The organism is Sulfitobacter sp. 1A15258, from assembly GCF_043557045.1.
GTDB lineage: Bacteria > Pseudomonadota > Alphaproteobacteria > Rhodobacterales > Rhodobacteraceae > Sulfitobacter > Sulfitobacter faviae.
Window position 1 is genome coordinate 1 of the sequence record NZ_JBIFFK010000003.1, and the last position, 111300, is coordinate 111300.

A 111300-nucleotide genomic window follows, 5' to 3' on the forward strand; every position below is an offset into this window, starting at 1 on the left:
CTCTTCCGCATTCGTCTGCTCCTTCAGGGTTGGGCAGACTCTAAATCATGGTGAGGGATTTCGCGGGGGGCAGGTCATGTTTTCAAAGGTTCTGCCAAGGGTGACCCTAGCTCTTCCTTTCGAGGTCAGCTCGCCTTTCAACCTATCCTTCAACGCTACTACATCATTTTAAGTTTTCTGAAAGCAGTGACGACTGAATGCGCCGTACTTGTCTCAGAAACTACAGGTCAGATGTAACGTGGTAGAGACACATTTCGCTCTGTAGTGTCAGCGTCCATCAAGAGAGCTTGCTCGGTCTTATGCGCCATCGGTGGCCTAAGCAGGGCTCTATGTTTCGTTTCATATCGAAACGTTTTTGTTTATGAAGTCGGTCCATTTTTTGCAGAATTTCCACTTGGACTCGTAGTGCTTCTGATACAGGTCACGAAACTTCGAAAGAAATATGTGATCTGCCTTGGTAACGACTTCGCCTTCTCGAGGTCCCTTAGGTATTCGAAAAGCGTCAGGATCGGCATATGCCTGAGCCCGCAACAGGTTTTTATCAGCTCCACCAGAGGCTTTGTCTAGCTCTTCCATTGCCCGATTTCGAACTTCTTGTTCTGCTGTGTAGTGAGTTTTCCACTGCTCCTTCAAATACTCTGCGTCCCGTAGCTTCTTCCACAGTTCATCGCGCTCTTGCTTGGCTTCCCAGAGAGCACGCTGGTATGCGGATATGTCATTTTGAAGATTCTGGTTATGTGCCCACTGTACCCACGACACGACCTCCTTTGCAAAGTTCCGTGGCAAGTATGCGTTGACGGTCGGCGGGTTCAAAGCGGGACTATCTTCATCAACTACAACGATTACCCTGAACCTTTCAGATATTTTCGAGCAGTATCTTGGCGTTCAGCTCAAAGCTGAAATTATCCCCGATCCGAGATAACGCGTATTCTTCGGCGTTCCGGTCGAAGTGACCACGGGTACTGAAACCTTGCGGGCAATCTCTTTTAGAATAGGCAGCGCGGGCGCCTGATTTTCCCCATTCTTGTCTACTAACACAGTGCCATTCTCGTATTGAACAATGCGGTACTCACCGTACCTTGCTTCGCCGGTTTCCTTTAGCCGTCGCTGTTCTTCAAGCGATAGCACTGTTTTAGATCCACCCCCAATTTGGATGTTTGATTTGCTCTTCAGGTTGGAGATCGAGACGGCATACTTACCTTGACTGTTAGCGGTGAACGTTTCCAAGAATTTTGACGCAGGTTCGTCGTAGAGCTCTTCGATTGAAACCTCCCCTTCTTCGACCACTATCTGGAGGATCATAACGCGGTTAACGACATCGAAGGTATTGGCATTGAATAACGCTTGGGTTGCGCTGGTTACTGTTTTGACGGAGATGTGGTCTCCATCCGCTGAGACAACATCATAACCCCTCTGATTGGTTGCCCTAGCCATCTGCCCGCGTGTGACCATAGCGGCATATAGTTCGCCAATGCGCCCTGTAAGATGGTTCAGCTGACCCGGTGCTACTCCCCAATAAAGCTCTTTCTCGAACCATTCCAAGGCTTGGCCAAGAGATCGAATAATCTGGGTTTGGGATAATGGGGAACTGTTGTCGGCGCCTGGCGCGTGTATATTCATCGTCTTCCTATTTTATGTTTTGGTCGATTTCCTGAACGGGAAGAAATACTAATCCATCTAGGTCGAAAAGCCGGGATCTACAGGGTTTGGGCCGGAACCTCGAGATCGGATATCTGGCTCATTTATCGCATTTGGAACTCAAAAGGACCGTGATCGCTAGATCTGGTGCGCCAAGGGCGCACCAAGTGGCCGGTCAATTCTCACCACGGAAACTTAAGTAGTTATCCAATAAAGTGCGAATGTTCTCAGACCCAACCGGATTTTGGCTGTGCACGTAGAATGAGAAATCGCCGGGCAGACCTCCTTCGAATGCCGTCCCGTCAAGTTCGCCGAGATCCCCTGCCACCAACTTCTTGGCAATGTCGTATCCCGTCGGTTCTTTCTCCCCGAGATCATGATCGAAACTAATAAAGTTGGGTGGGCCGAGTTCTTCAATGATTGAGGCGACCTCCAAGAGATTGCGCGCGATGCGCCATGATTGACTATCATCAGGAGGAAAGCGTTCGTCGTCAATAAAGAGGGAGTAAGTCATTTGCTTTGTCTTTCTGGACGGCTATTCCCACCTACCGTAATTGGTGGGTGAGATTCAAACTGCTGCGCCCGAGAGAGAATGTCGCAAAGTCCTAGTGGCCTGAAATCACAGCAATCCACTCCGACGTTCAGGGCGCCGCGATACCCCGCGAACTTATCGTGAACGTGGCCGAATAGATGCAGGGCTCCGTATCTATCCTTATTCCAAGTGATTAAAGGATAATGACATAAGACCAAAACCTGCTCCTGGTCTTTGATCTCTACCAGATCCCCAACGGATGCCCATGGAAGGTTAAGGGTACTTTTGTGGTCATGGTTTCCTCGGACAAGGTGTTTTTTTCCAGGAATGGCTTCAAAAAGCTCTGCGACATAGCGCTTACTGTCAGCATTCCTTGCAAAGGCGAAGTCCCCGAGGATCCAGAGGTCATCGTCCTCCTCCACGCACTGCATTCGGTGCAGGATCTCCCTGTCCATTTCCTCTGCGGAAGCAAAAGGTCGAGAGCAATGTCGAATGATGTTCGCGTGATTGAGATGAAGATCGGCGGTGTACCAGTTTGCCATTGGGCGGATCCTCTCACATCAAAATGGGGGTTTTGCACAAGGCTTCGATCTCATCGAGATGCTTCGTAACCGTGCGCAAGTTCCTCTTCGGGTGCATTTCTGGATACGCAGAAAGCAACCGCAGCACATCTTCGACGACTTCATCGGGCAAGCCACGCTTACGGACCATTTTCTTTGCAAAATAGACGAGGTGAGCTGTCGTCAAAGCTGCAACCGGCACGATGCGCATGCGAGACCGTAGAGCTTCGGGGATCCTGTCTTTGAAGTTTGCCGTCAGGATCCAATTGACATGACTCATGTCGAAGCTGGTCTGGTAGTAGGGGCAATCCCAGTTCCGAGCACTAACGGGCTCCAACAGGCCCAAGAGAGCGTCTAAGACTGACGTTCTGGCCCCACTGGTTGACGTGACAATGCCTGCCTTGCAAAATTCATCGATAACCACGATAGGGTTCCCGATGCCCCTCTCTAGGATAGTCTGTACCGGTCGGCCGGGGGTGGAACTGCCCCATGTGCGCTGGCTGCCCACCACGCTGAAGCCTTCCGTGGTGGCTGATACGTCAATAACCACGGAAGGCGTTTGGCTGAGTTCGCCCAAACGCCGAGCAAGATGGGATTTTCCGATCCCCGGCGGGCCGACCATCAGGGTTGGCGAGAACTTAATCCCTACCCCGCCAGATTGAACGTGCCTGCGCATATCCAACCAGATCTTTTCCGTTACCGGCTGCATCCAGGGCATTTCGTTGTGAAGGGCCGCTCCTAGGACGTCTACTTCATCCTCAGTCACAGGGCCTTTTAAGGTTACGCCCTTCGATACGTTCTTTAGAGGGGTGCGGTCCTCGTTCCTTAAGGTGCGCAGCGAAACGTAGTCCTTGCGGAGGTCGCGAATGAATTTTGTGCGGCGTTTGATCTTCGCTTCATCTTCCGCACTCAACTTGATTTCGAGCTGATTGGCCTTCCTCATACGAAGGTGCTCGAGGTGGGCCGTAAGGCGGCTTTCGACGCGGTCGTTTTCTACGGCAAAATGACGGACTCGGGAGAGAAAGGGGACTTTAACTGTCATGACGGCCATCCGAAATAAATAGTCAGATGGAGCTTCGCAGCACTGTAGCTATGGGAAAATGTGGACGCAGCCCCGCAAAGCCCCGGAAAAGGGGTATATCAATCGTTGAATGATATGAGGACGCTGCATGACATGGTTGTACTGATATGGGCTATTGGGCTGTTTGGCAAGAGCGGATATGAGCTACGTGGGCATGACTCATCCGTTGAAAATTTCGCGACCTCTTCGCATGCACATGAACCGTTGAGGACAAGAGCTTTCCGCTCATGATGCCTTAAGTTGTAGCACCTTGAGGCTGATGGCATGCCTTAGAAACCGAAAACGACCTATCTGCCAATGCTGAGAGCCTCAATTTTAGATATCATGACCGGGGAGTTCCGGGCATAGATTTCGACAGGACTGAGGGCTGATACTGACACAAATCGGTGAGCGGATAGATGGCCGAGATAATATTCCTCGATTTTGAAGCCTCAAGCTTGGGGGACGAAAGCTGGCCAATTGAGCTTGGTGTTTGCTGGCTCGATAATCAGGAAAAACTGCGTACGGACTCGAAGCTCATCAAACCTCATTTCGACTGGTCGTTGAGCGCTTGGTCTGAAGCAAGCCAACGGATACACGGCATCGGCCTGCAGGAACTAGAAACTGCGGAGCAGGCTACCGATGTAGCCCGATGGGCACTCGAACGCTTAAGCGGTTCATTGTTGTTAAGCGACGCACCAGATTTTGACTTAAGATGGTTGAACCGCCTATTGGCCACTATAGACGCATGTGACGCCTTAAAAGTAGAGAGCATACAAGAAAACGCCGCAGCACGTTTTACGGGCGGTGCACTTGGGATGTTCTTCAAAGCCTACACTAGTAGTCGCTCTTCTCATCGTGCAGCAGCAGATGCCCTTCGCCTTGGTCAAGCATGGAGATCAGCTTTGCGGAAACAGCGGCAGCGGAATAAGCCGCGCTAGCTCCCCAGTACCATTGACAGTCAATGGCCTGCAAACTTGCCCACCGGCACGTCAAAACCTCACCAGTCATGAACGGCTGCGGCGCCGCAGCTAACTGGTTGCCTCCATTCGAAGGAAATGCAAGCATACTTCACCGAAAGCGCAATGTTAGGCATAATTGGTCGCGTCCCTAGTGTACCGTGCTTGCGGTGCAAACTTATAGGCTTCGTGTGCAGAATTATGCGAAGTGGGGGTGCTGAATTATTGGTCACAAGCCCTGTTTTTTGACAATGAAATCAGTGATGAGTGTGCAACGCTATACGCGTCCCTACAGCGGTGTAGGCGCCCGCAAAGCGCCAGCGCCGCTGCCAAGTCTTAAAACGATAATCCGCCGCGCCGCCTAAACAGCAACGCGGCGGATTTTTTTATCAGGCGAGTTACCCGATGATACCGTTCAGCGTCTCGGAGGGGCGCATCACGCGGGCGGTTTTCTCCGCGTCGGTGTGGTAGTAGCCGCCCAGATCGACAGCCGTGCCTTGGGCCGTTGCAAGCTCGGACAGGATGTCGGCTTCCTTGGCGGCCAACTCTTTGGCGACGGGGGCGAATTCGGCGGCGAGGTCCGCGTCATCGCTCTGCGCGGCGACGGCTTCGGCCCAGTAGCGCGCGAACCAATAGTGGCTGTCGCGGTTGTCGGGCTCACCTACCTTGCGCGAAGGGGAACGACCGTGGTCGAGGATACCCTGCGTCGCGGTTTCCACGGCATCGCCCAGCACGCGCGCCTTCTCGTTGCCGCGGGCATCGGCGAGGAACTTCAGGCTCTCGCCAAGGGCGCAGAATTCGCCGAGGCTGTCCCACCGCAGGTGGTTTTGCTCCATCAACTGCTGAACGTGTTTGGGGGCAGAGCCGCCCGCGCCGGTCTCGAACAAGCCGCCGCCGTTCATCAGCTTCACGATGGACAGCATCTTGGCCGAGGTCGCCAGTTCCAAAATCGGGAAGAGGTCGGTCAGGTAGTCGCGCAGCACGTTGCCGGTGATCGCGATGGTGTTCTCGCCCTTGGTGATGGTCTCAAGCGAGGCGCGGGTGGCTTCGCGGGGGGCCATGATCTCGAACTTGTCGGCCACGCCCTGTGCCTCAAGGATGGGCTTCACATAGGAGATCAGCTCGGCGTCATGGGCGCGATTTGCGTCCAGCCAGAAGATCGCGCGGCAGCCTTCGGCCTTCTGGCGCGAGATGGCGAGGTTCACCCAATCCTCGATCGGCGCCTTGCGCGCGGAGGAAGAGCGCCAGATGTCACCGGCGTCGACCTTATGTTGGTGCAGCACGGTGCCGTCGTCGAGGATCATCTTGACGGTGCCCGCTTCGGCCAGTTCGAACGTGGTCGGGTGGGAGCCGTATTCCTCGGCCTTCTGCGCCATCAGGCCGATGTTCTGCACCGTGCCTGCGGTCGCGGGGTCGAGCTTGCCGTTCTCTTTGAAGAAGTTGATCGCCTCGTCATAGACGGGTGCATAGGAGCTGTCGGGGATCACGCAGTTGGCGTCATGCTCCTTGCCGTCTGGGCCCCAGCCCTTGCCGCCAGCGCGGATGAGCGCGGGCATGGAGGCGTCGATGATCACGTCGGAAGAGACATGAAGGTTGGTGATCCCCTTGTCGGAATCGACCATATACATCGGCGGACGTTCTTCCATACAGGCGTCGATGTCGGCCATGATCTCGCTCTCGCCCTTCACGCGCTCCAGCAGATCGCCGAGACCGGAGTTGGGGTTCACGCCCAGATCTTTGAGCTTTGCGCCATGCTTTTCGAAAACGGGCGCAAGGTAGGTTTTGACCGCGTGACCAAAGAGGATCGGGTCGGAGACCTTCATCATCGTGGCCTTGAGGTGCAGCGAGAAGAGAATGCCGTCTTCTTTGGTCTTCTCGATCTGGGTGTTGAGGAAGTCCTTCAGCGCCGCGGCGCTCATGAAGGTCGCGTCGACCACGGTGCCGGCGGGATAGTCCAGACCGTCTTTCAACACCTTCTCGCCATCCGCCGTTTCCAGCACGATCTTCGCGCCACTGGCGGCGTCGAGCGTGGCGGATACTTCGTTGGAGAAGAAATCATTGCCGGACATCGACGAGACATGCGTCTTGCTGTCCGATTTCCAGTCACCCATGCGGTGCGGGTTGGACTGGGCAAAGCTCTTCACGGCCTTGGCCGCGCGGCGGTCGGAGTTGCCTTCGCGCAGGACCGGGTTCACGGCGGAGCCTTTGATGCCGTCATATTTGGCGCGCACGGCTTTTTCTTCGTCTGTGCTCGGCTCTTCGGGGTAGTCGGGCAGCGCGTAGCCTTGGGCCTGAAGCTCTTTGATCGCGGCGACCAGCTGCGACACGGAGGCAGAGATGTTCGGCAGCTTGATGACATTGGCCTCGGGCGTCTTCACCAGACGGCCCAGTTCGGCCAGATCGTCGGACTGGCGCTGCGCTTCGGTCAGGTGCTCAGGGAAGGTCGCGAGGATGCGGCCTGCAAGGCTGATGTCTTTCGTGCCGACGCTCACACCAGCGGCTTCGGCGAACTTTTTGATGATCGGCAACAGCGAGGCAGAGGCCAGCTCCGGCGCTTCGTCAACTTTGGTGTAAATGATATCGGACATGATTGCTCCAAATTGCTGCATTTGCTGCCCTGATAGCGGAAGAGGCGGCGAAGGTCGACGGTATACCGCAGTATGCGGTGGGGGGGGGTTCAGGAAAAAGCGGATTTCAGCCTTTTGCAGCGCCGCCGCTTAGCGGGTCACGCTGCGCAGTTGCAGAATCTGCATCCCAATCGCCATGGCCGGACCGATCCCCACCGCGAAAAGCAGCGTGCCGAGGCCCAAGGTCCCGCCCAAGGCCCAGCCGACCACGACGACCGATAACTCGATGCTCATACGCACCAGCGCGATGGGTTTGCCAGTGACCCGTTGTAGCCCCGTCATCAACCCGTCCCGCGGCCCGGGGCCGAGGTTTGCGACGAGGTAGATCGCGCCGCCAAAACCAGTCACGAAGACGCCGGTCAGCGCCAGCACGGCATTCGCCAGATAGCTGTCGAAGTGGGGCAGGATTGGCAGCGCATATTCCAGCACCAGCGCCACGATCACCGCGTTCAGAATGGTGCCGATACCGGGCGTCTGCATCAGCGGGATCCAGAGCAAAAGAACCACGGCGCTGATCAGGAAGGTCGCAAAGCCAAGGCTCCACCCCGTGATGCGGGTCACCCCTTCGGCGAAGACGGTCCAAGGGCTGACGCCGACGCCCGCCGTGACCAAAAGCGCCTCGCCCAAGCCAAACATCACCAATCCCAGCACCAGAAACACCATCGAGGCCAATGGCGGCCTGAGCGTGAAGGCTTTCGGCGAACTCCACCGCAGCCGGGGAACAGAGGTGACAGACAGGAAACTCACGGCGCGACCTTTGACGGGATGCTCAAGATGCCCTGTTGTTCCAGTTTACGTCAGAACCGGCAAGGTCAATCTAGCCTGTGCCCCTCACCGCCAGCGCGAAAAGCCGAAGGTCATATAATCCTTCTGATAGGCTTCCGCCGTCAGGGCCTCGATCTCATCGTCATAGATATCGCCGAGCGTGAAGGGCCCGGGTTCCACCATCTGGGGCACGGCGGGGACGGTGGCATGGCCTTGACCCGCGGCCAAAGCGGAGAGTTCGCTGGCCAACTCCTCTTCGCGGAGGATGCGGTCGGGCAGGCAGAACGCCCCGAACCCCGCAATGGCTTGGGCCTGAGAACACCATGCAGCATCCACCCGGATCGAGGTTTGCCCGGCCAGATTGCCTTTGAGAAACTTCAGGAAGGCGACAAAGGCGGCGCGATGCGCCTCGCGGTCATATTCGGCGTCAGGGCCATCCTTGGGCAGCGGCACCTTGTAGCGCCGCATCAGCGTGTTGCGCAGCTGGCGGTAACTGCCCTCCCCCGTGGTCAGGATATGGCGGCAAAAGGCGTCATGCGCGCGCAGGGCGGGATGGCGCAGCACGGTAAAGCCGCGATGCCCGCGCATTTTACGTTTCCACTGCCGCAGCTCTTTTTGCGACATCTTATCGCGCAGCGCCTCACGCGGGACGCCATCGAGGGCGGCGAGCCAGTCCAGCACCTGATCCTGCGGGCCGGATTTGATCGGCAGATAGATCAAGCCGCTGGTCGCCGCCGCCACATAAGAGGGCACATTCGGCCCGCGCCGTGGCTCAAAATTGGGGGTGCGGGTCAGATCGAAACGGTCCAGCCGCGCCAGCGCCTCCAGCATCTCGTCATAGTTGCTGACCTTGGCCGAGATCGGGCTGGGGTTCTGTTTTTTAAGGTTCTTGTCCAGCCCCTCCAACTGCTCATCCACGCCGAGATAGCGCGCAAGCCCGTTCATCACCTCAACGCTTTGCAGGTCTTCGTAAGCCACGTAAAATGCCGTCTGGCCGGAGGTTTGCAAACGGTTCAGCAGCGTGATCTGGAACTGCTGGAGGGCATCCAAATGGGCGCTGAACTCATCTGCATCGAAGACGGCCTGCGCCACCTTCTGCGCCTTCATATCGGTCAGTTTCCACTGCCCCGTGGCCTGCGCGATCTTCCAACTGACATAGCTGTCGACCGGGTTGCGCGTGAGCACGATCTTGGCGCAGCGCTGATCCTCGACGATCTCATCAAAGACACGCGGATCGTGGTCGTGGAAATAGCGGAAACCGCCCAAAGCATCCTGCTGTCCCCGGATCGCCGCCAGCAGCTTTGTGGGGTTTTCGTCCCGTGTGGCCTGATCAACGCCAAGGATCGGCTCGCTTTTGGGATACCCCATGAAGAAAGGGTTGAACGCCTCCCCATGACAGGCGATCCCGGCAAAGGCGTTCAGGTTCGCCTCTAGGAAGTTGGACCCGGTCCGCATCTCGGCAAAGACCACGAAACTGTCGAATTTGTCGCGCATGGGTTATTTCACCAGATAGGGTTTTGGGGAGGTTTTGGCATCGGCGCTGCCCCCTTGGGCGACCGAAAAATCGCCGACCAGATAGGGGTGCATGCCTTGGTTCTTGAGGTTCTGAAGGAACTGGCCGAAGCCGTTCAGATCAACCATGCGCGGCGCCTCTGACAGGCGGCGCAGACGGGGGCGGCCAATTTCGTCAAGGATATCTTGCAAAGGCTCCATCGGCGCTTCGATGAAATCGGCCATGGTCCAGACCCGCACACGCGCCTTGGTATAGGGCGAATTCAACACATCCAAATGCGTGCTCTCCGTCTTTTGCAACTTGGCGGCCAGACGGCGGATAATTGCGAAATCAAGGTTCGAGCGGAACAGCGGCACCGCCCAAGCGCCGGTGATGACCGAAATATGCGCATTCGGGTCTTTGGCCACACGCCAGTTGATGTCTTGAATGTCCATCGGGCCGAACTGAAAGCACTGACGCTCGCCCCGGGTGTTCCAGATCAGATTGGTCAGAAAGGCACTGGCATTGTGATCGCGCAGCACCGGGTTATCCGACAAGGCACCATTCAGCGTGGTTTCCCCGCCCGCGAAATGCACCCGGTCGGGCGCAAAGAGATGCCCATGCACGCGCGCCCCGCTGGCCCGGCTGAGCCAATATTCGAAATCCTCGAAAATCTCGGTAAAGCCTTGAAACACCGAATAGGGCGCGGCGGTGACGCCATTCTCCCAATCCTCGTTTGGAAAACGGCTTTGCATATAAAGCCCGGCGCGGCCCCGGGTGCGCCGCTCCACCGCCTTGGCAAAGATGCGGTCGATCTTGCCGGGGTTCGGCTCGGTCTTTTTCATCGCACCGGCAGGGTCGGTCAGAAAGGCATCATAGAGCCTGTCCGCATGGGGCCAAATCTTGCGTGCCACGAAACAATCCGAGCGGCGCAAAAGCTGGAGGTGATCGTCGTAAAAGATATGCGGCTTGCCCTGAAAATCGAACTTGGACAGGGTCAGCGACCGGCTTTCGATCTTGCTGGAATAGAGCCGTGCAAGGGTCTGGAAATAGCTTTCGTCCGGGATCCAAACATGGCGAAAGAACTTGTCATAGGTGGGCCGGTCGGGGTCTTGCAGGATTGCCGATAGGGTGCGCCGGGTCAGGCACCACCATTGCGAGCCCATATGCGGCACGATCCCGCGCGGCATCCGGCGTTTTAGCCGCAGCAGGCGCTGCACCTCGACCGCGCGGTCGAACAGATAGCGATTGCGCCGCCATGAAAAGGGGAAGCGCAGGGTAAACCGCTCTGCATCCAGCCCGCCCACGGTCCAAGGCACATCTGCCGTGGTGGCGCTTTCGATGAAATCGGTCTGGGGACGGTCCTCAAGATAGTCGATCAACTCCTGCACCGGGCGCAGCGGCAAGCAAGAGCCGGAGGCCAGATAGACATGGCGCACCTTGGGAAAGCGCGAGAGCATCATCTCCGCCGCCCCCTGAGAGGCGGCAACGATCCCCCAAGTGCCCCATTCGCAGCGTCTGCGCGGGCTAAAGCAGACATCCTTGAGATCCGACAGCGCCGCCACGAAGGCATCATGCGCCCGCCGGGGCACCGCCTTGTCGATATGGATCACCACCGGACAGCCCGCTGCCGCCCAATGCCGCGCGACCTGCTCGGCCCGGTCAAAAGCGTTGTGCACCAACATGACGATCCCGACGCTCATGCCCAGTTCCCCTTGGACATGAGGCCGAGAATCTCAAGCTGTCGCCAATTGATGTAGCGTTCCGACCATTTGCACCAAAGCTGCGGATCGTCTTTCAGCTGTTCAGCATAGGCTTTGTATTCGACCGAAGCCGCGTAATGCTCGCTACGCTGCAACTCCTCCCCCGCCTTGACCCCGAAGGTGTCGAGGAATTTGGCGTGCAAGAGGACGCCCGAGGCTTTCTCTCCGCCCCATTCGTCATAGACCTGATTAAGCCCGCGCGGCAGCAGCATATGGGTCGAGCTGACATAGGCATAGCGCCGATCCCATTTGACCAGCGGCACCTTGTTCAGCGCGGGCGCCTTGGCAGGCGCGTCAGGAAAGAACACCCGCGCCCGTGGACCGCCCTGTATCCAGAGATTCCCAAACCGCCGATTGCGCGAAATGGTGTAGTTGCCACTGTCGAACCATGCGGCGATCTCAATCGGGTTTCGTCCCGCCTGATAGGGCTCCTCCTCAAGCCGCCCCTTGGGATACATATCCAGCAGCATCGCCGAAAAGCTCTTGATCGAAGAGGCATCAAGCCAATCGGTCAGCGCCCGCAGGGGGCGCGTGTCACAAAAGGGGTAGACCAAAAACTCATCCGGATCGACCGTCAGCGCCCAATGGCCGTGGGCGTATTTCATCTGCAACCAGTTCAGCCAATCCACCCCAAAGCGCGCGCGTTTGTAGCTGGCCTTGGCGCTCCAGACCGAGACATCGGGTTGCTTGGCCAGATAGTCGAGCGCGCCATCGTCGCTGTCATTATCGACAAAGAAGAAATGCCCGACGCCCATCTCGCGGTAGTATTTCAGGAAATAAGGCAGCCGGATCGCTTCGTTGCGCTGCGTGCAAAACAGCAGAATATCGTCAGCTTTGATCTGCGCGGTCCGGTTCGCCACAGAGGTCAACTCGCGCCGCTTGCGGAAGGCGCGGATGCGCCAGCGCTTGCGTTGCAGCCGCAACCGATATGACTGTATTAAGCCCAAACCGCCCCTTACCTATCGCGTCTGACCGCCCCTCTACCGCGCTATCACGTCGACTTTAACACGGTCTTGAAGTGTTCGGCCCATGTTGGCGCGATAAAAGTCGTCGCAGGGCGCGGGTCTGGCACAGATGCGGCCCATTCTTCGATTGTTCTGATCCATGAATAGGGTTCGCTCAGGGGCGCGTAAACGGCTTTGTCACCCAAGACCTCATGCAAGACCGGTAAATCGTTGCATAAAACACGCGTTCCAAGGCTCAGTGCCTCTGCCGGGGGCAGGCCAAACCCCTCTGCATGGCTGGGGAAAAGCATCCCCGCCGCCCCCTGCACCAAGGCCGCCAATCCTGTGTCGCTAAGGTTCGCCAGCTCTTGCACAGGGCCGTTTTCTGGCAGCCGGTCGAGCCGGTCGAAAACCGCGCTGTTGTTCCACCCCCGCGCCCCGCAGATCAGCAAAAGCGGCGCATCGGGCCCCATCTTTTGCCACAGGTCCAGCAAAAACCCGTGGTTCTTGCGTGGCTCGATCGTGCCGACAACGACGAAATAGGGACGCTCTGGCGGAAGCCCTGCAGGCAGCTCACCAGCATCGGGCGCGGGCAGATCGACGCCAAGATGCGCGACGACGGCAGGCGGAACCCGCCCGCGCATCTGCGCCTCGCTGCGCTGGCGCGTGTCTTGTGAGTTGTAAATCACCAGATCGGCCTGCGCGCTCACCCGGTCGATCTTGGCCCGAAACGGCGCGACAGTGCCGGGGCGTTGGTAGGCGGGATATTCCAGTGGGATCACGTCATGGATGAGAACGGCACGTCGCCCCCGCGCCTGTTTCACGGCGCCCAAAACCCGATCCGTCAGATTGCTGTGCCCGACATTCAGATAGGCAAAACCCGGCGGCAGATGCCGCGCAAGCATCGCGGGCAATCCGGCCGGAACGCAGCGCGCGACCGCCAAACGCCGCAAGTCGCTCTCCGCCCGGCTGAGCGCCACACTGCGCCCCCGCGGCAGGCGCGAAAGCAGATCCGCCCGCCCCCAAGGAACGCGGCCCGCAAGCCGATCCTGAAAGCCCCGCATCCCATCGCGGTCCAGCAGGACATAGCCCAAAGCGGTGCGCGCTACTCCAAAAAGCGGCGCGTCCTCTGTCAAAAGATGTGAGAGATAGGCCAGTTCGACCCGATCCACCCCCGTCGCGCCCCGCCCGACCCGTCGCAAACTGCGCGTCAGGTCCAACAGCCGCGCGGGGGGGGATTGCTTCTGCAAAGGCCTTACTGCGCCGCGCGGTCGACTTGCGAGATGCTTTGCAGATAGGCCGAAAGGTCGTCGCGCAATTCTTCACGGGCAAGGCCGAAGGCCACGGTCGCTTGCAGAAAGCCCGCTTTAGAGCCGCAATCGAACCGCTGACCGCGGAAACGGAAGCCATAGACATCGCGGTCTTGCTCAATCTCTTGCGCGATCGCATCGGTCAATTGAATTTCACCGCCCGAGCCGGATTTCAGCTTGTTCAGGTTCTTTAAAACAGTCGGCGCCAGAATATAGCGCCCGATCACCGCGAGGTTCGATGGTGCTTCGTCAACAGCAGGCTTTTCAACCATGCCATTGACCTTCACACGATCACCGCGTTCTTCGCTGGTATCGAGAATGCCGTAAGAGGATGTGCGGGAAGGCTTCACCTCCATCGCGGCGACCATGCTGCCGCCGGTTTCCTCATAGGCCTCGACCATCTGCTGAAGACAAGGTTTTTCCGCCGCGATCACGTCATCCGGCAGCATAACGGCAAAGGGCTCATTGCCGATCAAACGGCGCGCGCACCAGACTGCATGGCCCAAGCCCAGCGCCTTGTGCTGGCGAATATAGGCGATTGCGCCACTGTCCATATTGGTGCTTTGCAGCGTCTCCAGAAGCTCGGTCTTGCCCTTTTTGCGCAATTCCTGCTCAAGCTGCGGCGCGTGATCGAAGTAATCTTCCAGCGCGCCTTTGCCGCGCGAGGTCACGAAGATGAACTCTTTGATCCCGGCGGCACGCGCCTCATCGATTGCATATTGAACCAAGGGCCGGTCGACGAGGGTCATAATCTCTTTCGGCACCGATTTGGTGGCGGGCAGAAAGCGTGTTCCCATGCCTGCAACGGGGAAAATCGCTTTTGTAACCTTCTTGCGCATTTTAATCCTTACAACTTATTCGAAATATACAGAACGCCACGGTCAATCTACCTGCGTCTTTCTACCGGCGATGATCATCGCCGAAACCGCGCTGTCTGGCAACTCGCTTAACTTCCCTTTGCAGCCTGTCGAGGCGCCGAGTTAAGCGGAAAACCGCGTCATCCCGTGTGGACTTTCCGTATATTCCACCTGTTTGCAGCCAGATAGCGTGAGCCGGATCAAAGGCAACGCGATGATAAAGCGCCGTCGGCGAAAGATTGATGAGGGTCACGATCTCTCCGGATAGCGCCCGTTTTGCAGCCTTTGCCCGGTCTCGTGCCAGATTAATAGGCCGGGTGAACATGGCCACGCTGCGCCGGGCGCGGGCGGGAAAGGGACGGAAAGTGCGGTTAGCTTTCTCAGGCAGGGTGACGCTGGCGATGGGGCGCTTCCCCCCTTCGGCGTGTCCGTCATCCAACCGCCGCAGGAGCCTTAAAACATCACGCGGCTCCAACCCGCCGCTTACCAGATGGCGCAGCAGACGGTGGCGCTCTTGGGCGCGCAGATGCGCCCAATGGGCGGCACGGTCCTGCGCAGGCAGATGCTTGCGATGAAACACGGCCCAGCTCGCCCCGATATCGAAAAGATCGCGCGGCACGCGGTTGGCGCTTCGTATGGCGTTGGCGGCGAAACCGTGGTGGACCTCGGCCAGTGGCACGATTGCTGTGGCATGGCCCGCTCGCGCCAGCCGCATATTCAGATCGGTCTCATCAAGATAGTAGTGAAAGGCTGGGTCAAAGCCGGCCATTTCCACCAAGACATCGCGCCGAAAGGCCATATTAGTGCCTTCGGTCTTGATTGCCCCCCCGGGCGGAGGGTGCAGGATGCTCGGAGTTTCAGGGTCGACATCGAGCGTTTCCGGCTCTCCGAGACCATTCAATTGGCGCGCACGATATTGAAACGAGATGCCGTTTCGCCCCCGAACGAAGCCGGTCATCGCCGCGACCTCGGGCTGTTGCGCAGGCTCCAGTAGGTGGCGCAGCCATTGCGGCTCCGGCACCGCGTCATCGTCGATAAAGGCCACGACCTCCCCCGCAGCCTCGGCAATCCCAAGGTTGCGCGCGGCAGAGATGTTCGGCTTGTCGAAAGGGGCCAGTTTCAACGCCCCGGCGAAATGCATGGCGCGGGCCACGGCAATCCCGGCGGAATCGGCCACGATGATGACTTCGAAAGGGGTATATTGAAGCTGTTCCACCCCCGTCAGGCAGCGCCGCAATGCTTCGGGCCGATTCCGGCTGACGATCACGATGCTGACAGGCACGCCGCTTTCGAGCGTTGCACTGACGGGGGTGGCCCTCATTCCAGACCCATTTTCGCCATCATAGCTTCGAGCTTTGGCACGTCTTCAGGGTTGTTCAATTCCCAGAACTCGCGCCCCTTGGCCTCGACCTCCGCACAGAGCACGGCGCGGCCATTTTCAAGGAAACGCAATTGCTCCAACCCTTCCAACTGCTCCAAGGGGCCGACAGGCCAGCTTGGGTATTGCGCCAGCGCATCGGGACGGTAGGCATAGACGCCGACGTGGTGGAAGACCGGGGTCTCATCCGTCTCTGCATAGGGCTTTCCGGTATAGGGAACGACCTCTTTCGAGAAGTAGAGCGCTTGATTATCGGCGCCGAAAACCGCCGTGGTGCCGCCCACGCGGCCCGCTTTGCGGTCGGCCAGAAGACTGTTCAGCGTGGCACCGTCGCAGCGCAGAACCGGGGTGGCGATCTCAGCCTCGGGGGTGTCTTTCAACCCCTGCACCAGCCCTTCGACGAACCAATGCGGCGTGAGAGGCGCGTCACCTTGCAGGTTCACCACGATGTCATAGCCCCCACCCAATGCGGCATAGGCCTCAGCACAGCGTTCGGTGCCGTTGGCGCAGCTTTCCGAGGTCATCACGACCTCGGCGCCGAAGCCTTCGGCGGCCTCCCGAATGCGGTCGTCGTCGGTGGCCACCACCACGCGGTCGACGCCCGACACCGCGCTGGCGGCCCGCCAACTGCGTTCGATCAGGGTCTGTTTCTGGCCCGACGCCCCGGTGAGGGCCACCAGCGGCTTGCCGGGATAGCGGGTGGAGGCATAGCGGGCGGGGATGACGATCAGGACAGACATCAGCCCGCCTTCAACTCAACGCCCGGGGCATGGGCGATGAAGAAAGGGTTCGCGAAATCTTCTTTGCCGTAGGTCAGGGGCGAGAGGTCGTCAAAGCGCACCACCGCGCCGCCTGCCCCGTTCAGCACCGCATGGCCCGCGGCAGTGTCCCACTCCATCGTGCGGCCCAAACGCGGGTAGAGATCGGCCTCTCCGGTCGCGACGAGACAGAATTTCAGCGACGACCCCGCCGAGGTCATGTCTCGCACAGCGTATTTGCCGATGTAATCATCGGTCGCCTGATCGCGGTGGGATTTGGAGGCGACGACCATCAGGGCCGCATTGTCGGGGTTAGAGACCGAAATCGCTTTGGTTTCACCCACCTGCCCCTTGTCGAATGCGCCGGACTCTTCGACCGACTGGCCGTCGGCTTGGGTAAAGAACATCCGGGCTTTGGCGGGGGCATAGACCACGCCGCGCGTCGGCACGCCGCCCTCGACCAGCGCGATGTTCACCGTGAAATCCCCGCGGCGGTGGACGAACTCTTTGGTGCCATCCAGCGGGTCGACGATGAGAAAGGTATCGCCCTTGGCGGTATGGGTCGCAGCCTGCTCTTCGGTCACCAACATCACATCGGGGAAAGCGGCGCGGAGCCCGTCGGAAATGATCCCGTCGGCGGCTTCGTCGGCGGCGGTGACGGGGCTGTCGTCGGATTTCGATTTCACCTCGAAATCGTCCTGACCGTAGATCTCCATGATCTTGTCCCCGGCTTCCAATGCCAGCCGCCGCATTTCCGCGACCAGTTTCTCGTAATCCATTTTGCCTCCGGCCCTGCGGGCTGTCGTTGCTTCAATTTACTGTTTCCCTTATGCTGCGGAGCTAACGGAACAGCAAGAATTCCGTGCCACGCTAGGGCTTCGTCAAGGACGCGCGCATGTTCCAGTCTTCCAGAAAGCCGAAATCCGGCATCGGTTCTGCCCTCGCCATCGCGGAACTGGTCTACCATTCCGTGGTGCGCAACGTACGCAAACAGCACAACAATGCCTTCATCGCCATCGCGATGAACATGCTGCAAACGGTGATGTTCGTACTGGCCTTCTATGTGATGTTTTCGATCCTCGGGATGCGCGGCTCTGCCGTGCGCGGAGACTTCCTCATCTATCTGATGTCGGGGATTTTCCTCTACCTCACCCATGTGAAGGCTCTGGGCGCGGTCGCGGGGTCTGAGGGACCGGCAAGCCCGATGATGCAGCACGCCCCGATGAACACGATCATCGCCATCGCATCGGCGGCGGTGGGCTCGCTCTATATCCAAGTGCTGTCGCTCTTCGTGATCCTGTTCATCTATCATGTGGCGGTCACCCCGATCACCATAGACCAGCCCTTTGCCGCATTCGGGATGATGCTGACCGCGTGGTTTACCGGCTGCGCGCTCGGGCTGGTAATGCTCGCGATCAAACCGTGGTTTCCGTCCTTCGTGACGATTTTCTCAACCGTCTATCAACGCGCCAATATGATCGCCTCGGGGAAGATGTTCCTCGCCAACTCCCTGCCCGGCTATATGCTGGCGATGTTTGACTGGAACCCGCTGTTTCACAGCATCGACCAAGCGCGCGGCTTTGCCTTCATCAATTACAACCCGCGCTACACCAGTTGGGAATATCCGCTTTGGGTGGGTCTGGTGCTTTTGATGATTGGGCTGATGGGCGAATTCTATACCCGCCGCCATGCGTCGATCAGTTGGAACGCCCGGCGATGAGACTTCTGGCACTCTTCCTCTGCCTTTGGGCATTGCCTGTCTGGGCGACGCAGGATGCATGGCCCGCCCTGCATGACGTCAGCGGTGTCGCGGCGGATGACGTATTGAACATTCGCGAAGCCCCGAGTGCCAGCGCCCCGATCATCGGTAGCTTCGAGCCTGACGCCCAGAACATCGAAGTGATCCGCCCCGATGACCATCACGGCTGGGGCTTGGTCAACACGGGCGAAGGGAGCGGCTGGGTCTCTCTGCGTTTCCTCACCCGGCAAGCGGGCCAATGGGCCGGTGCGATGCCACCCGTGGCCCATTGCGGCGGGACGGAGCCGTTTTGGTCTTTTGAGGTGACTGGCGAGACGTTGAGCTACGATGCCATGGTGGGCGGCGCACGCGATTACCGCATCACGCAGTCTGGCCCGGCGCAGGGGCGGCGCGACAGTTTTCACATGATCGCCGAGGGGCCGCAGGGCGCGGCCATCGCTACGCTTGCGGCGCGTGCCTGTAGCGATGGCATGTCGGATCGCGCCTATGGGCTGACGGTCGACTTCCTTTTGCAGGGAAATGATGGCTGGCAACATCAGACAGGGTGTTGTTCGCTTAGCCACTGAAGCGACGGACTTTTTGAAAAAGTCCGTCTCCGTTTTCTTTTAAAGAAAACGTCACTCCACCACGCGCAGCGTCAAGTTGATCCGCCCGCCTTTGGGCAGCAATGTCGAGGTGCCGGGTTTGATCCGGTCCACGCCGTGATAGGTCAGCCGCGCATCTCCGCCCATCACCACCACATCGCCCGATTGCAGCCAGATCGATTCCGTCTTGCCCCCTCGGGTTAGGTTGCCGATCCGAAACAGGCCATCATCCCCCAGAGAGACTGAGACCACAGGCCACTGAAAATCCGCCTCGTCCCGGTCCTGATGCAGCCCCATGCGCGCATCGGCATCGTAGTAGTTGATCAGGCAGCATTCAGGGCGGCGCTCCAACCCGGTCAACTGATCCCAAATCGCCATAATCGGCACCGGGATCTCGGGCCAAGGCTCACCGTCGGGATGTTCGGTGACGTAACGATACCCGCGTCGATCCGAGAACCAGCCATAGCGCCCTGCCGCGCTCATCCGGACCGACATACGCCCGCCGCGCGGCACTTCGGGGCGAAAGAACGGCGCCTGACGCACCACGCCGCGCACCGCCTCCAGCACCTCCTGCTGGGCCGCTCTGCCCAGAAATTCCTTGTGAATATCAAAGCCCCGGAGGCGCAAAGCAGTCATTTCTCGTTCTTCCTCACTCGTTTAGCAAAAACATCACGGAATCGCGACCATCCAGACCAGCCAATGGTTGCAGGGTGCAAATACCCTCCCTATATACGCTCCGAACCGTCGAAGGCACGTGGTCTTCGATGTCAACAGATCGGGGCAGGATGCCAAAACGGGTCCGCGCCTCGTGTCATCGCCTTAGATTCAAAGAGGGATCGAAACATGTCCAAAGTAATCGGTATTGACCTTGGCACCACCAACAGCTGTATCGCCATCATGGATGGCAGCCAGCCGCGTGTGATCGAAAACGCCGAAGGCGCGCGCACCACGCCGTCGATCGTCGCCTTCACCGACGACGAACGCCTTGTCGGCCAGCCGGCGAAACGCCAGGCGGTCACCAACCCCGAAAACACAGTCTTTGGCGTTAAGCGCCTGATCGGCCGCCGCAACGACGATGCGGACCTGGCCAAAGACAAAAAGAACATGCCGTTCAACGTCATCGACGGCGGCAACGGCGACGCATGGGTCGAAGCCAAGGGTGAGAAATACTCCCCAAGCCAAATCTCGGCCTTCATCCTCGGCAAGATGAAAGAAACCGCAGAAAGCTATCTGGGCGAGGAAGTCTCTCAGGCGGTTATCACCGTGCCTGCCTACTTCAACGACGCCCAGCGTCAGGCCACCAAAGATGCCGGCAAGATCGCCGGTCTCGAAGTGCTGCGCATCATCAACGAGCCGACAGCCGCCGCGCTGGCCTACGGCCTCGACAAAGAGAACACGCAAACCATCGCGGTCTATGACCTTGGCGGCGGTACATTCGACGTGACCATTCTTGAGATCGACGACGGCCTGTTCGAAGTGAAATCCACCAACGGCGACACCTTCCTTGGCGGTGAAGACTTTGACATGCGCATCGTGAACTACCTTGCGGAAGAGTTCAAAAAGGCCAACGGCGTTGACCTGACGCAAGACAAGATGGCGTTGCAGCGTCTGAAGGAAGCTGCTGAGAAGGCGAAAATCGAACTGTCCTCCTCCAGCCAGACCGAGATCAACCAGCCCTTCATCTCGATGGGCAAGGATGGCTCGCCGCTGCACATGGTTATGAAGCTGACCCGCGCCAAGCTGGAAAGCCTCGTCGGTGACCTGATCAAAGCTTCGATGAAGCCCTGCGCCGCCGCGCTGAAGGATGCCGGCCTGTCCGCGTCCGACATCGACGAAGTCGTGCTCGTGGGTGGTATGACCCGTATGCCGAAGGTGGCCGAAGAGGTCTCCAAATTCTTCGGCAAGGAGCCGCACAAGGGTGTGAACCCGGACGAAGTCGTGGCTCTTGGTGCCGCCATTCAGGCCGGTGTTCTGCAAGGCGACGTGAAGGACGTGGTTCTGCTCGACGTGACTCCGCTGTCGCTCGGGATCGAGACGCTCGGTGGTGTCTTCACCCGTCTGATCGACCGCAACACCACGATTCCGACGAAGAAGTCTCAGGTCTTCTCGACCGCCGAAGACAACCAGAACGCCGTGACCATCCGGGTCTTCCAAGGTGAGCGTGAGATGGCTGCCGACAACAAGATGCTCGGTGCCTTCAACCTTGAGAACATCCCGCCTGCGCCCCGCGGCATGCCGCAGATCGAAGTGACCTTCGACATTGACGCCAACGGCATCGTGTCGGTCGGCGCGCTCGACAAAGGCACCGGCAAGGAGCAGAAGATCACGATCCAAGCTTCGGGCGGTCTGTCGGATGCGGACATCGAACAGATGGTCAAAGACGCGGAAGAGAATGCCGAGGCGGACAAGTCCCGTCGCGAGCTGATCGAAGCGAAGAACCAGGCGGAATCGCTGATCCACTCGACCGAGAAGTCGCTGGAAGAGCATTCCGACAAGGTCGACCCGACCACCGTCGAAGCGATCGAACTGGCCATTGCCGCGCTGAAAGACGAGCTGGAAACAGACAACGCCGACAAGATCAAGAACGGCATCCAGAACGTCACCGAATCCGCCATGAAACTGGGCGAAGCCATCTATAAGGCCGCTCAGGAAGAGGGCGGCAGTGAGGACACGGCGCAGCCTTCGGATGCTCAGCAAGGCCAAGGTGGCGATGACGACATCCTTGATGCCGAGTTCGAAGATCTGGACGACGACAAGCGCGCGTAAGCGTGTGAAACGGAACCTGTGAAAGGGCCGGTCCGTCAGACGGGCCGGCCTATCACGTTCTAGCGCAGGAGCATGATAACCCATGGCAAAACGTGACTACTACGAGGTGCTTGGCGTTGCCAAAGGGGCCTCTGCCGACGAGATCAAGAAAGCCTATCGCCGCAAGGTGAAGGACCTCCACCCCGACCGCAACAAAGACAACCCCCAAGCCGAAGCCCAGTTCAAAGAAGTGGGCGAGGCTTATGACGTGCTCAAAGACGGTGACAAGAAAGCCGCCTATGATCGCTATGGCCACGCCGCTTTCGAAGGTGGCATGGGCGGCGGGCGTCCCGGCGGCGGTATGGGCGGCGGTCAGGGCGATTTCTCTTCGGCCTTTTCCGACGTCTTCGACGATCTTTTCGGTGACTTCATGGGCCAACGTGGCGGTGGCGGCGGGCGCCGTGCCGCACGCGGCGCCGATTTGCGCTATAACCTGCGCATCTCGCTCGAAGATGCCTTTTCGGGTATGCAAAAGTCGATCACCGTCCCGGCCTCCGTCCAATGTGACGCCTGTGACGGCAGCGGTGCCGAAGGCGGCGCGGAACCTTCGACCTGCCCCACCTGTTCGGGCATGGGCAAGGTGCGTGCGCAGCAAGGTTTCTTTACCGTCGAGCGGACCTGCCCGACCTGTTCCGGCATGGGGCAGATCGTCAAGAATCCTTGCAAGAAATGCCGCGGCGCGGGCCGGGTTGAGAAAGAGCGCACGCTCTCGGTCAACATCCCCGCCGGCGTCGAAACCGGCACCCGCATCCGTCTCGCTGGCGAAGGCGAAGCGGGCATGCGTGGCGGGCCCTCGGGTGATCTCTACATCTTTATAGAGGTGGCCGATCACGAATTGTTCGAACGCGACGGGCCGAACCTCTTCTGCCGTGTTCCGGTGTCGATGAGCACTGCCGCTCTGGGTGGCAATATCGAAGTGCCCACCATCGACGGTGGCCGTGGCCGCGTGCAGATCCCCGCGGGCAGCCAATCGGGTCGCCAGATGCGTCTGCGCGGCAAGGGCATGCCGCCACTGCGTGGCGGTGGCGTGGGTGACATGATCATCGAACTGGCGGTCGAAACCCCGGTGAACCTGACCAACCGGCAGAAAGAACTGCTGCGGGAGTTCGAGGGCGAGGCCCAGAACAACAACCCCGAAAGCAGCAACTTCTTCTCTTCCGTCAAATCCTTCTGGGATTCGATGAAGGGTTAATCATTGGGGGGAGCCGTGGATGCGGCTCCCCTTTTTCGGCAGCGTGGTGAACGAAGTTTTAACCGTCCGTTAACCGAATAATAACCACTTTGGCGCGACACTCCGGGCATGACCCGTGCCCCGAGAACCTTGGCTGATCAGCCCCTCCCCTATCTGCTGGACGAAGCGCAAGCGCCGCCGTCCAATACGGGCAAGCAACCCTCCTATATCGCGGATCACCGCCAGCGCCTGCGCAGCCGTTTCATCGACGGGGGCGCGGCGGCTATGCCGGATTACGAGATGTTGGAGCTTGTCCTCTTCCGCGCCATCCCGCGCCGGGACGTAAAACCGCTGGCGCGCGAACTGCTCGACCGGTTCGGCGATTTCAACCGCGTCATTACCGCCCCCGCCGCCCGACTGCGCGATGTCAAAGGGGTCGGTGAAGCGGTGATTGTCGAACTCAAGATCATTGAAGCCGCAGCACAGCGGCTGGCCCGAGCGAAGGTGCTGCAACGGCATATCGTCTCCTCTTGGGACGCGCTGCTGGACTATTGCCACACCACCATGGCCCATCTGGAGATGGAGCAGTTTCGCGTCCTCTACCTCGACCGGAAAAACATCCTCATCGCCGATGAGGAACAGGCGAAGGGCACGGTGGACCATGTGCCAGTCTACCCGCGCGAGGTTGCCAAACGTGCGCTAGAGTTGAACGCCAGCGCGATCATCCTCGTGCATAATCACCCCTCGGGCGACCCCAGCCCGTCACGGTCCGACATTGACATGACCCGACAGGTCGCCGCCGCCTGTGACGCCTTGGGGCTGACCCTGCATGACCACCTGATCATCGGAAAATCGCGCGAGCTCAGCTTTCGCAGTGAGGGGCATCTATAGTGGGGTGCGGTTAGCGCACCCAAACCTCGACTCGCCGGTTTGCTTGACGGCCCCATTCGCTGTCGTCACAGGCAATCGGCATCGCCTCCCCAAAGGCATCGACCCGCAGATCAATGCGCGACAGATTGGCGGTGACCGCAGCCGCGCTGACCGCGCGCTGCACCGCTTCGGCCCGGCGCAAGGCGATTTCGCGGTTGGCCCGCGCGGCCCCCTCGCCATCGCTGAAGCCCACGAACATCAATCGCCGCGCATCATACTGCCCCTGTTCCAAGGCCCGCGCCAATTGCTGCACGTTGGACCGCGACTGCGCATCAAGCCGGATCGACCCCGCCTCGAAGCGGAAAGAGGTGGTGAGCCGCGCCATCGGCACCAGCGTCGCCGTCATGCGATGCAACTCCTCTAGCGGGGTTTCGACCCCCGCCGTGATGATTGCATTGGCAAAGCGGTTGCCCTGTTCCTCAACCGGGATTTCCTCGGGCGTTTGATCTACGAAACCGGCCCGGCGGATCACGATCTGGGCCGAAGGGCCGCGGGTGAAGGCCAGAAACTCGCGCGTGATCAACGGCAAGCGCCGGGCGGGGAAATAGAGGAACATCGGCGCGGTCAGCGGGTAGTCTTCGGTTTTGATCGTGCGCCGTGCGGCATCCAGCGCAAAACCGCAGTTGCCGCCAAGGGTCAGCACCTCGGTCTCACCCTGTTCGGCATAGCTGGTGATGCCAAGGGCAAAAACATCCCGCGCGACCGCTTCAGCCAGCGCATCGGGCATGGCATGGCGGGTGACATCGGCGCTCAGTTCCAGCCCGGCGGGGGTGAGCACCTGATCCACGATGGCTTGGCTCAACCCGCTCTCGGCGGTGGGCAGATGCAACTCAATCGGTGCGTCCGGCCCGCCGAGGCGCTGCCAATTCTTGATCTCGCCCGAGAACACCCGCGCCAAGGTCAGCGGCGAGATTTGTTTCACCGGGTTGGACGGGGCGACCACGGGCACCACCGCATCGAGCGCCAGAACCCGGCTGCGATTGGCACCGGTCAGATCACCCAAGCCTGCCTCACGGGCATTGATCCGCTCTTCGCGGCGCACCTCGCGCAGGGCCATGACGACGTCGGCCTCATCCGCCAGCAGATCAGCAAAGCCTTCGTTGGTATTGCTCGCCCGGAAGTCGAACCGCGCGGCAAGCTTGCCGTCATCCTCACGCGAGAGCAGCAGCGCGAAGCGCCCGCTGTCCCCCTCTTCGCGGCTAACGGTATTGCCTTGGCGCGCGGCGAATGCTTCGATCAGCGCGGGCATCAGCACCGCCCCCATGGTGGCGGAGCCCGAGAAGCGCACCTCGGCCACGAAATCCGCAAGGTTGGGGCAGCCCGGACCGGCGCAAGAGACGCCGCTGCTGTCGACGGTCAACTCGCCATAGTCCGTCTCGACGCGGTAGAATTCGCCGTCGAACCCCAGCAGGGTGCCGCTGAGTTCGACGCTGCCATCGCGTGAGGTCAGCGCGATGTCCTGCGCCGCGGTTGCGCCCGCCGTAAAAAGCAAAAGTGCGGCGCTGATCGCCGCACGTTTCAACCCGTTCATCTAGACCTACCCGGTTGCGTCAGTTCTGCGCGACTTTCAGGTCTTGGAGCAAATTATTCAACACCAGAAAGTTGCCGACCGCGTCACAGTCCGGCACGGCGAGGGTCAGGTTCTGGGTCTTCACCGGATCATCGCCGCGCAGTTCCAGCGCCTGTGCTTCGATCTCAAGCCCGCAGTTCGCCTCGCTCACCTCAGCCTCCACGCTGAGCGCAACATCGCCCTCCTGCGCCGTTTTGGCGACCGGGAAGCTATAGACTTCGGCCATCAGCGGCTCAGAAGCCTCAATGTCGCCATTGCGGGTCATGAAGCCCCCTTCGCCCAGCACCGCGGCGGTCATATCGCGCGGCGCACCGGACCAGACATGGCCCGCCTCGCCGTAATCCGCGCCGAACTCGCGGGCGTGAAGCTCAAACCCCGCCGTGCCTTTCCATTGCAGCACGACGCGGTTGAAGTCAGAGAGTTCAGTGACCGAAGTCTGCGCCACCGCGCCATCACCGTTGCCGAAGGCGAGGATGAAAACAGCCTCTTCCGCCAAGGCCGGGACAGTGACGGACAACTGCCCTTGGTCATCGGTCACTTCGGTAAAGATCATCCCATTATGGTGCACGGTCAGCCGCTCATTCGGCAGACAGGCGGCATCGAGGGTGAGTTTCACCATTGCAGCGGCGACGGCATCCGCTTCGGCAATGATATCGCAGGTCGCGGGGATCGCGGCGCCGTGGCTTTCCGGGGCGGGCGGCAGGCTTTGGGGCGCTGCGGCCTTGACCACGCGGTCATCCAGTTTTGGCAGCGCGATGGGACTGTCGAGCGCGGCAGAGGTCAGGGTGATGCCTTCAACCTCAAGCAATGCGCCATTGTCGGCCATCGGGCGCTGTGTTTCAGCCGCGCCATAGCGCTGCTGCGCGGTGTCGGAGCTTTGCATGACATAGCCAATGCCCACCGCACAAGCCAGAGTGCCGACAGCTGTCAGAATTTCTTTCGTGCGCCACATGACAAGTCTCCTTTAACGGATTCGTTAGAGACTTTATGGGCGCGGATCAGGGCCGGGGTATGGCCCTGAAACGCCAAGTTATGGGCGAAAAGGTGACGCCGCTCAGGTGATCTGACCGTGGCAGTGTTTGAACTTCTTGCCAGAACCGCAGGGGCAGGGATCGTTCCGGCCCGGGTTGCCCCATGTGGACGGATCGTTCTCGTCAAAGCCGGGGGCTGCGGCCTCGGCCTGCTCAGAGGCCTCATCCGCCGCCTCGCTCGCCGCAGCCTGCATCGCGGCCTGACGGGCGGCCATTTCCTGCATCATCTCGCGGCGCTGCTCTTCGCTCATCGGTTGGATCTGGCCCAGCTTTTGGGTCACGTCCTGCCGCAGACTGTCGAGCATTGTCTCGAACAATTGGAAGGCTTCGTTCTTATACTCGTTCAGCGGGTCGCGCTGCGCGTAGCTGCGGAAGCCTACGACCGAACGCAGATGTTCGAGCGTCAGCAGGTGGTCGCGCCATTTGGTGTCGATGGCCTGCAACAACAACTGTTTCTCGATGTTGCGCATGTTCTCTTCGCCAAAGGCCTCGGCCTTTTTGGCCATCAGCTCATCCGTGGCTTGCATCAGACGTTCGCGGATCACCTCGTCATCCACGCCGTCCTCTTCGCACCATGCAATGATCGGCACGTCGACGTTCAACTGTTCGATCACCGCGGCATAGAAACCTTGGGTGTCCCACTGATCGGCATAAGTCTTGGGCGGCATATAGGTGTCGATCAGATCGTCGATCACCTGCTCGCGCATGTCGGTAACGATCTCATTGAGGTTGTCCGCCTCCATGATCTCGCGGCGCTGGCCAAAGATCACCTTGCGCTGCTCGTTCATCACGTCGTCGAACTTCAACAGCTGCTTGCGGATGTCGAAGTTGCGGCCCTCAACCTTGGCCTGCGCACGCTCCAGCGATTTGTTGACCCATGGGTGCACGATGGCTTCACCATCTTTCAGACCCAGTGTCGTCAGCACTTTTTCAAGCCGTTCCGAGCCGAAGATGCGCATCAGGTCATCTTCGAGCGACAGGAAGAAGGAGGTCCGGCCCGGATCACCCTGACGGCCAGAACGGCCGCGCAACTGGTTGTCGATGCGGCGGCTCTCGTGACGCTCGGAAGCCAGAACGTAGAGGCCACCGGCCTCCAGCACCTTCTGCTTCTCTTCGGCGTGCTGCGCTTCGATCTGGGCGCGAATATTGGCCGGATCGGCTTCGGGGTCGGCATCTAGCGCGTCGAGCACTTTCAACTCGACGTTGCCGCCCAGCTGAATATCGGTGCCGCGGCCCGCCATGTTGGTGGCGATGGTCACCGCGCCCAGCTTGCCCGCTTCGGCGATGATCTGCGCCTCTTGCTCGTGCTGGCGGGCGTTAAGCACGTTGTGCTCGATTCCGGCGGCGGTCAGCATGGCGCTGAGCTGTTCGGACTTTTCGATCGAGGTGGTGCCGACAAGGCAGGGCTGCCCCTTGGCATGGGCCTCTTTGACCCGTTCGATCATCGCCTCGTATTTCTCACGCGCGGTGCGGTAGACGGCGTCGTCTTCGTCCACACGGGCGATTGGCACATTGGTCGGCACTTCGACCACGCCGAGGCCGTAGATCTCGGCAAATTCTTCGGCTTCGGTCAGGGCCGTGCCGGTCATGCCGCCCAGTTTGTCGTATAGGCGGAAGTAGTTCTGGAAAGTGACGCTTGCGAGGGTCACGTTCTCGGGCTGGATGTCGACGCCTTCCTTGGCTTCGATCGCTTGGTGCAGACCGTCCGACAGGCGGCGGCCCGGCATCATGCGGCCGGTGAATTCGTCGATCAACGTCACCGCGCCATCGCGCACGATGTAGTCCTTGTCGCGCTGGAACAGCTTGTGCGCCCGCAGACCTTGGTTGACGTGGTGCACGATGGTCGTGCTTTCGGGATCGTAAAGGGTCATCCCCTCTTCGATCAATTCCCGCGCGCGCAACTGCTCTTCGAGGAACTCATTGCCCTCGTCGGTGAAGGTGACGTTGCGGGTCTTCTCGTCCAGCTCGTAATGCTCATCGGTGAGCGAGGGGATCAGCGCGTCGATGATCTGATACATCTCGGAACGGTCCTGCGAGGGGCCGGAGATGATCAGGGGCGTCCGCGCTTCGTCGATCAGAATGCTGTCAACTTCGTCCACGATGGCATAATTGTGCCCGCGTTGCAGCATGTCCGACAGGTTCGACTTCATATTGTCGCGCAGGTAGTCGAAGCCCAACTCGTTGTTGGTGGCATAGGTGATGTCGCAGGCGTAGGCCGCGCGTTTCTGGTCCTCGGGCATGCCGGAATAGGCGACACCCGTGGTCAGGCCCAATGCGCCGAAAACCTTGCCCATCCATTCGGCGTCTCGTTTGGCGAGGTATTCGTTCACCGTCACCACATGCACGCCTTTATGCGTGAGCCCGTTAAGATAGGCCGCGAAGGTCGCGGTCAGGGTTTTGCCCTCACCGGTCTTTTGCTCGGCGATATTGCCCTGATGCAGGAAAATCCCGCCTAAAAGCTGGGTGTCGAAGGCGCGCAGGCCAAGGGTGCGGCGGGCCGCTTCGCGGCAGTTGGCAAAGGCTTCGGGCAGCAGGTCGTCAAGACTTTCGCCCGCATCGGCCCGTTTGGCCAACTCCTCGGTGCGCGTCCTGATCTCTTCGTCGCTCAGCTTTTCGAACTCAGGCTCCAGCGCGTTGATCCGAGCCACAAGCGGCCGGGTCGCCTTGATCTTCCGGTCGTTTGGCGTGCCAAAGACCTTTTTGGCGATTGTTCCGATACCCAGCATGTAATCTCCCGCCGAAGTTATGATGTGTTGCGCCGATCTGGTTGCCGAGCGCCATGGCAGCCCATAGATAGTGGATGAGCCCGCGCCTCTCAGCGCCATAAGGCGATGTAAGGGGCGTGCCATACACTGTCAATGTAGCAGCCCTGCTACGAAGGAAGCGATTGGACCCAACCATGCAAAAACCCCTCACATTTCTGTCGTCTTTGGCGCTTGCCGCCGCTGTGGCGCTGCCTGTGGCCGCCCAGGACGAACCGGGTCTCGACACGGTTGTTGCCACCGTCAACGACACTGAAATCACGCTCGGGCATATGATCGTCGCCCGCGCGAGCCTGCCCCAGCAGTACCAACAACTGCCCGAGGACGTGCTGTTCAAAGGTCTTCTGGACCAGCTTGTGCAACAGACGGCCCTCGCCGACAGCTTTACCGGCGAACTGCCGCCGCGCGTGACCCTGTCGCTCGAGAATGAGACCCGCTCGCTCACCGCTGGTGAGGCGATCGAAGGCGTCATGGCCAAGCCGGTCAGCGACGAAGAACTGCAAGCGGCCTATGACGCGCAATACAGCGATGCAGAACCTGAGCCCGAGTTCAACGCCTCGCATATCCTTGTCGAAACCAAGGAAGAAGCCGACGCGATCAAAACAGAACTCGACGGCGGCGCGGACTTTGCCGAGCTTGCCAAAGAGAAATCGACCGGTCCCTCCGGCCCCGGTGGCGGCTCCTTGGGGTGGTTCGGCCCCGGCATGATGGTGCCTGCCTTTGAAGAGGCCGTCGCGGGCATGGAAGCCGGCAGCGTGTCCGAGCCGGTGGAAACCCAGTTTGGCTGGCATGTCATCAAACTGAACGAGACACGCACCGCCGAAGCGCCCGCACTGGAAGGCGTGCGTGAAGAGCTGGAAACCCAAATCCGCCAGACCAAGGTGCAAGAAGCCATCGAAAGCCTGACCGAGGCTGCCGAGGTTGACCGCAGCGCGGCCGAAGGCATCGACCCTTCCGTTCTCAACAACATCGAATGGCTGAACTAACTCATGGCTAAATCCCTGGCTGTCTCGCCGCTCGCCCCGGCCCGTTTTCCCGAACTGCCGGTTATCGACGGCGTGACTTTCGCCACCATCGCCGCGGGCGTGCGCTATCAAGGGCGCACCGATGTGATGTTGGCGAAACTGGCGCCGGGCAGCGCCGTGGCGGGGGCGTTCACACGTTCCGCCACCCGCGCGGCCCCGGTGCTGGATTGCCAGGCAAAAATCGGCGGCGCCTCGGACGAAGGCGCCGCCATTGTCGTGAACTCGGGCAACGCCAATGCCTTTACCGGGCGGGGCGGCACCGACGCGGTCGAAGCGATCACCGCCGCCGCGGCCGAGGCCTGCGGCGTGCCGCAAGCGCGGGTCCTCACCTCCTCCACCGGTGTCATCGGCGAACCCCTGCCGTATGAACGCATCACCGCTGTGCTGGGTGATCTCCATGCCCAGCTTGACCCCGCGGGCATCGAAGACGCGGCGCGTGCCATCATGACGACGGACACTTTCCCCAAAGGGGCCAGCGCCACGGTTGAGATCGATGGCAAAACAGTCTCTATCGCGGGGATCGCCAAAGGATCGGGCATGATCGCGCCCGATATGGCCACCATGCTGGTCTATATCTTTACCGATGCGGTGCTGGCGACGGACGAGCTGCAACAGCGCCTTTCGACCCATACCGAAACAACGTTCAACTGCATCACTGTCGACAGTGATACCTCCACCTCCGACGCGCTGATCATAGCCGCAACAGGCGCCTCCGGTGTCGACGTATCGGGCAATGACGCCTTTGATGCGGCGCTGCGGGACGTGATGATGGACCTCGCACATCAGGTCGTCAAAGACGGCGAAGGCGCGCAGAAATTCGTCGAAGTGGCCGTAACCGGTGCCTCCAACGATGACGAGGCCAAGATCCACGCCATGGCCATCGCCAACTCCCCCCTGATCAAAACCGCAATCGCGGGCGAAGACCCCAACTGGGGCCGCGTCGTCATGGCCATCGGGAAATCCGGGGCAGCGGCGGACCGTGATCGTCTGTCGATCCGTTTCGGCGATATCGAAGTCGCGCGCGACGGATGGCGCAGCCCAGACTACTCCGAAGAGGATGCCGCCGCGCATATGAAGGGTCAGAACATCACCATCGGCGTCGATCTGGGCCTTGGCGAGGGGCAGTGCACGGTTTGGACCTGTGACCTGACCCACGGCTATATCGACATCAACGCCGATTACCGGTCCTGACCAGATGAAGACAGTACTGGTTTCCGCCGCGGCCTTGATCGACATTGATGGCCGCGTGCTTTTGACCCAACGCCCCGAAGGCAAGCCGATGGCGGGCCTTTGGGAGTTTCCGGGCGGCAAGATCGAACCCGGAGAGACGCCAGAGGCGGCGCTGATCCGCGAGTTGCATGAGGAACTGGGGATCGAGACATGGGAATCCTGTCTTGCCCCGCTGACCTTTGCCAGCCACAGCTACAGTGATTTCCACCTTCTGATGCCGCTGTTTGCCTGCCGCAAATGGGGCGGCACACCGGTTTCGCGCGAGGGGCAGACCCTGAAATGGGTGCGCCCGAACGAAATGCGCGCCTATCCGATGCCCGAGGCAGACGTGCCACTCATATCAATATTGCGTGATTGGCTCTAGCGTAGAGTGGCAGAATTGCACTAGTGATCGCCAATCGCTCAGCATGTTGCGGATTTTTTAACCGAATGCGCACCATCCTGAGGCAGAGTTGTAACATCTGTATGAAAGGGTGCCGACATGTTGAGAACCATCGCAATCGGAAGTTCCATTTACGTTCAGGGTATCTTTGTAAAAATGTTGGCAGGCGGTCGCATGGCCGTTCAGGTCGACGGGAGGATTTTCGAAGGCAGGCCTGTCTGAAAAATCTCATCGGAACGCCTATTGAGGTGAACAAATAGGCGTTCCACCGCGTTTTCCCCGAGCATTTGGCAGGGGAACTTATGTCATCGAAGCGCGCTATCGTCATTCTGAATCGCGGTTCAGGCCGTCAAGACGGTGACCAAGCCGAAAACACGATCCGCTCCGCCTTTGCGCGGCATGGGATCACGGCGGAATTCATTCATATCGACAAACGCAACGACCCTGCCAGCGCCGCGCGGGAGGCGCTGTCTAGCGGCGAAGGGATCATTGCCGTCGCGGGCGGGGATGGCACGATCTCGGGCGTGTCCTCGGCGATGGTTGACCACGACCGTCCGCTCGGCATCATCCCGCAGGGCACCTTCAACTATTTCGCGCGGTCGATGGGCATTCCAGAGAACCTTGAAGAGGCGGTCGACGTCATCGCCGCTGGCGACAGCCGCCCGGTGCATGTGGCGACGATCAACGGTGAGACCTTTTTGAACAACGCCAGCATCGGGGCTTATCCCGCCATCCTCAAAACGCGCGAAGGCATCTACCGTCGTTGGGGACGCAGCCGGATCGCCGCCTATTGGTCGGTGATCAAAGCCCTGATGGATTTCCGCACCTCGCTCAAACTGACCATCGTGGTTGACGGGAAAGAGAGCCAGTTGCGCACCCCGCTGGTTTTCGCGGTGAACAACGCCTTTCAACTGGATCAAATGGGGCTTGATGGGCAGGACTGCATCGCGCGCGGCGATATGGTGCTGCTGGTCGCCCCTGACACCTATCGTTTCGGCCTGCTGCGCCATGCGGTGGCGTTGGCAACAGGTCGCGCGAAACACCACACGGACTACGAAATGCTCTGCGGGTCCGAGATTGAGATACGCATGAAGCAGCGCAAACGCTATGTCGCGCGGGACGGAGAGATTGCGGTGATGCGCGGCCCGTATCGGCTCACCCGCGCCAGTTCGCCCATTCATATCTTTGTACCCTCCACGACCGGGAAGACCGTGCGATGAGCCGTTTGATCCACCTATCCGACCTGCACTTTGGCAAGGACCGTCCCGACCTCCTCGCGCCCCTGCTGGAGGCGGTGAATGGCTATGACCCCGATCTGGTGATCATCTCGGGCGACCTGACTCAACGGGCACGGGAAAAAGAGTATCGCGCCGCGCGGGCCTTTATCGACAGGATCAACGCACCGGTGCTGAGCGTGCCGGGCAATCACGATATTCCGCTGCACCGCCCCTTTACCCGGTTCTTCGCCCCATGGCGCTATTACCGGCGTTGGATCGATCACGAACTCACGCCGGTGCATGAGGGGGCGGATTTCGTCGCCGTGGGGATCAACACCGTTGATCGGTTCAAATGGCAGACCGGCAAACTGGGCCTGCGCCGTTTGGGCCGCGCCTGCCGCGCCCTGTCACGCGGGGGGGAAAAGACCTTGCGTATCGCTGTTTGCCACCATCCGCTGGATCACCCCAACGAGACCCACAAGAAGCCCATTCCAGGCGCGAAACGCGCGCTGAGGCGGCTCTTGGACTGTGGCGCCGACTTGATCCTCTCGGGGCATCTGCACATCTGGCATGCAGGCACCTTTGCCCATCCAGCGCCTGAGCATGACGGTCATCTGGCGATCCAACTGCACGCGGGCACCAGCCTGTCTTCGCGCCAGCGGGGGGAGCCGAATGATTTCAACCTGATCGATATTTCGCCCCTGCACGTCAATCTGGCACGTATCAGTTTCGATGACAGCAAGAAGGCCTTCACAAAAGCAGAGGCCCGGCAATTCGACCGGGCCTCTGGAGAATTCATCTTATAAGCGCTTGGCTTAGGCCAAGGTGCGGGTCACTTCTTCGCGCTCGAAAATCTCGATCACATCGCCGGGGCGGATGTCTTCGTAGTTCTCGAATGCCATGCCGCATTCCTGACCGGACTGAACCTCGGGCACCTCGTCTTTAAAGCGCTTGAGCGTTTTCAGCGTGCCTTCGTGGATCACGACGTTGTCGCGCAGCAAACGCACACCGGCGCTGCGGCGGGCGACGCCTTCGGTGACCAGACAGCCTGCGACTTTGCCCACACCGGTAACCTTGAAGACTTCTTTGATATTGGCGTAGCCAATGAAGTTCTCTTTGATCTCGGCGCTCAGCAAACCGCTTGCGGCCGCTTTCACGTCATCCACAAGGTCATAGATGACCGAGTAGTAGCGGATTTCGACACCCTTCTGGTTCGCCGTGTTCCGGGCCGAGGCATTGGCACGCACGTTGAAACCCATGATCGGCGCGCCGGAGGCTTCGGCAAGGCCGACATCCGTCTCGGTAATCGCGCCCACACCGGAGTGCAGAACCCGAACGCGGACTTCGTCGTTGCCGATCTTCTCCATCGCCTGAACGATCGCTTCGGCAGAACCTTGCACGTCGGCTTTGACCAAGATCGGCAGCTCGCTGACGTTCTCGTCGGCCTTGGCGTTGGCCATCAGCTGTTCCAGCGTGGTGGCGGCACCGGCAGCGGCGCGCTTGTCCTTGGCGGCCTGCGCACGATACTCGGCAATCTCACGGGCCTGCGCTTCGGTCTCGGTCACGTTCAGCACGTCACCGGCCTCGGGCGTGCCGTTGATGCCCAGCACCTCCACCGGAACCGAAGGCCCGGCTTCTTTGACGCGCTCGCCTTGGTCGTTGATCAGCGCACGAACCTTACCGTACTGCTCACCCACGACGAAGATATCGCCCTGACGCAGCGTGCCGTTCTGAACCAGCACAGTCGCCACGGGGCCGCGGCCCACGTCAAGCTGCGCTTCGATGACCGCACCCACGGCGGCCCGGTTCGGGTTCGCCTTGAGTTCGAGGATTTCCGACTGCAGCGCGATGGCTTCGAGCAGATCGTCCAGACCTTGGCCTGTCGCTGCTGATACTTCGACGTCTTGCACATCGCCCGACATCTTCTCGACGATGACTTCGTGCTGAAGCAGATCGGTACGGACCTTGTCGGCATTGGCGGCGGGTTTGTCGATCTTGTTGATCGCCACGATCATCGGCACCTTGGCCGCTTTTGCGTGGGCAATCGCTTCGATCGTCTGCGGCATCACGGCGTCATCCGCCGCAACCACCAGAACCACGATATCCGTGACCTGAGCCCCGCGCGAGCGCATGGAGGTGAAGGCCGCGTGACCGGGCGTGTCGAGGAAGGACAGCACGGTGCCGTTGTCGGTTTTCACCTGATAGGCGCCGATGTGCTGGGTGATGCCACCGGCTTCGCCGGCCACGACCTTGGCGTTGCGGATCGCGTCCAGAAGCGAGGTTTTGCCGTGGTCGACGTGGCCCATGATCGTGATGACCGGCGGACGCGATTGCAGATCCTTCGGATCGTCCTCGACCTCTTTGATGACATCTTCGACATCGGCGTCGGAAACGCGCACCACTTTGTGGCCGAATTCCTCGATGATCAGCTCGGCTGTATCGGCGTCGATGGTTTCGTTCTGGGTCACCATCAGGCCGTTTTGCATCAGCGCCTTGACCACCGCGCCGGTCTTCTCGGCCATACGGTTGGCGAGTTCAGAGACCACGATGGCGGGCGGCAGTTGCACGTCGCGCACGATCTTTTCACGCTCGACCTGACCACCCATCGCCTTTTGACGGGCACGTTCTTGCTTGCGCTTCATCTGCGCCATGGAACGCTGACGGCCACCTTCGCCACCGGCAAGCGCCTGATTGACGGTCAGCTTGCCCGCGCGGCGGCTGTCGCCACCCTTGCTGCGCTTCTTGCTGTCGTCGCGGTCACGGTCGGTGGTTTTGCGCGGTGTCGCGGCGGGCGCAGGTTTGTTGCCCGGCTCGCGTGCAGCGGCAGGTTCCGGCGCGGGGGCAGCAGCGGCCGCTTCGGCCTCTGCCTTGCGACGGGCGTCTTCCTCGGCCTTGGCCTTGAGGCTTTCTTCGCGCTCACGCTCTTCGCGTTCCTTGGCCTCAATCTCGGCCCGGCGACGCTCACGCTCTTCGGCGCGGGCTTTTTCCTCGGCTTCACGCTGCGCGGCTTCCTCGGCCTCACGGGCCTTGGCGGCCTGAACGGCCTTCAGACGGCGCTCCATCTCGGCATCGGTGATGCCTGCGGGGCGCTTCTTGGGATCGCCAATCGGCCCGGCGCCCGGACCTGTTGATTTCTGGCCACCCGGTTTGGGCACCACAACACGCTTGCGCTTGGTTTCGACCACAACGTTTTTGGTACGCCCGTGGCTAAAGCTTTGCTTTACGTTCCCCGGACGTGCGCCACCGCGCAGACCCAATGTTTTCTTGCCGTCACTATCGCTCATGAAGCTCGTCTATCCTTTCGGATGGCCGTTGCCACCCTCGTTTACGCGCACGCCTTTAAGTCTACCGGCTTCCTCTACAACACGTTGCGTGAGTCCACCAGAGGCGAGCGCCCCATGTATCACAGTTTGGCGACCGAATGCCAAACCCAATTCATCGGCTGTCAACCAACCGATGTAATGACCATAGTGTGGGGTGCTCAGCTTGGACTTGCCGCGCCCTGACCCATCTACGGCCTGTATCAATACTTCGGCCTCTTCGGTTTGCAACCAACCCTTGACCTTTTCGTAACCGGCGACCGCCTTGCCCGCCTTGCGCTGGAGCGAGATCAACTCGACCACCCGGCGCGCCAACTGCTGTTCGACCTCGTCGACCAGCCCGTCGGGCAGGGTGACCGGCTGTTTCGCCGAGCGGGAAAAGGCCTTTTTCTTGATGGCCAATTCCAGCGCCGCACGATCCGCCGAGACATAGATGCCCCGGCCCGGCAGTTTACCCAGAATATCCGGGTAAACCTGATTGTCCGGGCCGACCACGAAACGGATCAACCCGTGTTTCGGCTGCACCTCGCCCGTGGCGATGCACTTGCGTTCCGCACCGTCTGACCGGTCATTCGAGGCGCCACCGCGTCCCATGTGCAACCCCCGAGGCCCGCTTAGGCCTCGGCCTCCTCGGCGGTTTCGCCGTCTGTCTCTACGTCGTCTTCTTCCGCATCGTCCTCAAGCTCGGTCGGGTCGACCCAGCCCAGCATGACGCGGGCGGTCATGATCATGGCCTGCGCATCTTCGAGGCTCACATCGAAGGGCTCAAGCGCGCCGTCGTCTTTGACACGCTCGCCATTGACCGTGGTCCAGCCGCCAGCCAGTTCCCAATCGGCACAGGTGGCGAAGTCTTCCAGCGTTTTGACGTCGTCCTTGGCCAGCGCTTCTATCATTTGGGGGGTTAGCCCCTCAAATTCAACCAGGCTGTCTTCGACACCCAATGCGCGGGCATTATCAAGCGCCGCTTTGTTCTGCGCTTCGAGCACGTCACGGGCGCGGGCCTGCAGCTCGCCTGCGGTGTCTTCGTCAACACCGTCGATGACCAGCAGCTCGTCAACTTCGACGTAGGCCACTTCTTCGAGGTTGGTGAAGCCTTCGGAAACCAGAAGCTGGGCAAAGAACTCGTCCAGATCAAGGTTGTCCATGAACAGCTTAGTGCGCAGTTCGAACTCGGCCTGACGGCGCTGGCTTTCCTGCTCTTCGGTCATGATGTCGATGTCGAGACCGGTGAGCTGGCTGGCCAGACGCACGTTTTGACCACGGCGGCCAATGGCGAGCGATAGTTGCTCTTCGGGCACGACGACTTCGATCTTACCGGCTTCTTCGTCCAGAACCACTTTCGACACTTCAGCAGGCTGAAGCGCGTTCACGAGGAAGGTGGGCTGGTCTTCGTTCCACGGAATGATGTCGATTTTCTCGCCCTGAAGCTCGTTCACGACGGCCTGCACGCGGCTGCCGCGCATACCGACGCAGGCACCGACGGGGTCGATGGAACCGTCATGCGAGATCACGGCGATCTTGGCGCGCGAACCGGGGTCGCGGGCAACCGCTTTGATCTCGATGATGCCGTCGTAGATTTCGGGCACTTCCATCTTGAACAACTCGGCCATGAATTCAGGCGCGGTGCGGCTCAGGAAAATCTGCGGGCCGCGCTGCTCGCGGCGCACGTCTTTGATGTAGACGCGGATGCGGTCGTTCGGGCGATAGCTTTCGCGGCCAATCTTCTCGTTCCGGCGCAGGATCGCTTCGCCCGCGCCCACGTCGACGATGACGTTGCCATATTCCTCGCGCTTGACCAGACCGTTGATGATGGTCCCGGCGCGGTCTTTGAATTCTTCGTACTGGCGGTCACGTTCAGCTTCGCGGACCTTTTGCAAGATCACCTGCTTGGCCGACTGCGCCGCGATGCGGCCCATTTCAACCGGGGGTACTTCCTCGACGAAAGTGTCACCAACCTTGGGGTCGGCCATGTACTGCTTGGCCTGTTCTACGGTGAACTCGGCCTGGTAGTTCTCAAGCTCGTCATCCTCGACCACGGTGCGGACGCGGGTGAAAGTGGCCTTGCCGGTCTTGCGGTCGATGTCGACCCGGATGTCCATCTCGGCGCCATAGCGGGACTTGGCGGCACGGGCGAGGGATTCCTCCATCGCTTCAACGACCAGACCGGGGTCGATCATCTTCTCGCGCGCCACCGCCTCGGCGGTTTGCAACAGCTCAAGCTGGTTTGCAGATGTAATGGCCATTAGGTGTCTCCCTCAGCAGACTCTTCAGTCTCGATATCATCAAAATCGGTTTCGTCGATCGCACCAGACGCTTTGCGCTGGCGGAGCATTTCCTTGATCAGGTCGTCGGTCAGCACCAGCTTGGCATCGCTGAGCCAGTCGAACTGCAATCCGATGGTGCCTTCTTCGACATTGATCAGCACTTCGCCACCCTCGACGCCAGCCAGCTCACCCTTAAAGCGGCGGCGGCCGTCAATCAGTTCGGTGGTTTCGATCTTGGCTTCATAGCCCTCAAACGCATCGAAATCCTTGAGCCGCGTCAGCGGGCGGTCGATGCCGGGGCTGGAGACTTCGAGCGAATACTCGTCCAAAATCGGGTCTTCGACATCCAGCACCGCGCCGATGGCCTGCGAAATCTTGGCGCATTCATCCACTTCGATCCCGCCCTCGGGCCGGTCGGCCATGACTTGCAGGGTGGTGGACTTGCCCGACATCAGGCGCACGCGCACCAGTTCAAAGCCCATATCCTCGATCACCGGGGTGATGATCTCGGCCAGGCGGCGGTCGATGGCGGCTTTGGCGATCAGGTCATTCGACATGAGACATCCATTTTCACTGGGCACAAAAAAACGGGCGCGCGGCCCGTTCACGAATTCGGTGGAGCCTTCGGTTTGGACCCGAAAGCGCCGCTGTTGAAGGGGATATAGGCCGAATGCGGCGAAACTGCAACCCCTCTCAGCCGAACCACCACCGCTCGGGCGCGCGCAGGTTGTCCATCGGCGCTTGCCGACCGGGGTTCGGTGGCTGGCGCAGATCGCCCGACAGAGCGCTGACGCCCCCGGCGTTATCGGCCTGAAGGGTCACATCACCACGCTCGCGATAGCGCGGCCGCGCGGGTAAATCCGTTGCATCAACAAGCCCTTCGCTCAGCGCCTGCGCCCGCACGTCACGGGCGGGGATCGACACAAGCTCAACCGTATCGAACCACCCGGCGGTGCCGTCCTTGTAATGCGTCTCTACCCGTTCGGCCAAAACCTGACGTCCGGCGAAAAAGCGCCGCAGACGGTAAAGCCCGGTGCCAATCCCGGCCTCGGGCGCATGGGCGGGGCGGATCACATAGCGCGATTGCGCCAGCAGGAGCGGCAGGTCAGGATTCGCCGCCGCCAATGTGACCTGCACTTGCAGATCGTCCTGAACGGCGACCTCGGCCCCGGCCAGAAGACCGCGCAGACTGGCCACCACATCGCGGGCCGTCAGGGGGCTGCCGTCGTGAAAACGCACATCGGGGCGCAGATCGAACTGCCACTGCCGGGCACCATCGCTGGCCTGCCAACCGGTCGCCAACTCACCCTTGAGGATGCCGTTGCCGGTGACTTCGGTCAGCGTGTCAAAGATCATCCCCTGCCGCGCGACCTGCATGAAGAGCCCATCGCCATGGACCCAAGTGTCCTCTCGCGTGGCACCTGAAAGCGCCAGCCGCAAACGGCCTCCGCGCCGGGGCGGCTCCCCCGCGCTGGCACCTGTTGCGGCCAACAGGGCCGCCGCCGCACCGGTGGTAAAAAGCGCCCGGCGATCCAGCAGAGAGTTACGCCCGCTCATCGCTGCCCGATCCTATCCATCGTGCGCACCAATTCGGCACTGATCCCCGGCTCCGACAAGGCGTGGCCCGCATCCCGGATCATCCGCAGGTCGGCATTGGGCCAACGTTCGGCCAGCGCAAAGGCGCCCGCAGGCGGGCAGATCATGTCATAGCGCCCCTGCACGATGACCCCCGGGATATGCGCGATCCGCCCCATATGTTTGAGGATCTGACCGTCGAACTCCAAAAAACCATTGTTGGTAAAATAGTGGTTCTCCAGCCGCGAAAAGGCCCGCGCATAGGCCGATGGCCCGCCATGCGAAACACCATCGGAATGCACCGAGGCCAGCGCGTTCTCCCAAGCGGCCCATGCGCGGCCATAGTCCTGCTCGACCCGCAGGTCGCCCGAGAACAGCCGCCGGTGATAGGCCGCGATCAGATCGTCCCGCTCATCTTCGGGGATCAGGTTCACGAAACGCGCCCAAAGCTCGGGCCAGAACCGCCCGGCCCCACCGCCGTAAAACCAATCAAGCTCGGCCTGCGTCATCAGAAAGACGCCGCGCAGGATCAGATGGCGCACCGCTTCGGGGTGCGCTTGGGCATAGATCAGCGAAAGCGTCGCGCCCCAAGAGCCGCCAAAAACCATCCATTTGTCGATGCCGAGCGTGGTGCGAATCAGCTCGATATCGGCGACCAGATGCCATGTCGTGTTATCGGTGACCGAGGCATGCGGGGTGGACCGCCCGCAGCCGCGCTGATCGAACAGCACAACGCGGTAAACCTTAGGGTCGAAATACCGCCGCATCGCCGGGCTGCAACCGCCGCCGGGGCCGCCATGCAGCACAACGACAGGGATGCCCTCGGGGTTGCCGCATTGCTCGACATAGACCTGATGCCCCTGCCCTACGGACAACATCCGCTGGTCGAAAGGCTCAACCGGCGGATAAAGATGCGGCGCGCCGCGTTTTTGGTCGGGATACTTGTCCATTGCCGCCCTATATAGTCATTGAACCCAAAAGAGCATAGGGAGATCAGAATGCAAGCGGATCAATCAACCATCGACCCCGCCGAGATCGCCAAATTCGAAGCCATGGCCGCCGAATGGTGGGATCTGAACGGCAAGTTCAAGCCGCTGCACATGCTGAACCCCTGCCGGTTGGACTACATCACCAGCCAGATCGCGGGGGAGTTCGACCGCGACCTGACGGCCCCTGCCCCCTTCGCGGGGCTGCGCATCCTCGACATCGGCTGCGGCGGCGGGTTGCTGTCCGAACCGATGGCGCGGCTCGGGGCCGATGTGGTGGGCGCGGATGCGGCGGCGGGCAACATCCCCGTGGCGCAGATCCACGCGCAGCAATCGGGGCTAGAGATCGACTACCGCCACACCACCGCCGAAGACATGGCCGATGCCGGTGAGAAATTCGACGTGGTGCTGAACATGGAGGTGGTCGAACATGTCGCCTCTCCCATCGGCTATCTAATCGCTTGCCGTCGCCTGCTGAAACCCGGCGGGCTGCACATCTGTTCGACCCTGAACCGCAATCCAAAGTCCTTTATGATGGCCATCGTCGGGGCCGAGCATGTGATGCGCTGGCTGCCCAAGGGCACCCATGACTGGAACAAGTTCATCACCCCCGATGAGCTTTTCGACCTGCTGAGCCGCGCCGGGCTGGAGCCGGTGGATCGCAAAGGTTTCGTCTTTAACCCCGTCGCATGGTCGTGGCGGCTATCGGATCGGGATTTAAGCGTGAACTACGTCACCGCCAGCCTTAATCCGGGCCTCAACCCTGGCTCAACTGACGTCTGAGCGCGCGCAGGATCGGGAGCGTGGCGCGAACCTGTTCTTCGCCAAGCTCCCCCACCACGTTCGAGATCATCGGCGTGATCGCATTCACCGCCGCATCCCGCGCCTGCCGCCCGGCGGGGCTGATCGCGACCATCTTCCGCCGCGCGTCGTCCCAATCGGGGCGGATATGGACGTAACCGGCCCATTCCAGTTTGCTCAGCGTGTTGGTCATCGCCCCGCGCGTGACGTTGAATGTCTCGGCCAGTTGCGCGGGCGAGCGTTCGCCGCCGTGCCACGACAAGCTGTTCAGCACCGAGAAATGCGAAATCTCCATGCCCCGCGGCAGCACCCGTGTCAGGCGACTGCGCACCGATTGGTCGGCGGCCAGCAATTCTCCGAACAACATGATCGCAAGGGTGTTTTTATCGTCGGTCATTTTCGGTCCGGTCAGGGCGCGGCAAAGGGGCGGCGGTTGGCAAGGCTGGGCACTTTGGCGCGGGCCTTGTCACATTCTTCCATGTCCATGTCACAAAAGTAAACGCCGGGGGCTGTCCCGGCATCCAACACCACCTCCCCCCAAGGGGCCACGACCAGTGAATGCCCATAGGTGTCGCGGGTTTTATGCGCGGCGCTGGCATGGGTGCCCGTCTGGGCCGGGGCCAGCACATAGCAGCCATTCTCAATCGCCCGCGCCCGCAGCAGACTGTGCCAATGCGCCGCCCCGGTGACCGGAGAGAAGGCCGCAGGCATGGTCAGGATACGCGCACCGGCCTCGGCCAAAGCTTGATAGAGCGCCGGGAAACGCATGTCGTAGCAGATCGACATGCCGATCTTACCAAAAGGCGTCTCTGCGACCACGGCCTTGTCGCCGGGGCGGTAGCCTGCGGACTCGCGGTAGCTTTCGGTTTCGTTGATATCCACATCGAACATATGGATCTTGTCGTAACGCGCGACGATCTCCCCCCCCGGGGAAATCAGGAAAGACCGGTTGGCAAAGCGCCCGTCCCCCTCACGCGTTTTCAACCCGAGCGAGCCGATCAGCAGCCAGATGCCCGCCTTCGCCGCCTCTTCGCGCAGGGCCGCGAGGGTGGCATCGTCTTCCTCATAGGCCAGCACCGACTGCTGGTGGCTGCGGCTGGTGCTGACGCAATTCGTCACCTCGGGGGTCAGGACAAACTCGGCCCCGCCCGCCACCGCCTCGCGCAGCAGGGCGCGGGTCTCGATCAAGTTGGCGGCGGGATCGTCCGAGACGTTAAGTTGCAGCAGCGCGATTTTCATCTGTCTTGCAGCAACGCGTCGAGTTTGCCAGCACGGTCCAGCGCATAAAGCTCATCACAGCCGCCCACATGCACGTCGCCGATGAAAATCTGCGGCACGGTGCGGGCACCGCCTGCGCGCTGGATCATCTCTTTCTTGCGCTCAGGCTCCGACAGCACATCGACTTCGTCAAAGGCCGCGCCCTTTTGGGTCAGCAGACGTTTGGCGGAATGACAAAAACCGCAGAGCGGCGACGTGTAGATTTCGACAGGTTGCATAGGATCACCCTTTGAACAGTTAACGTTGCACAGTGATCTAGGTCTCTTTGGCCACGCGCGCCAGTGCCAGCACGAAAACGGGGCCGGACCCGGCGGCCAGACAGGCCTGCGTGCAGGCGGTCAATGTGGCGCCGGAGGTAAAGACATCGTCCACCAAAATCACCGGTCGCATGATGATACGGTGCCGCCGTCGCGGATGCACGCGGATCGCCTGCTCCAACACGCGATACCGGGCTGCACGGCCCAAACCCTCCAGCGATGGCGTATGCCGGACCCGCTGCAACAGATCGGGACACCAGCGGTGCCCGGTTTCTGCCGACAGCGCCTTGGCCAGCAGAGCCGATTGATTGTAACGCCGTTTCAGCAAACGCAGCCAATGCAGCGGCACCGGCACAATCAGCGCCTCTTGCGGCAGGGTGCCGTGGGCCGCCTGCGCCATCCAACGGGCGGCCGGGCGGGCGATCTCTTGCCGGTCGCTATGTTTCAGCGCCAGAACCAGCCTGCGCCCCATATCGCGGTAGATGAGCGCCGTGCGCCCCTGCGCCCATGACCGCGGCGTGGCAAGACAGGCATCACAATGGGGTGAACCCACATCCCCGCCGCCCGGCAGGGGCACGCCGCAGGCATCGCAGACCGTTCCCCCGATGAAGGCCGTGTCGCGCCAGCAGGTGCCGCAGAGGCCGAAATCCGCATCGACAAGCCCGCCGCAGCCCAGACAGCGCGGCGGGTAGATAAGCGACACTGCTGTTTGAAGTCCCCGTGGCGGCATTCTATGTGTTCCCCATGACAGCACAGCCCAACCTGACCGACCCCAAGGCCCTCGCCCAGCACCGCGCCCGCGCGACGACACGGGGCATGTTCCTGCAACAAGCAGCCGCCGATGAGGTTCAGGATCGGCTGAGTTTGGTTAAGAAAACGTTTACCGCACCGGCCATCGTGACCGGCTTCCCCCAAGTCTGGGCAGAGGCGTTCCCCAAGGCCAAGATTGTTGCCGAGGCCGAGGTGCTCGCGCTGGAACCGCAGGCGCATGATCTGGTGATCCACGCCATGGGGCTGCATTGGGCGAATGACCCCATCGGCCAATTGATCCAATGTCGGCGCGCGCTGCGCCCCGACGGGCTGTTGCAGGCCGTGGCGCTTGGCGGGCAAACCCTGCATGAGTTGCGCGCCTGCCTTGGGCAGGCCGAAGCCGAAGTGACCGGCGGCCTGTCGCCCCGCATCGCCCCGATGGGGGAACTGCGCGATCTGGGCGCGCTGCTGCAACGCGCGGGGCTGGCCCTGCCCGTGGCCGATAGCCAACCGCTGACCGTGGAATATGATGACGCATGGGCCCTGATGCGCGACCTGCGCGAAATGGGAGAGACCAACGCCCTGCAAGCCCGTCTGCGCCGCCCCACCGGCCGCGCCGTGCTGGCCCATGCGGCCGAGCTTTACGCCACGCATTTCACCGCCGCCTCGGGCCGGATCATGGCGACTTTCGACATGATCTTCCTTGCCGGTTGGGCACCGGACGAAAGCCAACAGAAACCTTTGCGCCCTGGATCAGCGCAGCAACGGCTGGCAGATGCGCTGAATAGTCGCGAGGAACCCCTCCCCGATTGACCCAATCGGCAAAGCGGCTATCTCTGCGCGGATGATATGCGAGGAACCCCCCATGCAGGCAGCCCAGCCCCAATCCGCCCAAGCCGACGCCACCCAACCCGAACACGGCCCCACCGATCACCCCAAAGTCCCGCGTCCCAAAGTTGGCGTTTTGCTCGCCAACCTTGGCACGCCGGACGGGTATGACTATTGGTCGATGCGCCGCTACCTAAGCGAGTTCCTCTCGGACCGCCGGGTGATCGACTACAGCCCGTGGAAATGGCAACCGCTGTTGCAGACGGTGATCCTCACGAAACGCCCCTTTGCCAGCGGCGCGGCCTATAAATCCATCTGGAACGAGGCCGAGAACGAAAGCCCGCTGGCGACGATCACCAAATCGCAAACCGCCAAGATCAAAGCGGCGCTTGAGGCGCGCTACGGGGCCGATGTGATGGTCGATTACGCCATGCGCTATGGCAACCCATCGACCCGCTCCAAGGTCGAGGCGATGGTCGCCGCTGGATGCCAGAAGATACTGTTCTTCCCGCTTTATCCGCAATATGCCGGGGCCACGACCGCAACCGCGAATGACGCTTTCTTTGCCGCGCTGGCCAAAGAGAAATGGCAACCCGCCTCGCGCACCGTGGCCCCCTATTTCGACCGCCCCGACTATATCGAAGCGCTGGCGCAATCGGTCGAGCGTGCCTATGCCGCGAAGGACAAGAAGCCCGATCTGCTGGTCTGCTCCTACCACGGTCTGCCGCAGCGCTATCTGATGGAGGGTGACCCCTACCACTGCCAATGTCAGAAAACGACGCGCCTGTTGAAGGAACGCTTGGGCTGGCAGGACAGTGAGATCATCACGACCTTCCAGTCGCAGTTCGGCCCGGAGGAATGGCTGCAACCCTATACGGTTGAAGAGGTCGCGCGTCAGGCCAAGGCGGGCAAGAAAAGCATCGCCGTCTGCGCGCCTGCCTTCTCGGCCGATTGCATCGAAACGCTGGAAGAGATCAACGAAGAGATCAAGGAGAGCTTTGAAGAGGCAGGCGGCGAGGATTTCACCTATATTCCCTGCCTGAACGACGATGCGGCGCATATCGAAACGCTGACCACGATCATCACCGAGAACTTGGGCGGCTGGCTGGACTAAGCCCGCCTTGGGGTCGCTGCGGCGGCCCCTTTTCAGAACCTCGCGCAGAAAACAAAAAAGGCGATGCATTGCACCGCCTTTTCCGTTTGATCGTCAGTTCCGATTAGTCGGAAGCAACAGCTGCGGCAACCAGGGCCAGCAGGATCAGGGGAACCAGGATGCCCGAGGACGAACCTGTTGTTTCTTCCACGATGACCGGTGCTTCGACGATCGGCTCGGCCAGCGAACCGGCAAAAGCAGTCGATGCAGCAGCGGACAGAGCAGCGGCGAGAACGAGTTTCTTCATAACATAACCTCCAGAATAGGCGTGCTGTATCATATACATACACGCACCCAAGACTTACCTCGTAATCCTGTTCTAAACAGTATCGGCAAAAGTTTGCAAACCCGGAATCAGCTATTGCATCAAGGAATCAGGGGGATGTCGTCAAATAAGCAACACCTGCGTGCCGACCTTTGTCAGGGCAAAAAGTTCGGCGATATGTTCGTTATAGAGCCCGATGCAACCATTGGAAGACTTACGTCCAATTTTTCGTGTGTCGTGGGTTCCGTGGATACGATAGTAGGTCCAGCTGAGGTATAGCGCATGGGTGCCCAGAGGGTTGTCCGGGCCGGGGCCGACATAGGGCGGCCATTCGGGATTGCGCTTGAGCATCGACGGCGTGGGACGCCAGCTTGGCCCCTCGACCTTTTTGATGACACGGGTCCGGCCACGGCGTGTGAGGTCTTCGGTCAGCGGCACCGAAGAGGGGTAGAGTTTGTAAACGCTCTGATCCTCGGACCAGTAGTGCACCGCCCGGCTGTCGATATCGACCAGCACCGCGCCATTGCGCGTGTTGCTGAAATAGGGGCGCCAATCCAGCATCCGGAAACTCGAGACATTGCGTTTGACCGCTTCGGTCAGGTCACGCTCCGTCTCGGTCGTGGCGGTGGAGTTGAAAGAAGAGGTGCTTTGCGCCAGCGCGGGTGTGGCGAGCATCGCGGCGCTGCCAGCAAGGAAGCCACGGCGGCTCTTGATCGAAAAACGGGGAGCGGACATGGAGCGTCTCCAAAACTGAAATTATGCTAATTAATGCCAGTTATATGGCTCGAAAGACGCAGTTTCAATTGAAACCGGGGCCGCACGGCAGAGTCATGCCTATGTGCGTTTGAACTGCAACGCGCCCCGATGTAAGGCAGAAAAAACTTCATAGCGTGGAGCGCTCATATGATCCGTATCCTGTCCATTCTACTGGCGCTGACGGTTGCGCTATCTGCTTGTACCCCGTCCAGCACGACCGGCGGCAAAGCCGGCGGCACCTACCGCATCAGCCGCTCCGACGCGGGTACGATCCAATTCCGCATGCTCGACTCCGTCAATGCGCTGCGCAGCTCTGCCGGGGTGACGCCGCTGGCGCTGGATGCCAAGCTGAACGCCGCTGCCGCCACCCATTCGCGCGATATGGCGGTGCAAAACCGCCCCTGGCATTTCGGCTCTGACGGGTCCTCGCCCATCGATCGCATTCAGCGCGTGGGCTATACCGGCGGTCTGGTCGGCGAGGTAATCTCGGAAACCTATGAGACCGAGCTTGAGACCCTCGCCGCGTGGATGGAGCAACCCGACACGCGCCGCATTCTGATGGCCCCCGATGGCCGTCAGATGGGTTTCGCATGGCATCAGGAAAACGGTGGCAAGATCTGGTGGACGCTGGTCGTCGGCAACTGATTTTTGCCTAACCAAGCAGCCAGTCCGGCCCCTGCGGGGGCCGGTGTCGTATCAAGCGGCCCTTAGGGCGTGATCAGGATCGGCGTGCCATCTCGCACCATCGCGTAGACATCTTCGATTTCCTTGTTGGTGACCGCGATACAGCCCCAAGTCCAATCGTGCTTTTCCTTCTTCCGCGGGTCTTTCTGCCCGTGGATAAAGATATCGCCCCCCGGGCTTTTGCCCATGGCGCGGGCGTTTTCGATATCGCGCGCGTTCGGGTAATCGATCCCGACAGAAAGATGGAAACGGCTGTTCGGGTTGCGACGGTCGATTCGATACAGCCCTTCGGGCGTGCGGCCATCCCCCTCAAAGGCTTTGTGGCCCACCGGAGCGAAGCCCAGTTTGATCCGGTAATCTTCGAGCACGCGGTTATGGTGCAACAGCATCATGCGGCGTTGGCTTTTGTTCACAACCACATAGGTCACTTCAGGACCGGTGTAACGTTTGAACTTACTGCTGCTGCACGCGCCAAGCGCCACCATAGCGGTGCCGCCAAGTATCATCGTCCTGCGTTTCATCACTGTGCCCTCAACGCCCCGGCCATTCCGGCCTTTTTATCCGCGTTACCATAGAGAGGGATTAATTTCACTCAAAAAGCGGTGATCCGCCGCGTCATATGAGGCCGTGGATTAGCTTTCAGGCAGGGTCAGACAGGCAGCGAGTTCCACATGGGACGACCAGCGGAACTGGTCGACCACCTGTACCCAGTCCAGCCGATAGCCTGCCGCGACCATGTTCTGCACATCGCGGGCAAAGCTCACCGGATTGCAAGAGACATAGGCCACGCGCGGCACCTCGGCGCGGATGATCTCGGCCACCTGCGCTTCGGCCCCTGCGCGGGGCGGGTCGAGCACCACAGCGTCGATCTTGGCCAGTTCATCTGGAAGGAGCGGTCGGCGAAACAGGTCGCGTGCCTCGGCAGTGAGCGGCTTGGCCCCCTTGGCCCGACGCCAGCCGCCTTCCAGCGCGGCGATCATCTCGGCATCGCCTTCCACCGCGTGCACCCGCGCCTGCTGCGCCAAGGGCAAGGCAAAGGTGCCGCAGCCCGCGAAAAGATCGGCCACAACCTCGGCCTCGCCCACCGCATCCCTGACCGCGTCGAGCAGGGACGCTTCGCCATGACGGGTCGCCTGCAAGAAGGCGCCCGGCGGCGGCGTGACCGGCGCATCGCCAAAGCGCTGTACGGGCGGCGCGCGCATCGCAATTACCTCGCCATCCCATGTCAGCCGAGCCAGAGATAGAGCCTCACAAGCCTGCGCCAATTGCTGGCGCAGCGGCCCGTCGAGCGGTTTGCCATTGGCAACAGAGACCTCCAGCCCCTCTTCCGACAGGGTTACCGTGACGGCCAATTCGGCCTTTCGGCTCGTGCCGATCAGCGCCAGTTCTTCGGCGACTTTCAGCCCCGGCAGCAAGGCGGGATCGACCAACTGACAGCCCGGCACCTCGATCAGCACGTCAGAGGCGCGGCCATGAAAGCCCGCCATAGCGCCCTTTTTCGTCCGCCGCGCGGCAAATGTGGCCCGGCGGCGCGATTGCGCGGGGGAGGTTTGGATGGGGCGAAATTCTGTCTCTAGCCCATGAGCCGAAAGCGCGTTGCGCACCACATCGACCTTCCAAGCCGCCACGAAATCATCCGCGGCATGTTGCAACTGGCAGCCGCCGCAGGATTTGAAATGGCGACAGGGCGGCGCGACCCGCTGGTCGGAGGGGGTGACGATCCGCACATCGCGAAGCTGCTGCCCATCGACAACGCCGGTGACGGTTTCCCCCGGCAGGGTCATCGGGGCAAAGATCGGACCTTCGGCGATGCCGTCGCCGTGGTGGCCGAGACGCAAGATTTCATGTTCAGTCATAGCCTGCCCATAGCGCGGCAAAGCCTTCTGGGAAAGCCTATTCCGCCGCCTTTACATCCAGAAACCCGCCCGACTGCCGGTGCCAATAGCGCGCATAAAGCCCGTCTTGGGCAAGCAAATCGGCATGGCTGCCAATCTCTGCAATGCGACCCGCGTCCAGCACCATGATGCGGTCCATCTCGGTCAGGGTCGACAGACGGTGGGCGATGGCCAGCACGGTTTTGCCTTCCATCACACGATCTAGGGTCTGCTGAATGGCGGCCTCCACCTCGCTATCAAGGGCGCTCGTCGCCTCGTCCAACACCAGTATCGGCGCGTCTTTCAGGATCGCCCGGGCCAAAGCGATGCGCTGGCGCTGGCCGCCGGAAAGCTTCACCCCACGCTCGCCCAGATGCGCGTCATAGCCGTGGCGACCCTTGTGATCTTCGAGTTGCTGAATGAACTCATGCGCCTCGGCGCGTTCGGCGGCGGCAATGACCTCAGCTTCGGTCGCGTCGGGGCGGCCATACAGGATGTTGTCCCGCGCGGAGCGGTTGAACATCGCCGTCTCCTGCGTGACCATGCCGATATTGCGGCGCAGGCTCTCTTGGGTCACCGTCGTGGTATCCACCCCGTCGATCAATATCTTGCCCTGTTCTGGTTCATAGAGCCGCAAGAGCAGCGCCACGAGGGTCGATTTCCCCGCCCCCGAAGCACCGACGATGCCCAGCTTCTCACCCGGTTGGATGGTCAGCGAGATGCGGTCGATGCCGCCAGTCTGACGGCCATAGGCAAAGCCCAGATCGCGCAACTCGATCTCTCCGGCCTCGACGACCAGTTCCTGCGCATCAGGCTCATCATCCAGCCGCACGCGCGGCGTCAGGGTGCGCATGCCGTCTTCGACCTCCCCAATATTGGAATAGATCGCCATCAGCGTGAAAGAGACCCAGCCCGTCATCTGCGCGATACGGATCGCGATAGCGCCGGAGGCGACGATATCGCCCTCACTCGCCAATCCGCGCTGCCACAGCAGGATCGTCCCGCCCAGCAACAGAACCGGCAAAAGCCCCGCAAGGCTCATCAGCGCCAAACGGAACCCGGCGGCGAGGTAGCCGAACTCCAAGGCCCGGGCGCGAAAGCTCTGCATCGCGGAAAGTGCCGCGCGATCTTCGTGATCGGCATGGGCGAAAAGCTTCACCGTCTTGATGTTGGTGATCGTATCGACCACCTGCCCCGACACCATCGCCCGCGCCCCGGCCCGTCCCGCGGCCCGTTTGCGCACGCGCGGCAAGAACCAGTTGATCAGCGCCAGATACATCACCAGCCAGACGGAAAACCCAACCGCCACACGCCAGTCGATCGCCAAAAGCAAGGCGACCGACCCCGCCAGAGAGGCAAGCGCAAAGGCCACCACGTTGATCACCTCGGCGGCCACATCCGTCACCGCCCGCGCGGCCTGCATCTGCTTTTGCGCAATGCGCCCGGCGAAGTCTTCGTCAAAAAAATTGACGTTCTGCCCCAGCGTCCAACGGTGCAGCCGCGACAACACCAGCGGGTTCACATTGGGCTGCACCATGATCGCGTTAGAGGCCGAGGAGAGGCCAAACAGCACGGGACGCGCCACAAGGAAAAACGCAATCGCGCCCAAGACCAGAACCAGACTGCTGCCCTCAAAAAACCGCTCTGGCCCCGCGCTGACCGTGGCATCGATCACCTTGCCCAATATCCACGCTGTGCCCGCCTCCATCGCGCCAGCGGCGGCAGATAGAAAGGCGGCGAGCCAGAGCACCGGCCAAGCGCCTGCAAGGCACCAGCGGATGAAGGCCCACAGGGTCTGCGGTGGCGGCCCCTCGGCGGGGCGAAACGGGTTGATCCAATTCGAAATGCTCACGTCTTGTCATCCAATGCGAGAAAACCGCCCGACTGACGGTGCCAGAAAGCTGCATATAGGCCAGCTTTCTGCAAAAGCGCGTCATGGCTGCCCTCTTCGACGATACGGCCTTGATCCAGAACCAGAATTCGGTCCATCTCGGCAATCGTCGACAGCCTGTGCGCGATGGCGATGACGGTCTTGCCCGCCATCATGCCATAGAGCGTTTCCTGAATGACCGCCTCCACCTCACTGTCGAGCGCGCTTGTCGCCTCATCCAACAACAAGATCGGCGCGTCCTTGAGGATCACCCGCGCCAGCGTGATCCGCTGTCGTTGCCCGCCGGACAGTTTCACGCCCCGCTCGCCCACACGCGCGTCATAACCCGAGCGCCCCTCAGGGTCGGTCAGATCGAGGATGAACTCATGCGCCTGCGCCTGTTTCGCCGCCGCGATCATCTCGGCCTCGCTGGCGTCGGGACGGCCATAAAGGATATTCTCGCGCACCGAGCGATGCAGCAGCGAGGAATCCTGCTGCACCACACCGATATGCCGCCGCAGACTGTCTTGCCGGACCTGTGCGATGTCCTGCCCGTCGATCCGAATTTCGCCCGTTTCGGCGTCGTAGAACCGCAGTATCAGCTTCACGAGGGTCGATTTTCCCGCGCCCGAGCGGCCCACAAGGCCAATCCTATCGCCCGGCTGCACGGTGATATTGATGTCCTGAACCCCGCCGCTGTCGCGCCCGTAGTGATGGCTCAGCCCCGCCATTTCGATCCGCCCTTCGGTCAGCTTTAGCGGCGGCGCATCTTGGCGGTCGGTGAGGGCGAGGGGCTGGGCAATGGTCTCCATCCCTTCGGCGACGACACCCAATTCGCGGAAAAAGCTCGACAGCGCCCACATGATCCAACCGGTCATGGAATTGAGCCGCAGCGCCAGCGCGGCGGCAGCGGCGACGACACCGACACTTGCCTCCGCCCCCATCCACAGCACCAAGGCCCAGCCGACGACGCCCACGATCAACATGCCGTTGAGAAGGGTGAGCACCACATCCATGATGGTGAAGATACGCATCTCACCTTGAAACGTGCGCCGCGCCTCTTCGATGGCCTCGCCCGCGAAATCGACCTCTAGATCATGATGCGCGAACATCTTGACCGAATGGATATTGGTATAGGCATCCACCACGCGCCCCGTCACCTGCGACCGCGCGTCCGACGCGGCTTTGGACGCAGGGCCGACCCGTTTGATCGTCCAAGCCACCAAGCCGCCATAGAGGATGAACCACCCCAAAAGCGGCACTAATAAACGGATATCCGAGGTAGAGAGCAGGATCGCCGCGCCGATCATATAGGCCAGCGAGTAAGAGATCGCATCAAAGACCTGAAAGACGACCTCCCCCGCTGCCGGTGGCGTTTGCATGATCCGGTTGGCAATACGCCCGGCAAAGTCATTCTCAAACCAGCCCACCGATTGCCGCAAGACATGGCGATGCGCCCGCCAACGGATCAACGTGCCGAAGTTCGGCAAGATCGCATTGTTCAAAAGCATCACATCGACCGCCTGCACCATGGGCCGCAGCAACAGCACGGCCAGCGCCACGAGGATCAGCTCGGTCCCATGTTCCGCCCACATCTGCGCGGGATCGCTGCCCAGCAGATCGACGATGCGGCCCATGTAGTAGATCAGCCCAACCTCGATCGCGGCGACGAGGATCGCCATCAGCCCGGCGAGGGCAAATACCTTTTTGAACGGCTGCGCATAGTCCCGCAGGAAGGGCCAGAGCCCTTGTGGCGGCACGTCCTTCTCGCGATAGGAGGCATAGGGATCGACGAGATTCTCGAAAAAGCGAAACATGGGGAGACCTTGAAAAACAGACGTGCAAAATGTTCGGCACCGCCCAAGAGCAGAGCCGCAAAGGGGCAATGGTTATGCCAGCTTAGCTGAACCAGATCCCGAGGTACATTTCGCCCATCTCCCTTGTAATGGGCTTTGGATAGACGAATTTCCCCGCGATGTCGACCTAGCTGCGCCGCGCCAATAGGTCCGCCCGGGTCAAGGTGAAGCCGGAGTCGACCCAAAGCTGCTCCAGCCGGGCGAGCTCTTGGCCCAAGGCCGGGCCTTTGAACGCGGGCATCAGGTCTTTGGCCGTTACTGGAAACCGAGCCGCCGCGGCGGTTTTTATTGTCTTTAACATGGCGGTTTCGGGCATCTGTTCCGCCATACAGCCCCGCAGCAAAGCCGCGCCAATGGCCACATCCGCCCCATGACGATAGGCAAGCTCAGGCAATGGTGGCCCTGCGAAGCCCTGCTCTTGCAGCAGGGTGAGATGTTTGGCCTCTGCTTTGCTCAACCGCAGACGGTCGGTCAAACCCTCCCCGCCCAGCGCAGCCAGACGCACCAGCCAATCGGGATCAAGGCCAAGCTCTTGTTCGAAATGGACCAGCAGGGAGATCCAACGGTCATCACTCCCCGGTAAAAGCACGGGCAAAGCACCGGTTTGCCGCATCAGAGCCAGTGCGGGGGCAGGATCAGGCGCGCGGAGGAGTTTTTTGAACTCCTGCCCCACGCGTTCCGCCGAGAGCGTCTCGAGCCCATCCAAATTCGACGCGATGGCATTCAGCGCCTCAGGCTCTGGCCCCACTTCAGGGTCGCCATACCACGCCATGAAGCGGAAATAGCGCAGGGTGCGCAGGTAATCTTCGCGGATACGCTGACCTGCGTCCTCGATGAAACGCAACCGGCGCGCGCGCAGGTCGGGCAGCCCGCCCAAGGGGTCGATCACATGGCCCTCGGGCGTGGCATAGAGCGCGTTCATCGTGAAATCCCGGCGGCGGGCGTCATCAGCGATATCGGTGGAAAAGGCGACGACAGCCCGGCGGCCATCGGTCTCTACATCGCGGCGAAAGGTGGTGATCTCAAAGGGTTTGCCACCCGAGACCAGTGTCACCGTACCATGGTCGATCCCTGTCGGCACGGCCTTGACCCCGGCAGCCTTGGCCAGCGCCATTACCGTTTCAGGCGTCGCCTCGGTAGAAAGGTCCACGTCGCTGTCTGGCAGTCCCAGCAGCGCATCGCGCACGCAGCCGCCGACGAAATAGATAGGATGCCCGCCATCCTGCACCACGCGGCAAACCCGCTGTGCGTCTTCGTCATGTAGCCAGCGCGTGCCGGTCGGAATCATTGGTTCATTCGTGTCGCCCATGCCCGCAACATACGCGCGGTCGCGCCCCAGATGTAATAGGGGCCGTAGGGAACGGCGTAATAATACCGCCGCTGGCCGCGCCAACGCCGGGAATGCACAAGGTAGTTGCTGAGGTCGAGCACATGGTCAAGCGGCACGCGAAACACCTCTTCGACCTCACCGGGCTCAGGCACCACGGTAAAATCGCGCGTCACATAGCCGATCACGGGCGTCACACTAAAGCCGGTGACCGTCTCATGAGCCGGAAGCACGCCCAAGACATCCACGATATCGCTCGGCAGGCCAATCTCTTCGCGGGCTTCGCGCAGGGCGGCAGCGATGACATCCGCATCCCCGCCGTCTTGCTTGCCCCCCGGAAAGGCGATCTGCCCGGGGTGATGTTTCAGCGCCGAAGACCGTTTGGTCAGGATCAGCTCCAGGCGCGCACCGGTATCCACCACCGGGGCCAGCACCCCCGCAGGACGCAGGGCGCGCCCCTCGGGGAGGGTAACCTCTGGGTTCAGATCGAAATCAGAGGATTCCACCCCGGTTTGGGCAAGCGCCTCGCGAAAGGACTGGAACCGATCGCTCACCTCAGGCCTTGGCGTCGAAACCGACCGTGGCCGGATCAAGGTCGTAATGCGCGCCACAGAACTGGCAATCCGCGGTGACCCGCCCCTCGTCCGTGGTCATCTTTTCGATATCGCGGGCCGAGTAGATCGACAAGCTTTGCCGCACGCGGTCTTCGGAACAGGTGCAGCCGAAACGCACCGGCTGGGGGTCATAGACCCGCGGTTGTTCCTCGTGAAACAATCGCAGCAGCAGATCGGTCGGCGGAACGCTTGGGCCGATCAGTTCCAAATCCTCAACGGTGCCGAGCAGGATGTTCACTCGGTTCCAATCCTCGGCCTCATCGCCCTCGACCAAGTCATCGGCCTTGAGAATGTCACCGCTCCCCTCGCCCGACGCCGCCAACGGCGAGGCTTTGGGCATATGCTGCAACATGATGCCACCGGCGCGCCAATGCTCCGGCTCATCCGGGCCGGACGATTTGCCAAAGCTCAGGGAAAAGCGGGTCGGCAACTGTTCGGACTGGGCGAAATAGGCCTCGGCACAGGCGGCCAGAGACCCACCGGCCAGCGGCGTGATGCCCTGATAGGGGGTCATGCCTTGGCCTTGGTCGATCATGATCGCGAAATAGCCTTCGCCGACCTGCTCGAACGGGGCGTCATCGGTCAGCCGGTCCGCATCATAGCTGGCATAGGCGCGGATGCGCGCAGGCTCGCCTTCTTTCTCGGGGCCGTAGTAATCGGTCGCGATCATCCGAACGGCACCTTTGGACTGCACCTGCAGGGACAGCTTCCAACGCAGTTTGATCGTCTGGCCGATCAAAGCGGTCAGCAACGCCATCTCGGCCACCAGCGCTTCGACCTGCGGCGGATAGTCATGCTGGTTCAGGATGCCTTCCAACACGCCATCAAGCCGCGCCACGCGGCCGCGCATGTCGACATCATCAAGCTGAAAGGGCAGAACGGTATCGTCCCACGCGATTTTAGTTCCTTGGGTCATCGGGTTTCCTTATCGGGGGCCGCTTGGCATACCGCGTCTATATAGGCGCAGCAACCCATGGAAAAAGGGGCAGCATATGATCCGACGTACAGGTGAGACACCACACCCCGGCCAACGCTACACGCCGCGCCCCGGCGTCTATGCTATTCTGCCGCTGCAACGCCGCTTTCTGATGACGCTGGAAATGGCGGAGGAGACCGAGGTGCAACTGCCCGGCGGCGGTATCGAGGCGGGGGAATCCCCGCTTCAAGCGCTGCACCGCGAGGTGCTGGAGGAAACCGGCTGGCGCATCGCCCGCCCGCGTCGATTGGGAGCCTTCCGCCGCTTTACCTATATGAAGGATTACGACCTCTGGGCTCAGAAGATCTGCCACGTCTATGTCGCCCATCCCGTGCGCCAGATCGCCGCCCCGACAGAGCCGCATCACGCCACGCTGGTGCTATCGGCCAGCGAGGCGCTGGCAACCCTCGCCAATGAAGGTGACCGTTTGTTTCTGCAACGCCACCTAGGCTAGGCGTTGCCGTGATACTCAAGCAATATCCCCGAGACATCATCGGGGAAATCGCGGCTGCCAGCGAATTCCGACAACTTCCAAACCAGCGCACTCAGCAGCGCCGGGCCGCTGAACCGGCGCAATTCGTCCAACATGCGGGCCAAACCCTCTTCGCCCAACATCTCCCCCCCCGGATCGGGGCATTCCGTCACCCCATCGGATAGGATCAACAAACGATCGCCGGGCGCCATCTGAAGTTTATAGTCCTCGAACCCCACTCCAGAGAGCAGCCCGACAGGAAACCCCCCGGTGCCCGATTGTTCGACCCGCCCATCCGAGCGCAACAAGGCCGGATGCGGATGCCCCGCCTGGGCGACAGTGACCTCCCCGGTCGTGAGATCCGCAATGGCGAGCATCAGGGTGAAATAATGCTCCGTCTCCATCTCATGGAGAACAAGATCGTTCAGTTCCGCAATTACTTCGCCCGGAGGCCGCGCCGCGTAGGTCCCCCCGGGCAAAAGCGTGAGCGCAAGGTTCTGATCCGGCGTGGCCGCCGACAGATACCCCGCCAGCCGCGCCGTCATCAGGGCCGAACTGATCCCATGCCCAGACACATCCAAGCCAAACAGCCCCACGACCCCCGGCCGCACCGGGAAATACCCCACCAAATCCCCGCCAACATGCCCGGCAGAGCGCAGCATCATCGACAGATTGCCCCCCTCCATGGCGCGATAACGCTCCCGGAGCAGCGATTGCTGGAATTTCTTCGCCTCGACCAAATCCTTGTCGATCCGCGCATGCACCTGCCGCAGAATATCCAAAGTCTCGGTAATCAGCTGATTTTTCTGCGTCAAGTCCCGCTGCATGGCCAGAAAACGCGCCCCCGCCATAAGACGCGCGCGTAGCTCCGGCAGACCGGCGGGCCGTATCAGAACATCATCAGCCCCCGCATCAAGGGCGCAGTCCACAGCCCGCTCATGACTGTCGGCCAACAGAATGACATAACTGCCGCGCCCTTGTGAAAGCTCCCGAAAAGCCCTGCAAAAATCGAGCCCCGATATCGCCCCACTGCAAAGCACGATATCAGGCCACCCCTGCGCGCAAAGGGCCAACGCGTCGGCTTCCGAGGCGGCAGAAACCACCTCATACCCCCATCCTTTCAACGCGGTCGAAAGACAGGCCCGCCCGGTCTCATCCCCCTCGACCACCAAAACCAAGGACGCCACAGCAGGTGTCGCCACCGCTTCGGAAAGGCTGGGGATATCCAATTTCATGCGACACGATCCTGACAGACCCTATCGAGTTAACCCACCAAGCCTTACCAGAAGGTGAATCCCTCTGGCCTTCCGCCCCTACAGAACGAACTGCGCCAAGGTTTCGTCGTTTGTGATATCCGTATAGGTAAAGCCGGATTGCCCCAATTGCTCAAGAAACGGCTTGAAATTCTCTGGCCGCCGCGTCTCGATCCCGATCAGGACCGAACCAAAGTTCCGCGCCGATTTTTTCAAATACTCAAAGCGGCAGATGTCATCCTCCGGCCCCAGCAGCATCAGGAATTCCTTCAACGCCCCGGGCCGCTGCGGCAGGCGCAGGATGAAATATTTCTTCACACCCGAATAGCGCTGCGCCCGCTCCTTGACCTCCGGCAAACGCTCGAAATCAAAATTGCCACCCGAGGCAACACAGACCACCGTCTTACCGGCAATCTGATCCGCCACCTCACCCAGCGCATCGATCGACAGCGCGCCCGCCGGTTCCAACACGATGCCCTCGACATTCAGCATCTCGTTGATCGTCACGCAGATCCGATCCTCGGGCAGGTGCACCACATCCGCCGGGTCCACCCCGCGCAAACGTTCAAAGGTCCGCGCACCGATCTTGGCCACCGCAGCACCGTCGACGAAGTTATCGATCGGCGAGACATCCACCGGCGCCCCAACTTCCAACGCCCGCGCAAAGCTTGGCGCCCCGGAAGGTTCGACGAATGTATAGTCGCAGGCATCCCCGAAATAGCTGACCACGCCCGAAGACAGCCCGCCGCCGCCCACGGGCAAGATTACCCGATCCGGCACCCGGCCCAACTGCGCGGCAATCTCCACAGCCACAGAAGCCTGCCCCTCGATCACGTCATCATCATCGAAAGGCGACAGAAAATGCGCCCCTTCGTCCCGGCAGAAACTCTGCGCTGCGGCCAGTGTGGCATCGAAATAATCCCCCACCAGCCGGATCTCGACATTCTCACCGCCAAACATCCGGGTCTTCTGCACTTTCTGCTGCGGTGTCGTCACCGGCATGAAAATCACGCCGCGCACCCCGAAATGGCTACAGGCAAAAGCCACCCCCTGCGCATGGTTCCCCGCCGAGGCACAGACGAAAACCCCCTGCCCCGGGAACACCTTGCGCATCGCATTGAACGCCCCGCGCAGCTTGTAGGAGCGCACCGGGCTCAAATCCTCGCGCTTCAACCAGATATCCGCGCCGAACCGCTCTGACAGATGTTCGTTGCGCAAAAGCGGTGTCGCCGGGAACAATGCCCGCAGCGCCTCTGCCGCCGCCTGTGCTTTTCGTGCAAATTCATCCGCCATCTTTGCTCTCCTTGCTGCCGTTCGTCGATAGGCGCGCAGCCAGCATAGGTCAACGCAGGCTTCAATCTTGCCCGCGCCCGCGAAAACCGCTACCTCGCAGGGCGAACTTGAAAGGAAACCCGTCATGTCCGCGCCCAAGAAAGTCGTGCTTGCCTATTCCGGCGGCCTCGATACCTCGATCATCCTCAAATGGCTGCAAACCGAATATGGCTGCGAGGTGGTGACCTTCACCGCCGACCTCGGCCAAGGCGAAGAGCTGGAACCGGCCCGCAAAAAGGCCGAAATGATGGGCATCGCGCCTGAGAATATCTACATCGAAGACGTGCGCGAGGAATTCGTCCGCGACTTCGTCTTCCCGATGTTCCGCGCCAACGCGGTCTACGAGGGTCTCTACCTGCTGGGCACCTCCATCGCCCGCCCGCTGATCTCCAAACGCCTCGTGGAAATCGCCGAAGAAACCGGCGCCGACGCGGTCGCGCACGGCGCCACCGGCAAGGGCAACGATCAGGTCCGCTTCGAGCTCGCCGCCTATGCGCTTAACCCCGACATCAAGGTCATCGCCCCCTGGCGTGAATGGGATCTGTCGAGCCGCACCAAGCTCTTGGCCTTCGCCGAAAAGAACCAGATCCCGATCGCCAAGGACAAGCGCGGCGAAGCGCCCTTCTCGGTCGACGCCAACTTGCTGCACACCTCCTCCGAAGGTAAGGTGCTCGAAGACCCGGCGGTCGACGCGCCCGACTACGTCTACCAGCGCACCGTGAACCCCGAAGACGCCCCCGACACGCCCGAATACGTCGAGATTGGATTCGAGCGCGGCGATGCGGTCAGCATCAACGGCGAAGCCATGTCCCCCGCCACGATCCTCACCAAGCTCAACGAACTTGGCGGCAAACACGGCTGCGGCCGCCTCGATCTGGTCGAAGGCCGTTTCGTCGGCATGAAGTCCCGCGGCATCTACGAGACCCCGGGCGGCACTTTGCTCTTGGAAGCCCACCGCGGCATCGAATCCATCACCCTCGACCGCGGCGCCATGCACCTCAAGGACGAGCTGATGCCGAAATACGCCGAGCTCATCTACAACGGCTTCTGGTACAGCCCCGAACGCACCATGCTGCAAGCCGCCATCGACGCGAGCCAAACTCATGTCACCGGCACCGTGCGCCTTAAGCTCTACAAAGGCCACGTCCGCACCGTCGGCCGCTGGTCCGATCACAGCCTCTATTCCGAGGCCCATGTGACCTTCGAAGATGACGCCGGCGCCTACGACCAGAAAGACGCCGCAGGCTTCATCCAACTAAACGCCCTGCGCCTCAAACTCCTCGCCGCCCGCGACAAGCGCAGCAAAGGCTGAAGCGCGGGATCCCAATCCCCCTTCATCCTTTCTTAAATACCACGGGGGTCCGGGGGCAGCGCCCCCGGCGGCCAGCCCCAGATAAAAACGCAAAAGGCCCGGACGCTCCCGCCCGGGCCTTTCTCTGAGCCACCTACCGGATCAATCGGCAGTGACGACCGTCATCACCAACTCCCCATTCGGTTTGATCGGCCCGTCTTCCTTGGCGCCCAACGTATATTCGAACACGCCGGTTTTCATGCCACCATCTTCGGAATGCACCATCAACATTAGCATGTCGCCCGAAGCCACATCCTCTTGCAGGATCGCGACCACATCCATGTTCTCGCCCGCGCGCAGCGGAGCGTAGCCGACCACGGGGCCGGGCTTCATATCGGCATCGGTGCGATGCACGACCAGCCAGCCATTCTCGCCTGCCATCACCTTATCGGCAGTGACGACGCCATTCGATACATCCTGACCCGAAGCTTCGACCATGGCCATGGCATGGGCATCCGCCCATGCGCCACCGGCGATCATGGACAGGGCGATTGCGGTGCTTGCAAATTTTTTCATCTGGTTTTCCCTCCGTTTGAAATAGCACCGTAGTCACGACAGCCCCGCGAAATAGTTTCGCGGTCTTCAGGAATTTTTTAGACGTTCCGCAAACAGCCGCTCATAGTAGGGCATGGCCGCCTCCAGAACTTCCGCCTCTGCTCCTTTAAGCTCGGGCAGTTCCCCCTCCGGCCCGGCAAAACCGGCGCTGCGATGGATCGCCCCATACCAATGCGGCGCCCAAACCCCATCCTCGGCCCGCGGCCCGGCGGGCCAATGCAGCATCGCAGGATCAAAGGGCAAGTCGATGGCTGCGCAAAGCCTGCGCAGCATCCCCTCCGGGTCCGCGCGGATATCGCCGCTGTCGATGACAAGTCCGCCCAACCGCTCGAAGAGCATGAGTTGCCGATCAAACCCGATATCCGCCAAACGGGGTGCTTCGCGCTTCTCCGCATAGCTTGCGATCACCCGGGCCGGATGGCGGATCAGGTGGATGTTCACACAATCCTCGGCCCAATCAAGTGGGAACCCGTCGATCATATGCTGCGCCATATGTTTCATATAAAGATGCCGCCCGCCGTGTTGGACAAAGCCAAGAGGCACCCGTGCGGGGTCTTGCTCCTGCGCCGCCAGTACCGCGTCGCGCATCGGATGATCCAGCCCCGTCGCCTTGAGATAGGCCGCGTAAAACGGCTCATCCATCGCGGTGAAATCCGCGCGCGCTCCAAAACTATACATCATCGCAGTGCTAAGATTGCGCGGCCCTGACCACATCGCAATTCGCATGAAGAGCTTCTCCCATTGCCGTTCAACTCAGAACGCTAGAAAGAACGCGCCCGCGCGCCAAGTGGTAAATTGCCTTCACCAGAGCGTGACTTTCCCCGCCCCGGACTTGCGCTATCTCCGCCCCAGCGGCAAGCCTAGGCCTGAGGAGGACCGACATGTTCCAAAAATCAATGTTCAAACCCGCCATTCTGACCCTTGCGATCACTCTGGGCCTCGCCGCGCAGAACCGACCTGCGGCGGCGGCGGAGACCGAGATGCTGACCGTGGCGGGCGGCTGCTTCTGGTGCGTCGAAGCCGATTTCGAATCCGTCAAAGGCGTGAAAGAGGCTATCTCGGGCTTTGCCGGGGGCCGCACCAAGAACCCGACCTACAAAGAAGTCACCGGCGGCAACACCGGCCATTACGAAGCGGTGCAGATCCAATTCGACCCGGATGTGGTCAGCCGCAAGACACTGCTTGATCTCTTCTTCCGCTCGATCGACCCCACAGATGCGGGCGGGCAATTCTGTGACCGGGGCGAAAGCTACCGGACCGCGATTTTCGCGGGCAGCCCCGCCCAGAAAAGCGCGGCAGAGGCTGCCAAGGCCGAAGCGCAGGCCGCCCTCGGGACCAAGGTCGTGACGCCGATCCTTGGCGATGCGCCCTTTTACCCGGCCGATGATTACCACCAGGACTACTACAAAAGCAGCGACCGCCTGGCGTTCAGCAGTGTCGGCGTGGCTGTGAAAAAATCGGTCGCCTACAAACGCTACCGCAAGGGCTGTGGCCGTGACGCCCGCGTGAAACAACTTTGGGGCAGCGCGGCGCCCTTCGTGAAGTAACCGCGCCCCGGTAGATTAGCTGCGAAAATCGTGATCCCGGATCTCTTTCAGATCGGGGATCACATCTGCCGTGCCATGACGCGTGACCATCAAGGCCCCGGCGCGCATGGCCAGATCAATCGCCTGCGGCATGGTCATCCCCCGGTCCAACCCGGCCAGCAGATAGCCGGTGAAAGTATCGCCCGCGCCGGTCGTATCCACCGCATCGACTTGATAGGCGGGGAAGCTCTCGACCAGATGTGCCTTGTTAGAGACCCATTCACAGCCCCCCGCCCCCAGCGTCACCACGATGTCGTCAATCGGCAGCTGCCGCAGCTCGCCCCCCGTCGCGGCCCGCAACTGCGCCGCTTCGACCTCGTTCAGCACCAATAGATCGATCTGTTCGAGGATCGCCGTCACCGCATCCGCATCGAAAGGGGCTGCGGCATAGGCCAGTCGCAGGCCCAGAGTTTTCGCCGTTCGCGCCGCGAACCGCTGCCCGTTGGTTTCGTTCTGCATCAACAGCCAATCGCCCGAGGAAGCCTCGCTCAGTGCGGCACCGATCATCTCATCGGTGATCTCGTGATTGGTGCCGGGGAAGATGACGATATTGTTCTCCCCTTCCAGATCCACGGCGATATTGGCGTGACCGGTCACGCCCTCCATCAAGGTGATATGCGCCGTTTCGACCCCATATTCCAAAAGCCGTTCCAGCGCCCAACCGCCATCGGCGCCCAACGCGCCGACATGCATCACCCGCGTCCCGGCCCGGGCGGCGGCGACCGACATATTGGCCCCCTTGCCGCCCAGCCCCTGCCGGAAATTCCGGGCTGAAATGGTCTCTCCCGGTCCCGGCAGATGGGCCAGCAGATAGAAGTTATCCGCGTTGATAGAGCCGAGGTTCCAGATCATCAGCCCACCTTACAGGCGGCGAGAATAGCCATGTTAAGGATGTCATTCGCCGTCGAGGTGGAAGAGCAGATCTGGATCGACTTATCGAGGCCCGTAAGGATCGGCCCGATCACCGTCGCCCCCGCCATCTCCTGCATCAGCTTGACCGAGATGCTGGCCGAGTGCCGCGCTGGCACTACGAGGATGTTCGCAGGCCCCGTCAGCCGCGAGAACGGGTAATTCGCCTGACTGGCCGCGTTCAGCGCCACATCGACGGTCATCTCGCCCTCATATTCGAAATCCACCCCGCGCTGGTCCAGCACCTCGGGCGCGAGGTGCATCTTTTCGGCCCGTTCCGAGACCGGATAGCCGAAGGTCGAGAAGCTGACGAAGGCGACCCGAGGCTCCAGCCCCAGATGCCGCGCCACGCGCGCGCCGCTTTCGGCAATATTGGCCAGGTCGTTCTCATCGGGCCATTCATGCACCAAGGTGTCGGCGATGAAGACGATGCGCCCCTTGTGCAGCAGGGCCGTGATGCCCGCGGCCCCGGCCTCGGCATTGGCATCAAAAACGTGGTTGAGCCGCTCCAAGACATGCGCCGACTTGCGGGTCGCCCCGGTCACCAGACCGTCGCCATGACCATGCGCCAGCATCAGTGCGGCAAAGACATGGCGGTCGCGTGAGGCAAGGCGGTGGATGTCTTTGCTGTCGAACCCCTTGCGCTGCAACCGGCCGTAAAGAAAGTCTTTGTAGGTCGCCAGGTGCTGGGTGTTGGCGGCGTTCACCACCTCCAACTCGCGCACCGCGTCGGCCATGCCCGCTTCTTCGAGCTTGGCGCGCACGTCGTCCTCGCGGCCCACGACCAGTGCTTTGCCCAAGCCCGCGCGCTGGTACATGACCGCCGCGCGCAGCACCTTGGGATCGTCGCCCTCGGCAAAGATCATCCGGGCCTGATTGGCCCGGGCGCGGGCGTTGATGCCGCGCAAGATGCTCGCCGTCGGGTCCATCCGCGATTTCAGCCCGACCTCATAGGCCTCCATGTCGATGATCGGGCGCCGCGCGGCCCCGGTGGCCATCCCCGCCTTGGCCACGGCGGGTGGAATGCGGTGGATGAGGCGTGGGTCGAATGGCGTGGGAATGATGTAGTCGCGGCCAAAGCTCAGCGTGCGGCCATAGGCCAGCGCCACCTCGTCCGGCACGTCCTCGCGCGCCAGTTGCGCCAGCGCATGGGCGCAGGCGATCTTCATCTCATCGTTGATGGCCCGGGCATGGATGTCGAGCGCGCCACGGAAGAGATAGGGAAAGCCCAGCACGTTGTTGACTTGGTTCGGGTAATCTGACCGCCCGGTGGCGACGATGGCATCCATGCGGACCTCATGCGCCTCTTCGGGCGTGATCTCCGGGTCCGGGTTGGCCATGGCGAAGATTACCGGGTTGTCGGCCATGGAGGCCACCATCGCCGGCGTCACCGCCCCTTTGACCGAGACGCCAAGGAAGACATCCGCGCCCTTCATCGCCTCTTCCAAGCTGCGCAGTTCGGTATTGGCGGCATGGGCAGATTTCCACTGGTTCATGCCCTCGGTGCGGCCTTGGTAGATCACGCCCTTGGTGTCGCACATGATGCAATTGTCGTGTTTCGCGCCCATCGCCTTGAGCAGTTCCAGACAAGCGATGCCCGCCGCCCCCGCGCCGTTGAGCACGATCTTCACGTCCTCGATCTTCTTGCCCGAGAGGTGCAACGCGTTGATCAGACCCGCAGCACAGATCACCGCCGTGCCGTGCTGGTCGTCGTGGAAGACGGGAATGTCCATCTCTTCCTTCAGACGCTGCTCGATGATAAAACACTCGGGCGCCTTGATGTCTTCGAGGTTGATGCCGCCGAAGGTCGGCCCCATCAGCTTGCAGGCGTTGATGAAAGCCTCGGTGTCCTCGGTATCAAGCTCGATATCGATGGAGTTCACATCCGCGAAGCGCTTGAACAGAACCGCCTTGCCTTCCATCACCGGTTTGGAGGCCAGCGCGCCGAGATTGCCAAGCCCCAACACCGCCGTCCCGTTCGAGATCACGGCGACCAGATTGCCCTTGTTGGTGTAGTCATAGGCTGTCTCGGGGCTCTCGGCGATGGCCTCGCAAGGGACGGCCACACCGGGGGAATAGGCAAGGCTCAGGTCGCGCTGTGTGGTCATCGGCACGGTGGCCGAGATCTCGAACTTGCCGGGGGTCGGTTCGAGGTGAAAGGCAAGCGCCTCTTCAGAGGTGATACGGTTCTTTCTCGTCACGACATTACCCTTCTTCTGCTTTGGGATCTTCTTAGCCACGATCCGACTTCAGCACAACGCAAGCCCCGCGTCAGTGCAAATCGCATTACAAAGACCGCCCAAGGCCCCGCACCCCCTTTCGCTGCGCCGGGGGGTTTTGTAGGGTCCGCGCGGCAACAGGGGGCAGCCGTGCAGACAGAAAAAGTAACGCCAATGATGGCCCAATATCTCGAGCTTAAAGCGGACCACGCGGATGCGTTGCTGTTCTACCGCATGGGCGATTTTTACGAGATGTTCTTTGACGATGCCATCGCGGCGGCAGAGGCGTTGGACATTGCGCTCACCAAACGCGGCAAGCATCAGGGCAAAGATATCGCCATGTGCGGCGTGCCGGTGCATGCCGCCGAAGGCTACCTGCTGACGCTGATCCGCAAGGGGTTTCGCGTGGCGGTCTGCGAGCAGATGGAAAGCCCCGCGGAGGCCAAGAAACGCGGCTACAAAGCGGTGGTAAAACGCGACGTGGTGCGGCTGGTCACCCCCGGCACGCTGACCGAAGAAAGCCTGCTGGAAGCCCGCCGTCACAATTACCTCGCGGCCTTTGCCGAGGTGCGCGATGCCTGCGCGATGGCTTGGGTCGATATCTCGACCGGCGCGTTTCACGTGATGCCACTGGCGCAGGTTCGGCTGGGGCCGGAATTGGCGCGGCTGTCCCCGTCGGAACTGATCGTCTCAGAGGCGAAAGAGACGGATTTGCACGAGGTCGTCTCTGATTTTGGGATTGCACTGACGGGTCTGGCCCGTTCGGCCTTTGACAGCACCAGTGCGGAAAAACGGGTCTGCGACCTGTTTGATATCGCCACGCTAGAGGCTTTCGGCAGCTTCACCCGCGCCGAAGTTTCGGCTATGGGAGCGGTAATAGAATACCTCACTATCACTCAACGCGGCAAGCTGCCCCTGCTCCGCCCGCCCCAGAAAGAGGCAGAGGCCCGCACCGTTCAGATTGACGCGGCAACCCGGCGCAATCTGGAACTCACCCACTCCCTAAATGGTGGCCGCGCCGGGTCTTTGCTGTCGATCATGGATAATACCGTCACCGCCGGGGGCGCGCGCCTGCTGGAGCGGCGGATCTCAAGCCCTTCGCGCGTTGTCGATGTGGTCACCTCCCGCGCCGATGCGCTCAGCTTTGCCTATGACAATGCCCGCGTTGCCGAAGACATTCGCCAACGTCTGCGCAATGTGCCGGACCTCGACCGGGCGCTGTCGCGTCTGTCGCTCGACCGGGGCGGTCCGCGCGACCTTGCCGCAATCCGCAATGGGTTGATCGAAGCCGAGGCTTTACACCAGAGCCTGACACAACAGGACCTCCCCGACCTGCTTCGCGAAGCTGCGGAAGGGTTGCAGGGCCATGGAGATCTTATTGACCTGCTGGATCACGCGCTGGTGGCCGAGCCCCCGCTGATGGTGCGCGACGGCGGATTCATCGCCCCCGGCCATGACGCCGACCTCGACGCCGCGCGCGAGCTGCGCGACGAAGGCCGCAGCGTAATCGCGGGCATGCAGCAGCAATTCGTCTCTGATACGGGGATTTCGTCGCTGAAGATCAAGCACAACAACGTGCTGGGCTATTTCGTCGAATGCACCGCGACCCATGCCGAGAAAATGCTGAACCCGCCGCTGTCAGAAACCTTTATCCACCGTCAGACCACGGCGAACCAAGTGCGCTTTACCACTGTCGAACTGTCCGAGTTGGAGACGAAAATCCTCAACGCGGGCAACCACGCGCAGGAGATCGAAAAGCGGCTCTACGAAAGTCTTCGGAGTGCTATTCTAGAGCATGCGGCAGAGATCGGACAAGCCTCTGCCGGGTTGGCCGAAGTCGATCTGGCCACAGGTCTGGCCGACCTCGCCCGGAGTGAGAATTGGACCCGCCCGCGCGTGGATATGTCCCGCGCCTTTGACATCCAAGGGGGGCGGCATCCAGTCGTTGAACGCGCTCTGACCCAGCAATCGGGCGAGCCTTTCATCGCCAATGACTGTGACTTGAGTGCCGAAGGTGAAGCCGCGAACATCTGGCTCCTCACTGGCCCGAACATGGCGGGTAAATCGACCTTCCTGCGCCAGAACGCGCTGATCGCCCTGATGGCGCAGATGGGCAGTTTTGTGCCTGCAAGTTCGGCGCATATCGGCGTTGTTAGCCAGCTTTTCAGCCGCGTCGGTGCCTCAGACGATCTGGCGCGGGGCCGCTCGACCTTCATGGTCGAAATGGTCGAAACCGCCGCGATCTTGAACCAAGCCGACGACCGCGCGCTGGTGATCCTCGACGAGATCGGGCGCGGCACCGCGACCTACGACGGACTCTCGATCGCTTGGGCCACGCTGGAACATCTGCATGACGTGAACCGGACCCGGGCGCTCTTCGCCACCCATTATCACGAGATGACGGCGCTGGCCGGCAAGCTGCCGGGGGTCGACAATGCCACGGTGGCAGTCAAGGAATGGGAGGGCGAGGTCGTCTTCCTGCACGAGGTGCGCAAGGGGGCGGCGGACCGCTCTTATGGGGTGCAGGTGGCGCAGTTGGCGGGCCTGCCCGCCCCGGTGATCGCCCGCGCCCGCGTGGTGCTGGAGGCATTGGAGAAAGGCGAACGCGAAGGCGGGGCTACACAAAAGACGCTGATCGACGATCTGCCGCTCTTCGCGGCCAGCCCGCCCCCGCAACCGGCCCCTGCGAAAACCTCGGCGGTCGAAGAGAAGCTGGCAGAGATCATCCCCGATGAACTCTCCCCACGTGAAGCGCTTGAGCTGATCTATAAACTGAAAGAGGCGGCCAAATCCTGACCGCCTCCTTCGAAAGTGACTGTTTGGACGTTTAGCTCGCCGGGGTCGAAGAAACGCCGACCTGCGCGGGGCGCAGCAGACGGTCGTGCAGCATAAAGCCTTCGGCGGCGACCTGAATGATCTCGCCCGCCACGGTGCCGGGAACAGGCGCCTCGAACATCGCTTCGTGGTGCTTGGGGTCGAACTTGTCACCAACCTCGGGCGCGATCACTTCGATACCATGCTTTTTGAAAACGTTCAGCAGCTCGCGCATCGTCAGTTCCACACCTTCCAGCAGCGGGCCAAAGGCCTCTTTCTGCTCATCGGTGGTGGTTTCCAGCGCGCGTTTCATGTTGTCATAAACGGGCAGCATGTCACGGGCCAGCTTGGAGCCGCCATAGTTCTCGGCCTCGCGACGGTCCTTGTCGGAGCGTTTGCGCGCATTCTCGGCATCGGCGAGCGCGCGCATGAAACGGTCGCGGTACTGGTCACGCTCGGCGCGCAGTTCCTCAACCGCAAGGGCTTCTTCGTCGATCTCGGCCATGTCTTCGGCGTATTCTTCAGCTTCGGCGCTGTCGATCTCGTCCAAAAAGTCGTTTTCTTTCGGCTCTGCCATGTTCCACCTCTAGTTCCGGTCGGAAATCAGCTTTCCCACCAGTTGTGCCGTGTAGTTCACAATCGGCACGATACGTCCATAATTTAAGCGTGTCGGGCCAATGACACCCACGGCGCCGATCACCTTACGATCAGCGTTCATATAAGGGGAAACGACCAGAGAGGAACCCGAAAGTGAGAAAAGTTTGTTTTCCGAGCCGATAAAAATGCGCACACCGTCCCCATCTTCGGCCAGTTCGAGGAATTCGGCGATGTCCCGCTTGCGCTCAAGATCATCGAAAAGGCTACGGATACGGTCAAGGTCTTCGGCCTCCGCCTCTCCGCCCAGCAGATTCGACCGACCGCGCACGATCAAACGCTCGGAATGCTCTCCTTCCGCGTCCCACAGCACCGCCCCGCTTTCGACAAGCTGCTGCGCGAGCACGTCGATCTCCTGACGGCGCTTAGCGATCTCCTGCTTGATGCTGCGCTGCAACTCGCTGAGGGTTTTGCCTTCGACGAAAGCATTCAGGAAATTCGCCGCCTCGCGCATCGAACTGGGGGTCTGCCCGGGTGGCGGCGTGAATAGCCGGTTCTCCACATGCCCGTCGGAGAAAACAAGCACCACCAAAGCTCTATCAGGCGAAAGAGAGACGAATTCGATATGTTTGATCGGCGCTTCGTGCTTCGGCGTCAACACGAGCGAGGCACCATGCGTGACGCCCGACAGGGCCGATCCGATCCGGTCCAACAGCCCGCCGACATCAGAGGAATTATTTCCCAAGGTCGCGTCGATCTTCTCCCGGTCAAGCTCTGTCGGATCGCCAATCTCGATCATCCCATCGACGAACATCCGCAGCCCCAATTGCGTCGGAATGCGCCCGGCTGAAACGTGAGGGCTGTCCAACAGGCCCATATATTCGAGATCCTGCATTACATTGCGGATTGTCGCCGCCGAGACCTTTTCGCTGAAGTCCCGCGTCAGGGTGCGCGACCCCACCGGATCGCCACTTTCCAGATAGCCTTCAACCACCCGGCGAAACACTTCGCGGGATCGGTCGTTCATGTCTTTCAGCAATTCAGGCGTGTTTTTCATCGGAGCTCGCTCTCTTGTCTAATAAAGGTACAAGCCGGGCAAACGTCAATCGGGGTTGCATCAAAGCCTTGTGGGGCGGTATCCCCGGGCAACATCAAAAAGGATATGTCATGCGTCCCTCTGGCCGGAAACTCGATGAAATGCGCGCCGTCTCGATCGAGACAGGTTTCACCAAACATGCCGAAGGGTCGGCCCTGATCAAGATGGGCGATACCCATGTGCTCTGCACCGCGACGATCGAAGATCGCGTGCCGCCCTTCATCAAAGGCTCCGGTCTGGGGTGGGTCACTGCCGAATACGGCATGTTGCCCCGCGCCACCAACACACGGATGCGTCGCGAAGCCGCCTCCGGCAAACAAGGGGGTCGCACGGTCGAGATCCAGCGCCTGATCGGCCGCGCCCTGCGCGCCGGGGTCGACCGCTCCGCATTGGGCGAGCGTCAGATAACCGTCGATTGTGACGTGCTACAAGCCGATGGCGGCACCCGCTGCGCGTCCATCACCGGCGGTTGGATTGCCCTGCGTCTCGCCGTGAACAAGCTGATGAAGGCGGGCGATGTCGTCTCTGACCCGCTGGTCGATCCCGTCGCGGCGGTAAGTTGCGGCATCTACGCAGGCCAACCGGTGCTCGACCTCGACTACCCCGAGGATTCCGAGGCGGGCGTCGATGGCAACTTCATCATGACCGGATCCGGCAAGCTGATCGAAGTGCAGATGAGCGCCGAAGGCTCAACCTATACCCGCGACCAGATGAACCAGCTGATGGATCTGGCCGAGAAAGGCGTCGGCGAACTGGCCACCATCCAAAAATCGGTTACCGCATGACCCGCAAGTTCACCGAAAATCGCATTCTGATCGCCACCCATAACGCCGGCAAACTGGCTGAAATGCGCCAGCTCTTCGCCCCCCACGGGGTTGAGGTGGTCGGCGCGGCAGAGATGAACCTGCCCGAGCCGGAAGAGACCGAGACGACCTTCGTCGGCAACGCCCGGATCAAGGCGCATGCCGCCGCCAAGGCGACCGGCCTGCCCGCATTGGCCGACGATTCCGGCATCGAAGTCGAAGCGCTTAACAATGCACCCGGCGTCTATACCGCGGATTGGGCCGAAACAGAGAATGGCCGCGACTTCGTCATGGCCATGACTAAGACGCGCAACCTGCTGGAAGAAAAGAACGCCCCTCACCCCCGCCGCGCCCGTTTCTGCGCGAACCTGGTGTTGGCATGGCCCGACGGCCATGATGAGGTTTTCGCGGGCAAGGTAAACGGCACGCTGGTTTGGCCGATGCGCGGCGAACAGGGTCACGGCTATGACCCGATGTTCCAACCTGACGGCCATGAGGTCACCTTTGCCGAAATGGACGCCGAGCAGAAAAACAGCATCAGCCACCGCGCCGATGCCTTTGCGAAACTGATTGCGGCCTGTTTTGGCTGAAGATTGGCAACAGGGCGGCTTCGGCCTCTATATCCATTGGCCATTTTGCGAGGCGAAATGTCCCTATTGCGACTTTAACAGCCACGTTAGCCGCTGGATCGACCAAGCCGCTTGGCGGGATGCCTATCTCGCCGAGCTTCAGCGCGCTGCGGATGAGACACCGGGCCGCGTGCTCAATGCCGTCTTTTTCGGCGGCGGTACGCCCAGTCTGATGGACCCCGATGTCGTCGCAGACATCATCAGCGCCATCCGGGGCCACTGGCCCACGGCGAACGATCTGGAAATCACCCTCGAAGCCAATCCCGGCTCGGTCGAAGCGGGCCGCTTTGCCGCCTACAGACAAGCCGGAGTGTCCCGCGTGTCGATGGGCATTCAGGCACTGAACGATCCGGATCTCAAACGTTTGGGCCGCCTACATTCGGCGAAAGAAGCGATGACTGCTTTCGACATCGCCCGTAATACCTTTGACCGCGTGAGCTTCGATCTAATCTATGGGCGGCAAGACCAATCCGCCGTGGAATGGGAAGCCGAGTTGAAACAGGCTCTATCCCTCGCGATAGACCACATTTCGCTCTATCAGCTGACCATCGAACAAGGCACCGCCTTTGGCGACCGTTACGCCCGCGGAAAACTTCGCGGCCTGCCCGACGAAGATCTCGGCGCGGATATGTTCACCCTGACCCAAGACATCTGCAATGACATGGGCATGCCTGCTTACGAGGTGTCAAACCACGCCCGGGATGGCGCCCAATCGCGTCACAACCTGATCTATTGGCGCTATGGGGACTATATCGGCATCGGCCCCGGCGCCCATGGGCGGTTGACGCTGGACGGAGAGAAATTCGCGACAGTTGCTTATAGCAATCCACAGCGGTGGCTCGACGGTGTCGCAAAGGGCGAAGCGGAGAAACCCCGGACCGCCCTGAGCCGAAGCGAACAGGCGACTGAGTTTCTCCTGATGGGCCTGCGCCTGAAAGAAGGCGTTGACCTTAGCCGTTACGCCGATATGGCCGGGCATGAGATCGACGAAAAGGCCGTCAATCACCTGCAAGACATCGGCATGGCAGCACGCGAGAAAGACAGGTTAATTGTTTCAGATCAAGGCGTTATCGTCCTAAACGCCGTGATCGAAACGCTTCTGCCTTAAGAGCCGCCCAACAGGCGGCAGATCTCATCCAGCTGATCAAGCGTGGTATAGTGCAACGTCACCTTACCCGCTTCCTGACCCGGTTTATGATCCAAACTAACCTTCATACCGAGGTTGGCTGACAGATCGCCTTCAAGCGCCTGTGTATCGGCATCCTTCGCTGGGCGCTGCGAGAGACGCTCCTTATTTACCATATTACCACGTTCGCCGGCCTGATCTTTCTTAACCAAAGCCTCGGTCGCGCGGACGGAAAGGCCGCCTTTGATGACCTGCTGCGCCAGTTTCAGCGGATCCTTCGCCGGAATTAGCGCCCGCGCATGCCCCGCGCTCAGTTCATTCTGGCGCACCATCTCTTGCACCGGATCTGGCAGGTTCAGCAGGCGCAATAGGTTCGCAATATGGCTTCGGCTTTTCCCGAGGGCTTCGGCCATCTTCTCCTGCGTATGGCCGAACTTATCCATCAACTGTCGATAGCCCGCCGCTTCTTCGACCGAGTTCAGATCTGCCCGCTGGATGTTCTCAATGATCGCGACTTCAAGCACTTCGACATCGGTGAACTCGCGCACGATCACCGGAAGGCTATGCACCTTGGCGATCTGAGATGCCCGCCAACGCCGTTCACCCGCGACGATCTCGAAGTTTCCGTCGGCCAAAGCGCGGACGATCAGAGGCTGAATGACCCCCTTTTCTTTGATTGAGGCCGCGAGATCATCAAGATGCTCTTGCTCAAACCGCTTACGCGGCTGATCCGGGTTCGGTTTGATCCGCTCGATCGGAACGAACTGCTCCGCCGCCGCGGCCCCCCTGGCGGCCACGCTCTCGGTCTCCGCTACATCCGCCATCAGTGCCGAAAGCCCCCGGCCAAGGCCCCGTTTGCGCTCTTGTTTGTCTGCCATACTGCCACCTTATTAACCATTGTTTCTTGTTAGCTCCGCCGCCAAATCGCGGTAGGCTTGGGCCCCTTTCGATGTGGGATCATAACTCAAAACGGGCATGGCAAAGCTCGGCGCTTCGCTGACCCGAACATTGCGCGGAATCACGGTTTGGAACACCAGTTCACCAAGGTTCGCCCGCGCATCATTCTCAACCTGTTGCGACAGATTATTGCGGCGATCATACATGGTCAGCAGAACGCCCTCAATCCGCAGGTCCTTATTCCCGCTTTGCCGGACCTCTCTTATCGTCAACATAAGCTGAGAGAGCCCTTCCAACGCAAAAAATTCGCTCTGCAAAGGCACAAGTACAGAGTGCGCCGCGATCATCGCATTCACGGTCAATAGGTTGAGCGAAGGCGGGCAATCAATCAGGATGTAATCAAACTCAAAGTGATCCATCTGGGTTTGCCTGAGTGCGTCGTGCAAAAGGAAACTTCTTTTCTCATTCGAAAAGAGTTCGATATCCGCAGAGCTAAGGTCAACCGTCGCCGGAACGATGAGCAACCCTTCCGTTTCGGTGCGCTGAATGACATCCTGCGGAAGGCTATCGTCCAGCAAGAGATCATATGTTGTAAATTCGCGATCTTCGACTTCGATACCAAGCCCCGTAGAGGCGTTGCCCTGCGGATCCAGATCAACCACCAGAATACGCTTCCCAGCTTCCGCCAGCGCAGCGGCAAGATTGATCGTCGTCGTCGTTTTTCCCACACCGCCCTTCTGGTTTGCAATGGCAATGATTTTCGGTCCATCTGGACGAGAAAGGTCAGACACGGGCGATATCCTTAATCTTTAGAATGGCAGCGTCCGGATTGGTCTTGCTGGTTACCGTCTCTAGGTCGTAAGTCCAATCCTGCCGCGCCTCTAGGTCTTCACGCTGCCAGCTTTGACCTTTAGGGAGAAGTGCAATGCCTCCGCGTTTAAGATGCAACTCGGCGAACCCTAACAACTTCGTCAGATCGGCTAAAGCGCGGGCAGATAGCACGTCTGCTTTGAGACATTCGAGTTCTTCGATTCTGTCGGTTTTCACCTTTGCCGCAAGATCAAGTTCTCGAATGGCCGTCCGCAGAAAAGCTGATTTCCTCTGATCACTCTCAACCATAACCACATCGAATCTGTGCTCTTCTTGATTGAGGATCGAAATAACGATGCCCGGAAAACCTCCGCCGCTACCAAGGTCTACCCAGTTCCCTCGCCCCGTAGCAAGCTCAAAGATTTGGACGGAATCCAGAATATGGCGGGACCAAAGGTCATCCAAGCTGCTTTTGGAAACCAAATTAATCTTCGGATTCCATTTCCTCACCAGTTCAGCAAAGGCTTTCAGCTTTTCAAATGTTTCACGTGAAACATCGATGTCATTTTCAGTGCTCATGCTGACTTCTTTCCGGCCCCGCGCTTCACACGAGCAAGTATCAAAGTCAGCGCGGCTGGTGTCATTCCATCAATGCGCGCCGCCTGTGCCATTGTTTCCGGACGCGCGGAAGATACCTTCGACTTCAGCTCGTTAGAAAGGCCTGCAAGATCATCGAAGGAAAAATCAGACGGTATACGAACGTTCTCGTCTTTCTTCAGCACATCGATCTCTTTCTGTTGTCGAGCGATGTAGGTTGCGTAGAGCGCGTCCCGTTCAATCTGTCGGCGTATTTCGAATGGAGTTTCTTCCAGGCTGCGATCAAGTGGCAGCAAGTCTTCAAACTCCACATCGGGAAAGGCGAGAACCTGATAGCCGCTACGCTTTGCACCATCTTGGTTGACTTTGATACCGGCGCTCGCAAGCTCTTTCGGCGTATACTCCGTACCTTCCAGCTTCGCTTTTGTCTCCTCTAGGGAGGAAACCTTCTTCTCAAAGCTGTCTCGGCGCGCGGCAGAGGTACAGCCTAACTGAATCGCCAAAGGAGTTAGCCGCTGATCCGCATTGTCTGCCCGTAGCGACAGGCGGAACTCGGCCCGAGATGTGAACATCCGGTAGGGTTCTGTAACGCCCCGGGTCGTCAGATCATCGACCATAACCCCAATATAGCTTTCGGAACGGGTAAATGTCACCGCATTCCGGCCTTGGGCGCTAAGAGCGGCATTCAAGCCTGCTACCAGTCCCTGCGCGGCCGCTTCCTCATAGCCCGTCGTACCATTGATCTGTCCGGCGAGATAGAGGCCGGCTACGGTACGGACCGCAAGCGTTGATGAAAGAGCGCGCGGATCGACGTAGTCGTACTCGATGGCGTAACCAGGTTGCAAAATAGTTGCGTTCTCGAGGCCGACCATGCTTCGGACATAGGCTTCCTGCACATCTGCCGGGAGGGAGGTCGAAATGCCGTTTGGATAGACGGTATGATCATCCGCGCCCTCGGGCTCTAGGAAAACCTGATGCGACTCTTTATCGGCAAAACGGACGACCTTATCTTCGATCGAAGGGCAATAACGCGGGCCTACGCCATCGATATGCCCGCCATACATTGCGGACCTATCGAGATTCTCTCTGATGATCTGATGAGTTTTCTCGTTCGTATGGGTAATACCGCAGGCGACCTGGGGGGCTGAAACCTTGTCGGAGAGGAAGGAAAACAGGATGGGGTCATCGTCCCCGGGCTGCGCTTCCAATATATCCCAGTTGATCGTGCGGCCATCCAGCCGGGGTGGTGTCCCCGTCTTTAGTCGGCCCATCGGTAGATTAAAGGAATCGATCCGTTCGGCCAGTTTGACCGACGCTTTGTCCCCCATGCGGCCGCCTTCGTGCGATACATCGCCGACATGAATGACACCCCGGAGGAAGGTCCCCGTCGTAAGAACGACGGATGTCGCCTTGATGTTCGTTCCGTCGGCCAAGACTACGCTGGCAACGACTTCGCCGTCCATCACGAAGTCGGTAACCTCTCCTTCAATGATGTCGAGGTTAGCTTGAGCCTCGATCTCGCGCAGCATCTCTGTCCGGTAGATTCTCCGGTCAGCCTGAGCGCGAGGGCCCTGAACCGCGGGGCCTTTTCGACGGTTTAGCAGGCGGAATTGGATACCAGCTTTATCGGCAACGCGACCCATGACGCCGTCCATCGCGTCGATCTCTCGTACCAGATGGCCCTTCCCCAGTCCGCCGATGGCCGGATTACAGGACATGACGCCGATTCCATCCCGGCTCATCGTGACCAGCGCTGTCTGTGCGCCGAGCCGTGCCGAAGCGTGCGCTGCTTCCGCGCCCGCGTGGCCCCCACCGATCACGATCACATCAAAATGTTTCACGTGAAACACTCCATCATTTACCTACGCAAAAGCTGGTGAAAATCTCATCCAGCAGGTTCTCAACGTCTATGCGGCCAACAAGGGTTTCCAGCGCTCGAATCGCGAACCGGAGTTCCGCAGCGGCCAAATCATAGAAATCAGGTCCTCGGGTCAGGATAACATCTACTTCAGCCAAACACGAGACGGCTTGCTGCAAGGCGACGCGATGTCGCTCATGGGTTGCCAGTCCGATGCTTGAACTGCGCTCCGAGAGTGTAGATTGAATGCGGTCGATAAGTTCTGACACGCCCTGCCCGGTCTTCCCTGAGATACCGTTCGCCTCAATACCAACGAGATCTGCCTTGGGGTGGAGAACAATATCCTCTTCCTCCGGTGTAACGGCCAAGGCCTCACCCGGCGCCGCGAGGAACACCCGCAGATCCGCCGCCCCGGCGCGTTCGATTGCGCGCTCGATCCCGATGGCTTCAACTTTATCTTCGCTTTCGCGGAGACCCGCCGTATCCAAAAGGGTGACCGGCAGCCCGCCGAGGTCCATTCGAACTTCGATTACATCGCGGGTAGTGCCTGCGATTTCTGAGGTGATCGCAGCGTCACGTCCGGCTAGCGCATTCAAGAGCGTCGACTTACCCGCATTTGGCGCACCGATGATCGCGACTTCGAAGCCGTTTCGAACCCGTTCAGCGACATAGGTGCCTTCCGCTTCGTCTTGCAATTCCTTGCCGACTTTCGAGAGCAGCGATTCCACCTCGGGGGTGACGTCGATGGGCACTTCTTCATCCGCGAAGTCGATCGTGGCCTCTAGAAGCGCAGCGGCGCGGATCAAGTCTTTTCGCCAACCTTCGACGCGCGCGCCGAGGTGGCCCGATAAAACGCGAAGCGCTTGCTTTCGCTGTGCTTCTGTTTCGGCTTCGATGAGATCCGCCAGCCCTTCGACCTGCGCGAGATCCAACCTTTCATTCTCTAGCGCACGGCGGGTGAATTCCCCCGCTTCAGCCATCCGAGTTTCGGGGAAGGTCGAGAGCAGGGAAAGCATCGCCCGGACCACGGCGATGGAACCATGCAGTTGAAACTCGATCACATCTTCGCCGGTGAAGGAATTTGGCCCGGGGAAGCTCAGGACCAAGGCTTGGTCGATAACCTCGCCACTCGTGCCGCAGAGGTTTCGCAACACGCTTCCGCGCCCCTCAGGACGTTTGCCGGAAATCTCCTGCGCAATTGCGAAGGCCTGCGGGCCGGAAATGCGGATCACCGCAACCCCGGCACGGCCCGGCGCTGACGCTTGGGCGAATATCGTGTCCATATTTCACTAACCTATTGTTATTACGAAATAACTCAGGTGTTCATGGAGTCGAAGAAGTCAGAATTCGACTTGGTTTGCTTGAGCTTGCCGAGCAGGAATTCGATGGCATCGGTGGTGCCCATCGGGTTGAGGATGCGGCGCAGCACGAAGGTTTTCTGCAGGTCCACCTTGTCGACCAGAAGATCCTCCTTCCGGGTGCCGGACTTGAGGATGTCGATCGCCGGGAAGACACGCTTGTCGGCGATCTTACGGTCCAGCACGATCTCGGAGTTACCGGTGCCCTTGAACTCTTCAAAGATCACTTCGTCCATGCGGCTGCCGGTGTCGATCAGCGCGGTGGCGATGATGGTGAGCGAGCCGCCCTCTTCGATGTTCCGCGCGGCCCCGAAGAAACGCTTCGGGCGTTGCAGGGCGTTGGCATCGACACCACCGGTCAGAACCTTGCCCGAGGACGGGACCACGGTGTTGAAGGCGCGGCCCAGACGGGTGATCGAATCGAGCAGGATGACAACGTCGCGCTTGTGCTCGACGAGGCGCTTGGCCTTTTCGATGACCATCTCGGAGACGGCGACGTGGCGCGTGGCCGGCTCGTCGAAGGTGGAGGAGACGACCTCCCCTTTCACCGACCGCTGCATGTCGGTGACTTCCTCGGGCCGTTCGTCGATCAGCAGAACGATCAGGTAGCACTCCGGGTGGTTTTTCTCGATGCTGTTGGCGATGTTTTGCAGCAGCACGGTCTTACCGGTGCGCGGCGGGGCGACGATCAGCGAACGCTGGCCCTTGCCGATGGGCGAGACCAGATCGATGATCCGCGCCGAGCGGTCCTTGATCGTGGGGTCGTCGACCTCCATCGTCAGACGCTCGTCGGGGTAAAGCGGCGTCAGGTTCTCGAAGGCAACCTTGTGGCGCGCCTTCTCGGGCGCCTCGAAGTTGATCTTGGTGACCTCGGTCAGCGCGAAATAGCGTTCGGTGTCATCGGGCGCCTTGATCAGCCCCTCGATAGTGTCCCCGGTGCGCAGCGACCATTTGCGGATCATGTCGGGCGAGACGTAGATGTCATCGGGGCCCGGCAGGTAGTTCGCTTCGGGGGAGCGCAGAAAACCGAATCCGTCCTGCAGCACTTCCAACACGCCGTCGCCCGAAATCTCCCAACCGTCATCCGCGCGTTCGCGGAGAATCTGGAACATCATCTCGCCTTTACGCATGGTCGAGGCGTTCTCGATCTCCAGCTCTTCGGCCATGGCGAGCAGGTTTTTCGGCGTCTGCGCCTTGAGATCAGCGAGGTTCAGCGTTTCGGTTGTCATGGAGCATCCTGTTCAGCCGCAGCAAAATGCGGGCTGGTCGATCATTTGAATGTGGCAAGCAGAAACCGCCCCGGACGGGACAGTGGCGCAGATATAGGCGGCAGCGCGGCTTGAGTCAATTGCCTCAGAATTTCACGACCACTGAGAAGACGATCATGATCATCAGCAGTGTCGGCACTTCGTTCAAAAGCCGGAACTGACGGCCCGTGACGGTACTGTCGCCGCTTTCGACGGATTTGACCTGTTTTTTCAGCCAAACATGGAAAACCGTCATGGCGATGACACTGGCCCCCTTGGTCCATGGCCAGATCATCGTCCAATCCACGATTCCGGGCGTCAGAACGAGGGCGAGGCCGAAAACCCATGTCGCCATCATCGCGGGCCGCATGATGAACTGAGCGAGCTTAAATTCCATCATCGCGAAAGTCTCATGCATCCGCCCGGCGGAGCCCGCCTGTTCGACATGATGCACGAAGAGCCGCGGTAGGTAGAAGAGCGCTGCCATCCAACTGATGACCGACACGATATGGAGAGCTTTGATCCATGGATAAGCGAGGCTGAGAAGATCGAACATGGGGAAGGCTCCGGTGTGCGTGCTTCTTTCTTAATAAATAAGAAAAGAGAAAAGATGTAGTTGATTGTAGGGCGCCTGAATCCTGTGGATTAATGATTTATACCGCCGCTTATCAACAGGTGAACAAACTTCGCGGCCCCCTGTGGATAAGCCGGCCCCGATTCGCGAATATTGAATTTTCTCAGGATCTTGCTGGCGTATTTTCCGGGGGACAAAATGTATCAAAGCGGGGATAACCGGTGAAGTCTCGTGGTTATACGCACAAGCGGCTTATCCCTATTCATCGGGGTGGGAATCGGCGACAAAAAACCGCGACTCGGGGCGAGATCTGCGGGCTTGTGCTGTCAACTTTTATCTCGCAGAACAAATCCTCAAGATTTGCGCCAGATCATCACAGGGTTATCCACATGCCGCAGAAAATCATCCTCGCCTCCGGCTCGGAGATCCGGGCGCAGCTTTTGGCGCAGGCCGCGATCCCGCATGAGGTGATCCCAGCCAAGATCGACGAAGAGATGATAACCGCCGCCCTGCGGGCCGAGGAGGCCAAGCCGCGCGACATCGCCGATACCTTGGCCGAGATGAAAGCCCGTAAAGTGAGCGAAAAGCACTTTGGCGCGTTGGTTCTGGGCTGCGATCAGGTGTTGGACCATCGCGGCGAGATGCTGCACAAGCCGCGTGATAAGGGTGAAGCCATCGCGCAGCTTCACCGTCTGCGCGGGGATCGGCATTCCCTGCTCTCCGCCGCGGTGCTTTATGAAGACGGTAAACCCCTGTGGCGGCACGTCGGTCAGGTGCGGCTGCGGATGCGTGACGCAAGCGACGCTTATATAGAAGACTACGTCGCGCGAAACTGGGACAGCATTCGCCATGCGGTCGGCTGCTATAAGCTGGAAGAAGAAGGTGTCCGGCTCTTCACGCAGATTGAGGGGGATTACTTTCACGTCTTCGGTATGCCATTTCTTGAACTGCTGAATTACCTGACGCTGCGCGGAGACCTCACGACATGAGCCTGCCCAAAATCCCCCTCGCCGGTGTGATCGGATCGCCCATCGCGCATTCCAAATCCCCGCAGTTGCATCGCCATTGGCTGGAGACCTATGGCATCGTCGGTCATTATGTGCCGCTCGATGTCGCCCCCGATGATCTGGAAGAGGTGCTGAGAACGCTGCCCAAGATGGGCTTTGTCGGGGTGAACCTGACGATCCCCCATAAAGAAGCGGTGATTGAGATCGCGGATCTTATCACCGACCGTGCCACTCTGATCGGCGCGGCCAATACGTTGATCTTTCGCGCCGATGGCAAGATTCACGCAGATAACACGGATGGCTACGGTTTCATCGAAAACCTCAAGGCCGGCGCGCCAGATTGGGATCCGAAGGCTGGACCGGCAGCGGTTTTGGGCGCGGGCGGCGCGGCGCGGGCGGTTGTCTCGTCGCTTTTGGACGCGGGCGTGCCTGAGATCTGCCTGTCCAACCGTACCCGCGTGCGGGCTGAGCAGTTGCAGCGCGATTTCGGCGGAAGAGTTAAAGTCGTCGATTGGGTGCAGGCGGGCAATATGATCGATCACGCCAGTTTGTTGGTGAACACCACATCGCTTGGCATGATTGGCAAAGGCGCCTTGCGGGTGCCGCTGGATGGGCTGCGCCACGGCACCGTGGTGACGGATCTCGTTTACGCTCCGCTGCGGACCCATCTGCTTGAGACGGCTGAGGATATGGGCTGCGTCACGGTCGACGGGCTGGGCATGTTGTTGCATCAGGCGGTCCCGGCGTTCGAGCGTTGGTTCGGCCAGCGGCCCGAGGTCGACCGCGCCACGCGAACGGCGGTGCTGCGCTGATGTTTCACCTCGGGCTCACCGGCTCCATCGGCATGGGTAAATCGACCACGGCAAAGATGTTCGCCGAGGAAGGCTGCGCCGTTTGGGATGCCGACGCGGCGGTGCACCGGCTTTATGCCCCGGGCGGGGCCGCCGTGGCGCCGATGCAGACGGCTTTCCCGGAGGCCATTGAGGGCGGCGGCGTCTCTCGTGCCGCGTTGAAAGAGGTCATCGCCGCCGATCCGACCGCCCTGCCCCGGATTGAGGCCATCGTGCATCCGCTGGTGGCCGAAGACCGGGCGACGTTTCTGGCGCAGGCGGATAGCGACATCGCCGTGCTCGACATCCCGCTGCTGTTCGAAACCGGCGGCGAGGCTGCGATGGATGCCGTGGCCTGCGTGACGATCCCGGCAGAGGTGCAACGCGAGCGCGTACTGGCGCGTGGCACGATGACAGAGGCGCAATTCGACGCCATCCGCGCCAAGCAGATGCCCGCCGAAGAGAAGTGCGCCCGCTCGGACTATGTGATAGTGACCGACACGCTCGACCATGCCCGCGCGCAGGTGCGGGCGGTGATCCGCGACATCAGGGAAAGACTGCGCCATGCGTGAAATCGTGCTCGATACCGAAACCACCGGCTTTGACCCCGAAAGCGGCGACCGCATCGTTGAGATCGGCGCGGTCGAGCTGATGAACCACATGGCCACGGGCGAGACCTATCACCAATACATCAACCCCGAACGCTCGATGCCCGAGGAAGCCTTTCAGGTGCACGGGCTGGGCGATGATTTCCTGCGCGACAAGCCCAAGTTCGCGCAGATCGGGCGGCAGTTTCTCGAGTTCATCGGCGATTCAAAGCTGATCATCCACAACGCCGCCTTCGACATCAAATTCCTGAACGCCGAACTGCGCTGGATGGGCCTGCCGCAGATCCCGTGGGAACAAGCGCTCGACACGCTCGAGATCGCGCGGAAACGCTTCCCGGGCTCACCCGCTTCGCTTGATGCGCTCTGTCGCCGCTTTGGCATTGATAACACCTCGCGGACGCTGCACGGCGCCTTGCTCGACAGTGAAATTCTGGCCGAAGTCTATCTGGAATTGATCGGCGGGCGGCAGCCCGACTTTGCGCTGTCCTCCGGACCCGAACGGAAAACGGGGGAGCCGGACACGCGCTGGACCCCGAAACCGCGGCCCACGCCCCTGCCCTCGCGTCTGACAGAGGCCGAAGCCGCCGCCCATGCCGAATTTGTCGGTAAACTGGGCGACGACGCGCTGTGGAAACAGCTTGGCTGACGCTTAGGCGTCGGCTTTTGGCGGGTTTTCGGCCTGACGGCGTGCCACTTCGTTGCGATAGAGCGACAGGAAGTCGATGTTCTCAAGGTTCAGCGGCGGGAAGCCACCGTCACGGGTCACGTCGCTGACGATGCGGCGCAGGAAGGGGAAAATCATGCGCGGGCATTCGATCAGCAGATAGGGGTGCATCTGCTCTTCCGGCACGTTTTCGACTTGGAAGATACCGACATAGTCGATTTCCAGCACGAAAAGCGTCGCGTCGCCGTCTTTCGCTTTGGAGGTGATGTTCAGCTTGATCGCGGTTTCATACTGGTTCTCGCCCGAACGCTTTTTCGCGTCGAGGTTGACCTGAACCTGCACGTCGGGCTGTACATCCGCCGGGGCACCCTTCTGCGCCATGATGTTTTCGAACGACATGTCGCGGATGAACTGGCCCAGCACGCGCATCTGCGGCTGCTTGGGTTGTGCGGTTTCGTTTTCTGCCATTTTCTGTGTCCTGTTGTGGTGAATTTCTTAAATCTACCCGGACTTAACAGGTCGGCACGGGCCGCTCAATCCTTAGTCCAGCCCGAGGGGCCCTTGGTCTGGCGCGGCTGTTCGGGAATTTCGTGAAAATCCCCGTCGATCACATCATCGCGCGGATCGCCGCGGCGTTGCGGACCGGGCCGCGGTCCCATGCCCCCGGGGGTGCCAAAGCTTTGGACCTTCACCCGATCGCGGATCGCGCGATAGGCGGCGGCGCGAAAGCGCGGCACCAGAAAGGCAAAGCCAACAGCATCGGTGAAGAACCCCGGCGTCAGCAGCAGCGCGCCGGAAAACAGGATCATCGCGCCATGCACCAAAGGCTCGGTCGGGTCGCGCAAGTCATTGAAGGAACTGCGCAACTGTCCAAGCGCCAGCGCGCCCTGAGACCGCACCAACCATGTGCCCAAAATGGCGGTCGAAACCACCACGGCCAGCGTCCAGCCAAGGCCGATGGTGCCACCGACTTGGATGAAAAGCGTGATCTCGATCAGAGGCACGGCGATAAATGCGATCAATAGCCACATGCGGCGGAGTCCTTTCGCTGGGGGCAGAGTGGACTTGCCCCGGTCGAACACCTACATAAGAGCTTAACTCGCATGTTTCCATGCCACCCCTGAATGAGGTTTCGATGAATTCTCCCCTGATACAGCTTCTGGTGCTTGCCGGTATCGCCGTATTCCTGATCCTGCGGCTGAAAAACGTGCTTGGCACGCGTGAGGGTTTTGAAAAGCCCCCGGTCACCGATCAAACGCCAACCGCCCGCAGCGGCCCCGCGTTCGAAGTGATCGAAGGTGGCCCGGATCTCGATATCACTGACCACGTTCCCGAAGACAGCCCCTCGGGCAAGGCCTTGGCCGAGATGAAGCGGGTCGAGCCGTCCTTTGGCGTTAGCGATTTCCTGCAAGGCGCGCGTGGCGCCTATGAGATGATCGTTATGGGCTATGAGCGGGGCGATTTGGCCGAAATTCAGCCGTTTCTGGCCGATGACGTCTATGAAAGCTTCGTTGACGGCGTCGCCGCGCGGGAGGACCAAGGTCTGACGATCGAGGTGAATTTCATCGGCGTGCGCGAGATGGAACTGATCGACGCCAAGATGGACGAGACCACGAAAGAAGCCGAACTCACCATCCGCTTCGTCGGCGAGCTGACCTCGGAGGTTCGCAACCGCGAGGGCGAGATTGTCGAGGGCAGCAGCAAAGAAATCAAACGCCAAAAAGATACATGGGTCTTCGCCCGTGTCATGGGCTCGGATGATCCGAATTGGCTGTTGGTTTCCACAGACGGGTAGCGCGTGCGCTTGGCGCACTGGCGCTGTTGGGCGGTGTGTCGATGAACACGCCGTCCGCAGCAGAGGTGCATTATACCGTCATGGATTTCGACCAGCTTGAGGGCTGGGCCGAAGATGACCACGCCGCTGCCTTTGAGGTTTTCACCAGCACCTGCGGCGACATGAAAGATGTCGATTGGCGCGCGCTCTGCAAGCTGGCCAAAGATGGCCCCGACCCCCGGCAGTTTTTCGAATTGTTCTTTCGCCCCGTTCTGATGGAAGATGGCAAAGACGCGCTTTTCACCGGGTATTTCGAACCTGAATTGGACGGCGATCTCTACCCCTCTGCCCGGTTTCAATATCCCATCTACGCCATGCCCCCCGAGGCCGAAGAGATCCGCCCCTGGCTCACCAGGCGCGAGATCCTAGATGGCGACGTGATGCGCGACCGCGGGCTTGAGATCGCTTGGGTCGATGACCCGGTTGAGCTGTTCTTTCTGCAAATTCAGGGCTCTGGCCGTATTCGCCTGCCTGATGGCAGCTATCTGCGGGTGGGCTACCGCGGCGCGAATGGTCATGATTACCGCTCGGTCGGGGTCGAACTGGTGCGGCGTGGGGTCTACGAGGCGCATCAGGTCAGCGCCGATGTCATCAAGAATTGGGTGCGCCGCAACCCCGAAGATGGCCGCGAATTGCTCTATCATAACCCGTCTTACGTCTTTTTTCGCGAAGTCAGTCGCGTGCCCGCCGATAAGGGGCCGCTGGGGGCGATGAACCGGTCTATCACCGCCATGCGCAGCATCGCGGTCGACCCATCGCATGTGCCGCTCGGCGCGCCGGTCTGGATCGAGAAGGACGGGAAGGAGCCTCTACGCTGTCTAATGGTCGCGCAGGATACAGGCTCGGCCATCAAGGGGGCGCAGCGGGCGGATGTATTCTTTGGCACCGGTGACAAAGCGGGCCGCGCGGCGGGCCGTCTGCGTGATCCGGGGCGGATGATGGTCTTGATGCCCATCCAACGCGCCTATGCTTTCCTGCCGGAGAGCGCGATATGAAACGGCGCCGCTTGAACGAAGACGATCTCGAACTCTGGCGCCGGGTGACCGAGCGGACCGAGAAGCTGGAGCTGAACAAGCTGTTCACACCCGAGATCGACGCCCCCGCCCCTGCCCCGCCGCAGGTTCGGCGCGCCAAGATCGCCCTGCAGGGGAACAAGCCGCAGCCCAACATGAAAAAGCGCAGCAACGACCTGCGCCCCACATTGGCCGAGCACATGAAAGCCGCGCCGGTTCAGATGGACCACAAGGCTTACGGCAAGCTCAAACGCGGCAAGCTGCGGCCCGAAGGCCGGATCGACCTGCATGGCATGACCCTTGACCGGGCGCATCCTGCCCTGAACGGCTTCATCATGGATGCCCATGCCCGGGGCAAACGGCTGGTGCTGGTGATCACCGGTAAGGGCAAGCGGCGCGACGACGGTGGCCCGATCCCCGTGCGCGATGGGGTGCTGCGCCATCAGGTGCCGCAATGGCTGTCGATGCCACCGCTCAGCGGTCTCGTGCTACAGGTCGCGCAGGCCCATGTCAGCCACGGCGGCGGCGGGGCCTATTACGTCTACCTGCGGCGCAACCGTTAACCGCGCAGCAGCGGTTTGTAGCGCGCAATCGCCCATGCGGCCAAGCCTGCGGCGATCAGATAATAAAGCGCGATGGGCAGCATCTGCTGCGGGAAATCGACGCCGAGGTCGATGAACAGCCCCGTCACCCCCGGCCCGATGGCCGAACCAAAGACCATCAGCGCCGCCGCCACCGCCTTGATCGACCCGACATGGCGGGTGCCGAAATACTCGGCCCAAAAGGCCGCCGGGGCGGTGGATTGCATCCCCTGCCCCATGCCGAAAATCAGCAAGCCGATCCCGGCCATCCAGAGCGTGTCGGCATAGGCGAGCACCGCGAATGACAGGGCAAAGGGCAGCATCATCACCGGCACAACGCGGCTGACGCCGAAACGGTCGATTGCCCAGCCCGAGAGGAAGGTCGAGGCCACTGCCGAGATCGTATAGACCGGCATCAAAGCCACGAATTCGACCAAGGCCCATCCCTTCACTTGGGTCAGATGCACCTGCTGAAAGAACAGGGCCGTGCCCCATGCCGCGGGGCCGATGGCCAACGGGATGATCATCCAGAAGAGACCCGAGCGGAACATCTCGGCCCGGGTCCAATGCCGCCCTTTCATACCCGCGCGCTGCGCCTGATCGGCCATGCTTTGCGGGGTGCGCTCTTGCCGCAGCAGCAACAGGATCACCGGGATCGTCAGCACCACCAGCACCGCGGCCAGCACCCAAAGGCTGCGCCAGTGGAAGCTGGCGAAAAGCGCCACGAAAATCACCGGCAGAAATGCCTGACCGGCAGCGAAACCCATCGAAGAGAGCGAAAGCGCCTTGCCGCGCGATGCCTCAAACCAGCGCACCATGGCGACCTGCCCAAGCTGAGACATCATCCCCTGCCCGGTCAGCCGCAATGCGTAGATAACAAAGATTAGCGCGATCCAATTCGGCACCGCCGCCATCGCCAGACAGGCCCCCGCCAGCGCCAGCATCACGCCAAGGGCCAGCACCCGTACGCGAAAGCGGTCCGTCAGCACCCCGGCCCAGACCATGGTGATGGCCGACAACGTCGTGCCGACGGTATAGATGCCGCCCCATTGGCCGTCGCTCAGGCCAAAGTCGCCCTTCACTGCCCCCGCAAAGAGCGAGATGAAATAGGTTTGTCCATAGGACGAGGTGAAGGTCAGCAGGAAACCGGCCAGCAGAAACAGCCAGTTGCGCCGCAGAAATGAGAGGTACTCCATGCCCCTTTCATCGCCGGGGCATGGAGGAAAGGAAAGCCCTAAAGAACGTAGCGGCTAAGATCGGTGGAGCGGGTCAATTCGCCAAGGTTCTTTTCAACGAAATCCGCATCGACGGTGATCTCTTGCCCCGACCGATCAGGCGCATCGAAGGAGACTTCTTCGAAGACCCGTTCCATCACCGTATAAAGCCGCCGCGCGCCGATGTTCTCGACCGAGGTGTTGACCTCTGCCGCGATCTTGGCCAGTGCCGCGATGCCCTCTTCGGTGAAGGTCACGGTCAGTTCCTCGGTCCCCATCAGGGCGGTGTACTGCCGGGTAAGCGCATTGTCGGTCTCGGTCAGGATGCGGACGAAATCATCCTCGGTCAGAGCCCGCAGTTCGACGCGGATCGGCAGACGGCCCTGCAATTCGGGCAAAAGGTCCGAAGGCTTGGCGATATGGAACGCGCCTGAGGCGATGAAGAGGATATGATCGGTCTTCACCGGGCCATATTTCGTCGAGACCACAGTGCCTTCGATCAGCGGCAGCAGGTCGCGCTGCACCCCCTCGCGGGAAACATCGCCACCGCGCGCGTCAGAACGGGCGCAGACCTTGTCGATCTCATCAAGGAAGACGATGCCGTTCTGCTCCACCGCTTCAATGGCGGCGCGGTTCACGGCTTCGTCGTCGAGCAGCTTGTCTGCCTCTTCGCCCACCAGCACTTCATAGCTATCGGCCACGGCCATGCGTTTCTTGGTGGTGCGGCCGCCCATGGCTTTGCCGAAAATATCCCCGAGGTTCATCATCCCCATGCCTTGCTGGCCGGGAATGTCCATCATCGGGAAGGGGCTAGAGGTACCGGCGACCTCAAGCTCGATCATCGTGTCATCGAGTTCGCCTGCGCGTAGTTTCTTGCGGAACATCTCGCGCGTGCCGTCGCGGGCATCGGTGCCGGCGATGGCGTCGATGACACGGTCCTCGGCGGCCTGTTCCGCCTTGGCTTTAACGTCTTCGCGCATGAACTCGCGGGTCATGGCGATGGAGCTGTCCACCAGATCGCGGATGATCTGTTCCACGTCGCGGCCGACATAGCCGACTTCGGTGAACTTCGTCGCCTCAATTTTAATGAAGGGCGCGCGGGCGAGCTTCGCCAAGCGGCGGCTGATCTCGGTCTTGCCGACACCGGTGGGGCCGATCATCAGGATGTTCTTCGGGTAGACTTCGTCGCGCAGGTCATCGCTCAGCTGTTTGCGGCGCCAGCGGTTGCGCAGGGCCACGGCCACGGCGCGTTTGGCGTCGTTCTGGCCGATGATATAGCGGTCCAGTTCGGATACGATCTCGCGGGGGGTCAGGTCGGTCATGCGGTGATTTTCTCCACGGTGAGTTTGCCGTTGGTGTAGACGCAGATGTCGGCGGCGATCGCCATGGCATCACGGGCAATGGTTTCGGCGTCCCGGTCGCTGTCCATCATGCCGCGCGCGGCGGCGAGGGCATAGTTCCCGCCCGATCCGATGGCGGCGACCTCATGCTCCGGCTCCAGCACATCGCCCGCGCCGGTGATGACCAACAGGTCTTTGCCGTCGGTCACGATCAGCATCGCTTCGAGCTTTTGCAGGTATTTATCGGTGCGCCAGTCCTTGGCCAATTCGACACTGGCACGGGCCAATTGACCCGGTGTCGCTTCCAATTTGGTCTCCAGCCGTTCCAGCAGGGTAAAGGCATCCGCGGTGGAGCCCGCAAACCCCGCCACCACGTCATAGCCGCCGGGGCTGAGTTTGCGCACCTTGCGCGCGGTGCCTTTGATCACGGTCTGGCCAAGGCTGACCTGTCCGTCACCGGCAATCACCACTTCGCCGCCTTTTTTGACGCCAATGATCGTGGTCCCGTGCCAACCGGGGAAATCGTCGTTCTGTGCCATGGGGCCTCCTGTCGCTTGGCGCTCTATATGGCCCCCGTGGCAGGGCAGGACAAGGGCAGCGCCGGTTACGCGTGGGGCAGGGACGACGCTTGCGATGCGGGGGCACGCTTGCGGTGCAGTGGCCAGCGGCTTTGCCCCAATGAAAAGGGCGCCCCGAAGGACGCCCGTTTTCGTAACTCAATGCCTAAGGCGTTGGCCTTAGATGGATTCTTCGATCCAGCTTTGCAGGGCCGCCTTGGGGCGCGCGCCGGCGAGGTTGGACACGACCTGCCCGTCCTTGAAGATGAACAGCGCCGGGATGCCGCGCACGCCGACTTGGGCGGGCGAGTTCGGGTTTTCGTCGACGTTGACTTTGACGATCTTCACGCGACCGTTCATTTCATCCGACAGCTCTTCCAGCGAAGGGCCGATCTGTTTGCACGGGCCGCACCATTCGGCCCAGAAATCGACCAGAACCGGAATGTCCGAATTTTTGACTTCGGCGTCGAAAGTGTCGTCGGTGACTGCGACGGTTGCCATGATGCTCTCCTGACAGGAATGGGTTGAGGCCTGAACCTATGAATGCGCGGCAGTGGCGTCAAGATATGGCAGGGCACGCAGGGCATTTGTCACGATATCGTTGGGTAACACCATAAGCGCGGGGGTCGCGGTCCATAGAATGGCCGTCTCAATCTGCCGATCCGGGTAGATTTGGCGCAGCATATGAGCATAGGCTCCCATCTGACGCAGCAGCCCGTCGGGGCAGGCCTCAGCCGTGCCGGGGACCACGCGATTGGTTTTGAAATCGACGGCAAGGATGCGATCCTCCGCAATCACCAAACGGTCGATCGTGCCATGCAGGCGCTGGTCTCCAAGGCTGCCGGTCACGGGCACTTCGGCGAGGGTTGTCTCAGCGAACAGCGGGGCGAGGGCAGGGGTGTTCAGCACCGCTTCCGCCTCATCTTCCGCGCGGGCGATCATCTCGGCGGGGTGTGTGCGGGCCAACCGCTCCAGAAAGATCTCGCGGGCATCCGGCCCCATCAGCGGCAGATGTTCCAGCAGTTCATGGACCAGCGTGCCATAGCTCAGCGCAGCGTCCATATCGAGCCCGGCCTCACCAGCAAGCGCCTTGGCTCCGCCGAGATCCGAGGGCGACAGGGTCTTGTCCTCTCCCTTGGGGGAGGGGGCGGAGCGGGCGAATACAGGGTCTAACGTAGGCGTTGTGACGGTTTTCTCAGGTGTCTCAATGATGTCGAGCGCATCCCAATCGCCCTGTTGATAGCGCAGCGTGCCATCGTCGCCCAAAGGCTCGGCCCGGAGCCGGGCCAGAGCGGCTGCGGTGATCTGATACCAAGAGGATTCATCTTTCGACAATTCTCCCGCCGCGGCCACGATCAGCCATTTCTCGGCCCGCGTCATGGCGACATAGAACAGGCGAAGCCGTTCTTGCAGCGCGGCCTCTTTCATCTCGTCCAGCCGGGCGCGCATGGGCTGGGGCATGTCATCCGCCGGGGCTTTCCAGACGGGGGTGCCGTCAACGGTGATGATCTCATCCTTGATCGTCACATCGCGCCGCCCGGTGTCGGGCAGGATCACGATTGGCGCTTCCAGACCCTTGGCCCCGTGCACCGTCATCACCCGGATCTGGTTCGACGCGCTGTCGATCTGGCGTTTGATTTCCAGATCATCGGTCTGCATCCATTGCAGGAACCCGGTCAGGCTGGGCACCGTGCCGCGCTCGTAAGACAGCGCTTGGCTCAGCATCGCGTTGATCCCATCCTCGGCCTCTGGCCCCAGCCGCGCGAGCAGTTTGCGGCGCCCATCGTGGCGGGTGAGGATGCGTTCGATCAGATCGTAGGGGCGCAGGTAATCGACCTGCCCGCGCAGGTCGCGCAGCACGGCGAGGGTGGCGGCGTGGGCCTCGGTCTGGTTGCGCAGGGCTTGCCAGAGGTGATCCTCTTTGCGGTAATGGGCGAGGGTGAAAAGCTCTTGTTCCGACCAGCCGAAAAGTGGCGATTTCAGCGCGGTGGCAAGCGATAGATCGTCGTCCGGCGTGGCGAGGAACGACAGGATCGCCGCCAGATCGCGCACCGCCAGTTCGGCCCCAACCTTGAGCCTGTCAGCCCCGGCGATGGGCAGTTCCGCCGCCTTGCAGGCGCGGATAATCTCGGAAAACAAGGCCGAGCGGCGCTGCACGAGGATCAGAAAATCCCCCGGTTGGATGCGCCGCCGTGCCAAGCCGCCCTTGCTGTCGTCGGGGAGGTAATGTTCCTCGGTCGTCAGCTCCTTGATGCGCCGGGCGATGCGTTCGGCCAGTTGCACCGTGTGATGCCGCGCGCTGCGCCGGTCGACGGGGTCGGTCCAATCGCCTTCATCGTCTGGGCCCGCCTTTTCGATGAAGGGCCAAAGATCGACGCGGCCGGGCAGGCGATCTTTGAAGGCCATATGGCCGTCATTGGTAAAGCCGGTCTGGATCGTGGGGTCGAAAACCCCATCGACCGCTTGCAAAATCGCCGAAGAGGAGCGGAAGGAATAGGCAAGACTGCGGCGCTGGAAAAACTGGCCCGCCTCACCGATCTTCTGTTCGAATGTCGTGCCTTTGCGGTCCAGCTCTTCAGGGTCCGCGCCTTGGAAAGAGTAGATCGATTGCTTCTTGTCACCCACGACGAAGAGGGTGCGATCGACCTCGTTACGTGCCCCGGCGCCCGAGTAAAATTCATCCGTCAGCCGTTCGATCACGTCCCATTGCCGGGGCGAGGTGTCCTGCGCCTCGTCGACAAGGATATGGTCGATGCCGCCGTCGATGCGGAACAACACCCAAGCGGCGACGGCCTTGTCGGTCAGCAAGGCGCGGGCTTTGAGGATCAGATCGTCAAAGTCGAGCCAGCCGCGTTTTTGTTTCTCATCCGCGTAGCGTTCAAGAAAGCGGGCCGCGAAACGGTGCAGCACATAGGATTTGCGCGCCGCCTTCAGTGCCAGCCGCGCTTCGCGGGCGTCTTCGACGCGCTGCATCAATTGCTCAAGCTGCGGCATCTGTTCGGCAATGACCTTTTGCGTCGGCTTGGTCGGGAAACTGCCGATTTTGGCGGTGAAGGGCGCCTTGGCGCCGCTGCCGGTCAGGAGGATGTTTTCAAGCTGGGGCAGGGCGGACAGATCATAGCGGTCAATCTCTTGCAGCGCCGCGCCCGCCTTGCCGTCATTGCCGCCTTTGGCCAGCAGATGGGGGATGATCTCGGCCATCATCGCCGCTTCGCTGCCAAGGAAGACCGAAGCCGCGATCTTGTCTTCGGTCAGGTCTTCGGGCTGGGCGAAAAGCGCTAGGATCTCGGCCCAAGAGCGGGGCGTGCTGAAGGCATCGCGTTGGCCAACAATGCTGCGGGTGAGGCTGGCGAAATCTTCGCCCGTGTAGTGCCGCGCGATCTCGGCGACCAGCGGGGCGTCTTCGCTTTCGGCCATCTCATCGACGATATCGGCCCGCAGCAGATCGGCGGCGCGGTCTTCGATCTCAGTGAACTGCGGGCTGACCTGTGCCTCCAGCGGGAAGCGGCGCAGAAGGGCCGCGCAGAAAGAGTGGATGGTCTGAATTTTCAGCCCGCCGGGCGTCTCAATCGCGCGGGCAAAAAGGGTGCGGGCATTGCGCAGTTGCTCGGGCGTCAATTCGCCCTGAACGCCAAGATCGGCCAAGGCGCTGCGCAATGCCGCGTCTTTCAGCATCGCCCATTCGCCCAAGCGTTTGAACAGGCGGTTCTGCATCTCCGAGGCCGCCGCCTTGGTATAGGTCAGGCAAAGGATGTGCTGCGGCTCCACGTCGTCGAGCAGCAGCCGCGCCACGCGGTCGGTCAGCACGCGGGTCTTGCCAGAGCCCGCATTCGCGGTCAGCCAAGTGGAGGCATCGGGCCGCGCCGCTTCGATCTGGGCGCGGGTGGCATCGTTGAAATCACGCATCATTCCAGATCCTCCGGTCGGGCGGGGCTGGTGCCATCCCATTCCCCGAACCGCGCCAGTTGGTCAAAGTTTCCGGCAAAGGCATCACTTTGCACCATCCGCCGCGCGGTAAAGCCCTGCCCCTCATCGAGGTAGCGCGAGAGCAGCGCGTGCAGACCGGCCAGCACCTCTTGCGGGTTCTCCTCTTCAAGCGGGGCGGGGACTTCGACGGGTTTCGACCCAAGACCGATAAAGGCGGCATGGGCCACATGGGCCACGCCCACCTCGGGAAAACCGCCCCGTTCGACCATCGCCGCTTCGATCAAGAGTTGCTTGTCGAACAGTCGCTGCTCTTTTTCGCCGGGCGGCGTGCCGGTTTTGTAGTCGTAGATCAGCACATCGCCGTCATCGGTCTGGTCAATCCGGTCGGCAAAGCCGCTGAGGGTAAAGCCGAGGTCGGCAAAGGTGTAGCTGCCCCGCGCGCCCTGTTCAAAAGCGACGGGGCTGGAGAACTCGGCGCGTTGGCTTTCGCGGGCGATGAACCAATCCGCGATCCGGTCGATACGGGCCAGCCACATGGCGCGGGCGGCGGGCCAGGGGGCTTCTTCCTCCAGCACCTCGGCGGCCACTTGCATCAGCGTGTCGCGGGTCAGCCGCGCAGGATCGCGGGCCACCAGTTTGACGAAATCTTCCATGATGCGGTGCAGGACGATGCCGCGCACCGGCGCATCGGGCGATTGCATCAGCGGGTTGATCGGGCGCAGTTTCAGGCTGTGTTTGGCATAGATCGCGTAAGGATCGCGGATCAGCGTCTTGATTTCGGTCACCGACAGCTTGCGGGGGCGCGCCGCGCGCGGCGGGCGGGGCGAGGGGCGCGTGGCCGGGGCGGTGCGCTCCACCGCTTCCAAGGCACGCACCTGATCCAGCCAGCGGTTGCCGCGCTGCTGCATGGCCTTCCACGCCTCCGGCCCGCCGGTGTCGTCCAGGCCGCCCAGCAGGTTGCCCAAGCGGTTCAGCCAGCGCGACGGCACCATCTCGGCCTCGTCCGAGCGGATCGCGCGGGTGATCCAAACCTCGGGGCTGGCGATGGCCTGTTGATAGTCATGCGCCGACAGGCCGATACGCCGTTCGGGCAGCAGCAGCCCGGCCTTCTCGCGCATCTGACGGTTGAGCCATGGATCGGGCGGCGGGGCTTCGGGCCATGTGCCTTCGTTCAGACCGCCGAGGATGACCAGCTCAGCCCCCTGCACCCGCGCCTCCATCGTGCCCCAGATCATGATATCGGGATGCGGGGTATCGGCCTCGCGCACCTCTGCTTGGGCCAAGAGCGCGCCCAAGAGATCGGCATAATCGGCGGCGTTCATTGCCCCGCCATGGGCTGCATGTTCCGTGAGGTTCGCCATCACCGCCTCGGCCGCGATGCCCGCGCCCTGCTGCCAAAGCAGGTGGTCGGGATCGGCGGGTTGCCCGGCGGCGATCCTTTCGGCCAGCGCCAGATGCGCGGCGACGCATTCGGGCAGGGGCCGCTCTCCGGGAGTGTCGTGGCCGGGGAAAACCTCGCCCAGCCAAGCGACCCAATCGCGGAAACCGCTGGGGTCTTCCATCCGCTTTGCGGCGCGCTCTGCAATCTCGGCCAAGCCTTCGGCGTCGGGGTAGGGCAGCCCATGGCGGCGGATCTCAGCCTCCAAGCGCTGGGTATAGAGCTGGTGGAAATTTCGCCCCGCGCCGCTGTGGGTTAGCGGGTGTTTCAGCAGTGTCAGCAGCGCTTCGGCATCCAGTTTTCGCACAAACAGCGCCGCCACATGGCGCAAGAACCGCCCCGGCGGGGAGAGTTGCAGCGGCATCCCGGCGCTGTCATCGGGCAGAATGCCCCACCGGTCGAGCGCTGCGGTGACCTGCCGGGTGAGCATCCGGTCGGGGGTGATCAAGGCGGCCTTCACACCATCCTCGGCAGCTTGGCGCAGGCGCAGCGCGATGGCCAACGCCTCAACCCGTGGGGTGGGCGCTTCGATCAGGGTAATGTCGGCGGTGGCACCTTGCAGGTCTTCCAGCTTCGGCCCTTCGTTCAGCCAGGCATGGGTGACGGGCGCAGGCCGAAGCGAGAGCGACACCAGCTTGTTGCGGGCGGTCGATACCGGGGGCATCTCGCACCACGGCGCGACCGCGCCGCGCGCCACGCCGAGCATATTCATCAGCTTGCGGAAGCGGTATTGCGGGTGATCCTCTGCCAGAAGCGCCTGATCCAACTCGTTCCAAACGGCGGTTGGCATCTCGAAATCGAACCCCGGCAGGATGATCGCGCCCTGCGGCAGGCGGGCCACGGCCTCCATCAACAACGCGGTTGTCCCGCGCGAGCCGGTGGACCCGGCGAGGATCACCGGGTGCTGCGGTGGCGCGTCTTGCCAGCGGGCGATGATCCGGGCGACCAGCTGCCGCCGACGTGCCTCGGCATCCGGGCGGGTGGTGGTTTGGCCCAGATAGTCATGCGCGATGGCGAGGAACCGCTGCGCCCGCTCCCAATGGGCAGAGAGGTTGCCGACGTCCAGCCCAGCCACCGTCTCGGGCGAGACGCCTTCGCCCTGCATTTCGTCGATCAGCCCTGCCAAACTATCCGACAGCGCATAAAGCGAGGCGCGCGGCGCGAGATCGGGTGCGGCATCCAGCAGGCGCGACACGAGTTGAATGAGTTCCAGCCGCCGTTGCAGCGGCGGTGTCGGGGCGGGCAGCGCGATGCCGGGGGCCAATGCATCAAGGTCGGTGATCAGCCGAATGCGCGGCAGGAAGCTTGCCGGACCCGCGTCGAAATCATGGCGCAGCCGACGCGCCATGCGGTTGGTGTTGACCAGTAACTCGACACGGGCCATCGCCTCAGGCGGGCCATTCTCCAACCGGTCGCACAGCCCGCGCACCAATCCGCGCGGGAAATCGACACCGGGGGCAAGGCCAAATACGCGGGGGCTGTCCTGCGGCTCAAACATCGGCACCTGCCAAAAGGCTTTCGGCAAGGGGGATGCCGCCGGGATGCCCCACGTCGCACCAGCGCCCGCTATAGGGCAGGCCAAACAGCGTCCCGCGTGCCAGCATCATGTCCCACAACAGGTTGAGCGAAAATGCCTCGGCTTCGATATCGGCCAGCAGATCGGTCTTGATGATCTGCACCCCGCCATAGACCTCACCCGGCCCCCGTTGCAGGCGGCCATCCGCGGCGCGGGTAAAGTCGCCCGTGCCGCCATGGCCAAGGGTGTTTTCCAACGGTACGGTCACCAAAAGCGCGTCCATCCGCGCCGGATCCCATGCGTTGCGGAGCATTTCGAGCGGGTTCGCCCCGGCCCAGATCGCGTCACTGTTCATGGTGAAAACGGGGCCCGTCCCCAACAGCGGCAACGCGTTGCGCAGCCCGCCGCCGGTGTCGAGGATCTGGGGCGCTTCGATCACCGTTTGCACATCCTGCGCTTTCAGATGTGCCTTTAGCTGGTCGGGGAGGTAGTGCAGGTTCGCCACGATCCGCGCAGGGGATATCCCGCGGGCAAGATCGAGCGTATGGTCAATCAAGGGGCGGCCCGCGACCGGCACCATGGGCTTGGGTTGGTTCTGGGTGAGATGTTTCATACGCGTGCCGAACCCGGCCGCGAACATCATGATGGCGTCGGGATTGTCGCGCATTGGCTTTTCAGTTGCTCCAGAAATTCGGGGGTCGGCGGGGGCAGCACGCCTGCGATTGCCTCCGCCACATCGGCAAGCGCGGGATTGCGCAGGTTATGTTGCAGATGCTGCCAGACGCGGGGGATCAGATCGACGTAATGCGGTTTGCCATCGCGCAGACAGAGGCGCGCAAAGATCCCCAAGATGCGCAGATTGCGCTGGGCGCCAAGCAGTGCATAGGCGCGGCGGAAGGGGGTTTCCGCCTGTCCGGTTTGGGCAAGGTAATCGTCGATGATCTGCGCCTCCACCGCCCGGGGCACATCGCGGCGGGCGTCTTGCAGGATCGAGACGAGATCATAGGCCGGGTGGCCGAGCAGCGCGTCTTGGAAATCCAGCAAACCGACCCGCGCCGCCCCTTCGCGCTCTGGCAGCCAAAGCAGGTTCTCGGCGTGATAATCGCGCAGGATCACGACCTTTGGGCTGTCATCCAACGCTGCGGCGAGGGGGCGGAAAGCCTGCGCGAAAGCGGCGTTTGCGCTCTGCCCGCCTGCGGGCGCGTAGAAGTCGAAGGCAGGGGCCGCCATATCGGTCAGCCAATCGGCATCGCACATTGGCAGTTCCGGCAGGGGGGCGGCGTGCAGTTTGACCAAAACGTCAGCAGCCGCGCGGTAGAGGGGGAGTTCCCGAGCCGGATCCGCCGCCATGAGCCGCGCAAAGAGGTCATCGCCGAGGTCTTCGATCAGCAGCAGACCGTTGTCATTGTCCGCATGGTAAATCTCGGGCGCGCTGAGGCCACAGCCTGCCAAATGCGCGGCGACATGACGGAAGGGTCGGACGTCTTCGCCGCGTTCCGGTGGGGCGTCCATCAGAATGGCCTGCGCTCCATTCGCTTTGCGCAACCGGTCATAGCGCCGGTTGGAGGCATCGCCCGCCAGCAGCTTGCTGGAGGCTTCGGCCCAGCCCGCGGTTTGCAAAAAACCTTCGATCAATGCGGCGCGTTCGGTCATTTGCGCCACGCCGCCAGCTTCTCGGCCCACTCCCCGCCGGACCATTCTGCGGTCAGCCTGCGGCTGTCTTCTTCGGTGCCGGGGCTAAGGCTGATCTCTAACGCGTCGGCGGGCGCGAGCGGGCCCAGCCGATCCGGCCATTCCACCAAACAGATCGCATCGTGAAAGGCGTCGATCAGCCCGAGCTCCTCAATCTCATGGGTGGAGGTCAGCCGGTAGAGATCGGCGTGCCAGATCGCGCTGCTTGCCGTGTCGTAGGTCTGCACCAAGGTGAAGGTGGGCGAGGGGATATCCTCGGGGTGGTCGAGCAATTCGGTGATCAGCGCGCGGGCGAAATGGGTCTTGCCCGCGCCGACATCGCCGCTGAGCAGGATGACATCGCCGGGAGACAGGCGGCGGGCCAGTTGCCGGGCGCGCCCAGCGGTGTCATAGGGGCCGCTGAGCAGGAGGGAAAGGGTATCGTCGGACATGCCCCATGCTTAGCGTCCCGACGCGCAGCCGCAAGATTAAAGCGGCTGGGAGCGACCTAGTTGGAGGGTTGCCGCCGGTCGGCCGCCGAAGGAGCGTTAGTAGGCTCCGACCGGTCCGCGCCGACGGGGATCGGACGAAAGCGTATGAGCGTGGCACCCGATGCGATGGCCGAGACCTCGCAAGAAAGCGGCGCGCCCTGATGCGGGTAGATGGGCATGTTCCAGCCCCCGCGGCCACCCCTGCCCATGACGAATTCCACAACATCGGGCCAGAGCGGATTGGCCGCCGACATTTCCTGCCAGACACGGATCGCATCGTTGACGGTGATTTCGGCAAAGCTTTTGTCCGGGTCTTGTTTCCACCGGTCGCGATAGGCGGCGTTGCAGAAGGTCAGCACGCCGGAGGCGGAGAAGACGGCGAAACCATCTTCGAGCGTGTCGAGCAGGCTTTGGCTCTGTTCAAGCTCGGCCCGAAAATTGCGGGTTAGGGTCACCTCGGCGGTGATGTCTTCGATCAGGAAAGCGGTGGCGCCATCGGGGTGGGGCCGGCCCCGGATGCTGTAGGTCTGGCCGTTCTCCAGCGACCAAGTCTCTTGATAGCGGCCATCGGTTGCGGCGGCGATAACTTCGGCGATTTCGTGACGCCAATTCTTGTAATTCTTCGGCTCTGGCATGCGGCGGCTTTCGCGCAATTGGTCAAAGAAAGAGACCATCGTAGGCCGGGCGCTGAGAAAGGGGGCAGGCAGATCGGTCAGGTCGACCAGCGCGGGGTTGAACAGGGCCAATTGTCCGTTGCGGTCGAAAATCGCGAGCCCGATGGACAGATGCGCAAAGGTTTTGGCAAGGGTTTGAACGAAGTTGCGCTGCGCCTCTTCGGCGGCGACCACGGCGTTGATGCAGGTGGCGTGGTAGACCTGCACATTGTCCTCCGTCGTGGTGGTCAGCGCGTACCAATCCGGCTTTTCCCCATCGCTACGGCGCAGGCAGACGCGGTTTGGGTGGTCGGGCGAGGGGGTGCTGAACAGGGCGGCGCCGCCGCAGTCCGGGTCTGGTTGGGCCTTGCGTTTCAAGGCCCCATAGGCCCGATTGTGCCAGATGATACGTCCGCTCGCATGGGTCTGCCACGCCGGGTTCGGGCTGGTTTCGCTGGCGCGGCGCAGGGCGGCGAGTTTCTGAAACGTCTCTTCGGTGATCTCTTCGGTCGCGCGGGTTTGGGGCAGGTGCAGCCAGCAGAGCGCGTCGCGCCAAGTGATGCGCAGCTCCGACGGGCTGTCGCCATCCTCTGCCCTGAGGGTCAGCTTGCCGGTGGCCCCATGCCGGGGCGTGCGGGGAAATTCGGGAAACCGTGACAGCAGCGCGTCGCGAATATCTTCCCACTGGTGGTAGCCGGGGGCGAGGGCAAAGCGGGTAAGCGCGTTGTCGGAGCCATGAACCAACTGCCCCTCTTCGAACAGCAGGCTCATATCATCGATGCCGGGGGGTGCCGCCGCCGGTCGCCCCGCAGCCGAGCCGAGCCACCAAAGAGCGGCCAGAGCGGTGACGGAGGCGGCGGCAAGCACGATGATGACATCCGGCAATGCCATGACGGAGACCCCTTTCGGCAAATGCGACGCCCTATTTTGAGCCCCAATGGTTAACGGTGGGTTAACAAACGCGCCAATCCCGCCCTCAAGCCGTCAGACGCTGGTTCTCGCCCATCACGCTGTCATCGGGGCCAAGGTCCAGCAGGCGGCGTGGCCAGACGACTTCGACCACAGCACCGCTGCCAGCGGGGGGCAGCCCGCGCAGCCAACCGCTGTCGGACCCATTGGCAAAGCGCAGCCGCGCGCCGGAACGTTCGAGGAAGGTTTTGGCGATGAACAGCCCCAGCCCCATGCCCTCATATTCAGGCCGCGCCGTCTCGTTCGACGCACCTCCTCGGCGGCGCAAAAACGGGTCGCCGATGCGGCCCAGATGCTGCGGCGGGAAGCCCGGCCCGTTGTCGATGATCCGCACCGAGATATCCTCGGCGGACCATTCGGTTTCGATCCAAACCGTGGTTTCGGCAAAATCCACGGCGTTCTGCACCAGATTGCGCAGCCCGTGGATGATCTCGGGCTTGCGCGGGATCGTTGGGGCGCGGGCCGGGTCTCGGGCCATCGGGTTGTCGGAAAACATCACCGTCTTGCCGCGCTCCAGATGCGGCTCGGCGGCCTCTTTCACCACGGCGGTCAGTTGCGCGCGCTGCATGTGCAGATCGTCTTTTCCGATGCGGCCCATGTCGCGCAGGATATCCCGGCAGCGGTCGGCCTGATCGCGGATCAGCGCGGCGTCTTCGGCCAGATCGGGGCGGTCTTCCAGATCGCCCAGCAGTTCGGTGCTGGCCAGTTTGATCGTGGCAAGCGGCGTTCCCAATTCATGTGCGGCGGCGGCAACGACGCCGCTGAGGTCCGAGAGTTTCTGCTCTCGCGCCAGCACCATCTGCGTGGCCGAGAGCGCGTCGGCCATGGAGTGGACTTCGGTCGTGACGCGCCGGGAATAGGCACTGGTAAAGACGATGGCGATTAGCAGCGCCGCCCAATGCCCAAAGACGAAGATGCCGGGCTGGCGCAGCACATCGCCCGATTGCGTCACCAACGGCAGATGCCACAGCGCCAGCACCGAGGCGGCGATAATCGCGGTGCCGCCCAGAACCAGTGTCGAGCGCAGGCTGAGCGCGGTGGCCGAGATCGTCACCGGGGCCAGCAGCAGCAGCGCAAAGGGATTGTGTAGCCCGCCGGTCAGCGCCAAAAGCGCGGTCAGTTGCAGCAGGTCGAAGAGCACCATGGCGAGGTTCTCACGCTCCGACAGGCGTTTGTTCTGCGGAAAGACGAAGGCCGCGACAAGGTTGCCCACCACCGAGGCCCCGATCGTCAGGTAACAAAGGCCAAAGGCCAGTTGCAGCCCAAGCGCCCATTGCGCCACGGTGACGGCGGTCAACTGTCCGGCGATGGCGAACCAGCGCAGCAGGATCATCGTGCGCAGGCGGATCCAACTGGCGCGGGTGCGCCCATCGAGGGGCCGGATATTTGCCTGCGTCATCTTAGCCCCATCACTTTATTGCGTCTTGCATCACCTGCCATCTAGCGTAGGTCTGCGGCGAAACACGATCAAGACCGGCCAGCACGGCGGAGGACTGACATGAAACGAATGATTGCATTTGGCGCAGCTGGGGTTGCGGCGGTATTTCTGGCCGGGACGGCTTTCATGGTGCTGCGGGGCGAGGACGATCCCTATGCCACCTGCCGGTCGAGCCAAGTGGCGGGCGGCGATATTGGCGGGCCGTTCGAACTGGTCAACAGTGCGGGCGAAACCGTGACCGATGCCGATGTCATCAAAGAGCCGGCCTTGCTCTATTTCGGCTATACCTCCTGCCCCGATGTCTGCCCGCTGGACGTGGACCGCAACGCGGCGGCGACCGAAATTCTGGATGAGCGCGGCCAGAGCATCACGCCAGTCTTCATCACCGTTGACCCTGCGCGCGACACGCCAGAAGTGGTCGGTGATTTTGCCGAGGTGATGCACCCGCGCATGGTCGGGCTGACCGGCTCGCCCGAGCAGGTGAAAGCCGCCAGCCAAGCCTACCGCACCTACTACAAGGCCCACCCGGCGGATGAGAATGGCGAATACCTCGTCGATCACTCGACCTTCAGCTATCTGGTCATGCCCGAAGAAGGCGTTGTCGACTTTTTCCGCCGCGAAGTACGCCCCGAAGAGATGGCCGACAGCATCGGTTGTTTTCTGGATCAACGCTGAAATTGACCCGCCGCCTTGGCCGCCCCATATTAGCCTTTGAGAGGGGATGTTGATGCAGGATATTTCTGACTTAGGCGCGGACCGCAGCTTGCTTTTGGTCGATGACGATGAGCCGTTTCTGCGCCGCTTGGCCAAGGCGATGGAGAAACGCGGCTTTGAGGTGGAAACCGCAGGGTCCGTCGCGGCGGGCAAAGCCATCGCCACCGCGCGCCCCCCGGCCTTTGCCGTGGTCGATCTGCGGCTTCAGGATGGCAATGGGCTCGACGTGGTCGAAGTGCTGCGTGACAAACGCGCCGATGCGCGGGTCGTCGTGCTGACGGGATATGGTGCGATTGCCACGGCAGTGGCGGCGGTGAAATCCGGGGCCACGGATTACCTGTCGAAACCCGCCGACGCCAATGACATCGTGAATGCGCTTTTGGCCACCGGAGGGAACCTGCCCGAACCGCCGGAAAACCCGATGAGCGCGGATCGCGTGCGGTGGGAGCATATCCAGCGGGTCTATGAACTCTGTGACCGAAACGTCTCGGAAACCGCGCGGCGGCTGAACATGCACCGGCGGACCTTGCAGCGCATCTTGGCAAAACGCTCGCCGCGCTAAAGCTCGAACCGTTTCCAGATTTTATCAACGCGGGTGCCATCGGCCAATGTGCAGTTTGGCAGCCGTTTGAAATCCTCGAAGCCGCGGCTTTGGTAATAGGCCAGCCCGCCCTGATTGTCGGCGCGGATGATGGCGTGGATATGGGCATAGCCCAGTTCCCGCGCGGCCTGCTTGGTCTGTTCGAACAGGGCGGAGCCGATGCCGAACCCCGTCTCTCCCAACCGCACGAAAGTCGCGACATCCACACCGCCTTCGGGCAGGTCAGGGTGGGGTTCGATGTACTGAAAGCCTTTGATCTCACCGCGCCCGTCTTCCGCCAGATGCCATGCGCTGTCGGGCGCGGCCATCCAACCTTGCAACTCGCGCGGGGTGACGGGGCTGACCATGGCGGTGGTGCCGCCCTTGGCGATGATCGCGTTCAGCAATTTGGCCAAGGCGCGGGTATCGAGCGCTCCGGCGCGGCGGATGTGGATCACGCCATTTCGCGCAGCAGCGCCGCGTGCCGTTCGGTGAACTCGGCTCGTACCTCGACCGGCGGGCGGAGCAGGATGGTCAGCCCCTCCATCAGCGCCGCATCGGGGCGGCCAAAGAAACGGGTCGCCTCGGCCTCGGAAAAGCCTGCGATCTGGCTGGCCTCCATCCAAGCGCTGACGCGGTCGGCCTTCTTGATCTGCTGCTTGACCCGCACGGGCAAGCTGGCGGGAAGGCCGAAGCGGACATGCACCGCGGTGGTCAACCGCTCATCCAAAGCGCGATAATCCGGCCCGACGGCGGCCTTCACGGGTGAGATCATGTCGCCGATCACATATTCCGGCGCATCATGCAGCAACGCGGCGAGGCGCCATTTCGCAGGCGCACGGGGGGCGATGCGGGCGAAAATCGTTTCCACCAGCAGCGAATGTTCGGCCACCGAATAGGCATAGTCGCCCCGTGTCTGTCCGTTCCAGCGTGCGACAAAGGCCAGACCATGGGCGATGTCTTCGATCTCGACATCGACCGGCGTGGGGTCGAGCAGATCAAGCCGTCGACCTGACAGCATCCTTTGCCATGCGCGTGGTTTCTGCGCCATTCGCGGGGGTCCTTACCTCGTGAGCCTTGGGAACAAATCCCTGTCAAACCTGTTCATCCCACGAAGGAGATGATCATGAAACCCGTTTTTTCCGGTACGATAGTTGCAGTTACCTTGGCCACCCTCGCCGGTGCTGCACAGGCAGAAGAAGTCTGCATGCCCGCCAAGGAAATGAAGTCTGCCCTGATCGATTGGTACGGCGAAGAGCCGGTGCCGGGTCAGCGTGAAGACAACAGCCAGCTCTGGGCATCGGATCAGTCGGGGACATGGACCTTGGTCAAGACTTTGGCCGATGGCAATGCCTGCGTGCTGGCCCAAGGCGATGATTGGATGGCGGGTCTTTCGGGCGATAAGCAACTGGCCGCTCTTCTGGACTGATCCGGCGCGGCCTTTCCCCATTCACGTTGAGAATTCGCGGCGAAGGTGCTAACCGCCCTGCAACACTTTAAACAGGAGCGCCGCATGGCCCACGACTATATTGTTAAGGATATCAATCTGGCGGCCTACGGGCGTAAAGAGCTGGACATCGCCGAGACCGAAATGCCGGGCCTGATGGCCCTGCGCGATGAATACGGTGACAGCAAGCCGCTGAACGGCGCCCGGATCGTCGGCTCTCTGCATATGACCATCCAGACCGCCGTTCTGATCGAAACGATGGTCGCTCTTGGCGCCGATGTGCGTTGGGCATCATGCAACATCTTCTCGACCCAAGACCACGCGGCGGCGGCCATCGCCGAAGCGGGCGTGCCGGTCTTCGCCATCAAAGGCCAGTCGCTGGTTGAGCATTGGGATTACCTGGATAAATCCTTCATGTTCCCCGAAGGCCCGAACCTGATCCTCGACGATGGCGGCGATGCGACGCTCTATATCCTTCTCGGCGCGCGCGTGGAGAATGGCGAGGACGAGTTGATCGCCGTGCCGAAGTCCGAAGAGGAAGAGGCGATCTTCGCCCAGATCAAGAAGCGTATGGCCGAAAGCCCCGGTTGGTTCACCAAGATGCGCGACCAGATCAAGGGCGTGTCTGAAGAAACCACCACCGGCGTTCACCGTCTCTATGATCTCGTGAAACAGGGCCAGCTGCCCTTCCCCGCGATCAATGTGAACGACTCTGTCACAAAGTCGAAGTTCGACAATAAATACGGCTGTAAAGAGAGCCTTGTCGACGGTATCCGCCGCGCTACCGACACGATGATGGCGGGCAAGGTCGCCGTTGTCATGGGCTATGGCGATGTGGGCAAAGGCTCTGCCGCGTCTCTGCGGGGTGCGGGTGCCCGCGTGAAGGTCACCGAAGTTGACCCGATCTGCGCGCTGCAAGCCGCGATGGACGGCTTCGAGGTCGTGCTGCTGGAAGACGTGGTCGGCACCGCCGATATCTTCATCACGACCACCGGCAACAAAGACGTGATCCGCATCGAGCACATGCGCGAGATGAAGGACATGGCCATCGTCGGTAACATCGGCCACTTCGACAATGAAATCCAAGTCGCCGCGTTGAAAAACCACAAGTGGACCAACATCAAAGAGCAGGTGGACATGATCGAGATGCCGAATGGCAATCGTCTGATCCTGCTTTCCGAAGGCCGTCTACTGAACCTCGGCAATGCCACCGGGCACCCGTCCTTCGTGATGTCTGCATCCTTTACCAACCAAGTGCTGGCGCAGATCGAACTGTGGGAAAACACCGACAAATACGAGAATGACGTCTACATCCTGCCTAAGCATCTGGATGAAAAAGTCGCCCGCCTGCACCTCGACCGGATCGGCGTGAAGCTGTCCAAGCTGAACCCAGAGCAGGCTGCCTATATCGGCGTGACGCCCGAAGGGCCGTTTAAGCCCGAGCATTACCGCTACTAACCTGCAAAGAGTTCCCTCTTTTTAGCATGTTTCAGCGCCGTCCCGGAGATCACCGGGGCGGCGTTTTTTCTGTCAAGCGACTAGGATATATAGGAAAATCAGCTCAATCGGCGGATTCAAGCACATATCTGCCAGGGGCGGAGGACGGGCGGAACATAGTCAATCGGGCGGTGTTTCATCCCCAGACCATTCAAAAGGAGTATCGAAGATGAAACGTACATTCCTGAAGTCCACCGTCGCCGCCCTCGCTCTGACCGCGGGCACCGCATTCGCTCAGACCGCCGACACCGATGCCGGTGCCGCCGCGGAAGCCGAGGCCACCATCTCGGGCGAGAGCGTCACCAACACGGCCAACGATCTGACCGCCACTGTTGAGCAGCAGGCCGAGCGAACCGCTGAGATGACGCGCGAAAATTCCGACGACTACGAGGGGACCAACGACCCCAACACCACCGATGAAATCCTGACCGCTCCGACACAGGGCGCAGAGTTCGAAGGTGATACCGAAGTCGACAACGAAGCGGAACTGACCGCCGAGACCGATGGCGTGACGCCGACAACCGATGCCGAAGCGGATCTGGCCGGAAACGCCGATTCAGAGTCGAATTCGACCCTGAGCACCGACACCAGCGGCACCGTCACCACCGAGACTGACACCGATCTGGCCGCCGACGAAGATGCCGATTTCGATAATGAAACCACAGCCGAGATCGAAGGCGAAGCCGAAACCGATCTGGATGAGAATGTCGCTTCCAACACCGAAGCGGACATGGAAACAGACGTGACACGCACCGACACCGGCATGAGCAACGCATTCTCCGGCATGGTCGTGGGTGATCTGGTCGGCCTGACCGTCGTCGAAGCCGATGGCGACAGCATTGGTGACGTCGACTATGTCATCAAGACCGACGATGGCTATGCCGCCGTTGTTGGCGTGGGCGGCTTCCTCGGCCTTGGCGAACACACCGTCGCCGTACCGCTTGAGGAAATCTCCATGGCAGCCGAGAACGACCTGAAGCTGAGCTCCTGGACCAAAGCCGAGCTGGAAGCCCAGCCGGAAGTCGATGAAGACAACATCGAAGGTCTGGAAGACGACGTCCGCCTTGACGACGCCTCCTAAGCGACAGCCGATATCCTGACTGAGAGGCGCCCAATTCGGGCGCCTCTTTTTCTGGCGGCTCCGGGGTCAGCCCACCGCCCCCGAAATAAATCTTTTGCAATACAGGGATATGGCCTTAGGCTCCGGTCTCAGGAACCCCTGACGGGCCGAAGACACTATTGGGAGAGATTTTATGGGCAAGCGTGACGAATGGATCGCCAAATACGCCGAAGACCTGAAGAACAAATGCGGCATGGAGCCGGATATGGACCTTTTGACCAAGGTGACCATCGGCTGCGGACCGTCCATCTATAACGCCGACGCACAGACGGTGTCTTCCAGCGATACGGCTGAGTTGAACACCGTAAAGGACAACTTCCTGATCAAGAAACTCGGCCTGCCGGATGATGAACATCTCATGGGCGGCATTCAAAAAGTGATCGAGACCTATGGCCGGTCCGAGCGGAACAAGTACCGCGCGGTGGTCTATTACATGCTGGTCAAACACTTCGGCAAAGAGTCCGTCTACGCCTGAAGGGCGGTGGGAAACCCTACCAAAACCTTACCTGAGACGCGCGTTTGGTTAAGCGCGCGTTTCGTTTTTGCGCGGGCTTTGACACAGTCGAAAGTTGAGTAAATTACCGGTTTCTGCTATCTCTCTTATATCGGCCAGAGCGGCTGGTAAGAGTTACGAACATGTGTGGTGGTTATGGGAGCACATGGGGTGAGAAGGGTTCTGGCGGGGTGCCGGAACCCTTTTTCGTTTTTCCGATGGCCGCGCCGGTATTAGGGCGCGGTCTTGCCCAAGGCGCAGATAAGCTGCCATTCCGCTTCGGTCACGGGCTGCACGGATAGGCGCGAATTCTTCACCAGAACCATGTCCTCGAGCCTTGGGTCCGCTTTGATCGTATCCAAACTGACCGGCTGGGCGAACGACCGCACCGCTTTGATGTCCACACATTCCCAACGCGGGTCATCGGTGCTGCTGTCGGGGTGAGCCTCGGCGCAGACTTCGACGATGCCGACAATCTCACGGTCTTTCTGCGAGTGGTAAAAGAACCCGAGGTCGCCGACCTTCATCTCACGCATGAAGTTGCGCGCCTGATAGTTGCGCACGCCGTCCCATTCCTCACCCGCGTCGCCCTTGGCCTTTTGGTCGGCCCAGCTCCAAGTTGCGGGTTCGGATTTGAACAACCAATAGGCCATCAGCCGATCACCCGGTTCCAATGGGTCAGGGTCACGCTTTGGAACAAGCCGGCCTTGGCATAGGGGTCATTCGCGGCCCAATCCTCGGCCGCGGCCATATCAGGCACGTCCAGAATAATGAGCGAACCGATCATGCCGCCTTCGGCATCCAAAAGCGGGCCAGCCTGCGCCACGGCATCGCTGGACTTTAGATAGGCCAAGTGGTCGGGCCGGTTTTCTTGACGGATCGGCAGGCCATCGGCTTTGTCATGGGCGATCAAGGCAACAAACATATCATTCTTCCTTTAGGGGGCGTGTCAGCAAAGATTTCATGGCACCAGCCACATCTAACTGGTTGTCGAGCAATCCGGCAACCGCGCGGGTGATCGGCATATCAAGCGCCGCTTCGCGGGCCAGCGCATCGACGGCGCGGGCGGTCGCGGCCCCTTCGACCGTGGTCGATGGGTCAAAGGGGGTGCCTTGGCCCAGCGATTGCCCCAAACGGTAGTTGCGCGATTGCTCGGAGGTGCAGGTCAGCGTGAGATCACCAAAGCCCGAAAGCCCGGCCAGCGTTGTCGGCTCGGCCTTCAGATGGGCGGCGAGGCGTTGCATTTCCGCATAGCCGCGGGTCATCAGCGCGGCGCGGGCGCTTTCGCCCAATCCGGCCCCTATCGCGGCCCCGCTGGCGATGGCGACGACATTTTTCAGCGCCCCGCCCAATTCCGCGCCGGTGGTATCCGTGGTGCGGTAAAGCCGCAGGTTCGCCGTGGTGAGTTCCGCTTGCAGCTGTTCGCCCGCCGCAGGGTCTGCACAGGCCAAGGTGAGCGCGGTGGGCAGGCCCCGTGCGATATCGGCGGCAAAGCTCGGTCCCGTCAGGATCGCGGCGGTGGCTTCGGGAATGGTCTCTTCGATCACGCTGACCGGCCCCACGCCGCTGTTGAGTTCGATGCCCTTGCAGCAGGCGACCAAATGTTTCCCGTGAAGCGCCGCGCGATGTTCCTTTAGCACGCTGCGCAGCTTTTGCATCGGCACGGCCAGCAAAAGGGTCTCGGCCTCAGCGGCTTGGGCAAGACTTTCGGTCACGCTGAGCGTCTCGGGGAAAGGGCAGCCGGGCAGGCGTTTGGCGTTCTCGCGCCGCGCGGCCATATCCCCCGCGTCACGCGCCCAAAGTGTTACCGGCCCTTTGCCCGCAAGCGAAATGGCCAGCGCCGTGCCGAATGCCCCCGCGCCGAGAACGGAAACACTCATGCCTTGGCCCCCTTCTTGCCACTGCCCAGCATCGACGGACGCGCGGTGTCCAGCGGCCAGCGGGGCCGCGCGGCAAGGGTCAGGTCATCGGCGTCCCGCAGGGCGGCCTGCTCTCCCGCCGCAAAGGCGATCATCGCGGCATTATCGGTGCAAAGCGCCAAGGGCGGCGCCACGAAGGCGGCCTCTTGCGCTGCCGCAACTGTCTCTAACGCGGCGCGGATGGACTTGTTTGCCGCCACGCCCCCCGCCACGCAAAGGCTCCGCGCACCCTCTGCCGGATACTCCGCAAAGGCGCGGCGCGTTTTATGGGCCAGCACATCGACCACGGCGGCTTGGAACCCCGCGGCGAGGTCCGCTTGATCCTGTCGCGTCAGCCCGCCACGCTCTGCCACGCATTTGTCGCGCGCGCGCAGCACGGCGGTTTTCAAACCCGAGAAGGACATGTCGCAGCCCTCGCGATCCAACAGAGGGCGCGGCAGGGCAAAGCGTTTCGCATCGCCCTCTTGGGCGCATTTTTCGATCGACGGTCCGCCCGGCTGGGGCAGGCCCAACAGCCGCGCGACCTTGTCAAAGGCCTCACCCGGGGCATCGTCGATCGTACCGCCGAGACGGTCGAAACTTTCCGGCCCGCGCACCAGTAGAAACTGACAATGTCCGCCCGAGACCAGAAGCATCAGATAGGGATAGGACACATCATCGGTCAGCCGCGGGGTCAGCGCGTGACCCGCGAGGTGGTTCACCCCGTAAAGCGGTTTGCCCGTCGCCGCCGAGAGCCCCTTGGCGCACATCACGCCCGACACCACGCCGCCGATCAGCCCCGGCCCGGCGGTCACCGCGATGGCGTCGATCTGCGGCAGGCCGATCCCAGCTTCGGCCAAGGCATCCTCGACACAGTGGTCCAATTTCTCGGCATGGGCGCGGGCGGCGATTTCAGGAACAACGCCGCCAAAGTCGGCGTGCAACTCGGTCTGGCCCGCCACGACCGAGGCCAGTACCTTGCCGCGCCCGTCCTCCTCCATGCGCACCACGGCGGCGGCGGTATCGTCGCAACTGCTTTCCAAACCAAGGATCAAGCGGGTCTGAGACTGGGTAGAGGGCATGGGGGCTTTCCGTTGCAAGGCACCTGTACCGCAGGTAACACCGCTCTTACGCGCAAACAATGCCGGAGCCTTGCGATGCCGCAGCCAAGATTGCT

At 61.2% G+C, this 111300-nt stretch carries 108 protein-coding genes (1 of these 108 only partly in view); 36 read left to right on the top strand and 72 right to left on the bottom strand.

Annotated features, from left to right (window positions below; genetic code table 11):
* Positions 1 to 339: 339 nt before the first annotated feature.
* From ACGYK9_RS07325 to ACGYK9_RS07345, 5 genes are all read right to left on the bottom strand, one after another.
* Complete coding sequence (locus ACGYK9_RS07325; RefSeq protein WP_394409006.1) at positions 340 to 759, bottom strand: hypothetical protein; 420 nt, start codon at positions 757 to 759, stop codon at positions 340 to 342.
* Positions 760 to 885: 126 nt separating this feature from the next.
* Positions 886 to 1620, bottom strand: coding sequence for a DUF6998 domain-containing protein (locus ACGYK9_RS07330; protein ID WP_394422470.1), 735 nt, complete (start codon positions 1618 to 1620; stop codon positions 886 to 888).
* A gap of 193 nt (positions 1621 to 1813) precedes the next feature.
* Complete coding sequence (locus tag ACGYK9_RS07335; RefSeq protein ID WP_394409012.1) at positions 1814 to 2152, bottom strand: cyclic-phosphate processing receiver domain-containing protein; 339 nt, start codon at positions 2150 to 2152, stop codon at positions 1814 to 1816.
* A complete protein-coding gene (locus ACGYK9_RS07340; RefSeq protein WP_394409015.1) occupies positions 2149 to 2712 on the bottom strand; it encodes a metallophosphoesterase in 564 nt (187 codons plus the stop codon). Before ACGYK9_RS07340 ends, ACGYK9_RS07335 begins: the two co-directional genes overlap by 4 nt.
* A 13-nt stretch (positions 2713 to 2725) precedes the next feature.
* Positions 2726 to 3772: an AAA family ATPase gene (locus tag ACGYK9_RS07345; RefSeq protein ID WP_394409018.1), complete on the bottom strand. Its 1047-nt coding sequence runs from the start codon at positions 3770 to 3772 to the stop codon at positions 2726 to 2728.
* A 437-nt stretch (positions 3773 to 4209) separates the two neighbouring features.
* Between ACGYK9_RS07345 and ACGYK9_RS07350 the strand changes: the two genes are divergently transcribed.
* A complete protein-coding gene (locus ACGYK9_RS07350) occupies positions 4210 to 4731 on the top strand; it encodes a hypothetical protein (protein ID WP_394409021.1) in 522 nt (173 codons plus the stop codon).
* A 416-nt stretch (positions 4732 to 5147) separates the two neighbouring features.
* On the opposite strand, the gene ACGYK9_RS07355 is transcribed toward ACGYK9_RS07350, so the two are convergent.
* The 10 genes from ACGYK9_RS07355 to cysQ all read right to left on the bottom strand — a co-directional run bounded on the left by ACGYK9_RS07355 (position 5148) and on the right by cysQ (position 17422).
* Complete coding sequence (locus tag ACGYK9_RS07355) at positions 5148 to 7337, bottom strand: NADP-dependent isocitrate dehydrogenase (protein WP_394409024.1); 2190 nt, start codon at positions 7335 to 7337, stop codon at positions 5148 to 5150.
* Positions 7338 to 7466: 129 nt separating this feature from the next.
* A complete protein-coding gene (locus tag ACGYK9_RS07360) occupies positions 7467 to 8123 on the bottom strand; it encodes a YitT family protein (RefSeq protein ID WP_394409027.1) in 657 nt (218 codons plus the stop codon).
* Between the two features lie 84 nt (positions 8124 to 8207).
* Complete coding sequence (locus ACGYK9_RS07365) at positions 8208 to 9635, bottom strand: nodulation protein NodH (RefSeq protein WP_394409030.1); 1428 nt, start codon at positions 9633 to 9635, stop codon at positions 8208 to 8210.
* 3 nt (positions 9636 to 9638) lie between these two features.
* Complete coding sequence (locus ACGYK9_RS07370; protein WP_394409033.1) at positions 9639 to 11336, bottom strand: beta-1,6-N-acetylglucosaminyltransferase; 1698 nt, start codon at positions 11334 to 11336, stop codon at positions 9639 to 9641.
* Positions 11333 to 12319 (bottom strand): glycosyltransferase family 2 protein, encoded by a 987-nt coding sequence (locus tag ACGYK9_RS07375; protein WP_394409036.1) that lies wholly within the window; start codon positions 12317 to 12319, stop codon positions 11333 to 11335. The genes ACGYK9_RS07370 and ACGYK9_RS07375 overlap by 4 nt, the downstream gene beginning before the upstream one ends.
* Positions 12320 to 12387: 68 nt before the next feature.
* Positions 12388 to 13590 (bottom strand): glycosyltransferase family 4 protein, encoded by a 1203-nt coding sequence (locus tag ACGYK9_RS07380; RefSeq protein WP_394409039.1) that lies wholly within the window; start codon positions 13588 to 13590, stop codon positions 12388 to 12390.
* Positions 13591 to 13595: 5 nt separating this feature from the next.
* Positions 13596 to 14489 carry a UTP--glucose-1-phosphate uridylyltransferase GalU gene (gene galU / locus ACGYK9_RS07385; protein WP_394409042.1) on the bottom strand — a complete coding sequence of 298 codons (894 nt, stop codon included), beginning with the start codon at positions 14487 to 14489 and terminating at the stop codon, positions 13596 to 13598.
* Positions 14490 to 14550: 61 nt separating this feature from the next.
* Positions 14551 to 15828, bottom strand: a complete 1278-nt coding sequence (locus ACGYK9_RS07390; RefSeq protein ID WP_394409045.1) for a glycosyltransferase family 2 protein — start codon at positions 15826 to 15828, stop codon at positions 14551 to 14553.
* On the bottom strand, positions 15825 to 16625 hold the full coding sequence (locus ACGYK9_RS07395) for a 3-deoxy-manno-octulosonate cytidylyltransferase (RefSeq protein WP_394409048.1): 801 nt from the start codon (positions 16623 to 16625) through the stop codon (positions 15825 to 15827). Before ACGYK9_RS07395 ends, ACGYK9_RS07390 begins: the two co-directional genes overlap by 4 nt.
* Positions 16625 to 17422, bottom strand: coding sequence for a 3'(2'),5'-bisphosphate nucleotidase CysQ (cysQ, locus tag ACGYK9_RS07400; RefSeq protein WP_394409051.1), 798 nt, complete (start codon positions 17420 to 17422; stop codon positions 16625 to 16627). The genes ACGYK9_RS07395 and cysQ overlap by 1 nt, the downstream gene beginning before the upstream one ends.
* Positions 17423 to 17538: 116 nt before the next feature.
* Between cysQ and ACGYK9_RS07405 the strand changes: the two genes are divergently transcribed.
* Together ACGYK9_RS07405 and ACGYK9_RS07410 are read left to right on the top strand one after the other, a co-directional pair.
* Complete coding sequence (locus ACGYK9_RS07405; RefSeq protein ID WP_067264256.1) at positions 17539 to 18363, top strand: ABC transporter permease; 825 nt, start codon at positions 17539 to 17541, stop codon at positions 18361 to 18363.
* Positions 18360 to 18968 (top strand): peptide-binding protein, encoded by a 609-nt coding sequence (locus ACGYK9_RS07410; protein WP_394409054.1) that lies wholly within the window; start codon positions 18360 to 18362, stop codon positions 18966 to 18968. Before ACGYK9_RS07405 ends, ACGYK9_RS07410 begins: the two co-directional genes overlap by 4 nt.
* A gap of 51 nt (positions 18969 to 19019) precedes the next feature.
* Here ACGYK9_RS07410 and ACGYK9_RS07415 read toward each other — a convergent pair whose 3' ends face one another.
* The gene (locus ACGYK9_RS07415; RefSeq protein WP_271688592.1) at positions 19020 to 19622 is read right to left on the bottom strand and encodes an alpha-ketoglutarate-dependent dioxygenase AlkB; all 603 of its coding nucleotides are present in this window, start codon (positions 19620 to 19622) and stop codon (positions 19020 to 19022) included.
* 207 nt (positions 19623 to 19829) lie between these two features.
* Here ACGYK9_RS07415 and dnaK point away from each other — a divergent pair, with 207 nt between their 5' ends.
* The 3 genes from dnaK (at position 19830) to radC (ending at position 23853) form a co-directional block, all read left to right on the top strand.
* On the top strand, positions 19830 to 21752 hold the full coding sequence (gene dnaK / locus ACGYK9_RS07420) for a molecular chaperone DnaK (RefSeq protein WP_394409057.1): 1923 nt from the start codon (positions 19830 to 19832) through the stop codon (positions 21750 to 21752).
* A gap of 82 nt (positions 21753 to 21834) precedes the next feature.
* Positions 21835 to 22983 carry a molecular chaperone DnaJ gene (dnaJ, locus tag ACGYK9_RS07425; protein ID WP_067264268.1) on the top strand — a complete coding sequence of 383 codons (1149 nt, stop codon included), beginning with the start codon at positions 21835 to 21837 and terminating at the stop codon, positions 22981 to 22983.
* Positions 22984 to 23091: 108 nt separating this feature from the next.
* Positions 23092 to 23853, top strand: a complete 762-nt coding sequence (gene radC, locus ACGYK9_RS07430) for a DNA repair protein RadC (RefSeq protein ID WP_209216868.1) — start codon at positions 23092 to 23094, stop codon at positions 23851 to 23853.
* 10 nt (positions 23854 to 23863) lie between these two features.
* Here radC and ACGYK9_RS07435 read toward each other — a convergent pair whose 3' ends face one another.
* The 3 genes from ACGYK9_RS07435 to secA form a co-directional block, all read right to left on the bottom strand.
* The gene (locus ACGYK9_RS07435) at positions 23864 to 25423 is read right to left on the bottom strand and encodes a phosphate ABC transporter substrate-binding/OmpA family protein (protein ID WP_394409060.1); all 1560 of its coding nucleotides are present in this window, start codon (positions 25421 to 25423) and stop codon (positions 23864 to 23866) included.
* A gap of 19 nt (positions 25424 to 25442) precedes the next feature.
* Complete coding sequence (locus ACGYK9_RS07440) at positions 25443 to 26414, bottom strand: hypothetical protein (RefSeq protein ID WP_394409063.1); 972 nt, start codon at positions 26412 to 26414, stop codon at positions 25443 to 25445.
* A gap of 102 nt (positions 26415 to 26516) precedes the next feature.
* Positions 26517 to 29219: a preprotein translocase subunit SecA gene (gene secA, locus ACGYK9_RS07445; protein WP_394409066.1), complete on the bottom strand. Its 2703-nt coding sequence runs from the start codon at positions 29217 to 29219 to the stop codon at positions 26517 to 26519.
* A gap of 173 nt (positions 29220 to 29392) precedes the next feature.
* Here secA and ACGYK9_RS07450 point away from each other — a divergent pair, with 173 nt between their 5' ends.
* The 5 genes from ACGYK9_RS07450 to ACGYK9_RS07470 all read left to right on the top strand — a co-directional run bounded on the left by ACGYK9_RS07450 (position 29393) and on the right by ACGYK9_RS07470 (position 33915).
* Positions 29393 to 30241 carry a peptidylprolyl isomerase gene (locus ACGYK9_RS07450; protein WP_394409069.1) on the top strand — a complete coding sequence of 283 codons (849 nt, stop codon included), beginning with the start codon at positions 29393 to 29395 and terminating at the stop codon, positions 30239 to 30241.
* A gap of 3 nt (positions 30242 to 30244) precedes the next feature.
* Positions 30245 to 31471, top strand: coding sequence for a bifunctional glutamate N-acetyltransferase/amino-acid acetyltransferase ArgJ (argJ, locus tag ACGYK9_RS07455; protein ID WP_394409072.1), 1227 nt, complete (start codon positions 30245 to 30247; stop codon positions 31469 to 31471).
* Positions 31472 to 31475: 4 nt separating this feature from the next.
* Entirely contained in the window at positions 31476 to 31874 is a 399-nt protein-coding gene (mutT, locus tag ACGYK9_RS07460) for an 8-oxo-dGTP diphosphatase MutT (protein ID WP_067264286.1), read from the top strand.
* 320 nt (positions 31875 to 32194) lie between these two features.
* Positions 32195 to 33112 (top strand): diacylglycerol/lipid kinase family protein, encoded by a 918-nt coding sequence (locus tag ACGYK9_RS07465; protein ID WP_394409075.1) that lies wholly within the window; start codon positions 32195 to 32197, stop codon positions 33110 to 33112.
* Positions 33109 to 33915, top strand: a complete 807-nt coding sequence (locus ACGYK9_RS07470) for a metallophosphoesterase family protein (protein WP_394409078.1) — start codon at positions 33109 to 33111, stop codon at positions 33913 to 33915. The genes ACGYK9_RS07465 and ACGYK9_RS07470 overlap by 4 nt, the downstream gene beginning before the upstream one ends.
* A gap of 9 nt (positions 33916 to 33924) precedes the next feature.
* Here ACGYK9_RS07470 and infB read toward each other — a convergent pair whose 3' ends face one another.
* The 6 genes from infB to pip all read right to left on the bottom strand — a co-directional run bounded on the left by infB (position 33925) and on the right by pip (position 41218).
* Positions 33925 to 36393, bottom strand: a complete 2469-nt coding sequence (gene infB, locus ACGYK9_RS07475; RefSeq protein ID WP_271692644.1) for a translation initiation factor IF-2 — start codon at positions 36391 to 36393, stop codon at positions 33925 to 33927.
* Positions 36394 to 36402: 9 nt separating this feature from the next.
* Positions 36403 to 37023: an RNA-binding protein gene (locus tag ACGYK9_RS07480; protein WP_394409081.1), complete on the bottom strand. Its 621-nt coding sequence runs from the start codon at positions 37021 to 37023 to the stop codon at positions 36403 to 36405.
* Positions 37024 to 37043: 20 nt separating this feature from the next.
* Positions 37044 to 38672, bottom strand: a complete 1629-nt coding sequence (nusA, locus tag ACGYK9_RS07485) for a transcription termination factor NusA (protein WP_067265353.1) — start codon at positions 38670 to 38672, stop codon at positions 37044 to 37046.
* A complete protein-coding gene (gene rimP, locus ACGYK9_RS07490; protein ID WP_067265355.1) occupies positions 38672 to 39250 on the bottom strand; it encodes a ribosome maturation factor RimP in 579 nt (192 codons plus the stop codon). Before rimP ends, nusA begins: the two co-directional genes overlap by 1 nt.
* A gap of 136 nt (positions 39251 to 39386) precedes the next feature.
* The gene (locus ACGYK9_RS07495; RefSeq protein ID WP_394409086.1) at positions 39387 to 40250 is read right to left on the bottom strand and encodes an ABC transporter substrate-binding protein; all 864 of its coding nucleotides are present in this window, start codon (positions 40248 to 40250) and stop codon (positions 39387 to 39389) included.
* A complete protein-coding gene (pip, locus tag ACGYK9_RS07500) occupies positions 40247 to 41218 on the bottom strand; it encodes a prolyl aminopeptidase (RefSeq protein WP_394409089.1) in 972 nt (323 codons plus the stop codon). The genes ACGYK9_RS07495 and pip overlap by 4 nt, the downstream gene beginning before the upstream one ends.
* A 48-nt stretch (positions 41219 to 41266) precedes the next feature.
* Between pip and ubiG the strand changes: the two genes are divergently transcribed.
* Complete coding sequence (ubiG, locus tag ACGYK9_RS07505; protein ID WP_394409092.1) at positions 41267 to 42037, top strand: bifunctional 2-polyprenyl-6-hydroxyphenol methylase/3-demethylubiquinol 3-O-methyltransferase UbiG; 771 nt, start codon at positions 41267 to 41269, stop codon at positions 42035 to 42037.
* Here ubiG and ACGYK9_RS07510 read toward each other — a convergent pair.
* Genes ACGYK9_RS07510 through ACGYK9_RS07525 form a run of 4 tightly spaced genes read right to left on the bottom strand, consistent with a single transcriptional unit; the run spans position 42012 to position 44320 of the window.
* Complete coding sequence (locus ACGYK9_RS07510; protein ID WP_067265366.1) at positions 42012 to 42452, bottom strand: MarR family winged helix-turn-helix transcriptional regulator; 441 nt, start codon at positions 42450 to 42452, stop codon at positions 42012 to 42014. The genes ubiG and ACGYK9_RS07510 overlap by 26 nt on opposite strands.
* Positions 42453 to 42463: 11 nt before the next feature.
* Complete coding sequence (locus tag ACGYK9_RS07515) at positions 42464 to 43294, bottom strand: carbon-nitrogen hydrolase family protein (protein WP_394409095.1); 831 nt, start codon at positions 43292 to 43294, stop codon at positions 42464 to 42466.
* Entirely contained in the window at positions 43291 to 43551 is a 261-nt protein-coding gene (gene grxC / locus ACGYK9_RS07520) for a glutaredoxin 3 (protein ID WP_067941907.1), read from the bottom strand. Before grxC ends, ACGYK9_RS07515 begins: the two co-directional genes overlap by 4 nt.
* Before the next feature lie 37 nt (positions 43552 to 43588).
* The gene (locus tag ACGYK9_RS07525) at positions 43589 to 44320 is read right to left on the bottom strand and encodes a ComF family protein (RefSeq protein WP_394409098.1); all 732 of its coding nucleotides are present in this window, start codon (positions 44318 to 44320) and stop codon (positions 43589 to 43591) included.
* 14 nt (positions 44321 to 44334) lie between these two features.
* On the opposite strand from ACGYK9_RS07525, the gene ACGYK9_RS07530 reads away from it, so the two are divergent.
* Entirely contained in the window at positions 44335 to 45153 is an 819-nt protein-coding gene (locus ACGYK9_RS07530) for a methyltransferase domain-containing protein (protein ID WP_394409100.1), read from the top strand.
* 52 nt (positions 45154 to 45205) lie between these two features.
* The gene (gene hemH, locus ACGYK9_RS07535; RefSeq protein ID WP_394409104.1) at positions 45206 to 46282 is read left to right on the top strand and encodes a ferrochelatase; all 1077 of its coding nucleotides are present in this window, start codon (positions 45206 to 45208) and stop codon (positions 46280 to 46282) included.
* A gap of 103 nt (positions 46283 to 46385) precedes the next feature.
* On the opposite strand, the gene ACGYK9_RS07540 is transcribed toward hemH, so the two are convergent.
* Positions 46386 to 46568: a hypothetical protein gene (locus ACGYK9_RS07540; RefSeq protein ID WP_067261136.1), complete on the bottom strand. Its 183-nt coding sequence runs from the start codon at positions 46566 to 46568 to the stop codon at positions 46386 to 46388.
* A gap of 141 nt (positions 46569 to 46709) precedes the next feature.
* On the bottom strand, positions 46710 to 47321 hold the full coding sequence (locus ACGYK9_RS07545) for a L,D-transpeptidase (RefSeq protein ID WP_067261126.1): 612 nt from the start codon (positions 47319 to 47321) through the stop codon (positions 46710 to 46712).
* A gap of 168 nt (positions 47322 to 47489) precedes the next feature.
* On the opposite strand from ACGYK9_RS07545, the gene ACGYK9_RS07550 reads away from it, so the two are divergent.
* The gene (locus tag ACGYK9_RS07550; RefSeq protein WP_168612925.1) at positions 47490 to 47987 is read left to right on the top strand and encodes a CAP domain-containing protein; all 498 of its coding nucleotides are present in this window, start codon (positions 47490 to 47492) and stop codon (positions 47985 to 47987) included.
* Positions 47988 to 48049: 62 nt separating this feature from the next.
* Here ACGYK9_RS07550 and ACGYK9_RS07555 read toward each other — a convergent pair whose 3' ends face one another.
* The 7 genes from ACGYK9_RS07555 to ACGYK9_RS07585 all read right to left on the bottom strand — a co-directional run bounded on the left by ACGYK9_RS07555 (position 48050) and on the right by ACGYK9_RS07585 (position 56483).
* Positions 48050 to 48547, bottom strand: coding sequence for a murein L,D-transpeptidase family protein (locus tag ACGYK9_RS07555; RefSeq protein ID WP_168612924.1), 498 nt, complete (start codon positions 48545 to 48547; stop codon positions 48050 to 48052).
* A gap of 111 nt (positions 48548 to 48658) precedes the next feature.
* Positions 48659 to 49882 (bottom strand): class I SAM-dependent RNA methyltransferase, encoded by a 1224-nt coding sequence (locus ACGYK9_RS07560; protein WP_394409108.1) that lies wholly within the window; start codon positions 49880 to 49882, stop codon positions 48659 to 48661.
* Between the two features lie 37 nt (positions 49883 to 49919).
* A complete protein-coding gene (locus ACGYK9_RS07565) occupies positions 49920 to 51752 on the bottom strand; it encodes an ABC transporter ATP-binding protein (RefSeq protein WP_394409110.1) in 1833 nt (610 codons plus the stop codon).
* On the bottom strand, positions 51749 to 53587 hold the full coding sequence (locus ACGYK9_RS07570) for an ABC transporter ATP-binding protein (RefSeq protein WP_394409113.1): 1839 nt from the start codon (positions 53585 to 53587) through the stop codon (positions 51749 to 51751). Before ACGYK9_RS07570 ends, ACGYK9_RS07565 begins: the two co-directional genes overlap by 4 nt.
* A gap of 166 nt (positions 53588 to 53753) precedes the next feature.
* On the bottom strand, positions 53754 to 54914 hold the full coding sequence (locus ACGYK9_RS07575; RefSeq protein WP_394409116.1) for a CCA tRNA nucleotidyltransferase: 1161 nt from the start codon (positions 54912 to 54914) through the stop codon (positions 53754 to 53756).
* On the bottom strand, positions 54911 to 55507 hold the full coding sequence (locus tag ACGYK9_RS07580) for a CoA pyrophosphatase (RefSeq protein WP_394409119.1): 597 nt from the start codon (positions 55505 to 55507) through the stop codon (positions 54911 to 54913). The genes ACGYK9_RS07575 and ACGYK9_RS07580 overlap by 4 nt, the downstream gene beginning before the upstream one ends.
* Before the next feature lies 1 nt (position 55508).
* Positions 55509 to 56483, bottom strand: a complete 975-nt coding sequence (locus ACGYK9_RS07585) for an Hsp33 family molecular chaperone HslO (protein WP_394409122.1) — start codon at positions 56481 to 56483, stop codon at positions 55509 to 55511.
* Between the two features lie 76 nt (positions 56484 to 56559).
* Here ACGYK9_RS07585 and ACGYK9_RS07590 point away from each other — a divergent pair, with 76 nt between their 5' ends.
* Positions 56560 to 56997 carry an NUDIX domain-containing protein gene (locus ACGYK9_RS07590; RefSeq protein ID WP_394409125.1) on the top strand — a complete coding sequence of 146 codons (438 nt, stop codon included), beginning with the start codon at positions 56560 to 56562 and terminating at the stop codon, positions 56995 to 56997.
* On the opposite strand, the gene ACGYK9_RS07595 is transcribed toward ACGYK9_RS07590, so the two are convergent.
* Both ACGYK9_RS07595 and ilvA read right to left on the bottom strand, forming a co-directional pair.
* The gene (locus tag ACGYK9_RS07595; protein ID WP_394409128.1) at positions 56994 to 58250 is read right to left on the bottom strand and encodes a PP2C family protein-serine/threonine phosphatase; all 1257 of its coding nucleotides are present in this window, start codon (positions 58248 to 58250) and stop codon (positions 56994 to 56996) included. The genes ACGYK9_RS07590 and ACGYK9_RS07595 overlap by 4 nt on opposite strands.
* A gap of 78 nt (positions 58251 to 58328) precedes the next feature.
* Positions 58329 to 59561: a threonine ammonia-lyase IlvA gene (gene ilvA / locus ACGYK9_RS07600; protein WP_394409131.1), complete on the bottom strand. Its 1233-nt coding sequence runs from the start codon at positions 59559 to 59561 to the stop codon at positions 58329 to 58331.
* Between the two features lie 124 nt (positions 59562 to 59685).
* Here ilvA and ACGYK9_RS07605 point away from each other — a divergent pair, with 124 nt between their 5' ends.
* Positions 59686 to 60912: an argininosuccinate synthase gene (locus ACGYK9_RS07605; RefSeq protein ID WP_271692663.1), complete on the top strand. Its 1227-nt coding sequence runs from the start codon at positions 59686 to 59688 to the stop codon at positions 60910 to 60912.
* Between the two features lie 141 nt (positions 60913 to 61053).
* On the opposite strand, the gene ACGYK9_RS07610 is transcribed toward ACGYK9_RS07605, so the two are convergent.
* Positions 61054 to 61467: a hypothetical protein gene (locus tag ACGYK9_RS07610; protein ID WP_067267884.1), complete on the bottom strand. Its 414-nt coding sequence runs from the start codon at positions 61465 to 61467 to the stop codon at positions 61054 to 61056.
* 66 nt (positions 61468 to 61533) lie between these two features.
* On the bottom strand, positions 61534 to 62232 hold the full coding sequence (locus tag ACGYK9_RS07615; RefSeq protein ID WP_394409134.1) for an HAD family hydrolase: 699 nt from the start codon (positions 62230 to 62232) through the stop codon (positions 61534 to 61536).
* Between the two features lie 155 nt (positions 62233 to 62387).
* Here ACGYK9_RS07615 and msrA point away from each other — a divergent pair, with 155 nt between their 5' ends.
* Entirely contained in the window at positions 62388 to 63053 is a 666-nt protein-coding gene (gene msrA, locus ACGYK9_RS07620; RefSeq protein WP_394409137.1) for a peptide-methionine (S)-S-oxide reductase MsrA, read from the top strand.
* Positions 63054 to 63068: 15 nt separating this feature from the next.
* Here msrA and ACGYK9_RS07625 read toward each other — a convergent pair whose 3' ends face one another.
* Complete coding sequence (locus tag ACGYK9_RS07625; RefSeq protein ID WP_394409140.1) at positions 63069 to 63944, bottom strand: ribokinase; 876 nt, start codon at positions 63942 to 63944, stop codon at positions 63069 to 63071.
* A complete protein-coding gene (locus ACGYK9_RS07630; protein WP_394409143.1) occupies positions 63944 to 66202 on the bottom strand; it encodes an NADP-dependent malic enzyme in 2259 nt (752 codons plus the stop codon). The genes ACGYK9_RS07625 and ACGYK9_RS07630 overlap by 1 nt, the downstream gene beginning before the upstream one ends.
* A 192-nt stretch (positions 66203 to 66394) precedes the next feature.
* Between ACGYK9_RS07630 and mutS the strand changes: the two genes are divergently transcribed.
* Positions 66395 to 69016, top strand: a complete 2622-nt coding sequence (mutS, locus tag ACGYK9_RS07635) for a DNA mismatch repair protein MutS (RefSeq protein ID WP_394409982.1) — start codon at positions 66395 to 66397, stop codon at positions 69014 to 69016.
* Positions 69017 to 69047: 31 nt separating this feature from the next.
* On the opposite strand, the gene ACGYK9_RS07640 is transcribed toward mutS, so the two are convergent.
* Together ACGYK9_RS07640 and hrcA are read right to left on the bottom strand one after the other, a co-directional pair.
* Entirely contained in the window at positions 69048 to 69611 is a 564-nt protein-coding gene (locus ACGYK9_RS07640; RefSeq protein ID WP_067267873.1) for a nucleotide exchange factor GrpE, read from the bottom strand.
* A gap of 9 nt (positions 69612 to 69620) precedes the next feature.
* Complete coding sequence (hrcA, locus tag ACGYK9_RS07645) at positions 69621 to 70685, bottom strand: heat-inducible transcriptional repressor HrcA (RefSeq protein WP_271688629.1); 1065 nt, start codon at positions 70683 to 70685, stop codon at positions 69621 to 69623.
* A gap of 110 nt (positions 70686 to 70795) precedes the next feature.
* Here hrcA and rph point away from each other — a divergent pair, with 110 nt between their 5' ends.
* The 3 genes from rph to hemW are packed head-to-tail and all read left to right on the top strand — an operon-like array spanning position 70796 to position 73264.
* A complete protein-coding gene (gene rph / locus ACGYK9_RS07650; RefSeq protein WP_271688630.1) occupies positions 70796 to 71509 on the top strand; it encodes a ribonuclease PH in 714 nt (237 codons plus the stop codon).
* A complete protein-coding gene (rdgB, locus tag ACGYK9_RS07655; protein ID WP_394409146.1) occupies positions 71506 to 72117 on the top strand; it encodes an RdgB/HAM1 family non-canonical purine NTP pyrophosphatase in 612 nt (203 codons plus the stop codon). The genes rph and rdgB overlap by 4 nt, the downstream gene beginning before the upstream one ends.
* Complete coding sequence (hemW, locus tag ACGYK9_RS07660; RefSeq protein WP_394409149.1) at positions 72110 to 73264, top strand: radical SAM family heme chaperone HemW; 1155 nt, start codon at positions 72110 to 72112, stop codon at positions 73262 to 73264. Before rdgB ends, hemW begins: the two co-directional genes overlap by 8 nt.
* On the opposite strand, the gene ACGYK9_RS07665 is transcribed toward hemW, so the two are convergent.
* The 7 genes from ACGYK9_RS07665 to ACGYK9_RS07695 all read right to left on the bottom strand — a co-directional run bounded on the left by ACGYK9_RS07665 (position 73261) and on the right by ACGYK9_RS07695 (position 80605).
* Complete coding sequence (locus ACGYK9_RS07665) at positions 73261 to 74160, bottom strand: ParB/RepB/Spo0J family partition protein (protein WP_394409153.1); 900 nt, start codon at positions 74158 to 74160, stop codon at positions 73261 to 73263. The genes hemW and ACGYK9_RS07665 overlap by 4 nt on opposite strands.
* A 12-nt stretch (positions 74161 to 74172) precedes the next feature.
* Positions 74173 to 74970 carry a ParA family protein gene (locus ACGYK9_RS07670; RefSeq protein WP_394409157.1) on the bottom strand — a complete coding sequence of 266 codons (798 nt, stop codon included), beginning with the start codon at positions 74968 to 74970 and terminating at the stop codon, positions 74173 to 74175.
* Positions 74963 to 75568, bottom strand: coding sequence for a 16S rRNA (guanine(527)-N(7))-methyltransferase RsmG (gene rsmG, locus ACGYK9_RS07675; RefSeq protein ID WP_394409160.1), 606 nt, complete (start codon positions 75566 to 75568; stop codon positions 74963 to 74965). The genes ACGYK9_RS07670 and rsmG overlap by 8 nt, the downstream gene beginning before the upstream one ends.
* Positions 75565 to 77427 carry a tRNA uridine-5-carboxymethylaminomethyl(34) synthesis enzyme MnmG gene (gene mnmG, locus ACGYK9_RS07680; RefSeq protein ID WP_394409163.1) on the bottom strand — a complete coding sequence of 621 codons (1863 nt, stop codon included), beginning with the start codon at positions 77425 to 77427 and terminating at the stop codon, positions 75565 to 75567. Before mnmG ends, rsmG begins: the two co-directional genes overlap by 4 nt.
* A 13-nt stretch (positions 77428 to 77440) precedes the next feature.
* The gene (gene mnmE, locus ACGYK9_RS07685) at positions 77441 to 78727 is read right to left on the bottom strand and encodes a tRNA uridine-5-carboxymethylaminomethyl(34) synthesis GTPase MnmE (RefSeq protein ID WP_394409166.1); all 1287 of its coding nucleotides are present in this window, start codon (positions 78725 to 78727) and stop codon (positions 77441 to 77443) included.
* Positions 78728 to 78759: 32 nt separating this feature from the next.
* Positions 78760 to 80031 carry a transcription termination factor Rho gene (gene rho, locus ACGYK9_RS07690; RefSeq protein WP_067267859.1) on the bottom strand — a complete coding sequence of 424 codons (1272 nt, stop codon included), beginning with the start codon at positions 80029 to 80031 and terminating at the stop codon, positions 78760 to 78762.
* 124 nt (positions 80032 to 80155) lie between these two features.
* Complete coding sequence (locus ACGYK9_RS07695) at positions 80156 to 80605, bottom strand: CopD family protein (protein WP_394409169.1); 450 nt, start codon at positions 80603 to 80605, stop codon at positions 80156 to 80158.
* Between the two features lie 407 nt (positions 80606 to 81012).
* Here ACGYK9_RS07695 and ACGYK9_RS07700 point away from each other — a divergent pair, with 407 nt between their 5' ends.
* From ACGYK9_RS07700 to dnaQ, 4 genes are read left to right on the top strand one after another with little or no spacing between them, the layout of a single operon-like run.
* Positions 81013 to 81612, top strand: a complete 600-nt coding sequence (locus ACGYK9_RS07700) for a Maf family protein (protein WP_394409172.1) — start codon at positions 81013 to 81015, stop codon at positions 81610 to 81612.
* A complete protein-coding gene (locus ACGYK9_RS07705) occupies positions 81609 to 82442 on the top strand; it encodes a shikimate dehydrogenase (protein WP_394409175.1) in 834 nt (277 codons plus the stop codon). Before ACGYK9_RS07700 ends, ACGYK9_RS07705 begins: the two co-directional genes overlap by 4 nt.
* Complete coding sequence (gene coaE, locus ACGYK9_RS07710) at positions 82442 to 83032, top strand: dephospho-CoA kinase (RefSeq protein ID WP_394409178.1); 591 nt, start codon at positions 82442 to 82444, stop codon at positions 83030 to 83032. The genes ACGYK9_RS07705 and coaE overlap by 1 nt, the downstream gene beginning before the upstream one ends.
* Positions 83025 to 83714 (top strand): DNA polymerase III subunit epsilon, encoded by a 690-nt coding sequence (dnaQ, locus tag ACGYK9_RS07715; protein WP_394409181.1) that lies wholly within the window; start codon positions 83025 to 83027, stop codon positions 83712 to 83714. The genes coaE and dnaQ overlap by 8 nt, the downstream gene beginning before the upstream one ends.
* Positions 83715 to 83717: 3 nt before the next feature.
* On the opposite strand, the gene secB is transcribed toward dnaQ, so the two are convergent.
* Both secB and ACGYK9_RS07725 read right to left on the bottom strand, forming a co-directional pair.
* The gene (gene secB, locus ACGYK9_RS07720) at positions 83718 to 84200 is read right to left on the bottom strand and encodes a protein-export chaperone SecB (protein WP_067267736.1); all 483 of its coding nucleotides are present in this window, start codon (positions 84198 to 84200) and stop codon (positions 83718 to 83720) included.
* Positions 84201 to 84265: 65 nt separating this feature from the next.
* A complete protein-coding gene (locus ACGYK9_RS07725) occupies positions 84266 to 84763 on the bottom strand; it encodes an FxsA family protein (protein WP_394409184.1) in 498 nt (165 codons plus the stop codon).
* A 104-nt stretch (positions 84764 to 84867) separates the two neighbouring features.
* On the opposite strand from ACGYK9_RS07725, the gene ACGYK9_RS07730 reads away from it, so the two are divergent.
* The 3 genes from ACGYK9_RS07730 to ACGYK9_RS07740 are packed head-to-tail and all read left to right on the top strand — an operon-like array spanning position 84868 to position 87142.
* The gene (locus tag ACGYK9_RS07730) at positions 84868 to 85527 is read left to right on the top strand and encodes a Tim44/TimA family putative adaptor protein (protein WP_394409187.1); all 660 of its coding nucleotides are present in this window, start codon (positions 84868 to 84870) and stop codon (positions 85525 to 85527) included.
* 41 nt (positions 85528 to 85568) lie between these two features.
* The gene (locus tag ACGYK9_RS07735; RefSeq protein ID WP_394409190.1) at positions 85569 to 86561 is read left to right on the top strand and encodes a murein transglycosylase A; all 993 of its coding nucleotides are present in this window, start codon (positions 85569 to 85571) and stop codon (positions 86559 to 86561) included.
* Complete coding sequence (locus ACGYK9_RS07740) at positions 86558 to 87142, top strand: Smr/MutS family protein (protein WP_394409193.1); 585 nt, start codon at positions 86558 to 86560, stop codon at positions 87140 to 87142. Before ACGYK9_RS07735 ends, ACGYK9_RS07740 begins: the two co-directional genes overlap by 4 nt.
* Here ACGYK9_RS07740 and ACGYK9_RS07745 read toward each other — a convergent pair.
* The 11 genes from ACGYK9_RS07745 to regB form a co-directional block, all read right to left on the bottom strand.
* Positions 87139 to 88356, bottom strand: a complete 1218-nt coding sequence (locus ACGYK9_RS07745) for an MFS transporter (protein WP_394409196.1) — start codon at positions 88354 to 88356, stop codon at positions 87139 to 87141. The two genes, ACGYK9_RS07740 and ACGYK9_RS07745, sit on opposite strands and share 4 nt — an antisense overlap.
* Positions 88357 to 88394: 38 nt before the next feature.
* Complete coding sequence (gene hslU, locus ACGYK9_RS07750) at positions 88395 to 89696, bottom strand: ATP-dependent protease ATPase subunit HslU (protein ID WP_394409199.1); 1302 nt, start codon at positions 89694 to 89696, stop codon at positions 88395 to 88397.
* Complete coding sequence (gene hslV, locus ACGYK9_RS07755; RefSeq protein WP_394409202.1) at positions 89693 to 90253, bottom strand: ATP-dependent protease subunit HslV; 561 nt, start codon at positions 90251 to 90253, stop codon at positions 89693 to 89695. The genes hslU and hslV overlap by 4 nt, the downstream gene beginning before the upstream one ends.
* A 198-nt stretch (positions 90254 to 90451) precedes the next feature.
* The gene (gene trxA / locus ACGYK9_RS07760; RefSeq protein WP_007118424.1) at positions 90452 to 90772 is read right to left on the bottom strand and encodes a thioredoxin; all 321 of its coding nucleotides are present in this window, start codon (positions 90770 to 90772) and stop codon (positions 90452 to 90454) included.
* 36 nt (positions 90773 to 90808) lie between these two features.
* Positions 90809 to 94180, bottom strand: a complete 3372-nt coding sequence (gene addA, locus ACGYK9_RS07765; protein ID WP_394409204.1) for a double-strand break repair helicase AddA — start codon at positions 94178 to 94180, stop codon at positions 90809 to 90811.
* Positions 94177 to 97134, bottom strand: a complete 2958-nt coding sequence (gene addB / locus ACGYK9_RS07770) for a double-strand break repair protein AddB (protein WP_394409207.1) — start codon at positions 97132 to 97134, stop codon at positions 94177 to 94179. The genes addA and addB overlap by 4 nt, the downstream gene beginning before the upstream one ends.
* A complete protein-coding gene (locus ACGYK9_RS07775; protein WP_394409210.1) occupies positions 97127 to 97819 on the bottom strand; it encodes a nucleotidyltransferase family protein in 693 nt (230 codons plus the stop codon). The genes addB and ACGYK9_RS07775 overlap by 8 nt, the downstream gene beginning before the upstream one ends.
* Positions 97792 to 98805, bottom strand: a complete 1014-nt coding sequence (locus ACGYK9_RS07780; protein WP_394409985.1) for an aminoglycoside phosphotransferase family protein — start codon at positions 98803 to 98805, stop codon at positions 97792 to 97794. Before ACGYK9_RS07780 ends, ACGYK9_RS07775 begins: the two co-directional genes overlap by 28 nt.
* Positions 98802 to 99275, bottom strand: a complete 474-nt coding sequence (gene tsaE / locus ACGYK9_RS07785) for a tRNA (adenosine(37)-N6)-threonylcarbamoyltransferase complex ATPase subunit type 1 TsaE (RefSeq protein WP_394409213.1) — start codon at positions 99273 to 99275, stop codon at positions 98802 to 98804. Before tsaE ends, ACGYK9_RS07780 begins: the two co-directional genes overlap by 4 nt.
* Positions 99276 to 99331: 56 nt before the next feature.
* Entirely contained in the window at positions 99332 to 100858 is a 1527-nt protein-coding gene (locus ACGYK9_RS07790; protein ID WP_394409216.1) for a PAS-domain containing protein, read from the bottom strand.
* Between the two features lie 85 nt (positions 100859 to 100943).
* Positions 100944 to 102335: a sensor histidine kinase RegB gene (gene regB / locus ACGYK9_RS07795; RefSeq protein ID WP_209216922.1), complete on the bottom strand. Its 1392-nt coding sequence runs from the start codon at positions 102333 to 102335 to the stop codon at positions 100944 to 100946.
* Between the two features lie 99 nt (positions 102336 to 102434).
* Here regB and ACGYK9_RS07800 point away from each other — a divergent pair, with 99 nt between their 5' ends.
* Both ACGYK9_RS07800 and ACGYK9_RS07805 read left to right on the top strand, forming a co-directional pair.
* The gene (locus tag ACGYK9_RS07800) at positions 102435 to 103049 is read left to right on the top strand and encodes an SCO family protein (protein WP_394409220.1); all 615 of its coding nucleotides are present in this window, start codon (positions 102435 to 102437) and stop codon (positions 103047 to 103049) included.
* 46 nt (positions 103050 to 103095) lie between these two features.
* Positions 103096 to 103650 carry an ActR/PrrA/RegA family redox response regulator transcription factor gene (locus ACGYK9_RS07805; protein ID WP_394409223.1) on the top strand — a complete coding sequence of 185 codons (555 nt, stop codon included), beginning with the start codon at positions 103096 to 103098 and terminating at the stop codon, positions 103648 to 103650.
* Here the strand turns inward: ACGYK9_RS07805 and ACGYK9_RS07810 are convergent.
* Both ACGYK9_RS07810 and ACGYK9_RS07815 read right to left on the bottom strand, forming a co-directional pair.
* Positions 103647 to 104126, bottom strand: a complete 480-nt coding sequence (locus tag ACGYK9_RS07810) for a GNAT family N-acetyltransferase (protein ID WP_394409226.1) — start codon at positions 104124 to 104126, stop codon at positions 103647 to 103649. The genes ACGYK9_RS07805 and ACGYK9_RS07810 overlap by 4 nt on opposite strands.
* On the bottom strand, positions 104123 to 104719 hold the full coding sequence (locus ACGYK9_RS07815) for an HD domain-containing protein (protein WP_394409229.1): 597 nt from the start codon (positions 104717 to 104719) through the stop codon (positions 104123 to 104125). The genes ACGYK9_RS07810 and ACGYK9_RS07815 overlap by 4 nt, the downstream gene beginning before the upstream one ends.
* Before the next feature lie 75 nt (positions 104720 to 104794).
* Between ACGYK9_RS07815 and ACGYK9_RS07820 the strand changes: the two genes are divergently transcribed.
* From ACGYK9_RS07820 to ACGYK9_RS07835, 4 genes are all read left to right on the top strand, one after another.
* Positions 104795 to 105097, top strand: a complete 303-nt coding sequence (locus ACGYK9_RS07820; RefSeq protein WP_231886452.1) for an S-adenosyl-L-homocysteine hydrolase — start codon at positions 104795 to 104797, stop codon at positions 105095 to 105097.
* A gap of 84 nt (positions 105098 to 105181) precedes the next feature.
* A complete protein-coding gene (gene ahcY / locus ACGYK9_RS07825) occupies positions 105182 to 106573 on the top strand; it encodes an adenosylhomocysteinase (protein ID WP_394409232.1) in 1392 nt (463 codons plus the stop codon).
* A gap of 208 nt (positions 106574 to 106781) precedes the next feature.
* A complete protein-coding gene (locus ACGYK9_RS07830; protein WP_394409235.1) occupies positions 106782 to 107693 on the top strand; it encodes a PRC-barrel domain-containing protein in 912 nt (303 codons plus the stop codon).
* A 172-nt stretch (positions 107694 to 107865) separates the two neighbouring features.
* Positions 107866 to 108207 carry a DUF2853 family protein gene (locus ACGYK9_RS07835; protein ID WP_209216928.1) on the top strand — a complete coding sequence of 114 codons (342 nt, stop codon included), beginning with the start codon at positions 107866 to 107868 and terminating at the stop codon, positions 108205 to 108207.
* Positions 108208 to 108458: 251 nt separating this feature from the next.
* Here the strand turns inward: ACGYK9_RS07835 and ACGYK9_RS07840 are convergent, their stop codons facing one another.
* Genes ACGYK9_RS07840 through tsaD form a run of 4 tightly spaced genes read right to left on the bottom strand, consistent with a single transcriptional unit; the run spans position 108459 to position 111205 of the window.
* Positions 108459 to 108878: an EVE domain-containing protein gene (locus tag ACGYK9_RS07840; protein ID WP_394409238.1), complete on the bottom strand. Its 420-nt coding sequence runs from the start codon at positions 108876 to 108878 to the stop codon at positions 108459 to 108461.
* Positions 108878 to 109150, bottom strand: coding sequence for a YciI family protein (locus ACGYK9_RS07845; RefSeq protein WP_067268301.1), 273 nt, complete (start codon positions 109148 to 109150; stop codon positions 108878 to 108880). Before ACGYK9_RS07845 ends, ACGYK9_RS07840 begins: the two co-directional genes overlap by 1 nt.
* Position 109151: 1 nt before the next feature.
* Entirely contained in the window at positions 109152 to 110105 is a 954-nt protein-coding gene (locus ACGYK9_RS07850; protein ID WP_394409241.1) for an NAD(P)H-dependent glycerol-3-phosphate dehydrogenase, read from the bottom strand.
* Complete coding sequence (tsaD, locus tag ACGYK9_RS07855) at positions 110102 to 111205, bottom strand: tRNA (adenosine(37)-N6)-threonylcarbamoyltransferase complex transferase subunit TsaD (RefSeq protein ID WP_394409244.1); 1104 nt, start codon at positions 111203 to 111205, stop codon at positions 110102 to 110104. Before tsaD ends, ACGYK9_RS07850 begins: the two co-directional genes overlap by 4 nt.
* 75 nt (positions 111206 to 111280) lie before the next feature.
* On the opposite strand from tsaD, the gene ACGYK9_RS07860 reads away from it, so the two are divergent.
* A protein-coding gene (locus ACGYK9_RS07860) for a uroporphyrinogen-III synthase (RefSeq protein ID WP_394409247.1) crosses the window boundary here: on the top strand, positions 111281 to 111300 show its 5' portion. It continues 679 nt past the right edge of the window; the window shows 20 of its 699 coding nt (coding positions 1-20); the start codon lies at positions 111281 to 111283; its stop codon lies off the right edge, out of view.

What these genes read in the sequence shown, in the direction of transcription:
- ACGYK9_RS07800 (WP_394409220.1), top strand. Translation starts at nt 102,435, where the DNA reads ATGAAACGAATGATTGCATTTGGCGCAGCTGGGGTTGCGGCGGTATTT.
- rsmG (WP_394409160.1), bottom strand. Translation starts at nt 75,568, where the DNA reads ATGAGCACTGAAAATGACATCGATGTTTCACGTGAAACATTTGAAAAG.
- ACGYK9_RS07845 (WP_067268301.1), bottom strand. Translation starts at nt 109,150, where the DNA reads ATGTTTGTTGCCTTGATCGCCCATGACAAAGCCGATGGCCTGCCGATC.
- addB (WP_394409207.1), bottom strand. Translation starts at nt 97,134, where the DNA reads ATGTTTGAGCCGCAGGACAGCCCCCGCGTATTTGGCCTTGCCCCCGGT.
- hrcA (WP_271688629.1), bottom strand. Translation starts at nt 70,685, where the DNA reads ATGAAAAACACGCCTGAATTGCTGAAAGACATGAACGACCGATCCCGC.
- ACGYK9_RS07625 (WP_394409140.1), bottom strand. Translation starts at nt 63,944, where the DNA reads ATGATCTGGAACCTCGGCTCTATCAACGCGGATAACTTCTATCTGCTG.
- ACGYK9_RS07525 (WP_394409098.1), bottom strand. Translation starts at nt 44,320, where the DNA reads ATGCCGCCACGGGGACTTCAAACAGCAGTGTCGCTTATCTACCCGCCG.
- ACGYK9_RS07465 (WP_394409075.1), top strand. Translation starts at nt 32,195, where the DNA reads ATGTCATCGAAGCGCGCTATCGTCATTCTGAATCGCGGTTCAGGCCGT.
- ACGYK9_RS07605 (WP_271692663.1), top strand. Translation starts at nt 59,686, where the DNA reads ATGTCCGCGCCCAAGAAAGTCGTGCTTGCCTATTCCGGCGGCCTCGAT.
- ACGYK9_RS07700 (WP_394409172.1), top strand. Translation starts at nt 81,013, where the DNA reads ATGCCGCAGAAAATCATCCTCGCCTCCGGCTCGGAGATCCGGGCGCAG.
- ilvA (WP_394409131.1), bottom strand. Translation starts at nt 59,561, where the DNA reads ATGGCGGATGAATTTGCACGAAAAGCACAGGCGGCGGCAGAGGCGCTG.
- ACGYK9_RS07615 (WP_394409134.1), bottom strand. Translation starts at nt 62,232, where the DNA reads ATGCGAATTGCGATGTGGTCAGGGCCGCGCAATCTTAGCACTGCGATG.
- ACGYK9_RS07740 (WP_394409193.1), top strand. Translation starts at nt 86,558, where the DNA reads ATGAAACGGCGCCGCTTGAACGAAGACGATCTCGAACTCTGGCGCCGG.
- radC (WP_209216868.1), top strand. Translation starts at nt 23,092, where the DNA reads ATGACCCGTGCCCCGAGAACCTTGGCTGATCAGCCCCTCCCCTATCTG.
- ACGYK9_RS07820 (WP_231886452.1), top strand. Translation starts at nt 104,795, where the DNA reads ATGAAACCCGTTTTTTCCGGTACGATAGTTGCAGTTACCTTGGCCACC.
- ACGYK9_RS07585 (WP_394409122.1), bottom strand. Translation starts at nt 56,483, where the DNA reads ATGACCCAAGGAACTAAAATCGCGTGGGACGATACCGTTCTGCCCTTT.
- cysQ (WP_394409051.1), bottom strand. Translation starts at nt 17,422, where the DNA reads ATGGATTACGAGAAACTGGTCGCGGAAATGCGGCGGCTGGCATTGGAA.
- ACGYK9_RS07435 (WP_394409060.1), bottom strand. Translation starts at nt 25,423, where the DNA reads ATGAACGGGTTGAAACGTGCGGCGATCAGCGCCGCACTTTTGCTTTTT.
- tsaD (WP_394409244.1), bottom strand. Translation starts at nt 111,205, where the DNA reads ATGCCCTCTACCCAGTCTCAGACCCGCTTGATCCTTGGTTTGGAAAGC.
- ahcY (WP_394409232.1), top strand. Translation starts at nt 105,182, where the DNA reads ATGGCCCACGACTATATTGTTAAGGATATCAATCTGGCGGCCTACGGG.
- rimP (WP_067265355.1), bottom strand. Translation starts at nt 39,250, where the DNA reads ATGTCGAATGACCTGATCGCCAAAGCCGCCATCGACCGCCGCCTGGCC.
- ACGYK9_RS07365 (WP_394409030.1), bottom strand. Translation starts at nt 9,635, where the DNA reads ATGCGCGACAAATTCGACAGTTTCGTGGTCTTTGCCGAGATGCGGACC.
- regB (WP_209216922.1), bottom strand. Translation starts at nt 102,335, where the DNA reads ATGACGCAGGCAAATATCCGGCCCCTCGATGGGCGCACCCGCGCCAGT.
- ACGYK9_RS07560 (WP_394409108.1), bottom strand. Translation starts at nt 49,882, where the DNA reads ATGACTGAACATGAAATCTTGCGTCTCGGCCACCACGGCGACGGCATC.
- ACGYK9_RS07840 (WP_394409238.1), bottom strand. Translation starts at nt 108,878, where the DNA reads ATGGCCTATTGGTTGTTCAAATCCGAACCCGCAACTTGGAGCTGGGCC.
- ACGYK9_RS07780 (WP_394409985.1), bottom strand. Translation starts at nt 98,805, where the DNA reads ATGACCGAACGCGCCGCATTGATCGAAGGTTTTTTGCAAACCGCGGGC.
- ACGYK9_RS07640 (WP_067267873.1), bottom strand. Translation starts at nt 69,611, where the DNA reads ATGGCAGAGCCGAAAGAAAACGACTTTTTGGACGAGATCGACAGCGCC.
- ACGYK9_RS07540 (WP_067261136.1), bottom strand. Translation starts at nt 46,568, where the DNA reads ATGAAGAAACTCGTTCTCGCCGCTGCTCTGTCCGCTGCTGCATCGACT.
- ACGYK9_RS07830 (WP_394409235.1), top strand. Translation starts at nt 106,782, where the DNA reads ATGAAACGTACATTCCTGAAGTCCACCGTCGCCGCCCTCGCTCTGACC.
- dnaQ (WP_394409181.1), top strand. Translation starts at nt 83,025, where the DNA reads ATGCGTGAAATCGTGCTCGATACCGAAACCACCGGCTTTGACCCCGAA.
- pip (WP_394409089.1), bottom strand. Translation starts at nt 41,218, where the DNA reads ATGGACAAGTATCCCGACCAAAAACGCGGCGCGCCGCATCTTTATCCG.
- hslV (WP_394409202.1), bottom strand. Translation starts at nt 90,253, where the DNA reads ATGGCACAGAACGACGATTTCCCCGGTTGGCACGGGACCACGATCATT.
- dnaJ (WP_067264268.1), top strand. Translation starts at nt 21,835, where the DNA reads ATGGCAAAACGTGACTACTACGAGGTGCTTGGCGTTGCCAAAGGGGCC.
- ACGYK9_RS07665 (WP_394409153.1), bottom strand. Translation starts at nt 74,160, where the DNA reads ATGGCAGACAAACAAGAGCGCAAACGGGGCCTTGGCCGGGGGCTTTCG.
- ACGYK9_RS07340 (WP_394409015.1), bottom strand. Translation starts at nt 2,712, where the DNA reads ATGGCAAACTGGTACACCGCCGATCTTCATCTCAATCACGCGAACATC.
- rho (WP_067267859.1), bottom strand. Translation starts at nt 80,031, where the DNA reads ATGACAACCGAAACGCTGAACCTCGCTGATCTCAAGGCGCAGACGCCG.
- ACGYK9_RS07775 (WP_394409210.1), bottom strand. Translation starts at nt 97,819, where the DNA reads ATGCGCGACAATCCCGACGCCATCATGATGTTCGCGGCCGGGTTCGGC.
- ACGYK9_RS07545 (WP_067261126.1), bottom strand. Translation starts at nt 47,321, where the DNA reads ATGTCCGCTCCCCGTTTTTCGATCAAGAGCCGCCGTGGCTTCCTTGCT.
- ACGYK9_RS07590 (WP_394409125.1), top strand. Translation starts at nt 56,560, where the DNA reads ATGATCCGACGTACAGGTGAGACACCACACCCCGGCCAACGCTACACG.
- ACGYK9_RS07550 (WP_168612925.1), top strand. Translation starts at nt 47,490, where the DNA reads ATGATCCGTATCCTGTCCATTCTACTGGCGCTGACGGTTGCGCTATCT.
- trxA (WP_007118424.1), bottom strand. Translation starts at nt 90,772, where the DNA reads ATGGCAACCGTCGCAGTCACCGACGACACTTTCGACGCCGAAGTCAAA.
- ACGYK9_RS07405 (WP_067264256.1), top strand. Translation starts at nt 17,539, where the DNA reads ATGTTCCAGTCTTCCAGAAAGCCGAAATCCGGCATCGGTTCTGCCCTC.
- ACGYK9_RS07815 (WP_394409229.1), bottom strand. Translation starts at nt 104,719, where the DNA reads ATGGCGCAGAAACCACGCGCATGGCAAAGGATGCTGTCAGGTCGACGG.
- ACGYK9_RS07730 (WP_394409187.1), top strand. Translation starts at nt 84,868, where the DNA reads ATGAATTCTCCCCTGATACAGCTTCTGGTGCTTGCCGGTATCGCCGTA.
- ACGYK9_RS07570 (WP_394409113.1), bottom strand. Translation starts at nt 53,587, where the DNA reads ATGTTTCGCTTTTTCGAGAATCTCGTCGATCCCTATGCCTCCTATCGC.
- hemH (WP_394409104.1), top strand. Translation starts at nt 45,206, where the DNA reads ATGCAGGCAGCCCAGCCCCAATCCGCCCAAGCCGACGCCACCCAACCC.
- ACGYK9_RS07610 (WP_067267884.1), bottom strand. Translation starts at nt 61,467, where the DNA reads ATGAAAAAATTTGCAAGCACCGCAATCGCCCTGTCCATGATCGCCGGT.
- mutT (WP_067264286.1), top strand. Translation starts at nt 31,476, where the DNA reads ATGAAGACAGTACTGGTTTCCGCCGCGGCCTTGATCGACATTGATGGC.
- rdgB (WP_394409146.1), top strand. Translation starts at nt 71,506, where the DNA reads ATGACCCGCAAGTTCACCGAAAATCGCATTCTGATCGCCACCCATAAC.
- ACGYK9_RS07370 (WP_394409033.1), bottom strand. Translation starts at nt 11,336, where the DNA reads ATGAGCGTCGGGATCGTCATGTTGGTGCACAACGCTTTTGACCGGGCC.
- ACGYK9_RS07835 (WP_209216928.1), top strand. Translation starts at nt 107,866, where the DNA reads ATGGGCAAGCGTGACGAATGGATCGCCAAATACGCCGAAGACCTGAAG.
- tsaE (WP_394409213.1), bottom strand. Translation starts at nt 99,275, where the DNA reads ATGTCCGACGATACCCTTTCCCTCCTGCTCAGCGGCCCCTATGACACC.
- grxC (WP_067941907.1), bottom strand. Translation starts at nt 43,551, where the DNA reads ATGCAACCTGTCGAAATCTACACGTCGCCGCTCTGCGGTTTTTGTCAT.
- ACGYK9_RS07595 (WP_394409128.1), bottom strand. Translation starts at nt 58,250, where the DNA reads ATGAAATTGGATATCCCCAGCCTTTCCGAAGCGGTGGCGACACCTGCT.
- mnmE (WP_394409166.1), bottom strand. Translation starts at nt 78,727, where the DNA reads ATGGACACGATATTCGCCCAAGCGTCAGCGCCGGGCCGTGCCGGGGTT.
- ACGYK9_RS07395 (WP_394409048.1), bottom strand. Translation starts at nt 16,625, where the DNA reads ATGTCTGTCCTGATCGTCATCCCCGCCCGCTATGCCTCCACCCGCTAT.
- ACGYK9_RS07345 (WP_394409018.1), bottom strand. Translation starts at nt 3,772, where the DNA reads ATGACAGTTAAAGTCCCCTTTCTCTCCCGAGTCCGTCATTTTGCCGTA.
- rph (WP_271688630.1), top strand. Translation starts at nt 70,796, where the DNA reads ATGCGTCCCTCTGGCCGGAAACTCGATGAAATGCGCGCCGTCTCGATC.
- ACGYK9_RS07355 (WP_394409024.1), bottom strand. Translation starts at nt 7,337, where the DNA reads ATGTCCGATATCATTTACACCAAAGTTGACGAAGCGCCGGAGCTGGCC.
- infB (WP_271692644.1), bottom strand. Translation starts at nt 36,393, where the DNA reads ATGAGCGATAGTGACGGCAAGAAAACATTGGGTCTGCGCGGTGGCGCA.
- dnaK (WP_394409057.1), top strand. Translation starts at nt 19,830, where the DNA reads ATGTCCAAAGTAATCGGTATTGACCTTGGCACCACCAACAGCTGTATC.
- coaE (WP_394409178.1), top strand. Translation starts at nt 82,442, where the DNA reads ATGTTTCACCTCGGGCTCACCGGCTCCATCGGCATGGGTAAATCGACC.
- galU (WP_394409042.1), bottom strand. Translation starts at nt 14,489, where the DNA reads ATGCGCAAGAAGGTTACAAAAGCGATTTTCCCCGTTGCAGGCATGGGA.
- msrA (WP_394409137.1), top strand. Translation starts at nt 62,388, where the DNA reads ATGTTCCAAAAATCAATGTTCAAACCCGCCATTCTGACCCTTGCGATC.
- ubiG (WP_394409092.1), top strand. Translation starts at nt 41,267, where the DNA reads ATGCAAGCGGATCAATCAACCATCGACCCCGCCGAGATCGCCAAATTC.
- ACGYK9_RS07705 (WP_394409175.1), top strand. Translation starts at nt 81,609, where the DNA reads ATGAGCCTGCCCAAAATCCCCCTCGCCGGTGTGATCGGATCGCCCATC.
- ACGYK9_RS07695 (WP_394409169.1), bottom strand. Translation starts at nt 80,605, where the DNA reads ATGTTCGATCTTCTCAGCCTCGCTTATCCATGGATCAAAGCTCTCCAT.
- ACGYK9_RS07510 (WP_067265366.1), bottom strand. Translation starts at nt 42,452, where the DNA reads ATGACCGACGATAAAAACACCCTTGCGATCATGTTGTTCGGAGAATTG.
- ACGYK9_RS07805 (WP_394409223.1), top strand. Translation starts at nt 103,096, where the DNA reads ATGTTGATGCAGGATATTTCTGACTTAGGCGCGGACCGCAGCTTGCTT.
- ACGYK9_RS07330 (WP_394422470.1), bottom strand. Translation starts at nt 1,620, where the DNA reads ATGAATATACACGCGCCAGGCGCCGACAACAGTTCCCCATTATCCCAA.
- argJ (WP_394409072.1), top strand. Translation starts at nt 30,245, where the DNA reads ATGGCTAAATCCCTGGCTGTCTCGCCGCTCGCCCCGGCCCGTTTTCCC.
- ACGYK9_RS07350 (WP_394409021.1), top strand. Translation starts at nt 4,210, where the DNA reads ATGGCCGAGATAATATTCCTCGATTTTGAAGCCTCAAGCTTGGGGGAC.
- ACGYK9_RS07390 (WP_394409045.1), bottom strand. Translation starts at nt 15,828, where the DNA reads ATGAGGGCCACCCCCGTCAGTGCAACGCTCGAAAGCGGCGTGCCTGTC.
- mutS (WP_394409982.1), top strand. Translation starts at nt 66,395, where the DNA reads ATGATGGCCCAATATCTCGAGCTTAAAGCGGACCACGCGGATGCGTTG.
- secA (WP_394409066.1), bottom strand. Translation starts at nt 29,219, where the DNA reads ATGCTGGGTATCGGAACAATCGCCAAAAAGGTCTTTGGCACGCCAAAC.
- ACGYK9_RS07735 (WP_394409190.1), top strand. Translation starts at nt 85,569, where the DNA reads ATGAACACGCCGTCCGCAGCAGAGGTGCATTATACCGTCATGGATTTC.
- ACGYK9_RS07440 (WP_394409063.1), bottom strand. Translation starts at nt 26,414, where the DNA reads ATGTGGCGCACGAAAGAAATTCTGACAGCTGTCGGCACTCTGGCTTGT.
- hslU (WP_394409199.1), bottom strand. Translation starts at nt 89,696, where the DNA reads ATGACCGACCTGACCCCCCGCGAGATCGTATCCGAACTGGACCGCTAT.
- ACGYK9_RS07850 (WP_394409241.1), bottom strand. Translation starts at nt 110,105, where the DNA reads ATGAGTGTTTCCGTTCTCGGCGCGGGGGCATTCGGCACGGCGCTGGCC.
- ACGYK9_RS07555 (WP_168612924.1), bottom strand. Translation starts at nt 48,547, where the DNA reads ATGAAACGCAGGACGATGATACTTGGCGGCACCGCTATGGTGGCGCTT.
- ACGYK9_RS07480 (WP_394409081.1), bottom strand. Translation starts at nt 37,023, where the DNA reads ATGGGACGCGGTGGCGCCTCGAATGACCGGTCAGACGGTGCGGAACGC.
- ACGYK9_RS07745 (WP_394409196.1), bottom strand. Translation starts at nt 88,356, where the DNA reads ATGGAGTACCTCTCATTTCTGCGGCGCAACTGGCTGTTTCTGCTGGCC.
- ACGYK9_RS07495 (WP_394409086.1), bottom strand. Translation starts at nt 40,250, where the DNA reads ATGAGCGGGCGTAACTCTCTGCTGGATCGCCGGGCGCTTTTTACCACC.
- ACGYK9_RS07335 (WP_394409012.1), bottom strand. Translation starts at nt 2,152, where the DNA reads ATGACTTACTCCCTCTTTATTGACGACGAACGCTTTCCTCCTGATGAT.
- ACGYK9_RS07470 (WP_394409078.1), top strand. Translation starts at nt 33,109, where the DNA reads ATGAGCCGTTTGATCCACCTATCCGACCTGCACTTTGGCAAGGACCGT.
- secB (WP_067267736.1), bottom strand. Translation starts at nt 84,200, where the DNA reads ATGGCAGAAAACGAAACCGCACAACCCAAGCAGCCGCAGATGCGCGTG.
- ACGYK9_RS07790 (WP_394409216.1), bottom strand. Translation starts at nt 100,858, where the DNA reads ATGGCATTGCCGGATGTCATCATCGTGCTTGCCGCCGCCTCCGTCACC.
- ACGYK9_RS07415 (WP_271688592.1), bottom strand. Translation starts at nt 19,622, where the DNA reads ATGACTGCTTTGCGCCTCCGGGGCTTTGATATTCACAAGGAATTTCTG.
- ACGYK9_RS07575 (WP_394409116.1), bottom strand. Translation starts at nt 54,914, where the DNA reads ATGATTCCGACCGGCACGCGCTGGCTACATGACGAAGACGCACAGCGG.
- ACGYK9_RS07410 (WP_394409054.1), top strand. Translation starts at nt 18,360, where the DNA reads ATGAGACTTCTGGCACTCTTCCTCTGCCTTTGGGCATTGCCTGTCTGG.
- nusA (WP_067265353.1), bottom strand. Translation starts at nt 38,672, where the DNA reads ATGGCCATTACATCTGCAAACCAGCTTGAGCTGTTGCAAACCGCCGAG.
- ACGYK9_RS07515 (WP_394409095.1), bottom strand. Translation starts at nt 43,294, where the DNA reads ATGAAAATCGCGCTGCTGCAACTTAACGTCTCGGACGATCCCGCCGCC.
- addA (WP_394409204.1), bottom strand. Translation starts at nt 94,180, where the DNA reads ATGATGCGTGATTTCAACGATGCCACCCGCGCCCAGATCGAAGCGGCG.
- ACGYK9_RS07530 (WP_394409100.1), top strand. Translation starts at nt 44,335, where the DNA reads ATGACAGCACAGCCCAACCTGACCGACCCCAAGGCCCTCGCCCAGCAC.
- ACGYK9_RS07725 (WP_394409184.1), bottom strand. Translation starts at nt 84,763, where the DNA reads ATGTGGCTATTGATCGCATTTATCGCCGTGCCTCTGATCGAGATCACG.
- ACGYK9_RS07450 (WP_394409069.1), top strand. Translation starts at nt 29,393, where the DNA reads ATGCAAAAACCCCTCACATTTCTGTCGTCTTTGGCGCTTGCCGCCGCT.